Origin of the sequence: Actinomyces timonensis DSM 23838, from assembly GCF_000295095.1 — a bacterium.
GTDB lineage: Bacteria > Actinomycetota > Actinomycetes > Actinomycetales > Actinomycetaceae > Actinomyces > Actinomyces timonensis.
Window position 1 is genome coordinate 1,113,696 of sequence record NZ_JH806632.1, and the last position, 114,562, is coordinate 1,228,257.

Consider the following 114,562-nt stretch of genomic DNA (forward strand, 5'->3'; position numbering starts at 1 on the left):
GTCGTACCCGTAGGGGGCGGCGACGCCCTGAGGGGGCAGGCCGCGGCGGGCAGGGGGCTGCGAGCGCTGGGGCATGGCCTGGGCGCGTGCCCCTGGCTGAGCCGGGCCCGAGGGACCCGCGCTCTGGGCGACCGGCTGCGGGGAGGCCGCCTGGTCGAGATAGCGACGAGCGGCGGCCCGAAGCTCCTCCACCTGCTGGGCCTGCTGGGCCGCGAGCGCCCGCGCGGCCGGATTCGACTCGTCGTGGTCTCCGTCAGCCGCGTCGGGCCGGTCCCCGGAGCCGGGAGCGGCAGCGGCGGCTGCGGCATCGCCGTCGTCGAAGAGCGGGGAGCCCATGAGCGGGTCTCCTAGGACTGAGCCGAAGGGATCATCGCCGAAACCGGGATCCGCCGGCTCCCAGCCCATGGGCGCCCAGGTGCCGGCGACCTCCGACTCCTGGGCGTCGGCCAGTGCGGTTGCGGCTGCGCGTGACTCGCTCATAGCACCAGCATCGCACGCGGCGGGGCGTTAGTGGGGCTCCCCACGAGGCCAGAACCGCCGCAGGACCAGCAGAGGACCAGCGGAGGACTGTGGTGCGCCAGGACATCTGAGACAGGTTTGCCGATCTGCGTCTGGGACAGCGCCGCGGTGGTGCGGGGGCGGGGTCATGAGGGGGAGCCCAGGGACTCCCGGGTGATGACCGGCTGGACCGACCAGGGGAAGTTGATCCACTTGTCGGTCTCCTTCCAGCAGTAGTCCGGGGCGAAGATGGAGCGAGGCTTGCGGTAGATGACGGCGCTGCGCGCGTCGACCGGCACCGTCTCATCGCCCAGCTCCAGGCCCTGGCTGCGCAGGAGGTCCATGACGAGCTTGAGGGTCTTGCCCGAGTCGGCGACGTCGTCGACCACGAGAACCTTCTTGCCCGGCAGCTCGGAGGCGTCCATGAGCGGGGGCAGGATGACCGGCTCCTCCAGCGTCTCGCCGATCCCGGTGTAGAACTCGACGTTCATCGCGCCCATCGCCTTGATCCCGATGGCGTAGCCGATCGCGCCGGCGGGGATGAGGCCCCCGCGGGCAATGGCGATGATGAGGTCCGGCATCCAGCCAGAGGCGACGATCTGGGCGGACAGCTCGCGCTCGGCGACGCCGAAGAGCTCCCAGGTGAGGTTCTCGCGGTCCGGGTCGGCGGCGGTCGAGGCGCCGTCGTCGAAGGCCGCGCCGGGGACGGAGGAGGGGGTCGGGCTGGTCGGGCTGGTCGGGCTGGGGCTGTTCGCGTTGCTCACGTCGGCGTCCTGGGATCGAGAGGAAGCGGTTGCGTGAGAATCGTAGTAGGAGGCGGGCGCCGCGGCGAGGCGGATGGTGAGAGCCGCGACCAGCGGTCCCTCGCTCGTCCTCCGCTGGCACTCCACTGGTCCGCTGCCGGTCTGTGATGTCTTGGAGCGGTCTGGGCGGCGGCGGGCGCCCCCGGCTCCTCCCCACTCCCTCCTCGCCGAGACCGGGCGAACAGCACGGCGAAACCGGGCGAACAGCACCGCGAGACCGGTTCGCGCTGAGCCCCGGGGGCCCGCTGAGAGCATCGGCGGGCCCCTCGGCGCGCCCCGGCGCCTCAGGCGCGGTCTGTCCACACTTGGCACCGCTATGCCGCCTTTTTGCTGACACAGGTGTGTTCAACGTGGCCAAAGCCTGCGACAATGAGTAGGCTTTGCGAGGCTGTCATCCCAGGCGCGCCTCGCGTCCCTCGCACACCAACACTCTCTCTCAGCGCCGAGAAGGGAACTTATGAACTCCCAGGATCAGAAAGACCTGCCCTCCTACACACCCGAGGAGGAGCGGCTCATCATCAGGAACAAGGCCGGCGTGCCCGTCGGCACCAGGATTGACACCACCTGGACCCCCAAGCGCATCGCGACCTGGGTGGTCATCACAGCCCTGGGCGTGCTGGGCTGGTGGATGCTGGCGGTGGCCCGCGGGGAGCGGGTCAACACGATCTGGTTCGTGGTGACCGCGATCTGCACCTACGCCATCGGCTACCGCTTCTACGGGCTGTTCATCCAGCGCACGATCATGCGCCCCGATGACACCAACGCCACCCCGGCCGAGCGCATCAACAACGGCCGCGACTTCGACCCCACTCACCGCGTGGTCCTCTACGGCCACCACTTCGCCGCCATCGCCGGCGCCGGGCCGCTGGTCGGCCCCGTGCTCGCGGCGCAGATGGGCTACCTGCCCGGGACCCTGTGGATCATCCTGGGCGTGGTCATCGCCGGGGCGGTGCAGGACATGCTCGTCCTGTTCTTCTCCATGCGCCGCGGCGGGCGGTCGCTGGGCCAGATGGCCACCGATGAGATCGGCAAGATCGGCGGCACGGTCGCCACGATCGTCGTCTTCGTCATGCTCATGATCGTCCTCGCGGTCCTCGCGATGGTCTGCGTCAACGCCCTTGCCGAGTCCCCCTGGGGCGTCTTCAGCGTCGGCATGACGATCCCGATCGCCATCTTCATGGGCATCTGGCTGCGCTACGTCCAGCCCGGCAAGATCACGCAGGTCTCGATCGTCGGCTTCGCCGTCCTCATCGGCGTCATCATCGCCGGGCGCTGGGTGGCCGAGTCCTCCTTCGGTGAGTTCCTGCACCTGGACCGCACAACGCTGGTGTGGGCCATGGTCATCTACGGCTTCCTCGCCGCCGTCCTGCCGGTCTGGGTCCTGCTCACCCCGCGTGACTACCTGTCCACCTTCATGAAGGTCGGCACCATCGCGGTCCTGGCGGCCGGGATCATCATCGTGCGCCCCGTCGTCGAGATGGCCGCCGTCTCCGAGTTCGCCCTCAACACCGAGGGACCGGTCTTCGCCGGCGGCATCTTCCCCTTCCTGTTCATCACCATCGCCTGCGGCGCGCTATCCGGCATGCACGCCATGGTCTCGTCGGGCACCAGCCCCAAGATGATCCAGAAGGAGTCGCAGGCGCGCATGATCGGCTACGCCGGCATGCTCATGGAGTCCTTCGTCGCCATCATGGCCCTGGCAGCCGCCGTGTCGCTGAGCCCGGGCATCTACTTCTCGATGAACACCTCCGCTGCCACCATGGACAAGCTCGCCGGTCCCGACGTCGTCGCCACGGCCACGGCCAACAACGGCGACGACAAGGCCGCCGCGCGCGCCGAGATCGCCGACGCCGCCGTCGAGAACCTCAACGTCACCGACGCCCACGGCAACCGCATGGACCCCACGTGGGACTCCTGGGACGAGGCCGGCAACCCCAAGACCTACGAGGGCGCGGACGCCCTCAAGCAGGTCGCCTCCGACGTCGGTGAGCCGAGCGTCGTCTCGCGCACCGGCGGCGCCCCGACCCTCAGCGTCGGGATGTCGCACATTCTCCACCAGATCGGCGGTGGCCGGGCCATGATGGGCTTCTGGTACCACTTCGCCATCATGTTCGAGGCGCTGTTCATCCTCTCCGCCGTCGACGCCGTCACGCGCGTGGCCCGCTTCCAGCTCTCCGACGCGCTGGGCAACGTCTTCCCGAAGTTCCGCGACCCCTCGTGGCACGTGGGCGCCTGGGCGACGACCGCCGTGGTCGTGGCGGCCTGGGGATCGCTGCTCCTCATGGGCGTGACGGATCCGCGCGGAGGCATTCAGACGCTCTATCCGCTCTTCGGTATCGCCAACCAGCTCATCGCGGCGGTCGCGCTGCTGGTGTGCACGGTCATGGTGGTGCGCAAGGGCTACACGAAGTACGTGTGGATCCCGCTCATCCCGCTCGTCTTCGACACAGTGGTCACCTTCACGGCGTCGTGGCAGAAGATCTTCTCCACCGACTCCCGCGTGGGCTACTTCCAGCAGCACCGGGACGCCAAGGCGAAGCTGGCGACCCTCACCGATCCCGAGCAGATCGATGTCCAGCGGGCGATCGTGCGCAACACGATGATCCAGGGCACCCTGTCCGTCATCTTCGTGGTCATGGTGGCCTTCGTGATGGTCATGGCGCTCCTGCGGGTCATCAAGACGATCCGGACGCACGACACCTCGAACTCCGAGGACCCGTACCAGGAGTCCAACTTCTACGCGCCGAGCACGATGGTGGCCTCGCCGCTGCAGAAGAAGCTCGTCAAGGAGTACGAGGCCGTGGGAGACCCGGCTCTCATCCCCGGCCAGGCGCCGCACGGCGCCCACTGAGGCCGGGCCGACGGAGCAAAGGAGGTGGTTCGGATGACTCGCGCCCTGATGGGGCTCCCCGACGGTCTGCGCGATGGCCTGCGGCAGGCGCGCGCCATGTGGCGGGACTTCACCGGTGAGTCCGGGTATGACCGCTACGTCGCCCGTCATCGGCGCGAGCATCCGGACCACGAGCCGATGAGCGAGCGGGAGTACTGGCGGGCGCGGCGCGAGCTCGCCGAGCGGAGCGTGGAGACCGGCTGCTGCTAGCCGACCGGTCTCGTGACCATTTCGAGCCGCTGTGGTCTCGATACCCGCGCCGCCAGCACTTACGCTGGAGATCGTGGCCACTCCCATGACCTCGTCCTCTTCCCGCCTCGGAACGCTCAGCACCGATGATCCGGGTGCCGCTGAGCGCGTCGACGGCGTGGCCGCCACCGCTCCCGACGGCGAGGCCGACCTCGTGGAGGACGTCCCCCGCGGTCCCCGCGGCGGGCCGGACCGGCTCACCACGCCCGGATACGCCCACCGCCCCGGCCCCCGGAGGAGGACGGCGAGGGCCCTGGCGGTTCTCTACGGAAGCGCCGTCCTCATGGCGGTGCTGTGGCCCTCGGGCGGTGATATCGCCTCCACCAAGAGCTTCCTCGGCCCGTTCTTCCTGGGGGAGGTGGGCAAGGACATCGTCCTCAACCTCATCATGCTGGCACCGCTGACGGCGATCCTCACCCTCGCCTGGCCCCGCGTGGCCTGGTGGAGGTGGGCGCTGCTGGGCTGCCTCATCGGCGCTGGCGCGGAGCTCGCCCAGGCCCTCATCCCCGCCCTCGCGCGCAGGCCGAGCCTGGCGAACGTCGCCCAGAACGCCGTCGGCTCCTGGTGCGGGGCGGTCGCCGGCCTCATGGTCTCCCGCGTCGTCGAGCGCCGACGCCGCCCCTGAGCCGGGCCCACGCGCGCGCCGGCGCGCACCTCACCGGCGCCCTCGGGAACCACAAGCGCGGTCACGCCATTCGACGTCGCCGGACTCACAGGCCCGGTACCGCGGCACTGCGCGGGACGTCATCCTCGCCCCATGAGCATCAGCGACTCCCACGCGCCAACCCTTCCCATCGCCCCCACCGTGCTGCGCGCGGCCGACCTCTCCTCAGAGCCCCCGCCCGAGTCGGTGCCCATTCTTCGCGGTGTTCGTTTCCTGCCCAAACCCGGGCTTGACCCGTGGGGCCAGATGCGTGAGGCCACGCTCGCCCGGATCATCGCGATCCATCGGACATGCCCGTCAGTCGAGGCCTTCTCGCATGAGTCCGCGGCTCTCCTCCACGGCGCGGACACCGACCAGGCCGAGCCGGATATCCACACGATCTGCGGGGCGAAGGCGAGCCGGACGTCAGCGCCCCTGCCCTGTCTCGACTACGGCGACCCAAGGCGCCGCGCGCGCCAGGGCCGCGCCGGACCGTGCCACGAGGTCTACCATCGCCGCCATCGCCTCGCTCTTCCGCCGAATGAGAAGACGATGGCGCTCGGCATCCCCGTCACGACGATTCCCCGCACCATCGCCGACTGCCTCCTCGACCTGCCTGGCCAGAGCGCGCTGGTGGTGTGCGACTCCCTCCTGCGCATCGCGGCGCAGGCCGATCGCTTCCATCGGGAGCGGAGTGAGCATGCCGCAGCACGGGTGCTGGCCGAGGTCGAGCCCATCATCAGGCGCGCAGGAGGACGGAGACGACGCCGGCGGGCCCTGCGGATGCTCCCACTCCTCAATCCGCTCGTGGAATCTCCTCCCGAGAGCCGACTGCGCTTCGAGCTGCTGCGCATGGGGACTCCAGTGCCCGTGGTGCAGATGCACTTCGTCGCGGGCGGCCGGCACTACTACGCGGACCTGGGCTGGCCGTGGGTCCGGCTCGGGTGGGAGTACGACGGCCAGGGCAAGTACGCCCACCCGGAGGCCGTGCTGAACGAGAAACGACGATCCGAGCGCGCCGAGGACATCGGGATCAAGCTGCTGCGAGCGGGCTCCGCCGACCTGCGGGCGCCGGAAGCCCTCCTTGCGCGGACTCTCCGGCATCTACCGGCGAGCACGGAGCCGGGGAGCTTCCCCATCACGCCCCGCCCGTGGATGGCGTGACCTCAACCTTGCGGTCAGGCTGCGGGGTTAGTGCCCCCTGTACGGGGGTTTGACCCTCTGACCGGGGGTTCGGCCCTCAGACCGGGGTCGCACCCCCCGTACAGACGCGCAAGACCGCGTCCAGAGGACCGAACCCCCGTCCAGCGCGGCCCCCGCGCGCTCCGGCCTCCTCGACCAGAGCACAACGGCCCCACCAGTCCCGCCGCCACCCGCCCGTAGCCTCGCTGGCTCAGCAACTCCGCCGGACCGCCAGCATCCGCGTGCAACAACGCAGGCCCGGTCCATCGGGACCGGGCCTGCGCCGTGGGGCTGGTGCGCGAGGGGGGACTCGAACCCCCATGATCGTTAGATCACACGGACCTGAACCGTGCGCGTCTACCAATTCCGCCACTCGCGCGAGAAGCGAGAGAGACGATAGCCGCCCAGCGCCCTCCGAGTCCAATTGGGAGCGCCGCACCGGCAGTGACACCAGTCACCCGGGCGCTCCACGGGGTGCGCCGCCCGCGAATGTCGACCGTCTTGCAACGCGCCCCACTCGGCTCGCACCGGATCAGCGGTTACGATGGGCGCGGAGAGAACCCGGTCTGTGCGGCCGGGCATGGTCCCCACACAGGGAGGTTGAGTCCATGGGTTTCCTGGACAAGCTCGAGAAGGGCGTAGGGAGCGTCACCAACCGTGCCGTGTCACGGCTAGGCGACGACATCGAGCCGATCGAGATCGCCTCCAAGATCCGCGAGACGATGGACAAGCGGGCGGCCTCGTTCGCGCGCGATCGCTCCGTGGTGCCCAACCACTTCCGCGTCCGGCTCCCCGCCACCGCCATCGAGCGCGTCCGCGCCTGGGGTGAGGAGGAGATGGCCCGCCAGCTCATCGACGTCGCCACCTCCCATGCCGCCGAGCAGGGCTACTCCTTCGTCGGGCCGGTCGAGGTCGTGTTCGCCTCCGACTCCACGCTCACGGCCTCGGCCATCGAGGTCGACTCCTCCACACGCCGCGGCGCCTCCACCCCGGTCGCCACGCCGTCGCCGGCCCAGCCGATCCTCGACATCGACGGCCAGCGCTACCTGCTCACCGGGCAGGTCACGGTCATCGGCCGCGGCAGCGAGGCGGACATCATCGTCGACGACTCCGGCGTCTCCCGCCGCCACCTGGAGATCCGCCTGACCCAGGGCCACGCCATCGCCACCGACCTCGGCTCGACCAACGGCACCTTCGTCGAGGGCCACCGGGTCGACGCCGCCACCCTCCTCGACGGCAACACGCTGACGATCGGCCGCACCCGGATCATGTTCTGGGACGGGTCGCAGAGCGCCAACCAGGCGCCGTCACCCGTAGGAGCGGCCACTTGAGCCAGCTGGCCTTCACTGCTCTACGGCTGGGTTTCATCGTCCTGCTGTGGCTCTTCGTCTATCTCGTCATCCGCGTTCTTCGGCGCGACATGGCCGATATCCCGATCGGGCGCCCCGGGCGCGCGCTCCCTTCCGCTCCCCGCGCGCAGCGGGGGCAGGGCCCGGTCGCCCCGCAGGCCGCTCCGGCGCCGCCCAGGCGCAACGACGCCCGCCGCCTCATCATCACCGAGGGGCCGCTCGCCGGCTCCACCGTTCCCCTGTCCCCCTCGTCGATCATCATCGGCCGATCGCCCTCATCGACCCTCGTGCTCGATGACTCCTACGCCTCCTCCCGCCACGCCCGCGTCTTCCCCAAGGACGGGTCCTGGTGGCTGGAGGACCTGGGCTCCACGAACGGCACCATGCTGGCCGGGCGCCCGGTGCACGGGGCCGTCGAGCTGCCGATCGGCGCTCCCGTGAAGATCGGTCAGACCACCTTGGAGCTGCGCCCATGACGATCTCCCTGCGCTACGCCGCCCGGAGCGATATCGGGCTCGTGAGGCAGTCCAATCAGGACTCCGCCTACGCGGGCCCCCACCTGTGCGTTCTGTGCGACGGCATGGGCGGCCCGGCCGGCGGCGACATCGCCTCCGCCGTCGCCATCGAGCACCTGGCGCCCCTCGACGCCGACTCCCACCAGGCCGGCGAGCTCCTGAGCCTCCTGCGCTCGGCCGTTCAGGACGCCCACGCCGAGCTCATCGAGCGCTCCGCCTCCGACCCCGAGCTCGCGGGCCTGGGCACCACCTGCGTCGGGCTCATGCGCTCCGGCAACAAGCTCGCCATGGTCCACGTCGGCGACTCGCGCGCCTACCTCCTGCGCGACGGCGAGTTCACCCAGGTGACCACCGACCACACCTTCGTCGAGTACCTCGTGGAGTCCGGCCGCCTCACCCGCGAGCAGGCGCGCCGCCACCCCCAGCGCTCCGTCCTCCTGCGCGTCCTGGGCGACGCCGAGGGCGACGTCCAGCTCGACGAGTCGATCCGCGAGGCGGTCCCCGGGGACCGCTGGCTCCTGTGCTCCGATGGCCTGTGCGGCCCGGTCACCGCCGAGACGATCGGCGAGGTCCTCACCTCGATCCCCGAGCCGGAGATGGCCGCCGACCAGCTCATCGACCTCGCTCTGCGCGCCGGCGGCCCAGACAACGTCTCCGTCGTCATCGTCGATATCGTCGACAACGACGAGTCCCCCCAGTCGGACACGCAGGTGGTCGGCTCGGCCGCCAACCGGCGGGCCCTGGCCGCCGCCGCCCGCGCCAAGAGCGCGGGGACCCCGGCGGACCCCGGGCCGGGCGACGACGGCGAGGAGGACGCGGGCGCCGAGAGCGCGGCGAGTCCCGCTACCGGCTCCGCCGATACCCCGGCCGCCAAGGCGGCCGCCCTCGTGGCGGGCCTCGATCCGGACACTGGCAAGGAGGCGAGCCGCTCCGAGCGCGAGCTCGTCGCCGAGGAGGCCGCCAAGCAGGCCGAGCGCGCCGAGACGCAGCGCCGCCGCGGCCGCCGCTCCCTCGTCGCCGCCCTCATCCTGCTCATCGCCCTGGCCGCCGCACTCGGCCTGGGGTACATGTGGACCCAACGGCAGTACTACGTCACCACTGCCTCTGCGAACGGCGAGGAGCAGGTCGTCATCTACCAGGGGATCCCGCAGTCGGTGGGCCCCCTCCACCTCAGCCACGTCGTCGAGACCTACGACAACCCGCCGGTGGACACCCTCACCGCGGAGATGCGCTCCCGGCTCGCTGCCACGGTGGCCAAGGGCTCGATCGACGAGGCCCGCGCCTACGTCGCCCAGACGGTGACCGCCGCGACCATCCTCCCGCCGACCCCCACCCCGACTCCGAGCGGCACCGCCGCCCCCACCCCCAGCGCCACGCCAACCGCACTATCGACGCCAGCCGCGACCGCTCAGGGGTGATCACGTGCGCTTCCGATCCCGAGGGCCCCAGAGCCAGCCGATGAGCGCCTCCCCCGCCAGCCCCCTGGGCGCGCACCGCACCACGGGGCGCTGGGCGGAGGCCGTGCTCATCGTCGTCGCCGTCGTCATCGGCCTGAGCGGCTTCGTCCTCACCGCTCTCAACCGCACCGGCACCTCTCCGGCCCAGGCCGTCCAGCTCGGCGGCGCGCTCGTGCTCATCGGCATCGTCGTGCACCTGTGGGTGCGTTGGAAGGCCCCCTGGGCGGACCCCATCATCCTGCCCACGGCGATCGCCCTCAACGGCATCGGCCTGGCGATGATCTCCCGCCTCGACATGTCCTACAAGATCCTGGAGGCCTGGCAGTACTACGTCGGACCGCGCCAGGCCATGTGGACGGGCATCGGGATCGCCCTGTTCTGCGCGGTGCTCATGATCCCCGACTACCGCGTCCTGCGGCGGTGGGACTGGTCGGCGATGGTCGCGGGTCTCATCTTCCTCATCCTGCCGTTCATCCCGTTCCTGGGCGTGGAGATCAACGGCGCGAGGATCTGGATCCGGCTCGGCCCCATGTCCTTCCAGCCGGCCGAGCTCACCAAGGTGCTCCTGGCTGTCTTCTTCGCCTCCTTCCTCGTGGCCAACCGGGACAACCTCGCCCTGGCCGGGCGCCGGGTCATGGGGATCAACCTGCCCCGTGCCCGCCACCTCGTGCCGCTGCTCATCGTGTGGGGCGTGAGCATCATGGTGCTCGTCGCCCAGCGCGACCTGGGCACCTCCCTGCTCCTCTTCGGCCTGTTCGTCGTCACCCTGTACGTGGCCACGGACCGCCCCTCCTGGCTGCTCATCGGCGCCGGCCTGTTCGTTCCCGCGGCCTGGTTCGCCGCCACGCACGTCTCCCACGTGCAGGCCCGCATCGACAACTGGCTGCACGCCATGGACCTGGACGTCTACGAGACCTCCTCGCGCCAGCTGCCCGACGCCCTGTTCGGGATGGCCTCGGGCGGCCTGACCGGCTCGGGCTGGGGCAAGGGCTACCCCACGCTCGTGCCGTTCGCGAACTCTGACTTCATCGTCTCCTCCATCGGCGAGGAGCTGGGACTGACCGGCATCCTGGCGATCCTCGTGCTGTACATCGTGCTCGTCGAGCGCGGCCTGCGCACCGCCATGAGCCTGCGGGACGGCTTCGGCAAGCTCCTGGCCACCGGCCTGTCCTTCACGATCGCGCTGCAGGTCTTCGTCGTCGTCGGCGGCGTCACCCGCCTCATCCCGCTGACGGGGCTGACGATGCCGTTCCTCGCCTACGGTGGATCGTCCTTGGTGGCGAACTGGGTCATCCTCGCGCTCCTCGTGCGCCTGTCCGATGCCGCGCGCCGCCCGCCGTCGACGGCGCCGCGCATCATCGACACCGCCGAGCTGCCCGCGGGCCTGCGCAAGCTCGTCCTCGACCCCGACTTCGACTTCGATGAGATGCACGGCGCGGACGGCCCGGCCGGCACGCCCTCGGGCACGGGGCGCTCCTTCGACGAGGACCCGGACATCACCATTGACACGCCGCCCGACGGCGTCGACAAGCAGCAGGGCAGCGCCCCGACCGGCACCGCCCCGCAGCCAGCGCCGCGAGTGGAGGGAGCCCAGCCATGAACCGTCAGATCCACCAGGTGGCCGTGCTCGTCACCATGATGTTCCTCGCGCTGGCCGTCTCCGTCACCAGCGTGCAGGGCTTCGCGCGGCCAGCGGTGTGGGAGGCCGAATCCTCCGAGGGGAGCCTGACCACCGACTGGCGCAACCAGCGCGCGGCCTTCGCCGCCTTCGGCGCGCACCGCGGCCAGATCCTCGTGGCGGGCTCGCCCGTGGCCTCCTCGCAGGCCTCCGACGATGTCTACTCCTACCAGCGCGTCTACTCCTCGGGCCCCCTCTACGCGCAGGTGACCGGCTACTCATCGCCGATGCGCTCCGAGCTGACCGGCATGGAGAAGTCCGAGAACGGGGTGCTCAACGGGGACGATCCCTCGCTGTTCTCCTCGCGTGTCAAGGCCCTCATCACCGGCGCCTCCCAGGAGGGGGGCTCGGTGGACCTGACCATCAACGCCCAGGCGCAGCAGGCCGCCTCGAACGCGCTGGGCGGGCGGCGCGGCGCCGTCGTCGCCCTCGACCCGTCCACCGGTGCGGTCCTCGCGCTCGTCTCCTCCCCGTCCTTCGACCCCAACACCCTGGCCTCCCACGACGCCGACACCGTCTCCGCCGCCTGGGACCAGTACTCCGCCGATCCCGGCCAGCCCCTGGTCAACCGGGCGACCGGCGGCGACCTCTACCCGCCGGGCTCGACCTTCAAGATCCTCACCACCTCGGCTGCCCTGCGCGCGGGCAAGGTGACCACCTCCACCTCCCTCGACGCCCCTGACAGCATCACACTGCCCGGCACGAGCCACTCGCTGTTCAACTACCGCGGCGAGTCCTGCGGCAACGGCACCGTCACCCTGTCGACGGCCTTCGCCCAGTCCTGCAACACGCCCTTCGCCCAGCTCGCGATGGATGTGGGCGACGACGGCCTGGCCAAGGAGGCCGAGGCCTGGGGCTTCGGCACGAAGGACGACTTCTCCCTGCCGGTGACCGCCTCCACCTACCCGGCCAACTCGTCGGCCGCGGAGACCGCCATGGCGGGGATCGGCCAGCAGTCGGTGCGCGTCACCCCCCTCCAGATGGCCCAGGTGGCCGCCACGGTCGCCAACGACGGCAAGCAGATGAAGCCGTACCTCGTGGCGCGCACCCTCGACGCCGATCTATCCGTCGTGTCCACGACGAGTCCCGAGGTCGCCCGCACCCCGATCGACGCCAAGACCGCTGAGACCCTCACAGGCCTCATGCAGGAGGCCGTCTCCTCCGGCACCGGCACCACCGCGCAGGTCGCCGGCGTGCAGGTGGCCGGCAAGACCGGCACCGCGGAGACGGGCTCCGACGAGGGAGGCCCGGTCACGTGGTTCGTGGGCTTCGCCGGCACGGACATCAACAAGCCCTCCATCGCCCTGGCCGTGGTGATCGACGGCGGCCAGCAGACCTCGCCCACCGCCACCGGTGGCTCGGAGGCGGGGCCGATCGCGGCCGCCGTCATCGACGCGGCGGTGAACCAGTGATCCCACAGGTGGGCCTCGAGCTCCAGGGCCGCTACCAGCTCCTGGAGCGCATCGCCCTGGGCGGCATGGGGGAGGTCTGGCGCGCCACCGACCTCAACTCCGGCCGTATCGTCGCCGCCAAGATCCTGCGCCCCGAGCTCACCGGGGATGAGATCTTCCTGTCCCGCCTGAGGGCGGAGGCCGCCAACTCCCGGGGGCTGCGCCACCCGAACCTCGCCGTCGTCCTCGACTCCGGGGAGCGCAAGGGCTCGGGCTGGATCATCATGGAGCTCGTGCAGGGCCGCGCCCTGTCCGACATCCTGGAGGAGAAGGGCACGATGGCGCCCGCGGAGATCCTGCCGATCCTCGCGCAGGTGGCCCGCGCCCTCCAGGTGGTCCACGACTCCGGCGTCGTCCACCGCGACGTCAAGCCCTCGAACATCCTCATCAACCGGGAGGGCCTGGCCAAGCTCACCGACTTCGGCATCTCCACCGGACCCCACCAGCGGCCGATGACCGCCACCGGCATGGTCATGGGAACCGCCCAGTACCTGGCGCCCGAGCAGGCGATGGGCAACGCCGCCCAGCCCTCCGGCGATCTCTACGCCCTGGGGATCATCGCCTACGAGGCCCTCGTGGGCCGCCGTCCCTTCACCGGCTCCACCCAGGTCGATATCGCCTTCGCGCATGTCAACGAGGCCGTCCCGGCGATGCCCAAGAGCGTTCCCCCCGAGGTCCGCCAGGTCGTCATGGAGCTCCTGGCCAAGAAGCCCGCCGATCGGCCCGCCTCGGCCCGCGAGCTCGCCCGGCGCCTCGACCGGATCGTCATCCACCTGCCGGAGGAGCACTGGGATCCCGAGGAGAGCCTCGCCTGGGCGTCCACGGGCCGCACCCAGGACCAGGCCCCCACCGCCACGGCGAGTAGCGCGATCGCCGCGGGAAGCGGCACCGGGAAGGACACTGCCGGGGTCGGGCAGGACTCCCAGGCCTCCACCTCCTCCCAGGCCAGCGCCGACGGCGATCAGGCGGGTGCCGCGCAGGCCTCCTCCAAGGCCGCGAAGGCGGCCGAGCGCCCGCGCGCCTCGGCGAGCGCCGCGCAGTGGGCAGCGGCGATCGTCCAGAGCGCGCCGGAGCGGTGGCCCGAGCGCCGGCCCGAGATCCACTCCGCCCGCCGGGCCGCGCACGGCGCGCGCACGAGGGCCCTGCCGGTGTCCCACCATCCCCGCGACGCCCGGCGGCCCCGCCGCAGTTCGGGGCGCGGGCGCCTCGGCCTGCCGCTCCTGACCAGCCTGCCCGTCTCGACCCTGCTCATGCTCGCCGGCGCAGTGCTCATCCTCATTGCCGCCGTCGTCGCCGTCATGAGTACCCTAGCCTCAGCGCATCCGGGCACGACGGGCGCCACCCCTCAACCACCCACTACTGCCGGAGCCCTGAGCAAGGCAGGCTCAGCGCCGATCGTGCAGGCCTCCGGCTTCCCCGCCCCAGTGCCCGTCACCTCAGTCAAGGAGGCATCGTGACCGACACGTTCCCCCCGATCCTCGCCGGACGCTACGAGATCCGTGACCTCATCGGCCGTGGCGGCATGGCGGAGGTGCACCTCGGCTACGACCGGCGCCTCAACCGCGTCATCGCGATCAAGCTCCTGCGCTCGGACCTGGCCAGCGACTCCACGTTCCAGACCCGCTTCCAGCGCGAGGCCCAGTCGGCCGCCGCGCTCAACCACCCCTCGATCGTCGCCGTCTACGACTCCGGCGAGGAGGCCCTCGTCCAGCCCGACGGGTCCAGCCGCTCCGTCCCCTACATCGTCATGGAGTACGTGGAGGGGCACACCGTCCGCGAGCTCCTGGGCGACGGCGAGGCCGTGCCGATCCCCGAGGCCGTCGAGATCGTCACGGGCGTGCTCGACGCGCTGGAGTACTCCCACCGCGCCGGCATCGTCCACCGGGACATCAAGCCCGGGAACATCATGATCACCTCCACCGGCGCCGTGAAGGTCATGGACTTCGGCATCGCCCGGGCCATCGAGGACTCGGCGGCCACCGTGACCCAGCAGCACGCCGTCGTGGGGACCGCCCAGTACCTGTCCCCGGAGCAGGCCCGCGGGGAGGTCGTCGACACCCGCTCGGACCTCTACTCCACCGGCTGCCTCCTCTACGAGCTCCTCACCGGGCAGCCACCGTTCACGGGCGACTCGGCCGTGGCCATCGCCTACCAGCACGTGCGGGAGATCCCCAAGCCGCCGTCGTCGATCGCCGCCGATATTCCCGAGCCGATCGACCGCGTGGTCCTCAAGGCGCTGGCCAAGCGCCGTGATGACCGCTACGAGGACGCGGCCCACATGCGCACCGATCTCCTCGCCGCGCAGCGGGGCAGCGCCGTCGCCGCCCCGGCCGCCTCCGCCTGGGCCGCCGCGCCGACGACGGCGCTCCCGCAGCAGACCGACACCTTCAGCCCCTCTCGCGCCGAGACCCCGGCGCCGCCGCCGCCCGCCGCGCAGCAGCCCCTGGTCATGCCGACCGAGAAGAACGACGAGCACGAGTCGAAGAGCCGCCTCGGCCTGTGGCTGCTCATCGCGGCGCTCATCATCGCTGTCGTGCTCGGCGCGTGGGCGATCAGCAGCGGTGTCCTGGGCGGCGCCGATCCCAAGCCGACCGCATCGCCGACACCGACGAGCGTCGCCGTCCCGGATGTCACGGGCAAGTCCGAGCAGGAGGCCAAGGCCGCGATCGAGTCCGCAGGCCTCGTCTACGCCAAGGGTGACGACGTCGCCTCCGACACGATCCCCTCGGGCCGCGCGGTCTCGACCGACCCCGCCGTGGGAACGGGCGCTGCGCCGGGATCCACGGTGACGGTCCAGTACTCGCTGGGCACGGCCATGGTGGACGTCCCCGACGTCTCCGGGAAGACCCAGGAGGAGGCGCGCGAGGCCCTGGAGAAGGCGGGCCTCAAGGTCGGCACCTCGACGTCTGAGGACTCCTCGGATGTCGCCAAGGACAAGGTCATCCGCACCGATCCGGTGGCGCAGACCTCCGTCCAGCGCGGCACCACCGTCTCGCTCGTGCTGTCCACCGGCCGGGTCACCGTCCCCGACGTCAAGGGCATGACGCTGGAGCAGGCGCAGTCGGCCCTCCAGGACGCGGGCCTGACCTACAACGTCAACAGCCCGACGACGGAGAAGACCTCTGACCAGGCCAAGAAGGACTCCAGCGAGGTCACGGGGACCTCGCCCGCCCCGGGCAGCTCGGTGGAGGCCGGTTCCCAGGTCACCATCGACTACAAGAAGTTCGACTACCAGGCCGCCCCCACCGCGACCGCGACCCCGGGCGGCAAGTCGACTCAGTCGCCCGCGCCCTCACAGCAGCCGCGCAACGGAGGCGAGAACGGCGGCGACGGCGCCCACTGACCCCGCGCCCCCGCTCTCTCTTCTCACCGAGACCGGTCGAAAATAGAAACGAAACCGGTTCGCCGTCCACAAGGACGACGGCGTGAGGCCGCCATGAGGCGCGCCTGTGGAAACAGGCCCGGTTTCGATGCTGATTGTGATGTGTCAGGACAGCTGAGACAGGTTTGCCGATCTACATCTGAGACAGTGCCGTGGTGGTGCGGGGGCGGTTGATGGAGTAACCGGGCCTGTCGGGGCTGGGCCGGGGCCGGTCCGGGGCGGTGGGCGCGCCGGTGGCCCACAGACGCCGTCTCGGCCCCGAGAAACGGTCTCGGCCCGCTCTTGCGCCCTCGAACTGCGAGGATGAGGGCGCAGCGCCGGGCCGAGACGGCTTGTGCGGGGCCAGGGCGCAAGGGCGAGACGGCGACGGCGCGGCCGCGGCGTCCCGGGTGCGCCTTCGCCGTGTGGTGGCCGCAGGTCGGGTGCCTCCAGCACCAGTGGTTGCGGTAAGCACCTTCGGCTGCGTTCTCACCGCACCCGAAGGTGCCAGGCGCAACCCACAGTGCTAGACGCAACCGGCGGTGCAGAACGTCGCCGGCAGTGGAGGATCCAGGCGGCGGCGCGGGCGGCGCCGGACGCCGCCGCCCCAGCCCCCGACCAGACCGCTCCAGGACATCTGAGACACAATCGGTGTCTCAGATGTCCTGACACATCACAGTCTCGCTCCTGATATCGACCGGTCTCGGTCAGACGGTGGCCTCGCCGGAGAGGTGGAAGGTCTCGTTGGCCCAGGGGAAGACGAACTCGAAGAGTCCGAGGACCACGAGCACGGCGAGGATAAGCGCCTCGATGAGGCGCAGCCACACAGGTCCGGGCAGGTGCCGCCAGATCCATCCGTACATCAGTTGACCTCCGGGTCGTTGAGGACCGAGGCCGGGCGGCCCTCGGATCGGGGCATCCAGTAGGAGAACTTAGCGTAGGTGATCCACCGGTGGTCGTTGCCCCACTCGCCCACCGTCAGCGAGTGGCAGGTGGTCAGGGTGAGCATGCGGTCGGTGGCCGCGACCTCCGGGTGGTGCGGGACGGGCGCGATGACGTCGACGGTGCTCGGGTCCACGATCTCGTGCTCGGTGACCGTGTAGACGTACCAGGTGTCCTTGGTGGCCACGACGACCTCATCCCCGCTCTCGAGCAGGTCGATGCGCCGGAAGGAGTTGCCGGAGGTGCGCCGGTGCCCGGCCATCGCGAAGTTCCCGACGTCGCCCACCTGCTGAGTGGACGGGTAGTGGCCGGCGACGGCGGAGTCGAGGATGTCCGCTGACGTGCCCTCCAGGATCGGCATGTTGTTGTTCGTCTTGCCGTACCACTTGGGCACGATGAGCATGCCGATGGTCTCCCCGTTGCCGACGGCGTCGGGCACCGGGGGGTTGTCGTAGTGCTTGATGCCCTCGGTCTTGGGGGAGTCGACCTGCTGGCTCTGGAAGGCGTCGCGCGTGGCGGCGGCCTCCTCCTGGGCGTCCAGGCTGGTCCACCACAACTGCCAGGTGAGGAAGAGGGCGATGACGAGACCCACGGTGATGAGGATCTCGCCGACACCGGTGATCATGATGTCGAGCGCCGAGCGCTTCTTGCGCCCGGCCGCGCCGCCATGCCTCATGCTGGTCATCCGCACTCCGTCTTCTGCAGGACTTTCCTCAGGGATGTGGCGGGACTGATAGCCTGCCCTCCGCTCAACCGCCAGTCTAGGACGTCGTCCCTGCTTGTAGGGGCAGGCGTGATCACACTCCCATCTCTCGCCTCGCGCCACCCATGCCCTAGGCTAAGAGCGTTTCTGTGCCCGCACACGAGCCCTTCCCCAGGCTCGCCATGCTAGGAGGAGGCCCGCGTGGCCCTGCTGAACAAGCTCAAGAAGTCTGATGATGAGGCGAAGCGCAGCGCCAAGCGCTCGGGCAACCCGGCCAAGGCGAAGGCGGCCGAGGAGGAGTCGCGCGCTGCGGCCAACCGTGTCTCCCGCGTTCCCCAGAAGGTCGGGCGCACCGGAAGTCCCGGCTGGTACGCCCCGGCGATGGTCGCGCTCATGGTCATCGGGCTCCTGTGGGTCGTGGTGACCTACCTGTTCAAGGGGATGTACCCGCTGCCGTACTTCCTGGACCACCACGCCGCGGACTGGCTGTCCAACGGGAATCTCTACGTCGGCTTCATCATCATGATGGTCGGCTTCCTCGGCCTGCTGCGCTGGAAGTAGGCCCCGCGCCCCTGCCGTGCTCGACGCCCGGCCGGCGCTCACACCACGATCGACGACGGCGCCCCGACCTCTCAAGGCAGGGGCGCCGTCGTCGCGACATGTCATGACGCGGGCACAGGCGCGATCCGCGCCCGGTGGGGCTCAGGCCTCGGCGGCCTCAGCGCCCTCCTCGGCGGAGTCGGCCCAGTACTCCTCGGCCCACGGGTCCTCGACGGGCTGGCTGCGGCGCCAGGCGACGTAGGCGGCGCCAGCGGCGGCGGTGACAACGGTCGTCCAGGCGAGGAGCTTGAGGCCACGGCGGCAGCAGCGCTTCTTGGGGGCGACGACGGGCGCGGGGGCCTCGGCGATCGCGGCGCGGGCGGCCTCGGCGGCGCGCTGGGCGCGCGGCAGGTAGTCGTCGACGACGCGGGCGCGGGCCTCGCTGTAGGCGGGCTCGAAACGCGTCTGCGCCTCCTTGGCGGCGCGGGAGATGTTCTCCCCGGCGCGGGCGACGTGCGGGGCGGCCCACTCGGCGGCGCGCTCGGCCCTCTCGGCGATGGCGTCGGCGAGGTTGGCGGCCTCCTGGCGGAGGTGGTCCGAGTCGATCCTCTTGTCGGCGGTCTTGCAAGGCATGGCGCTCTCCTCCTGGGGGCATTCAGATGGTGGTGTCGCGGGGTGCCAGGGCGGCGTGAGGCGAACTGGGACCCATGGTGGCACTCTTCACGCCCGGGCGGGGACTCTTGATGACGGCGTTTTGCCTGGGGTGAACACACCCCGCAACCCTCGGGCGCACCGGCACTCGATGGCCCGCCCATGGGACGATGAGTCCATGGAAGCGATTCTTCACACCACCCTCGGAGATATTCGTCTGACGCTCTTCCCGGAGCAGGCGCCCGTGACCGTTGAGAACTTCGTCGGGCTCGCCACCGGGTCTCGAACCTGGACGGATCCGCGCACTGGTGAGAGCTCCAACGCCCCCCTGTACGACAATGTCGTCTTTCACCGGGTTATCCCGAACTTCATGATCCAGGGCGGGGACCCGCTCGGCACCGGCCGCGGCGGCCCCGGCTACACCTTCGACGATGAGATCGACCCGAACCTCACCTTCGACGCCCCGTACGTCCTGGCCATGGCCAACGCCGGGCGCCACATGGGCAAGGGCACCAACGGCTCGCAGTTCTTTATCACCACGGCCCCCACGACGTGGCTGCACGGCAAGCACACGATCTTCGGCGCCGTCGCCGACGACGAGTCGAAGGCCGTGGTGGACGCGATCTCGGCGACGCCGACGGACAGCACCGACCGTCCGCTGCAGGACATCACCATCACCTCAGTGAGCGTCGTCCAGTGACGACGACGGGCGGCCCAGGCGCCCCTGAGGCAGAGGCGCCGGTCTGCCCGCGCCACCCTGATCGGGTGGCCTACGTGCGCTGCCAGCGCTGCGGCCGGCCGGTGTGCCCCGCCTGCCAGGTGCCCAGCGCCGTCGGCGTGCACTGCGTCGACTGCGCCACTCGAGCGAGCTCCGGCCGCCGGGCCCCGACGACGGTGCTCGGCGGCCGCCTCACCGGCGGCTCCACGCTCATCACCAAGGCACTCATCGCCGTATGCGTCGTCGTCTTCATCGCCCAGAAGCTCCCCGCGGCGACTGGGATGGGGCTGGACGTGGTCCGGGACCTGGCTCTCGTGCCCGCCTTCGTGGGCGCTGAGCCGTGGCGACTGCTGACCAGCGCGCTCCTGCACGGGTCGATCATGCACCTGGCCTTCAACATGTGGGCCCTGTGGGTGCTGGGCGAGGCACTCGAGCCCCTTCTGGGCCGCTGGCGCTACAGCGCGCTCATGGCGCTGGGCGCCCTGGGAGGCTCGACGGCGGTGTACTGGTTGTCCTCGCCGGACTCACTGGACTGGTACACCGCGACCGTGGGCGCCTCCGGGGCGGTCTTCGGGCTGTTCGCCGCCCTGTTCGTCATCCAGCGGCGCTTCGGCCGCGACACCACGAGCATCGTGGGGATCCTCGTGCTCAATCTCGTCTTCTCTTTCACCGCGGCGGGGATCTCCTGGCAGGGCCACCTGGGCGGGCTCGTCACTGGCGGGATCGTCGCGGCGATCTACGCCTGGGCGCCGCGCGAACGGCGGGGCGCCCTCTCGGCCGCTGGCACCGGCGCCGTCGCGCTGCTCCTCGTTGGCCTCGTGGCCCTGCGCCTGGCAAGCGTCTGAGGGGCCTCCAGGCGACAGCGAATCACACCGTTGTTGTTCATCCACACCTGGGGACAACCATGTGGAAGAACAGCGCTGTAGTTTTCCACAGGCCTATCCCCAAGTGGGGAAAGCCCGGAATTGCAACCCTTCATTTATCCACAGGCCTCCACAAGGCTCATGCCCGCGCTTCTTCGCAGCCTGTGGGCAGCCGAGGCGGATTGTGATTCGGGCGCGCTCTAACTGTGCTCGATCTGTGGTCAGACCCGGGCTCAGGAGGCGGCCGTCTCGCCGCGCCGGCCCCTCGTTGCGAGATAGGCAGCGCCGTGGGCGGCGCCGGCGACGACGGGGAAGGCCGGGATGACCCACCAGCTGGGGCGCACCGCCACGCCCTCCTCGCGCAGGACGCGCCGGGCCCAGAGCCAGGACGGAAGGACGATGGGCAGGGCGGTCGCGCAGCCACTGGTGTAGCCACGGGCCAGCAGCGCTGAGCCGAGGTGGCTGAAGGTGTGGAGCCCGTAACCCTGGAGCAGCGCCTGGTAGAGCCAGGATCGGCCGCGGCTGCGCTGCCCTCGGATAGAGCCGACGGCGAAGAGCGCCGCCATGATGCCCATCGCCACCTGGACGTGCTCGCGGGAGACGCCATTGCGGCGCAGCTCCTCGGGGAACCAGTCGATCCGCTCGGCCAGCTCGCGCGAGGCGGAGGGCATCGTCACGTACTCCTCGAGGTCGTGGGCTGCCCATGAGAAGAAGAGGCCTGCGGTGGCCAGGTCGACGCGGTCCATGGTTCCTTCCTCCTATTTCGCGACTACCTGTTGCGTAACTAGGATAGCGCTGTTTGGGCGCATTTGGAAGAATCCGCTCCGATGCCGCCACGGCGGTCCGAGAGGGATGGGGATGGTCACCATGGAGTCGAGCGCAGAGTCGAGCGCACCGCGGGGCGGCGGGCGACCGCGTGATCCTGAGATCGACGCGCGGATCCTCACCGCGGCCGCGCGCCTCATGGCCTCAGGGGGGCTGGGCGCCCTGCGGGCCGATGCCCTGGCCACAGCCGCCGGCGTCCCCAAATCGACGATCTACCGGCGGTGGGGGACCCTCGTGGACCTCGCGGTGGACGCTGTGGACGCGGCGCTCGGGCCGCGGAGCCTTCCCGCCACGGGGGACCCCTTGGCCGATCTGGTCGCGCATATCCAGCGCGCGCACACGGTGCTGGCGACGCCGCCCTTCGGGGCGGTCATCATCCAGATCGCGCATGAGCTGCTGTCGCGGCCCGAGGCGGCCGCGTCCTATCGGGCGAGGGTCATCGCGCCCTTGCGGGATGGGGCGATCGACGCCGTCGCCCGCGCGATTGAGGCGGGGCAGTGGGAGGGGCCCGAGGCTGCTCTCAGCGTCGACATGATGATCGGCACCGTCCTGTACCGCCTCACCTACCTCGGGGTGGAGATGAGCCTCGAGGAGGCCTTCGAGTTAGTCGAGACGGTGGCCGGCCGCCCGCTTCCCAGGCCCGTCTGAATGGCGCGGCGCCGTCGGGCGTATTGGTCATCGCGCGCGCCTCTTCCTCAGGCGGTCCGCCCGCAGGCGGCCGACATCGCTGTTGAGGGAATCGACGGCGTCGACGACGGCATCGAGGATCCCTAATGCCCGCAGGACCTGACTGACACTGCGGAAGCTGACACCCGGGTCTCCTGTCTCGATCTTGCGCAGGGTGTCGCGGGTGATGCCCGCGCCATCGCGGGTGGTGGTCGGGAGTGGAGCCAACGGGACTCGAACCCGTAACCCCCTGCTTGCAAAGCAGGTGCGCTACCAATTGCGCCATGGCCCCTGGGAGGCGCGAGGCTCAGATCTCCTCGACCGGGTCTGTGACCTCGGCCCAGGCGGCCTGCTCCTTGCGGGCGGCCTCGTACCTGAGCCAGGTCGCGTACGCGAGCGCGCCCATGCACGAGAAAACCGCAGCGGTCAGGGCTGTCCGGTTCCTCATGTGGAGCCTCCTCGCCGTCGCTGCGGTGCCGTGGGCCTAGCTGGACTCGAACCAGCGACCTCATCCTTATCAGGGATGCGCTCTAACCAACTGAGCTATAGGCCCTTGAGACCGGATGAGATTATCCCATCGGGTCTGGGACAACCAAATCGGTCAGTCGTCCGCCAGTGTGAGATGAATCCCGCCGACGAGCGAGGCGATGACGTTGTAGATGAGGGATGCCAGTGTGCACAGCGCGGTGCTCAGGATGAGGTTGACGACCGCGATGATCGTGGACATCGAGATGGCCCGGGAGAACTTCATGTACTCCACGACGCCGGTGAAGGCATTGGACTGGGTGTCGACGACGGAGCTCACGAGGTTCTGGATCTGGGAGAACACGTGCATCGAGTCGAGCATGAACCACACGATGGCGGCGCCGACCACCATCATGATGCCAATCGCCACGTTGAGCAGCAGGGACACCTTGAGCACGGACCACGGGTCGATGCGGTTGACTACGAGGCGCACGCGGCGCGGGCTGCCAAGCGCGGGCTGCTTGCCACCCTTGCCGGGCTTCGCGGCGCCGGCCGCGGGCGGGTTCGTTCCGATGGATGCGTCCAGGGGCTGGGCGGCGTCGGGCTGGCTCATTGGTCCTCACTCTCGTCGTCGCTCAACGCTACCGCGTCGGCGGGGGCCTGTGCAGAGTCATCGGCGTCGAGGTCCCGCTCAGCGTTGCGGGCCACCGCGATAATGCGGTCGCCGTCGTCCGGCTTCGCGAAGGTCACGCCCTGTGTGGCGCGGCCGGTCACGGAGACCTCGGCGATGGCGGAGCGAACCACCTTCCCGGAGGCCATGATGCACATCACCTCGTCGGTGGGGGCGGTGACAAGCGCGCCCACGAGGTCGCCGCGCTCCTCGACGAGGTTGGCAACCTTGACCCCCAGGCCACCGCGACCCTTGACGGGATAGTCGCGCACATTGGTTCGCTTGGCGAAGCCGCCCTCGGTGACAACGAACAGGTCGGCGCTGACCCACGACGGGTCGATGACATCCATGGCGAGCAGGGAGTCGCCCTCGCGGAAGCGCATGCCGGTGACGCCGCTCGTGGCGCGCCCGGTGGGACGCAGGGTGGCGTCGTCGGCGTGGAAGCGCAGGGACTGGCCGTGGCGGGAGACGAGCAGCAGGTCCTGACCCGTGGACAGGAGGGAGGCGGAGATGAGCTCGTCGGGGTTGCCGTCCTCGTCGTCGCGCAGGTTGATGGCGATGATGCCGCCCGAGCGGTTGGAGTCGTACTCGGACAGGCGCGTCTTCTTCACCAGGCCGCGGCGGGTGGCGAGCACGAGGTAGTCGGCCTGGTCGTAGGCGCCGAGCTCCATGACCTGGGCGATCTCCTCGCCGGGCTGGAAGGCGAGCAGGTTGGCCACGTGCTGGCCCTTGGAGTCACGGCCGCCCTCGGGCAGCTCGTAGGCCTTGGCGCGGTAGACGCGGCCGAGGTTGGTGAAGAACAGCAGCCAGCGGTGCGTGGTGGTCACCCCGAAGTGCTGGACGATGTCGTCCTCGCGCAGGGTGGCGCCGCGCACGCCCTTGCCGCCGCGGTGCTGGGAGCGGTAGGCGTCGGTGCGGGTGCGCTTGGCGTAGCCGGAGCGGGTGATGGTGACGACGACCTCTTCCTCGGGGATGAGGTCCTCCATGCTCATCTCACCGTCGAAGGGGACGATCCGGGTGCGGCGCTCGTCGCCGAACTTGTCGACGATCTCGGCGAGCTCGGTGGAGACGATGTCGCGCTGGCGCTGCGGGGAGGCGATGATGTCGCGCAGGTCGGCGACCCTGGCCTGCAGGTCCTCGGCCTCCTGCTGGATCTTCAAGCGCTCCAGGGCGGCCAGGCGGCGCAGCTGGAGGGACAGGATCGCCTCGGCCTGGGCCTCGTCGACGCCGAGCAGCCCCATGAGGCCGGTGCGGGCCTCCTCGGTGGTCGGCGAGCGGCGGATGAGCGCGATGACGGCGTCGAGCGCGTCGATCGCCTTGAGCAGACCCTCCAAGATGTGGAGGCGCTCCTCGGCCTTGCGCAGGCGGTAGCGGGAGCGGCGCACGATGACGTCGATCTGGTGGTCCACCCAGTGGCGCACGAAGCCGTCGATGCTGAGCGTGCGGGGAACCCCGTCGACCAGGGCGAGCATGTTGGCGGGGAAGTTGTCCTGCAGCGGGGTGCGCTTGTAGAGGTTGTTGAGGACCACCTTGGCGACGGCGTCGCGCTTGAGGACGATGACGAGCCGCTGACCGGTGCGCCCGGAGGTCTCGTCGCGGATGTCGGCGATGCCGCCGACCTGCCCGTCGCGCACGAGCTGGGCGATCTTGTCGGCCAGGTTGTCGGGGTTGACCTGGTAGGGCAGCTCGGTGACGACGAGGCACTGGCGGCCCTGGATCTCCTCGACGTTGACGACGGCGCGCTGGGTGATGGAGCCGCGCCCGGTGCGGTAGGCGTCCTCGATGCCGCGACGGCCCAGGATCGTGGCGCCCGTGGGGAAGTCGGGGCCGGGGATGATCTCGAGGAGGGCCTCGAGCAGCTCCTCGCGGGTGGCGTCGGGGTGATCGAGGAACCACTGGACGCCGCGGGCGACCTCGCGCAGGTTGTGCGGGGGGATGCGGGTGGCCATGCCCACCGCGATGCCCTCGGAGCCGTTGACGAGCAGGTTGGGGAAGCGGGCCGGCAGGATGACCGGCTCCTGGTTCTTGCCGTCGTAGTTGTCCTGGAAGTCGACGCTCTCCTCGTCGATGTCCCGGACCATCTCCATGGCCAGGGGGGCCATCTTGCACTCGGTGTACCGGGGGGCGGCGGGGCCGAGGTTGCCGGGGGTCCCGAAGTTCCCCTGACCGGCCACGAGCGGGTAGCGCAGGGACCACCACTGCACGAGCCGCGCGAGGGCGTCGTAGATGGCGGCGTCGCCGTGGGGGTGGTAGTTACCCATGACCTCGCCGACGACGCGGGAGGACTTGGAGAAGGAGGAGTTGGGCCGGTAGCCGCCGTCGTACATGGCGTACAGGACACGGCGGTGGACGGGTTTGAGGCCGTCGCGCACGTCCGGCAGGGCGCGCCCGACGATGACGCTCATCGCGTAGTCCAGGTAGGAGCGCTGCATCTCCATCTGGAGGTCGACGGGCTGGATGCGGTCGTGCTCCCGGACGTCGGTGGGGGTGGTGGTCTCGTCGCTCACGTGGATCCTTCAGTGTCCTTCAATGTCCTTCGGTGCCTTGCCAGGCGGTGCTGCGGGGGCCGACGGCGGCGCGCGGGGCGCCGGCCGCGGCGATCAGATGTCGAGGAAGCGGACGTCGGTCGCGTTACGCTGGATGAAGGAGCGCCGCTGCTCGACGTCGTCGCCCATGAGGATCGCGAAGGTCTCATCGGCGTTGGCGGCCTCATCGAGGGTGACCTGCTTGAGGATGCGGGAGGAGGGGTCCATGGTGGTCTCCCACAGCTCGTGGTCGTTCATCTCGCCCAGTCCCTTGTAGCGCTGGATGCCGCCCTCCTTGGGCAGGCGGCGGCCCGCGTCGGCGCCGGCGGCGAGGAGCTTGTCGCGCTCGGCGTCGGAGTAGGCGAACTCGTGGTCCGCGTTGGACCACTTGAGGCGGTAGAGGGGCGGCATCGCGATGTAGGTGTGCCCGTGCTCGATGAGGGGCCGCATGTAGCGGAACAGGAGCGTGAGCAGGAGGGTGGCGATGTGCTGGCCGTCGACGTCGGCGTCGGCCATGATGACGATCTTGCCGTAGCGCAGCTTGGCCAGGTCGAAGTCCTCGCCGATGCCGGTGCCGAAGGCGGTGATGAGGCTGCGGATCGTGTCGGAGGACAGGGCGCGGTCGAGCCGGGCCTTCTCCACGTTCAGGATCTTGCCGCGGATCGGCATGATGGCCTGGTGCTCGGGGTCGCGCCCGCCGACGGCCGAGCCGCCCGCCGAGTCGCCCTCGACGATGAAGATCTCGCACACGGAGGCGTCGCGCGAGGAGCAGTCGCGCAGCTTGCCGGGCATGGAGGCGGACTCCAGGACGCCCTTGCGGCGCGTGGCCTCCCGGGCCTTGCGGGCGGCCACACGGGCGGCGGCGGCCTGCGAGGCCTTGGAGATGACGGACTTGGCGTCCGCGGGGTGGGAATCGAGCCAGTCCCCGAGCTGGGCGTAGACGGTCTGCTGGACGAAGGTGCGGGCCTCGGTGTTGCCGAGCTTGGTCTTGGTCTGCCCCTCGAACTGCGGCTCGGAGAGCTTGACCGAGATGACGGCGGTCAGGCCCTCGCGGATGTCGTCGCCGGTGAGGTTGTCGTCCTTGTCCTTGAGCAGGCCCTTGTCGCGGGCGTACTTGTTGATGAGGGTGGTCAGCGCGGTGCGGAAGCCCTCCTCATGGGTGCCGCCCTCGGTGGTGTTGATCGTGTTGGCGTAGGTGTGGACGGACTCGGAGTAGGCGGAGGTCCACTGCATGGCGATCTCGAGGCTGATGGCGCGGGCGCCCTCGAGGACGGTCTCGGCCTCGAAGTCGATGATCTCGGGGTGGACGAGCTCGGCCTTCTTGGACTTGTTGAGGAAGGCGACGTAGTCGCGCAGCCCGTGCTCGTAGCAGAAGGTGTCGGAGCGGTGGCCCTTGACCGGCACCGGCGCCTCGTCGCCCGGCTTGCCCTCGTCCCCGGCGATCTCGTCGCCCTCCTCGACGGCGCTGGGGCGCTCGTCGGTCAGGGTGATCCGCAGTCCCTTGTTGAGGAAGGCCATCTGCTGGAAGCGGCGCCGCAGGGTCTCGTAGTCGAAGTCGACCGTCTCGAAGATCTCGGGGTCGGGGTAGAAGGTCTGCGTGGTGCCGGTGGCCTCGGTCTCCTCGCCCCGGACGAGCTCGGTGACGGGCCGGCCGCCGTCGGCGAAGGACATGCGCCACACATAGCCCTGGCGGCGGATCTCGGTGTCCACGCGGGTGGACAGGGCGTTGACGACGGAGATCCCCACGCCGTGGAGGCCTCCGGAGACGGCGTAGCCGCCGCCGCCGAACTTCCCGCCGGCGTGGAGGATCGTCATGACGACCTCGACGGTGGGCTTGCCCTCAGTGGGGTGGATGTCCACGGGGATGCCGCGGCCGTTGTCGACGACGCGCACGCCGCCGTCGGCGAGGATGGTGACGGTAATGTGGTCGCAGTAGCCGGCGAGGGCCTCGTCGACGGAGTTGTCGACGACCTCGTAGACGAGGTGGTGCAGGCCCCGCTCGCCGGTGGAGCCGATGTACATGCCCGGGCGCTTGCGCACGGCCTCCAGTCCTTCCAGGACTGTGATGTCGGAAGCGCCGTAGTCCGCGGATCCCGCGGTGGCGGGCGAGGCCGGCGTCGCCGGATGAGTCTCTACCTGGGGTGATGCCACGTCAGCGGAGGTGGATTCGGGCACAAGGTTCTCAGAGGCGTCCTGGTCGGGCACGTGCTTGCTGCTCCTCAGTTCTCGCGCCCGCGGTGCGGGCGGGCCGGGCGGTGCGGGGCGGTGGCCCCGCCGCGTCGCCCGGGACGGTCGTTGGCATTCCGCGCTCACAGGGCTCTCCTGGGAAGCGGGCCCCCTCCGTGGGGAGGGGTACGTGTCAATACTCTCGACGCGCCATGGGCTTGTCCGACGCGATCTTATCGCGAAACCGTTCCTGAACCCGACGTCGGGCGGCCTGGCGGAGCGTGCCGGGCGTCACCCTTGCGGCGGGGGCTCGGGCGTCCCCAGGGGCGCGCCTCGGGTGGCGGCGCCTCAGCCGTAGGTATCACGGGGGCCGCGCCCGCCGCGCACGGGGAAGCGGCCGTGACGCCAGGTCGGCCCGGCGGGCCCCAGCACATGGATGTCGACGGCGGCGCCCCCGGCCTCCTCGCTGACGCGCCGCATGATCGTGGGCATCATGAGCCTGAGCTGCTGGGCCCAGCTGGAGGAGGAGGCCCGGATGGTGATCCTGCCGGGCTCGAAGGACTCCACGCGCGAGTGCTCGGCCACGGACCTCCCGACGATCTCCTCCCAGCGGGCGGCGACGCCGGCGACGGCGAGCATCCCCGCCCATCCCTTGCGGTCGACCATGCGCGCGAGATCCTTCTTCGCGGTGCGCGGGTCGAAGCGGCTGGGGCCCGGGCGGCCGCGATCGGTGGCCAGCCCTGGCGCGCGGTCCGTCCAGTCCGATCCCTCGGGGCTGGCAGCGCCCTCGCCGTCGATCCCCACCCGGCGCCGGGGAGCGTCCCAGGGGGCGGGGTCATCCGCACCAGGGGCGCCACTGTCTCGTATGGGCCCGCGCATCTGGCCGCGCTCGAAGGCCGAGGCCCGCACGCGGGACAGGGCGCGCGAGGCGAGGCTCGCGCTGTCGCCGGTCTCCTTGTCCGCATCAGTCACGGGTGACCTCCGATCCGGACACGCGGAATCTCGCGCCCGTCAGCCCTTCCGGCACATCGGCGTCGACGGCGGCGGTGACCAGGACCTGCTGGGCGCCGGCCACCATCGCGGCCAGGGCCCTGCGGCGCTTGTCATCGAGCGAGGCGAAGACGTCGTCGAGGATGAGGACGGGCTCTCCATCGCCGCCGTAGGCGTCGACGTCGTGGCGCAGCATCTCGTAGGAGGCCAGCCGCAGTGCCAGCGCCAGCGACCACTGCTCGCCGTGGGAGGCGAAGCCCTTGGCGGGCAGGCCGCCGAGGAAGAGGGAGAGGTCGTCGCGGTGGGCGCCCACGAGGTTGGCGCCGCGCTCGACCTCGCGCTCGTGGAGCCCGCCCATGGCCGTCTCCAGGCGGGCGGCGAGCTGGGCGGCGTCGATGAGCGCGCTCTCCGCGGCCAGCGTCTCCTCCCAGGCGGGACCGGGCTCGGGGTCATCGGCTCCCTCATGGGCGAGGAGGCTGGAGCGGTAGGCCAGTCGCGCCTCGGACTGGTTGTCGGAGACGGCCTCGTAGCAGGACTCGACCCAGGGGCGCAGGCGCTGGACGACTTCCACGCGCGCGGCGATGAGGCGGGAGGCGGCCGCGGCGAGCTGGGCGTCCCAGACCTCCAAGGTGGACATCATCGATTCCACCGAGGAGGAGCCCCGGCCCCTGTGGGCGCGGGCCGAGCGCAGGAGGCTCGCGCGCTGGGCGAGGATCTTGTCGTGCTCGAGGCGCACCCCGGCGAGCGCTGGCCGGAGCATGACGGCGAGGTCGTCGAGGAATCGGCGCCGCACCCCGGGCTCATCGCGCACGAGGGCAAGGTCCTCCGGGGCGAAGACGACGGTGCGCAGGATGCCGGTGAGGTCCCGCGGGCGGCAGGCGCCCCGGTTGAGCCGGGCGCGGTTGGCCTTGCCCGCGATGATCTCGATCTCGATGACGCTGGGGCGATCGCCGTGAACGACCTTCGCCCTCACGACGGCGCCCCCGGGCTGCTCGCCGTCGCCCGTGCGCCGAACGAGGGCCCGATCCGCGCCGACGCGATGGCTGCTCAGCGTGGACAGGTAGGCGATCGCCTCGACAAGGTTGGTCTTGCCCTGCCCGTTGGGGCCGATGAACGCGCTGATGCCGGGCTCCAGGCCCACCACGAGGTGCCGATAGGACCTGAAGTCATCGAGTGCCAGGTCGGAGACGTACACGAGCGGCGCGCGAGGACGGTTGTGAGAATTGCGAGAACGCTGTCAGTGCCTCGCGCCGGGTCAGGCGCCGAAGCGGATCGGCATGATGAGGTAGCGGAAGGAGGAGTCCTCCTCGCCGCCGATGGCGCTCATGCCGGTCAGGACCGCGGGCTTGGAGGCGTGGGTGAAGTCGAGTCGCACGTAGGGGTCGGAGATGGCGCCCAGCCCGTCGAGGAGGTACCCCGGGTTGAAGGCGGTGGCGATGTCCTCGCCCTCCAGGTGCGCCACGATGCTCTCGGAGGCCTGGGCGTCGTCGCCCTGGCCGGCCTCGAGGCTGAGGCTTCCTTGGGTGAACGACATGTGGATGGGGGTGGAGCGCTCGGCGACGAGGCTGACGCGGCGGACCGCGGCCATGAGCTCCTCGCGCCCGACGGTGGCGTGGATGAGAGTCTGCTCGGGGAAGAGGCGCAGTACCGGTGGGTAGTCGCCGTCGGTGAGAAGGGACGTGGTGCGGCGCCCGCCGGCCTCGAATCCGATGAGGCCCGAGGAGATCGCTCCGCCATTGCCCAGGGCGAGGGTGACGTCCCCGGACGAGGTGAGCGACTTGGCCACATCAGACAACGTTCGGGCCTTGAGCAGGGCAGTGGTCTCCAGGGAGGAGTCCGACGGCGTCCAGGTCATCTCGCGCACGGCGAGGCGGTAGCGGTCCGTGGCCATGAGGGTGAGGGCGTTGCCCTGGACATCGACCTGGATGGAGGTGAGCAGCGGCAGGGTCTCGTCACGGGAGGCCGCGATGGAGACCTGGCCCACCGCCTGGGCGAGGTCGTGGGCGTCGATCGTTCCAGCGGTCGACGGCATGGAGGGCAGCGCGGGGTAGTCGTCGGCGGCCATGGCGGCCAGCGAGAAGCGCGAGGATCCGCAGGTGACCATGACCTTGGTGCCCTCGAGCTCGAGGTCGACGGGCTTGGCGGGCAGGGCCTTGGCGATGTCGGCGAGCAGTCGTCCGGAGACGAGGACGACGCCCTCGGTCTCGATGTCGGCCGGCACCTCGCAGTGGGCGGAGACCTCGTAGTCGAAGGAGGCCAGGACGAGCGTCGAACCGGAGGCCTCCAGGCGCACTCCGGCCAGGACGGGCACGGGGGGACGGGCGGGAACGGAACGGGCTGTCCAGGTGACAGCCTCCGCGAGGACATCGCGGTCGACCCTGAGCTTCACTGTGGCCCCCTGACGAGAGTGCGGACGGACAACATCGGCGAGTGTAGACGGTTTGCGGCCGGCGCACGAGGCGCCTGCTGTGGCGGGGATCGGGGCGCGGCCTGGTCCGGGGAGCTCGGTGAGGTAGGTGATCCCAGGGGGCGCGCGGTGCCTCGTTGGTCGGTCGTGTGATTCGGGCCGGTGTAGTGAGTTGGTAGGTGTAGTAGGAGGTGTGGATCCTGTGGGTAACGGGCTTCCGCGCTGGCCGCGCGCGGGAGGGGATGTGGAATAACAAAAGAGTGGTTCGGTGCCCCGGGGCACGGCAGGGGTGGAGGGGCGTAGGAGCGGCCGGGGCCGACTCACAGGGAGAGACCATGAGCGCCACAGCGCAGGGGGTGGTGGTCCACGGCATCGGCGATGTTGTCCACAGCTCTGTCCACAGACGTGGATCCAGACTCAAGAACCTCATCGATCACACGAGTCATACATGCCCCACGGCTGCGCGCATCCCCGTCAAAGCAAGGCAAACTCATCATCCACCCCTATAACCGAGACCGGGCGAACAGCACGGCGAGACCGGTTCTGAAGGAACCACAGAGGTGCTGATTGCTGTGGGAGTGGCTGAGCCTGTGGATAATCGCCCGGTCTCGCGGTGCTGTTCGCCCGGTCTCGCGAGGGAGGGTCAGTCCTGCTCCAGGGCCGCTTGCTTGATGCGGCTGGTCATCTCGGTGACCTGGTTGAAGGTGGAGCGGCGCTCGGCCATCTGCTGGCGGATCTTCTTGTCCGCGCTCATGACCGTGGTGTGGTCGCGCCCGCCGAACTCCCGGCCGATCTTGGGCAGCGAGAGGTCCGTGAGCTCGCGGCACAGGTACATGGCGATGTGGCGCGCGTGGACGATGAGGCGCGAGCGGTTGGCGCTGCACAGGTCGTCGACGGTGATGCCGAAGTAGTCCGCCGTCTGCGTCATGATGAGGGAGGTGGTGATCTCCTCGCCGGCGGGATCGGAGATGATGTCCCGCAGGACCATCTCGGCCAGGGTCTGGTCGATCGTCTGCTGGTTGAGGGAGGCGAAGGCGGTCACCCGGATGAGCGCGCCCTCGAGCTCGCGGATGTTCGTGGTGACCCGGGAGGCGATGTACTCCAGGACGTCCATCGGAAGGTCGAGGCCCTCGGCGCGGGCCTTGAGCGACAGGATCGCCATGCGCGTCTCGAGGTCCGGCGGCTGGACGTCGGCGAGCAGTCCCCACTCGAAGCGGGAGCGCAGGCGCTCGTCGAGGTTGTTCATGGCCTTGGGCGGCTGGTCTGCGGTGAGGACCACCTGCTTGCCCGCCGAGTGGAGGGCGTTGAAGGTGTGGAAGAACTCCTCGAGCGTCTGCTCCTTGTCCGCAAGGAACTGGATGTCGTCGACGAGGAGGATGTCGACGTCGCGGTAGCGCCGCTTGAAGGAGTCGAGGCTGCCGTTGTCGCGGTTGTCCCGCACCGCGGCGATGAAATCGGCCGTGAACTCCTCGGAGTTGACGTACTTGATGCGCATCGTGGGGTCGAGCGTGCGCGCGTAGTGGCCGATGGCGTGGAGCAGGTGGGTCTTGCCGAGCCCCGAGCCCCCGTAGATGAACAAGGGGTTGTAGGCGCGCGCCGGGGCCTCGGCGACGGCGATCGACGCCGCGTGCGCGAAGCGGTTGGAGGAGCCTGTGACGTAGGTGTCGAAGGTATAGCGCGGGTTGAGCGTCGAGCCGTCGGAGCCCGCGGGAGCCGTCGCGGCGAAGGGATTCGATCCGGTGCTGCCCGCCGAGGGGGCGTGGACGGGCATACCGATCGCGAAGTCCGTGCGCCCCGCGACGAGGGCCGACGGCGTCGGCTGGGGCATCGGCGCGCCCGAGGGCACCGAGGACGGGGTCAGGCTCGAGGGGGCCGATCCGGCGTCGGCCATGGTGGTGGGGTGGACCACCGGTGGCGTGATCGGCGGCGCCGGGGGGACGGAGGACAGGAAGGGGCCCCCGGGCAGGCTCTGCTCAGCGCTTGGGGCCGACGGCGGGGGCGGGGGAACGAGGTCGCCAGAGGTATCGATCATGACCTCGAAGGGGACCTCCGTGCCCCAGGCGGCCATGAGGGCGCGGCCGATGGGGCCGCGGGACTTGTCGATGATGTCCTTGGCGAATGAGGAGCCCGCGACGAGGACCAGGGTGCCATCGACGTCGATGACCCGGGTCATGCGGATGATGGACACCTTGCCCTGGCCGAGCTCTCCCGAGGCCGCGAGGACCTCGAGAGCCGAGCGCCACTTGGTGACCGCGTCCTCGAGCACGTGGTTCTCCTGAGTGATGATGAACGGATCTAGGCAACGAGGGTAACCCGCGGGGGCCCCTTCCGCCGACGTGGCCCGTTTCTCACCTCCGAGCAGCACCGGGGGTTTGACCCGTCAGAGCGCCGAAACGTATTGTGGTGCGGACGTTCGCGTGGAGTCACGCCCCTCACCCTGGGGCCGCCACCGCGAGCGACAGCGCCGCGGCCCCGCGTCGCGCTGTTCCACGTTTCCGACCAGGAGTATCCCCGTGAGCAAGCGGACCTTTCAGCCGAACAACCGCCGTCGCGCCAAGGTGCACGGCTTCCGCAAGCGCATGAGCACCCGCGCTGGCCGCGCCGTTCTCGCCTCGCGCCGCCGCAAGGGCCGCGCGCGTCTCGCCGCCTGAGGTGATCCCGGCCGCGCATCGGATGCTGCGATCGGATGATTTCTCGATCGCGGTGAAGTCCGGTGCGCGCAGTGGGAGCCGCAGGCTCGTCGTTCACTATCGCGCCGGCGAGGCCGGGGACACAGCTCCCGGACTCGTCGGCGTTGTGGTGCCGAAGAAGCAGGTGGCCAGGGCCACGCACCGCAATCGCATCAAGCGCCGCATCCGGGCCCTCATGAGGGCGAGGATCGGGGGCATCGAGCCCGGCTCGCGGATCGTCATCCGGGGGCTCGCAGCGGCCGACGGCGCCACGAGCGCGGAGCTCGGCGTCGATCTCGATCGCGCGCTGGCCCGCAGCCGCGAGCTGGCGGACAGGGACCGACGGCGATGACCGGCTCATCCTCCTCCCGCTTTTCCGTCCTCGCCCGGGCCATGACGGCCTGCGTCCAGGCCTACCAGCGGTGGATCTCCCCGGCGATCCCCGCTCGGTGCCGCTACTACCCGAGTTGTTCGTCCTACGCCGTCGAGGCGCTTGGCACACATGGCGCCCTCAAGGGCCTCGTGCTGGCGACCTGGCGGATCCTCAGATGCAATCCCTGGAGCAGGGGCGGCGTCGATCATGTGCCTGACCGAGGTCAATGGCGCTACCACCACCCACACGACATCCCCCGTTTCGAGCTCGAGAAGGGCTGAGCGGGAAGCGCCGGTTCATCCGGCAGGCGGTTCCCTCCCGCCAGACGCATACAAGGAGTGCAGATGGACTCGTTCCTTTGGCCGCTCAAGGTGGCTATCGCCTGGGTCATGGTCCACATCCACCAGGCCCTGGTCGCGATCGGCCTGCCCAGCGGTTCTGGCATCGCGTGGGTGCTGTCGATCGTCGGCCTGACGATCGTCGTCCGCCTGCTCATCATGCCGCTGTTCGTGAAGCAGATCCGCGCTCAGCGGGGCATGCAGCTCATGCAGCCCGAGCTCAAGGCGCTCCAGGAAAAGTACAAGGGCAAGAAGGACCCGGCCTCCCGCCAGCGGCAGCAGGAGGAGATGATGGCCCTCTACCGCAAGCACGGGACCAACCCCATGGCCTCCTGCCTGCCCATCCTCGTGCAGCTGCCGATCTTCTGGGCCCTCTTCCGGGTGCTCTACCACCTCCAGCCCATCGCCAACGGCAACGGCTACTCCGGCCACTACTCCATCGGCCCGCTCACCCAGGAGTTCGCCCAGCAGGTGCAGGACTCGACGGTTTTCGGGGCGCCGCTGTCCTCGTCCTTCATGCACGCCGACGGCAACCTGACGGTCCAGATCGTCTCCGTCATCCTCATCCTCGCCATGTCCGTGAGCCAGTGGTACACGATGGCGCAGATCACCACGAAGAACATGCCGGACTCGTCCAAGACGGACGACAACCCGATGATGCGCACCCAGAAGATCATGATGACGGCGATGCCCATCATGTTCGCGGTGACCGGCATCAACTTCCAGATCGGCGTGCTCATCTACTGGCTGGTCTCGAACCTGTGGACCATGGGCCAGCAGTTCTACACGATCCACCAGATGCCCGCCCCGGGATCCGAGGCAGAGCGCAACTACCGCGCCAAGCAGAACGCCAAGCGCGCCGCCAAGGGACTGCCCTCCCTCGAGGAGGAGGAGGCCGCCAAGCGCCTGGCGGCGGCCGAGGCCGCTGGCAAGACTGGGGGCCAGCGCGTCCAGCCCGTGCGCAAGAACCGCCAGAAGAAATCCTCCCTGCCGCCCACCGCCGAGGAGGCTCGCGCCGCGGCGCGGGACTCTGGTGAGGACGCGCAGGATGACGGCTCGTCCTCGACATCGTCGGGCTCGACCAAGCACGGCGGGCTCACCGAGCAGGAGATCGCCCGACGCCGTTACGAGCGCAAGGCCCGTGCCCGCCAGCAGGCGGCCGCCAAGCGCAAGGCCCAGGCCAAGAAGCAGCGCAAGAACCGCTGAGCCGGGCGAGAGCCCCCAGCACCGCACTCTGAGAATCAAAGGAACGGAAAGATCGTGACTGACAGCACTGGCAGCGCAGACAGCACCGACAGCACTGACAAGGCGGTGGCGGCCCCGGCCGTGTCCAACACCGTCAAGCGCCTGGAGGAGGAGGGCGAGGTCGGCGCCGACTACCTCGAGGAACTCCTCGACATCGCCGACCTCGGCGGGGATATCGACATCGACGTCGATCACGGCCGCGCCTCCATCGCCATCGTCGCCTCGGAGGAGGGCGATGAGCACGAGCTCGCCGACCTCGTCGGCCGCGACGGTGAGGTCCTCGAGGCCGTTCAGGAGCTCACCCGGCTGGCCGTCCAGGCCCGCACCGGCAGCCGCTCGCGCCTCATGCTCGACATCAACGGCTATCGCGCGGCGCGGCGCGAGGAGCTGACCAAGATCGCCGCCGAGGCGGTGGCCCGGGTCCACGCCTCGGGCGAGACCGTGTCGCTGGCGCCGATGAACCCCTTCGAGCGCAAGGTCTGCCACGACGTCGTCGCGGCTGCTGGCCTTGTCTCCGAGTCCGAGGGCGCCGAGCCTCACCGGCATGTCGTCGTCATGCTGCCCGAGGACGGCGCCGAGCCGGGCATCGATGACGACGATGATGGGGACGACGCCGCCAGCGCCACTAGCGCCGACGCCGACGAGGAGAACCAGGACTGATCATGGGATCGGGTCAGGAGGACGGCGGGGGCGCCCCGGAGGACCGCGCCGCTGAGGTCGAGCAGCCGAGCGAGGAGATGCGCGAGATCTTCGGACTCGGCTTCCCCGCGGCGGAGCACTTCGCCCAGATGCTCGTGGCCGAGGGCGAGCTGCGGGGGCTGGTGGGCCCTCGCGAGCTCCCACGCCTCTGGTCCCGGCACCTCGTCAACTCCGCCGCCGTCGGACCCTTCCTCCCCTCCCGGGGGACCGTGGCCGACGTCGGATCCGGCGCCGGCTTTCCCGGGATCATCGTCGCGATCATCCGACCAGATCTAGAGGTTTCGCTTATCGAAACGATGGAACGTCGCGTGGCTTGGCTATCGGACGTCGTCGAGGAGCTCGGCCTCGACAACGTGACGATTCACCGTGCCCGGGCCGAGGAGATGAAGGAGAAGTACGACGCGGTGACCGCGCGTGCCGTCGCCAACCTCTCCAAGCTCGTCCGCCTCACCGCGCCGATGCTCCGTCCGGGCGCGAGCCTGCTCGCCCTCAAGGGGGCCAAGGCGGACGATGAGGTCCGCGACGCCAAGTACGTCATCAAGAAGGCGAAGCTCCTCCCCGCTGTCGTCCATGAAGTCGTCACCGCCGGCGACGACGTGACGAAAGTCGTCCAGGTTCAGCGCCCGCGCCGCTGAGTTCGCCTCGCGCCCATCAGTGGCTGGCGGTGCTCCTGCCGTAGACTGACGGGACAGACGGTGCCCCTGGAGGTACCGTGCGCCGTCGTTGGAGGAGAGCAGCGTGCCGGGATCCATCTTCGATCAGGTCCGAGCTGATCACTCGACGCTGAACGAGCTGGCCGAGGGCGGGTTCCAGCCACCTGAGCAGACCCGAGTGATCGCGGTGGCCAACCAGAAGGGCGGGGTCGGGAAGACCTCGACCGCCGTCAACGTGGCGGCCGCCCTCGCGGAGGCGGGGCTTCACGTGCTGCTCATCGACGCCGACTCGCAGGGCAACGCCTCGACCGCCCTCGGTGTGCCCCACGATGAGGAGCACGCCTCGATCTACGACGTGCTCGTCGACGGCATGCCGTTCAAGGACGTCGTGGTCCAGACGCGCTTCGCCCCCACCCTCTACTGCCTGCCTGCCACGATCGACGTGGCCGCCGTCGAGATCGAGCTCATCAACGCCTCGTCACGTGAATCCAGGCTCCGCCTCGCCCTCGAGGACTACCTGCGCTCCCGGTACGAGGAGGGCGAGCCCCGGATGGATTACATCATCATCGACTGCCCCCCGAGCCTCGGCATCATGACGATCAACGCCTTCGTGGCCGCCAACGAGGTGCTCATCCCCATGCAGGCCGAGTACTACGCCCTCGAGGGGTTGGCGCTGCTCAGCCGCTCGATCGAGCGGATCGCCGAGATCCACAACCCCGTCCTCGCGGTCTCCATGATCGCTCTGACCATGTTCGATGGACGCACAACCCTCGCCAGGGATGTCGAGGCAGAGGTGCGGACCTATTTCCCCGATGCGACACTGGACACGAAGATCCCTCGGTCGATCCGCGTGGCGGAAGCCCCCTCCTTTGGCTCCCCGGTAGTGTTCTGGGATCCACGTGCCTCGGGCGCCATCGCGTACAAGCGACTCGCGTGGGAGATCGCGGACCGCGGCGTGGAGGGGTGGCAGACGCGGCGTGTCGTGCGCGAGGCCACCGGGGGCTCCCACAATCCTCCAGTCGAGGACGCGGGGAGCCTGGATCACGACAGCAATGGCGCCGGCACGGCGAACAACAACTCCAAGGAGGCCTGAGCACAGATGGCGCAGAAGAAGCGCGGACTCGGTCGTGGGCTGCAGGCCCTCATCCCGGAGGCCCAGGCGGAGGTGCCAGCCCGGCGCCCGACGGACGTCTTCTTCCCCGAGGGGCGCGCTCGTGTGGCCAAGGCGGACGACGGCGCGAAGGCGAAGGGCCGCGAGAGCGAGCAGACAGCTCCTGCCGCAGAGGAAACCCAGGCATCTGGGCACGCCTCGCATACCTCGGCAGACATCGCGGCCACTCTCCTCGCCCCCTCCAAGCGGGCGGCCAAGAACGGGCGGAAGAGCTCGGGCAACCGGAGCCGGCAGCCCGTGGAAACAACAGAGGAGAGCAAGAGCGTCGCGGCGAAGCGGCCAGCGAGCGAGATCGAGAAGAAGGCCGCGAAGGCCATCGACGATGTTTCACGTGAAACAGCGGCAAAGGATCCCGATTCAGGAAAGAAGTCCGTTTCACGTGAAACCGAGTCTCCCGCTGACGAGGCGACGGATGTGACGGCCGAGGCTGCCGACGTCGAGACCACTGGATCGCAGGACACGGCGGCGAAGGATGCGCCCGCGGAGGCCAATGACGCTGAGCCGGGAGATGACGAGAAGGACGGCGACGGAGAGGCTTCCGCTGAGGACTCCAGCGGACTCGTCCCTGTCCCGGGAGCGACGTTCGCAGAGCTTCCCGTGGAACTCATCTCGCCCAACCCGAGGCAGCCGCGTCAGGTCTTCGATGAGGAGGACATTGAGGAACTCGCGTCCTCCATCAAGGAAGTCGGTCTTCTTCAGCCCATCGTCGTCCGTCGTATCGATGATGAAGAAGGAACGCGCTACGAGCTCATCATGGGCGAGCGTCGTCTGCGGGCCTCTAAGCACGCGGGCATTGAGACGATCCCCGCGATTGTCCGCTACACCGACGATCAGGATCTCCTCCGCGACGCCCTGCTGGAAAACCTCCACCGTGTTCAGCTGAATCCGCTTGAAGAGGCCGCGGCCTATCAGGCTCTCCTGGAGGATTTCGGCTGCACCCATGCTGAGCTCTCCCGGAGGATCGCGCGATCACGCTCTCAGATCTCCAACACCCTGCGTCTCATGAAGCTCCCCGGCACCGTGCAGCGGCGCCTCGCTGCCGGCGTGCTGAGCGCCGGGCACGCCCGCTCTCTTCTCGGTCTGCCCGATCACGATGCCATGGAGACGCTTGCTGAGCGGATTGTCTCCGAGGGGCTTTCCGTCCGGGCCACGGAGGAACTCGTCGCGCTTCACGATGAACCCGCTAACGCGGCGAAGCCGAGCTCCCAGCGCAGTCGCTCACTTCCCCTCCCTGCCCTCTCGACCCGTCTCTCGGATGCCTTCGATACTAGGGTGAAGGTCGTTCGAGGCGCCAAGAAGGGGAAGATCACGATCGAGTTCGCCGGCGAGGATGATCTGGCGAGGCTCGTCGAGGCCCTCGCACCGGGTACCTCGCTCGACGAGGTCTAGCCTCTCCTGATCTCACCCGCTCACGGTCGCGCCGCCAATCGACACGATTGGCGGCGCGACCGTTTCACGTGAAACAGCATGAGGGGCCGGGCCGGAGATGTTTCACGTGAAACGGGAGAGAGCGCTGGAAAGCAAGCGTGAGGCGGCGGCGCCCGGCTGATTCTGTTTCACGTGAAACACACCTAGACCGATACTCAGGCCGGCGCGAGCGAAGAGCCTGTTTCACGTGAAACGGACAGCTTGTCCATGAACCGTGAAACAGTTCGTCCCGCCGCCAACGCCGCCCCTGAGAGCCAGCCGCGAGACGCTCCTCTGGTTTCACGTGAAACGCGACAGCCTGGGGCAAAGTGCTCGCGACAACGAGATCTCCCCGGCGTCCTTCAGGGCGCCGGGGAGATGGGAAATCGGGGTAGGGGCTCTCCGTTAGAGCAGAGGAGCGTGGACGAGGGCGTCGTAGAGACTCGGGAGGTCGCCGTCGGCCTCAGCGGCCAACGGGAAGAGGCTCGTCTCCGTCATCCCGGGTGTCACGTTCACGTCGATGAACCAGGGTGTTCCCGCCTCGTCGAGAATGAGGTCGGTCCGCGAGATGTTGCCGAGCCCCAGCGTCGTGTGGACGATAACGGCGGTCTCCTGAAGTCGAGCGATCACTGCCTCCGAGAGCCTCGCCGGGACGAAGTACTCGGAGCGGCCGGGGTTGTAGCGCGCGTCGAAGTCGTAAGCCCCGTCGGAGGAGACTTCCACGGGAGGGAGCGCACGTGGACCCGATCCCGTGTCGACGACGGAGACCGCGACCTCGGTCCCTCCGACGTACTTCTCGATGAGCGCGCGCTCGTCGTAGGCGAAGCATCCCACCATGGCCGCGCGGAGCTCATCGGCATTCGAGGCGAGGGAGACGCCGAGGCCTGATCCCCCCTGATTCGGCTTCACCACAACCGGTAGCCCGAGATGATCGGTGACCATGCCCAGTACATCCTGCGCGCCCATCTGGGCGAAGTAGTCCTTGGGGAGGGTCAGCGAATCGGGGGTGAGAACGCCGCCTGTGCGAACGGTCGCCTTGGCCGTCGGCTTGAACGAGGCCCGCTGGCACCCGTCCGAATGCGTCCCAACATAGGGCAGCTCAAGCCCGATGAGAACATTCTGAAGCCCACCGTCCTCCCCATGTCCACCGTGAACCAGCGGCCACACGACGTCGGGGGCGAAGGCGCGCAGAGAGGAGATCATGCGGGCATCCACGTCGAGGACGATGACGCTGTGGCCGAGGTGGCGGAGGACCTGGGCCACGCGGTTGCCGGAGCGCTGGGATACTTCCCTCTCGTGGCTGAGGCCGCCTGCGAGGACGGCGATGCGGAGGGGCTCGGGTGACGTTGTGGTTGTCATGGAACTACCTCAGATCTGGTCGGGGGCGGGAGCGGACACACCGGGACTCGGCTCAGGATGGGCCGGACCGAAGAGTTGGACGAGCTCGAGATCGCGGGCCACGACCTCTGAGAGGCGGCGGACCCCTTCCCTGATCTCCTCCGGCTCGGGGTAGCAGAAGGAGAGCCTGAGATGGTCCGCGCCGGATCGGCCGCCCGCGAAGAAGGCCGTTCCGGAGACATAGGCGACGAGGTTCGTGACAGCTCTGGGGAGCATCTCCTTCGCATCCAGCCCCTCGGGCAGAGCAAGCCACACGTAGAAGCCGCCGTCCGGAGTGTTCCACGTGCAACTGGGGAGGTGCTCCTCCAGGGCCGAGATCATGGCGTCCCTGCGACGGCGGTACATCCCGCGGAACTCGGAGATTTGCGCGCGCCAGTCGAACTGGTCGAGGTAGGTGGAGATCGAGTACTGCCCCATCGAGGACGGGCAGAGGATCGCCGCCTCGGACGCGAGTTTCATCTTGTCCCGGATGGCCGGCGGAGCCACCGCCCATCCCACGCGATAGCCGGGGGCGAAGATCTTTGAGAACGAGCCGAGGTAGACGACGTCGTCTGGAGCGATGGTCTTGAGCGCTGTGTAGGTCTGCCCCTCGAAGCCCAGAAGGCCATAGGGATTGTCCTCGACGATGAGCACGTGGTGCCGCCGGCAGGTCTCGATGATCTGGGGGCGCCTCTCCTCCGAGAGGGTCACCCCCGCCGGATTGTGGAAGTTGGGGAGGCAGTAGAAGAACTTGGCGGTGCGGCCCTGGCGCTTGAGCGATTCGATTCGCTCCTCCAGGGCCTCAGGGATGACGCCGTGCGCATCGATGGCCACCTGTTGCACGTCCGCCTGATAGGTGGCGAAGATGGACAGCGAGCCGACGTAGGTGGGAGCCTCGGCGAGCACCACGTCTCCCGGGTTGATGAAGAGCTCGGTGATGATGTCGACGGCCTGCTGAGAACCCGTGGTGATGACGACATCCTCAGGATCAGCGTCAATCCCCTCTAGGGCCATCACCTCGGGTATCTGCTCTCGAAGACGCGGCAAGCCCTGACCGTTGCCGTACTGGAGGGCCTTCCCCCCATCCTTGCGCAGCATGGTCGCGGTGGCATCGGCGAGCTGATCGAGGGGAAGATCTTTGAGATTGGGCATCCCACCGGCGAGCGAGACGACCTCGGGGCGGGCTGCCACGGCGAACAGGGAGCGCGTCTCGGAGGCGCGCAGGCCGTGGGCTCGCGCGGCGTAGTTATCGAGCCAGGGATCGAGCCTATTCCCTTTCACATGCTGCGGGTCAGTCACGTCATCGTCCTTTCCGGGCGGGCAGCCTTGCTGTACCCCAAGTCTGCCATGCCAGGCGGGGCCGGCAGCCCTTGCCTTCTCCACGACGACGGGGCTGTGTTTCACGTGGAACACAGCCCCGTTCGAATGATGCGACGTGACGGAGAATGAGTTCGTGGCGGGACGCGGCGGCGCTCTCACTATGTTTCACGTGAAACGCCTCTTGGCCGTTTCACGTGAAACACAGCCCCTCCCCGTTCCGTCCTAGCGCACTGCTGAACGCGCGATAAGGGCTCGCAACTCGTCCTCGCTGTTCGGGATCTCAACGACGTGCTGCTCCTTGGCGAGAAGCTCGCGTACGGAAGCTGGTGGCTGAGGAGCCTCGCCAAGCGCCTCCTCGACAGTCTCGGCGAACTTGGCCGCGAGGGCTGTCTCCATGACGAGAGTCGGGAAGCCCGGTTCCATGTGGCGCAGAGCCACGGTGACGCCGTCGGCTGTATGAGGATCGATGAGTGCGCCAGCCTCCGACTGCACGCGGTTGATCGCGGCAAGGCGGTCGGCGTGCGTCGAGGTACCGGAGACGAAGCCGAACTCCGCGCGCATGGCCTCGAGATGGTCGGTGAGATCGAGAGCGCCCGTCGTCTCCAGCGAGGCCCAGCGTGCAACGAACTCCTCTGGACCGAGGAGTTGCCACATGAAACGCTCGACGTTCGAGGCGCGCGAGATATCCATTGAGGGGCTGGACGTCGCCAGGGTCTCGGCGGACGAGCGCGGGCGGTAGATGCCGGAGGTGAAGAACTCGTCGAGGACATTGTTCTCATTCGTCGCCAGGATGAGCCGGCGGACGGGGAGTCCCATACTGCGGGTGAGGTGGCCGGCGTAGATATTGCCGAAGTTGCCGGACGGCACCGCGACATCCACGTGGAACGCCCCCCTCTCCTGAGGGGTGACGCCGTCGGAGGCGCGCAGCCATGCCCACACGTAGTAGACCGCCTGGGCAACGATGCGGCCGATGTTGATGGAGTTGACGGCGCCCAGGTTGTGCTCCGCCTTGAACGCCGCGTCGTTGTTGAGCGCCTTGACGAGGGCCTGGCAGTCATCGAAGACCCCGTCGACCGCGATGTTGTGGATATTGGGATCCGCGAGCGAGTACATCTGCGCGCGTTGCACGTCGCTCATCCTCCCGGCCGGCGAGAGCATGAAGACGGAGACCCCCTTCTGCCCGCGGAAGGCGTGCTCGGCGGCGGAGCCGGTGTCACCGCTCGTGGCACCGAGGATATTGAGGACCTTCCCATCGCGTGCGAGCACGTATGGGATCGCCTGCCCCAGGAACTGCATCGCGAGGTCCTTGAAGGCCATCGTCGGGCCTTCGGAGAGACCCACCAACGCGAGGCCCGGTGCGACGGCGTCGAGCGGTTTCAGTGGAACCACGGGAGCCGGGAAGCGATCGGGGCCGTACGCGGCCGAGACGATCCGCCGCAGATCTGCCTCTGGGATGTCGGTAGCGAAGAGGCCGATGACGGCGGTCGCGAGCGCGGTGTAGTCGAGGGACCTCCACTCCTCGAGTCGAGCGGCACTGATCGTCGGGATCGAGGTGGGCACGGCGAGGCCGCCGTCGGGCTCCAGTCCCATGAGAAGTGCTTCGGTGAAACTGGTTGAGGGTGCCTGGCCGCGGGTGGAGATGAACTGCATGCTGCGCCTCGCTGGTCGAAGTGGGATGGGAGTCGTGCCCATCGTAGGACGGGGCTCCCCTTTGAGGCAGCCGGCGCTCATCGCGCGGCAGGTGTTTCACGTGAAACACCAGGATACTATAAATAGGTTTTTAATCTTATAATTATAAGAAATGACGATTTATGGATCATGGGTGAGGAGCAGCCCCCGGCCCTCTGAGACAGCCGCGCCCCTACCCCATGAGGGGCAGGGGCGCGGCGCGGAATGAGCCGATGCCGGGGCGTCGCTCATCAACGGAGCATGCGCTCGGGAGCGATGGGTCTCAGCCGAGGACCTTCTCGATCTCCTTGACGAAGGCGCCCTTGGCGCGCGAGCCGGCGAACTGGTGAACGGTCTCCCCGCCCTTGACGACGGCGAAGGTCGGGATGGAGCGGACGCCGAAGGAGGCAGCCGTGGAGGGGTTCTCGTCGACGTCGATCTTGACGACCTTGAGCCTGCCATCGAAGTCGGCCGCGACCTCATCGACGACGGGCGCCATCTGGCGGCAGGGACCGCACCACTCGGCCCAGAAGTCGATGAGGACGGGCAGCTCGGACGAGGCGACCTCGGCCTCGTAGGTGGCGTCGGTGACGGCGAGGGCCTGGGACATGGTTGTTCTCCTAATCAGTGACGTGCTGTGGGTTGGTCAGGCGTCGAGCGACGCGATGTAGTGCTCGGCGTCCAGCGCGGCGCGACATCCGGAGCCGGCGGCGGTGATGGCCTGCTGGTAGGTGGCGTCGGCGACGTCGCCGCAGGCGAAGACCCCGGGGATGGCCGTGCGCTGGCTGGGCGAGTCGACGAGGATGTAGCCGGCGTCGTCGAGCTCGAGGACGCCCGCGACGAGCTCGGAGCGCGGGATCTGGCCGATGGCCACGAACAGTCCCTCGGCGGGGATCTCGCGGCGCTCACCGGTGACGGTGTCCTCCAGGGTGACCGAGGTCAGCGCCTCCTCGCCGGCCAGGGCGACGACCTTGGAGTTCCAGGCGAAGGAGATCTTCGGGTCAGCCTGGGCGCGCGCGGCCATGGCGGCGCTCGCGCGCAGCTGGTCGCGGCGGTGGACAACGGTGACGGAGGAGCCGAATCGCGTGAGGAAGGTGGCCTCCTCCATCGCGGAGTCGCCGCCCCCGACGACGACGATCGGCTTGTCCTTGAAGAAGAAGCCGTCGCAGGTGGCGCAGTAGGAGACGCCGTGGCCGGAGAGGCGGTCCTCGCCGTCGATCCCGAGCTTGCGGTACTCCGAGCCCGTGGAGATGATGACGGTGCGGGCCTCGTAGACGGCGTCGTCCGTGGTGATGCGCTTGATGTCGCCGGTGAGCTCGAGCGAGGTGACGTCCTCGTATCGGATGTCCGCGCCGAAGCGCTCGGCCTGCTCCTGCATGTGGGTCATGAGCTCGGGGCCCATGATGCCCTCGTCGTACCCGGGGTAGTTCTCCACCTCGGTGGTGTTCATGAGGGCGCCCCCGGCTGTCACGGAGCCGGCGAGCACGATGGGGCTCAGTTGCGCGCGCGCGGCGTAGATGGCGGCCGTGTAGCCGGCGGGTCCGGAGCCGACGATGACGACGTCGTGGATCATGACTCTCCTGTGTGCGAGTGATCGGGCAGCGGCAGCTGGTGCAACCAGCGATGAAAACCGCTTGTTCCCGCCCTCGCGCCTATCGAAGGGTGATCTCGGTGATAGTGGCCTTGTTCTTGCCGTCGTCTGGGGCCACCGGGAGCTCGGTGATGACGACGACGATCGTGTCCGTTGTCGCGGCATCGAAGGAGAACGAGGTGGTGCCCGAGGTGAAGGGGCCCTCCGCGAGCACGGTGCCCCCCTGGGGGTCCTGGACGCTCGTGGCGCGGATCTGGACATGACCGCCCTGGCCGGTGCCCTGGAGGTCGATCCCGGAGACGGGCGCGGCCTGCTGCAGGGTGACGGCGATGCTGACGTCGCCGAGCCCTGTGGGCTGGTTGGCCCACTGCGTGTACCACTCCTTGGAGGTGTCCCCGTCGACGAGGCGGCCCTCGAGCTCGGGGTGCTGGCCGCTGAGGCTCTTCGCGCCCGTGATGGTGATCGGCACCTGCGGGGTCGCACCTCCTCCTCCCTGGCCATCGCCGCCGGGGGCGGCGGCCGCCGTGGACGGGACCGTGCGGGCGGCGGGCACCTCCTTCTCCATGAGGGGCACGCCCAGCAGCTGAAGGATGTTGGTGATCGCGAAGTAGGCGACGATGAGCACGACCGCGAGCAGCCCGACGATGATCCCCGTCGAGACGCGGCTGTCGGCCTCCGAGCCCTCATCGTCCTCAGATCCGTCGTTGATGTCATCGACGATGCGGGGCAGCGAGCCGGTGGTGTCGAGGGGCTCGAGGAGCGTCGGCGCGGGGCGGGCCGGCAGGAAGGCCGGAGGCGCGGGCGCCGCCGCGGGCGGCGGTGGGGCGGCCGCGGCGCTCGCCGGTGCCGACGGCGGGAGCGGTGCCTCGGTGCTGGTGGCCGGCGCGGCAGAGCCGGTTGACGTCGGAGCGGGCTGCGCGGGAGCACTGGCGAGCGCCGCTGGCACCAAAGGCTCTGCTGCGGGAGCGGCGGCCTCCGGCGCGCTCGAGGCGGCCCCTGCCGCAGCGGCCTCAGCGGCGGAGCCGGCACTGGTGCCGGACCTCGCTCCCAGGGCTCCGCCCCGGCTGGCCGACAGGCCCCGCAGGCGGCCGAGCACGGTCTTGGCGACCTCGGCAGGCGCGGGAGAGGCGGCTGTCCTGGGCGATGCCTCGGGCGCCGCCGGGGCGGCCTGCGCGGGCGCCTGTCCCAGCGTCGCGGGCGCCTCGGGCACGAGGCCCTGGAGGGCGTCGGCCTCCCAGCGACCGAGCTGGTGGGCGACCTCGGAGGCGGAGATCGGCGCCTTATCGGCGAAGTACTTGGTGGCGAGATCGTCGAGATCCTGTTCGGAGGCCAGCGCGGGCACGAAGGATGAGGGACGCGCGGGCACGCCCTCGGAGGTGGGTGCCGAGGCGATACCGGCGCGCTTGCCCGGCCAGCGGCGCGTCAGCCCGAAGTAGAGGAGCTCGACGAGCGAGCGCGCGTCGGCGCGATCGGAGTCGAGTGGATCGCCGCTGGACTTCTCCAGGCCGAGCGCCGCCGCCTCGATGCCGACGCCGGAGATCCGCACGCTGCCATCGGGAAGGACCCGCACGGACTCGGGGGCGAGGTTGAGGTGGTGCAGGCCCCTGCGCGAGGCCGCCTCAAGCGCCTGGGCCGCCTCCCCGACGATGGTGCGGACCTGGGCGGGGGTCAGTCCCTCGCGCACGAGCGAGCCGAAGGAGCGGCCTGCCACGGACTCGGTGACGATGAAGGCCGGGTTGCCGTGCTCGACGTCGTAGACCCGCTGAAGGCGGGCGTCATCGATGAGGGCCGCGCGGGAGGCGGCATCGAGGATCTCATCGCGATGCGGTGTGGCACCGCTGAGAGTCAGGACAACGACCTCGCGCCCCAGGATCGCGTCGCGGCCGAGATGCCGGACGATACGGGGCAGGGTGGCGGGCATCGCGGCCGTGAGCGCGTAGCGCCCCGACCCGATGGGCTTCGCCTGATCCATGCCGTCCATGCGGACACTGCCTCCCGTGCTCTCGGCTATCTGTGGCTTTGGACTTATCGTAGCGGCCCCTGGGGTGCTCACAGCGAACGAATCGGGACCAGAAGGGGAGACCTGCCCTGCTGGGGACCCGGATTGCGGGATCGTCGCGGGTGAGAGGGGCCCGGGGAAGGAAAGTGTCGGTCCGGTGGCGAATGCGCCGGTGCTGCCCGCCGGGGCGAAGGACGGCGGGAGGGTGGCGGGGGGTTCGCTCGTGGCCGGCGCGCCCGGCACTGGGACGATGGGGGCCTGGGGCGCGAGCCGCGAGGGCGCCATGGGCGCCGGGGCGCCCGGCGTGGTGCGCGGATCGGCTGGGCCGGTTGGCGCCGCAGGGGCGGGCTGGCTGGGCTGGGCCAGCTGCCCCGGCTGGGGCATCGGCTGCCCCAGCGCCTGCGGCGGCACTCCCTGCGGCTGGCCGTAGGGGGCGGGGCCATACGACGGCGCCTGCGCGGCGGCTGGCCGTCCGGTGGGCCAGGCGGCGGTGCTGGCCGCAGGGGGCACGGAGCCCGGGAGCTGCTGGGGCGGCGCGGGCGCGGTGCTGGGCATCGCCGCTGGTTGGGTGGCTGGCGGGACAACCGGTGCCTGGGCAGGCGCGGAGGGAGCCGCAGCTGCTGGCGCCGCCGTGGTGGGCGCGGGGCGCGCTGGAGTCATCCTCAGTGACGCCCCCATGCGGGCGAGAGCCCGGCCCGCCCCACCGGGGAGCATGCCCCCGGCCTTGGTCACGATGCCGGCGACGGGGTTCATGAGAATCGCGAGCTCGTCGATCCGCAGGGCCCGGGCCGCGGCCAGGTACACGATCGTCATGATCGCCCCGACAGTGAGGACCAGGAAGACGGCGTCGAGAGCGGCTGCGCCCATGAGGTGGCCATCGGCGTCGCCCAGGAGCTCGCGCACGACGATGCCCACGATGACTGCGGGGACGGCCGCGCCGATGAGCCGCAGGTGCGTGGAGATGACCCGGGGGCCGTCGAGGTCGGGCAGGTGGCGGCGCATGAGCGGCACCACCACGGCCACTGCCCCGGCTTGGGCGACCGGGGAGGAGATCGCGGCCCAGAGCATCCAGTGCTGGGGCTCCGCCAGGAAGTAGGTGAGCAAGCAGAACACCACGGGGATGATGCCCACGGTGACGTCGGCCCGCACGAGGCGGCGCGTGTCGCCGTAGGCGAGCAGGACCCGCTGCGTGGTGAACCAGATCCCCTGCACCACGATGCCCATCGCCAGGGCCACGAGGATCGGCGCGGCCGCATGGGCCTGCGCCAGGGAGATGGAGGGGACGAAGGCCTGGAGCGCCGGCGTGGCCAGCACCGCGATCCCGGCGCTCGCCAGGACCGTGAACACGGCCACCGATCGCAGTCCCAGGGAGAGGTCGTCGCGCACGCCCTTGCCGTCGCCGGCCGCGGCCTTCTCGCTCATGCGGGTGAACAGCGCGGTGACCACGGAGGTCGTCACGAGGGACTGCGGGAGGATGTAGATGAGGAGGGCGTTGTTGTACATCGTCGTCGAGGGGACGATGACGCCCTGGCTGGCGACCTTCTCCGCCGCGGAGACGGCCCGCGAGCCCAGGTTCATGACCGCCCAGTCGCCCAGGGCGGCCACGACGATCCCGATGAGGGCCCACCCGGCGATCTTGGAGGTGTCGCCCAGGCCGAGGCCCCGCACCCCGAAGATGATGCGCGGGGTGAACCCCGAGCGGCGCAGCGGGATGTAGAGGATGAGCGCCTGGACGACGATGCCCAGCGTCGTCATCCCAGCGATGAGCGTGATGCGCACGGCGTCCCACTCGGTGGGGCCGCCGTCGGATCCGGCGTAGCGGCCGTAAATCGCCATATAGGCGATGAGCGAGGCGATCGAGATGACGTTGTTGACCACGGGCGCCCACATGTAGGGCCCGAAGATGTGCCGGGCGTTGAGCACCTGTCCCCACAGGGCGTAGAGCCCGTAGAAGAACACCTGCGGCATGCACCAGAACGCGAAGGCGTAGCCCACTGGGAGCCATCGCCCCAGACCACCGCCGTAGAGCAGGATGATGAGGGGCGCGGCGAGGGTGAGCAGGGCCGTGATGGCCAGGATGAGGGTGCCGGCGGCGGTGAGCAGGCGGTTGACGACCTCCTCGCCGTTCTCGCGCCGCAGGGCCCGAACGATCTGCGGGACGAGGACGGCGTTGAGGATGCCGCCCACCAGCATGTTGTAGAGCTGGTTGGGCAGGGTGTTGGCGATGTTGAAGGCGTCGGCGGCGCCGGAGGCCGTGGCCCCCAGGGCCGCGATGAGCAGGGCGTTGCGCACGAGCCCCAAGAGGCGCGAGGCCATGGTCCCGGCCATCATCACCACCGAGGAGCGCATGATCGACGCCGGCTTGGGGGGCTTCCGCCTCGGGCGCGGCTCAGGGGCGGGCCGGGGCGCCTGGGCGCGCTGGCTGGGCTGAGGCGCCGCCTGCTGGGCGGCTGCCAGCGGCTGGGGCGCCTGGACGGGCGCGCTTGGCCTCGCCCCCTGGCCGGGCCGGGGCCCCATGGGGACGTTCTGGGCGTGCGCGGGGGTCATGCGTCTCCCTCCAGCTCGGGGGCGCCCGCGAGCGGGGCGTCGGGCACAGCGCGCCTGCCGCGCCGGACGGTTCGGTAGATGCCGGCGGCCAGCAGGATCACCAGGGCGCCGGTGACGATCCTGGTGCCCCGGCCCTCCCAGTCGGCGCGCACGCGCATGCGCAGGCGTGCCGGGGTTCCCACCTCGGTGCCGTCCGAGGACAGGATCCTCACCGTGAGGCTCGCGTTGCCCGAGCCGACGGCGGTCACGGGCACGGAGGCGACGGCCTGCCCGCCGGCCGGGACCACCACGGAGACCGCCTCCTTGGTCTGGAGGCGCGGCGATCCGGAGATGACCTCGACCAGCACGGTGGAGTCCTGCTTGAGCGACGACGAGACGCGGATCGGGAGCTGCGCCCTGTCACTGATGAGGTTGATCGTCGAGGTCGGGGTGACCTGCAAGGCGCTGACCACCGAGTTGGCGGCGGAGTCAGCGCCGGCGATGAGGGCCGTGCGGCCAGCGGAGTCCCACCTCCAGGCAGCCGCGGACACGGAGGACACCAGCTGCGCGCGCGTGCCCATGATCGCCGTGGGGTCGTGGAGGACCGAGCTCGTGGCGCCCACGCGCTGCGCGACGGCCCTGGCCTGGGCGAGCTCGGGATCGCTCAACTCGGCGTCGGTCACCTGGAGGTCCGGCAGCGCGGTGCGGCTGGGCTCCTCATCCTGGGCGGCCTGCGCGTCAGCGTCGGCGCGCAGGTCGGCGAGGCTCGCCGCCGTCGTCCAACTGGTCCGCCTCAGCGCGTCGACCCTGGCCCCCAGGGCCGTGGGCGAGGTCGTCGAGGCGGTGTGGCGGTCGATGGCTACCACGACGTCCCTGCCCAGGTTCGGCGCCTGACGAGTGAGGATCGCCGTCTGGGCGCGCAGGTACTGGCGGGTGTCGAGCTCGCTGAGGGATTGCGTGGAGGACCGCGTCTCCAGGCTTCCCGCGATCCCCGCGCTCAGGGGGGTATCGGGCAGGAGGATGGTGCGGCCATCGCGCGAGGCGATGCCCGACGGCGTGTAGGTGAGCGGCTCGGTGACGTCCATGTCCCCCGGGGAGGCCACGACGATGCTGGCCGACTCCGGCAGGGCGGACAGCGTCCAGCTGTCCAGGGGCCCCGCCGGCCAGGCCAGGGATGTGCTCGCGCTCGCTCCGGCCAGCAGAGACCCGCTCGCCCGGGTGGTGGCGGAGGCCATGAGGTCCGTGGCGCTCAGGTGGGTGAGGGCGGAGACATCGGCGTCGCCCCAGGGAAGGACGACGACGTCGCCCTTGCCCTTCGCGCCCGACCCCGTCAGCGCCCTGTAGAGCGAGCCGGCCAGCTCAGTGAGGTCCTCCTCCGCCATATCCCGCGGGGCGGCCGTCGCCGAGGGCGAGGCCGTGGGGCTCGGCGAGCCACTGGGGGTCGGGGACGCGCTGGGCGCGGGGGTCGCCGTCGCACTGGATCCGCCCGAGCCCGCCGCGGCGGCCGCCTGGAGGCGCTCAGGGGTCATGCCGAGCGCGTCGATGAGGGCCGGGTCGATGGCCAGGACGACGCCGTCGCCGGCCAGATCGAGCATCCCCGTCACGCGCTGGCGCAGGGCGTGGATGGAGGGCTGGGCGTCCTGCGAGGAGGCCGAGGGGACGGAGTCGGGCCCCGCGGAGGGGGTCGGCGAGGCGGTCGCGGATGGCCCGGCCGAGGCGCTCGCGGACGGGGCCGCGGAGGGGCTGGCCCCCGGGCTCGGCGAGGCGCTGGGGGCGGCGGAGGCTGTGGGGCTGGCCGTCGGGGTCGCCGTCGCCCTGGCCGCCTCCTCAGCGGCCCGCTCCGCCTCGCGCTGCTCGGTGGTGCCCAGGTCCGCCAGGAGCGCGAGCTCGGCGGGGCTGGCGGTGACCGGGATGACAACGGTGACGCGGCTGGGGTCCACGGAGGCGCCGCTGTCCCACAGCGAGATCGCGCGGTCCTGGGCGAGCGTGGAGCCGCTTTGCGTGAGGGTGACCTGGATGCCCCGAGGCCCCCATTGGTCGGTGTCCGCCAGGGGCAGGTCCGAGTTCTTGACGGTCACGGAGAAGCGCTGGGAGGCGCCGGGGGCGACATCCGAGCCGAGGGCCTCGTCCATGGCGGTGACGAGCGAGGTGGAGCGCTCGCCGGCGAGCCAGGAGCTGAGGTTCCCGGTGGAGACCTCCGTGGTCTGCTGGGCCTGGACCACGATCGAGGCGCCGGACAGGTTCGTGGCCGTGCCGTTGGCGATGGTCCCTGAGATGCGCAGATCCTCCCCCGAGTGCAGGACCTCGGGGGCCATGGCGTCCACCGTGAGGGTGAGGGCGCCGTCGGTGACGGCCGGGGCAGTCTCACCAGCGCCCAGGGCGCCAGGGACGCTGGCGGCGCTGCCCGCGGGCAGGACCTCGACCGATGAGGCGCCTCCCTGGGCCGCTGCGCCCGCAGGGCCCGCTGGACCCCCGGCAGCCGCGGGCGCGGCGAGCGCCGGCCCGGCGATCATCATGGCCGCGCTGGACAGGATGGCCGCTGCTGAGGCCAGCAGTCGCCGCGTGCGACGCAGGCTCATCCATCCCCCACGAGGATGTTGCGGGCCGCGGCAACGATCCTGCGCTCATTGGGGTAGGCCAGGCGCTTGCCGACGTCGTCGAGCGAGACCCAGGCGACATCCTCGGCCTCATGATCGGGGTCGTTCTCCGTGGTCAGGTCCCCGCCGACGGCCTCGAGGAGGAAGTGGTGGACGACCTTGTGGACCCGGTGGGCGTCGCCCGCGAACCAGTAGTCGATCGTCGCCAGGTGGCGCAGCACGCGCCCCGTGATCCCCGTCTCCTCGGCGATCTCGCGGACGGCCGCCTCCTCGGCGGTCTCCTCGCCCTCCAGATGGCCCTTGGGCAGGCACCACTCGAGGCGCCCGCCCCGGTTGCGGCGCGCGATGACGGCGGCGAAGGCGCGCCCGTCCTGGACGTCGACGACGAGCCCGCCGGCGCTCGTCTCATCGACAACGGGCAGGCCGCGCGCACTCGAGTGCCTCGCCGAGGAACCGGCGCGGGGCTTGCGAGTGCGGTGAGAGGGCATAGGGACACTCTAGGCGGTCCAGGCCCCTCGATCGGCGCAGTGCGCGCCGAGGCGGACCAGGTGCTCCTCACACGCCGATGGGCGCCTGCTCCGGGGCGTCCCGGCTCTCCCCAAGACGTTCGCGGGGAGCCGGCGCGGCGGGCTCATGGCAGGCTTGCCCCGATGACTACCTCCCCGGCCAGCGCCTCCTGCCCGACCCCCTCCCTGACGCCCACCGCGCGTGACGCCCTAGCGGGCCTGCCGCCGTCGCTGGCCGCCCTCGGTCACGCCTTCGCGCGGGCAGGCCACGAGATCGCGCTGGTCGGCGGGCCCGTGCGCGACGCCTTCCTCGGCGTCGCCCCCCATGATCTCGACCTGACCACCTCCGCGCGCCCCGAGCAGACCGAGGAGCTGCTGAAGGCCTGGGGGGACAACTGCTGGGACGTCGGCCGCGAGTTCGGCACCATCGGCGCGCGCAAGGGCGACGTCGTCGTCGAGGTCACCACCTACCGCACCGAGGCCTACGAGGTCGGCTCGCGCAAGCCCGCCGTCTCCTACGGGGACAGCCTCGAGGGCGACCTCACGCGCCGTGACTTCACCGTCAACGCCATGGCCCTGCGCCTGCCCGACCTCGAGCTCGTCGACCCCCACGGGGGCCTTGAGGACCTGGAGGCCGGGATCCTGCGCACCCCCGTCACGGCCGTGCAATCCTTCGACGACGACCCCCTGCGCATCATGCGGGCCGCGCGCTTCGCCGCCCAGCTCGGCTTCGACGTCGAGCCGGAGGTCATGAGCGCCATGGAGGAGATGGCCGGCCGGCTGGAGATCGTCTCCGCCGAGCGCGTTCGCGCCGAGCTGGAGCGCCTGCTGCTCGCCCCCGCCCCCCGCCGCGGCCTGGAGCTCATGGTCCACACGGGCGTGGCCGACGTCGTCCTGCCCGAGCTGTCCGCGCTGCGCGAGACCGTCGATGAGCACAGGCGGCACAAGGACGTCTACGAGCACACCCTCGTCGTCCTCCAGCAGGCCATGGACCTGGAGACCGGCCCCGACGGGCCCGTGCCCGGCCCGGACCTCGTGCTGCGCCTGGCCGCGATCATGCACGACATCGGCAAGCCCGCCACCCGCCGCTTCCTGCCCGACGGCACCGTCACCTTCCACGCCCACGACATCATCGGCGCGCGCATGGCCAAGAAGCGCCTGACCGCCCTGCGCTTCGACAAGCAGACCATCAAGGACGTCGCCCGGCTCGTCGAGCTGCACCTGCGCTTCCACGGATACGCCGATGCCGCCTGGTCCGACTCCGCCGTGCGCCGCTACGTCGCCGACGCCGGGCCGCTGCTCACGCGCCTGCACCGCCTCACTCGCGCCGACGTCACCACCGGCAACCGCCGCAAGGCCGCCATGCTCTCCCACGCCTACGACGATCTTGAGCGGCGCATCGACGAGCTCGCGGCGGCCGAGGAGCTCGCCGCGATCCGCCCCGACCTCGACGGCGCGCAGATCATGGCCGAGCTCGGCCTGCCCCCGGGGCCCATGGTCGGCAAGGCCTACCAGTTCCTCATGGACCTGCGCATGGAGCGCGGCCCGCTTGGCGAGGACATGGCCCGTGAGGCCCTGCGCGCCTGGTGGGCGGCCGTTCCGGCCGAGGAGCGCGCCCGCGCCGAGGCCGGGCGCCGGGACAAGCGCCGGGACGACAAGCGGGGCAAGGACAAGGGCAAGGACAAGGACGGCACGCGGGGCACGAGCGGGGGCGCGAGCTCGTGAGGCCGATTGCCGAGATCGCTCCTGAGGCCCGGAATGCGGGGAGTTCTCCCACTGGACGCGCCCGCCCGGCACCGCTGAGATAAGACCATGACCCTGACGCCTCTCTTCCTGGGCCTCATCGGCTCGGGCGTCCTCCTCATGCTGCTCGTCGTCATCCTCGACGACTTCCTCGACGCGCTCTTCGACGGCGCCGCGCCCGTCATCGCCGTCGGGCTCGCCGCCGCCGGGCTCACCGGCTTCATCGTCACCCGGGCCGCCAGTCTGCCCAGGTGGCCCGCCGTCGGGCTCGCGCTCGCGGCCGCCCTGGCGGCGGGCGCGCTCACCCGCGCCGGCTGGAGGGCGCTGCGCCGGCGCGGCCCCCAGGTGCTCGCTCCCCTGGAGGCCGTCGAGCTCGTCGCCGCCCCCGCCACCGTCCTGTGGTGGCGCGATGGCAGGGGCAAGGTGCTCGTCGAGGCCCCACGGGGCGGCCAGCACCAGCTCGTGGCCAGCGGCGACGAGGCGCTGCGAGCGGGCCAGGCGGTCACCGTCGTCGACGCCGGCCGCGATGAGCGCGGCGCCATCCACGTCGTCGTCTCGCGGCTCGCCCTGGCCGGCGAGTAAGGCGCCAGCCGCCCTCGCGGCGCCCATCGTCCCTGATCAACAAGACCGATTCCTGAATCGAGAAAGGTTCCCCCACCCATGCTGAGCATCATCCTCATCGCCGTCGCGGCGATCGCGCTCGTCGTCCTCATCGGCGTCTTCGCCGCGAGTCGATTCGTCGTCATCCCGCCCAACGAGGTCGGTATGGTCTCCGGAAGCGCCAAGACCGGGGATGTCAAGATCATCCTCCCCGGTGGCCGCGACTTCGTGTGGCCCATCCTCCAGACCATCCGCTACCTGCCCATGACCCAGCAGACCGTTGCCCTGGGCGTGGAGGCCGAGGACAAGAACAAGATCAAGGTGTTCGTCTCCGCCGTCGCCGCCATCAAGGTGGGCGACAACGACGCCGCGATCCGCGCCGCCGCCCAGCGCTTCATGGGCAAGGCCCAGATCGAGGGCGCCATCGCCGAGGCCACCACCGAGGCACTGGAGGGAACCCTGCGCTCCATCGTGGGCGCCATGACCGTCTCCGACCTCATCAGCGACCGCGAGGCCCTCCAGCAGCAGGTCCTCGACGGCGCCGAGACCGTCCTGGCCGGCATGGGACTGGCGATCGACACCCTCCAGATCAACAAGATCGAGGACAACGACGGCTACATCGCCTCCCTGGGTGTTCCCGAGCGCAAGCGCGTTGAGCAGGAGGCGCGTATCGCCACCGCGAACGCCGAGGCGCTTGCCGCCGCGGCCGAGGCGACGTCCCAGGCGACGGTCGCCCAGCAGCAGCGCGACCTGGCCATCAAGAAGGCGGCCCTGAAGAAGGAGATCGACGCCGCCCAGGCAGACGCCGAGGCCGCCGGCCCCCTGGCCAAGGCCGAGAACGACCGGAAGGTCGCCGAGATCGAGCAGCGCGCCGCCCAGGCCCGCGCCGACCTGCGCGAGCGCGAGCTCGACACCGAGGTCCGCAAGCCCGCCGACGCCGACCTCTACGCCCGCACCCGCGGCGCCGAGGCCGCCAAGGCCGAGCAGATCAACGCCGCTGAGGCGGCCGCCGAGCGCAAGCGCCTCGACGCCGAGGCCCAGGCCGGGGCCACCGCCCGCCTCGCCGAGGCGGAGGCGACCGCCACGAAGGCCCGTGCCCTGGCCGAGGCCGAGGCCGTTCGCGCCGCCGGTGAGGCTGAGGCCGAGGCCTCCCGCGCCAAGGGCCTGGCCGCCGCTGAGGCCACGAAGGCGCAGGCCGAGGCCATGGAGCGCTATGGCGAGGCCGCGAAGGCCAAGCAGGTCATCGATGTCCTCCCCGAGATCGCCCGCGCCCTGGCCGAACCCATGGGCCGCATCGAGGGCATGACGGTGGTCTCCGCCGATGGCGCCGGCAAGATCACCCAGATGGCCGCCTCGGTCATCCCCCAGCTCGACGGCCTCACCCAGGCCTTTCTCGGCAAGCCCGTGAGCGACCTGCTGGGCAACGAGGGCGGCAAGGGCGTGACGCGGCCGGGAGACTCCGCGCACTGATGTCGCACTGAGCGGTACTGAGTGGACTGAGCGCTACTGGGCCGCGCGCGAGCCGCGCTGCCGCGCTGCGGACCACTGACCGGCGGGTCGGGCTGACAAGCCCGGCCCGCCGACTGCTGCTTGCCGTGGGTTCGGCACGCTCAGCCGACGATGGCCGGATCAGAATCCGCGTCGTTTCAACGTTTCTCTGATCGGGTTCCGAGGTCGGCGGGTCTCCCGTGTGCATTTCCTGCGGCGATGCACACGGGAGAGTTCGCAGCGACGCGAGACGGAATGCGGTACGTTGGAATCATGCGGAATCTGCGGAGGCGCTGCCAACCTGAGCGTGCCGTGCCATCGCGCTGCCGGCACGCGTGCCCCTGCCCGCGCATGAGGGCCAGTGCCTTGGGGCGCATGACGGTGATCGCCTGCCGGGCATGGGACGAAAAGACCTGTATGCGGGAGCACAATGGGGCCGTGACCGCGCCGGCGGTCAGGATCGAGGCTCCCATGCCATCTCAACCAGCCTCCCGGCCCACTCTCCGCCCGCACCCGGGTCTCTGGGGAACCCCGCAGATGAGGATGCTCAGCGCGTGGGCCCTCGTCTGCTGCCTGAGTTACGCCTTCCTCCCGCAGAGCTGGCTCGGGACTGTCCGCTGGGTGCTCTTTGTCGCGCTCGCGGCCATCGTCGGCCGGATCGTCGCCCTGCGCCTCCGCCGCCGCCATTGACGGGCGCATCGCTACGGCGCCGCCGCGCCTCAGTGGAGTTTTCACTCAAGGAACCCGGCGCTCACTGTAGGAACTGACGCCCTCACTGTAGATAGTGAGGCCTTCAGTGATGCGTGGCGAGGGTTCGCTCGTTCGGACGCATCGGGGCTCAGTGCGCGCCGTCGGCGCCCGAGCGGATGATCTCCTCCAAGGCGGCCAGGTGCGCTTGGACGGCCTTGCGACCGTCCTTGGTCAGGCTCGCCCAGGTGATCTGGCGGCGGTCATGACGATCGGGCGACCTGTCCTTGCGGATCTCGACGTAGCCAGCATCGGATAGGACCTTGAGGTTCTTCGACAGGGCAGCATCGCTGATCGCCAGGATCTCCTTGAGAACCCCGAACTCCAGTTCCGCGGTTCGCAGCAGCGAGCAGATGCGCAAGCGGGTCGGCGAGTGGATGACCTCGTTGAACGCTGGCGCGGTACCTCTAGGCACCGTCTCACCTCCCCTGCGCGAGGTCTTGGCGCAGCGCGTTGTCGTACAGGTGGCCGAACACCACGACGGCGCCGGCCACCACCACAGCCGCGCCCACGGCCCACCAGGAGGACAAGTGGAGCAGATTGGCTGCCAGGGCGGTGCTCAGCCCGGCCATGACGATGGTCATGGCCACGGCGAATTGGTGTCTGCTGTGCGGTCCCGGGAAGGATTGGATCGAGACCCCGCAGCGGGACTCGTAAGAGCGCAGGGACAAGAGCATGAGGGTGACGCAGACGGTCACAATCAGCGCCGAGAACATTGGCGGAAGAAGCCCGAGGGCAAGCGTCTCCGTTGCGGCCAGTCCACCCATGACAGGGTGGTACCACGCGGGTGTCGCCACGCGCGCGGCCAGGTCGGACTGGTCGGCACCCAGCGCCCTCAGCGTCTGGCGCGCCTCAGCGGCGTTCACGGACGTGTCGTCGCGGGACTGGGGCAAATTATTTTCCATGTAGGCAAGTCTCTCAGATGACTTGCCTACATGGCAAGTGACTGGAGCCTGAGCGATGGGGTGTGTTGCGGCTTGGTGCTTGCCAACGGAGATCGCTGCTCTCGGTGCGCGACTTCGTGCTGAGGATCTGCGCCGCCCGCCGTGGAGGGGCGGATAGAACCTCTCAGGCAAGCTGTGACCCGAACGCCACCCTCTAATCTGAAAGATTCGTTACGAATCGGGTAACATAGTACGCATGGAGGTCAGGTACGCGGATCGCAAGATCCAGACGATCTGCACCAACGAGCGCCAGATGAAGCGCCAGCTCGACGCGGCCGTGGCCAAGAAGCTCCGGCTGCGCATCACCGAGCTGTACAACGTCGAATCGTTCGCCGGGCTCCTCCACGGCACCGGTAGATGGGAGCAACTGACCGCAGATCGTGCTGGGCAGTGGTCCGCACGGCTCGGCCGCAACTGGCGCCTCATCGTCGTCGACGAGGGCGGCACCCCTGTGGTCGCTCTCGTGACCGACATCGTCGACTATCACTAATCCACCGCACCCCGAGGAGGGCCGTCATGACTCACTATCCCGACTACATCGTGCCCACCGGAGACTTCGTCGCGGAGTGGATGGAGGATGAGGGCGTCAACGCGGCTGAGCTCGCCCGCAGGCTCGACGTCTCCCGCAAGCATGTGAGTGAGCTCCTCCACGGCAAGGCGCCGCTCAGCCACGACCTCGCGCTTCGGCTGGAGAACGTGACGGGCGTGCCCGCCAGGATCTGGAACCTTCACGAAGCGGGCTATCGCGAGGCTCTGGCCCGTCGGCGCGCGGCCGAGGACCTGGCGGGGCAGTTCGAGCAGGCCAAGGCCTTTCCCCTCTCCTACCTGCGGAAATCCGGCGTGATTGCCGCTGGTGCGAGAGACAAGGCTGGCACGGTGAAGGATCTGCTCCGCTTCTTCGAAGTCGGTACTTTCGACGCCTTCCAGTCCACCTGGGAGAAGGGCTCTGTGGCTTATCGGCGTTCCGCAGTGGGGCGCGACGACGCACCCGCCCTGGCAGCCTGGCTCCGGCTCGCTGAGCGCGACGCTCACATGGACTCGCTCGCCGGATATGAGCGGTCCCGCGTGGAATCAGCGCTTCCCGACCTTCGGAGGCTCACCGTCCTTCCGCCAGCCGAGGGCGTCCGTCAAGCGCAGCAGCGACTGCGGGAGTGCGGCGTCGTCCTCGCCCTTGTCCCAGCCGTGCCAGGGCTGGGGATCCATGGCGCCACCCGGTGGATCGGCGGCCATCCAGTGATCCAGCTCTCCGGATTGTGGAAGAGCGACGACCAACTGTGGTTCACGCTCTTCCACGAGATCGGGCATGTCCTCCTTCACGACCCCAAGGGCCTCTACCTCCAGGGAGTGGAGGGCGCGATCGAGGAGGAGGCGGACGCCTTCGCCGCCCGGCTCCTCGTTCCAGAGGACTACGCCGAGCGTCTCCCTCAGCGGCGCAGCCTCGCGGAGGTCAAGCGCCTTGCTGAGGAACTGGAGGTCGCTCCCTCCATCATCCTCGGGCAGGCGCAGCGCCGCACTGGTGATTATGCCTGGGGCCATGACCTCAAGCGCAGAGTCGACATCGCGGACATGGTGGCTTGAGCATCTGGATCGCCGAGCCCGGCCTTGGCCTGTCTCGCCGACGGGTGCGCTGAGCACCTTGGGTTGCGTTCTCCCCGCACCCCACGGTGCTGCGCGCAACCACCGGTGCGGGAGGCACCCCACGATGCTCGCCGCGCCCAACCCGCCACCCGCACCACCCTGCCGTCGCCCGGGCCTCCTCGCGCCCGGCCCCCTCGTGGACTGATGACGCCCGCATGGCGCGTCCATGGGCATACTGGCCCCATGCGCGTCCACAACTTCTCCGCAGGCCCCGCCCAACTCCCCCTGCCCGTCCTCGAGCGCGCCGCCGCCGAGCTCACCGACTGGCGCGGCACCGGCATGTCGGTCCTGGAGGACTCCCACCGGGGCAAGGACTTCGTCGCCTGCGCGGCCGCGACCGAGGCGGCCTTCCGCCGCGTCGCCGCCCTGCCGGACAACTACCGCGTCCTCTTCCTGGCCGGCGGCGCCACCGGCCAGTTCTCCGCCATCCCCGCCAACCTCGCCGCCCCCAGCGCCACCGCCGCCTTCATCAACACCGGCCAGTGGTCCACCAAGGCCGCCAAGGAGGCCACGCGCCAGGGCCTCAACGTCGCCACCATCGCCGACGAGTCCGCCTCCCACTACACCACCACCCCGGACCCCGCCTCGCTTGCCGTCCCCGCCGACGCCGCCTACCTCCACTACACGCCCAACGAGACCATCGGCGGCGTCGAGTTCCCCTACATCCCCGACTCCGGCGACATCCCGCTCGTCGCCGACTTCTCCTCCACCTACCTCTCGCGGCCCGTCGACTTCTCCCGCTTCGGCGTCGTCTACGGCGGCGCCCAGAAGAACCTCGGCCCCGCGGGCCTGGCCGTCGTGCTCGTGCGCGACGACCTCCTCGACCGCGCCCGCCCGGACGTCCCCGCCATCTGGGACTGGAGGACCATGGCGGCCAACGACTCCATGCTCAACACCCCGCCCACCTTCTCCATCTACCTCCTCGGCCTCATCCTGGAGTGGATGGAGGAGCAGGGCGGCCTGGAGGCCATCGGCGCCGCCAACGAGGCCAAGGCCCGCTCCCTCTACGAGGCCATCGACTCCTCGGACTTCTACGCCAATCCCGTCGAGCCGCGCTCGCGGTCCTGGATGAACATCCCCTTCACCCTCGCCGACCCCGCCCTCGACGCCGACTTCCTCACCGGCGCCGCCGACGCGGGCCTGGTCAACCTCAAGGGCCACCGCAGCGTCGGCGGCATGCGCGCCTCCATCTACAACGCCATGGGGGCCGACGGCGTCGCCGCCCTCATCGACTACATGGCCGAGTTCGAGCGCGCCCACGCCTGAGCCAGGCGCCTCACCGACACCCTCGATCAGCACATACAGGAGAACCATGAACGCCCCCGTGCCCCCCAAGCCCGAGCGATTCCGCATCAAGACCCTCAACGCGATCTCTGGCGCGGGCCTGTCCCGCCTGCCCGACGAGCGCTACGAGGTCGGCGGCGGCGTCTCCGAGCCCCACGCGCTCCTCCTGCGCTCCGCCAAGCTGCACGGCACCCCCATCCCCGACTCCGTCCTGGCCGTGGCCCGCGCCGGCGCCGGCACCAACAACATCCCGGTCGACGAGTTCACCGAGCGCGGCGTCCCCGTGTTCAACACCCCCGGCGCCAACGCCAACGCCGTCAAGGAGCTCGTCCTGGCGGGCCTGTTCATCGCCTCGCGCAACCTCATCCCCGCCGCGCGCTTCGCCCACACCCTCACCGGCGACGTCGCCGAGATGGCCAAGGCCGTCGAGGCAGGCAAGAAGCAGTTCGTCGGCTTCGAGCTGCCCGGCCGCACGCTCGGCGTCGTCGGCCTGGGCGCCATCGGCGTGCAGGTCGCCAACGCGGCGCTGGGCCTGGGCCTGCGCGTCATCGGCTACGACCCGGCCATCAGCGTCGAGTCCGCCTGGCACCTGAGCGCCGAGGTGGAGCGCGCCGAGTCCATGGAGGAGGTCTTCAAGCGGGCCGACATCCTCACCGTCCACGTCCCGCTCCTGGAGTCCACGCGCGGCCTGGTGTCCACCCAGCGCGTCGGCCTCATGAAGGAGACCGCCGTCATCCTCAACTTCGCCCGCGCCGAGATCGTCGACGAGGCCGCCGTCGTCGCCGCCCTCGACGAGGAGACCCTGGGCGGCTACGTCTGCGACTTCCCCTCGCCGGCCGTCCACAAGCACCCCCGCTGCATCTCCCTGCCGCACCTGGGCGCCTCCACCAAGGAGGCCGAGCGCAACTGCGCCATCATGGCCGCTAACTCCCTGCGCGGCTACCTGGAGGACGGCCAGATCCACAACTCCGTCAACCTCCCCGAGGCGGTGATGGCCCGCGCCGAGGGCACCCACCGGCTCGTCATCGTCAACCGGAACGTGCCCAACATGGTCGGCCAGGTCTCCACCCTCGTCGCCGGGCACGGCCAGAACATCGCCAACCTGCTCAACAAGTCCCGGGGCGACCTCGCCGTCACCCTCGTCGACGTCGAGGGCGACCCCGCCCCCGGTGTCCTCGCCGAGCTCCTCGCGATCGACGGCGTGCTGTCCGCCCGCTGCGTCTGAGCCGCGGGCAACTGCCGGCCTAGTCCCGCCCGCCCGCCCCGCGGATCGGGCAGGATGGAGGAATGCGGCTCGTCGGCGACCTGAAGGACCTGGGGACAACCCGCGCCTTCCGCATCCTGCTGGGCGTGCGCCTCATCTCCCAGACCGGTGACGGCCTCGTCCAGGCTGGCCTGGCCACGCTGTTCTTCTTCGCGCCTCAGAACATGACCAGTGCGGCCGGGGTGGCCCTCGCCCTGGTGGTCATGCTCCTGCCCTTCAGCATCGTCGGGCCCTTCACCGGGCCCTTCATCGACCGCTGGCGGCGTCGCCAGATCATCTTGTACGGCAACCTGGCACGCGCCGGCCTCATCGGCGCGACCGCCGTCGCGCTCTACCTGGCCGGGATCGGCCCGGTGGTCTACGTCCTCGTGCTCGTGGTCATGGGGATCAACCGCTTCCTCCTGGCCGTGCTCTCCGCAGGGCTCCCCCAGATCATCAGCCCCGCGCGGCTGCTCACCGCCAACTCCATCGTGCCGACCCTCGGGGGCGCCGCCAGCGCTATCGGCGCGATCATCGGCGTCGTTCTGCGCCTCCTCCTGCCCGCGGGCACGGCGCAGGACACTGCGAGCCTGCTCAGCGCCGTCGCCATGTACGCCCTGGCCGCGCTCCTCGTCACGCGCCTCGCCCCCGGGGAGCTCGGCCCCTCGCGGCTGCCCAGCAGCGCCGACGACGGCGCGCCCGCCCCAGCAGGGCCCGCCCCAGGAGGGCCCGCCCCGGCTCTCAGCACCCGGGCTGCTGACGGCGCCAGCACGCTCGGCGCCGCCCTCACCTCGACAGCCTCTGACCTGGCCGCCGCGATCCGCTACCTCGTGCGCCGCGGCACCCCCGCTCTCGCACTGGGCACGATGGCCCTGCACCGCTTCGTCTACGGCATGGAGCTCATCACCATCATCCTGGCCAGCCGCAATCTCCTGGCCGCCGACGGCGATGCCGACGCGGGGCTGGCGAACTTCGGGGCCCTCATGGGGGCGATGCTCGCCGGCCATTTCCTCGCCGTCATCCTCACCCCCATCGCCCATGAGCGGATCACGCCCGCCGCCTGGGTCGTCACCTGCCTCCTCGGCGGGACGGCCGGGCAAGTGCTCATCGCCGCCACCCACGCGCGGATCCCCTTCATGGTGGGGCTCTTCATCTTCGGGGTCGGTGTGCAGAGAGCGAAGATCGCCGTCGACACGATCGTCCAGTCGGATGCCGCCGACGCCTTCCGCGGCCGTGCCTTCTCCATCTACGACGTGCTGTTCAACACCGCCGAGTGCCTCGCGGCCGGCGTCGCCGTGCTCATCCTCCCCGACGGAGGATGGTCGCGGCCCGTGCAGATCGGCCTGGTGGCGATGGTGCTCGCCGTCGTCGCCGGCTACCGCTCCGGAGTGCGCGCCCTCGGGGGCCGCCCCCGGCCCGCTTAGAGGGTCAGGGGCGGCTCTCCCTTCTCAGGCCAGATCGGGCTGGAGGCCGAGCGTGCCCACGAGCGAGGCCCGGTAGGCGTCCGAGCCCACCCGCTCGCGCCAGGCGCGGGCCGCCGCGAGCCGGGACTCGACACCCAGGCGCTCCACCGGCACCTCGTTGCCCTCGGTGGTGAGGAAGCGCGTGAGGCCCGCGATCGCGCCGTCGGCCACCGCGACATCCCGGCGGACCTTGGCGTCCACGCGCGCGGCGTACCAGTCGGAGGCGAGGATCGCCTCGCGGTCGAACAGGGCCCGGAACTCCGGGCTCGCCAGCGTCCAGCCCTCGCGGGAGACGCCGTCGGCCATGATCTCCAGCAGGGCGCGCAGCGGCGGCACCGCCTGCTCGATCGAGCCATCGGCCACGTACTTGCGGGCCACCACCTCATGGGTGGTGACGATGACCTCGATGGAGTCGGCGAAGACCTCCGGGTCCTGCAGCTCGGGGCGCAGCATCTCCTTGGTGAAGACCACATCCGGGTGCAGGAAGATCCGCCCGAAGAACGTCGAGGCGAAGGCCTGGTTCATGCGGTAGCCGAGGCGCGAGGCCTGGATGGTGCGCCCGTCGAAGACGTAGTCCTCCATCTTCTCCAGGTAGCCCGCCTCGATGAGCCGGTGGGCGTCGCGCTCGTCGGGCTCCATGCGGGAGAAGATCTCCGGGACGAGCATGGAGATGTCGTGAGCGACCTTCACCTTCGGGCCGATGTAGCCGGCCGAGGACAGCCACCCGTCGTAGCCGCTGAGCGCGTAGGACAGCAGCGCCGCGTTGAGGTCGTAGACCGGGGGAAGGGCGTTGAACGGGGACTTCGTCAGCGCGCCCTCGCTGCCCGCGCCCGTCGTCGACGGCGACTTGCCGGTCATCGAGGAGATGAACTCCATGAACAGCTCGGGCAGCTCCATGAAATGCAGGGGGTTGTAGGCGCACAGGGCCGGCACGCCCGGCTCCGGCGGGTTGTTGCGCCGCCCGGCCGCCACCACATCCACGCTGTGGCGAATCGGCTCGTCCAGGGGGACACCGGCGTAGAGGTGGCTGGCCAGCTCGGCCAGGCGCACATGCTCAGGCGAGGCGATATCCGGGCGCACCTGCAGGTAGCGCGGGTTCTTCGTGGGGGTGCCGCCGACGAGCCGGGGATTCGCGGTGGACACCCAGTAGGTCTCATGGCCGGCGTCCGGGCCGTCCGGCAGGGCCGCCGCGCGGCGCACCAGGTCCTGCATGGGCTCGGTGAACTCGGACAGTCCCGGGGCGTCCTCCGCCATCGCTCGGGCGTCCGCCGGGGTGAGCGGCTGGAAATTGGAGATGAACAGGCCCGTGCCGGACATGTCCGACTCCGTCTGCTTGTCATAGCCGCGCACGATCGCGTCATCGGGGCGCTGGAAGAGCAGGCTCTCGCAGTTGGTGACGTACTTGCGGCTGAGGCCTGTGGCCTCCCCTGCGTCGCCTTCCAGGGCGGGGGCCACCGTCGAGGCGGTGATGTCATCCTCCGTCTGCACCTTGGCCGCCGCGGCGAAGTCCGGGCGCAGCGAGAACAGCCGCCAGGCGCCGTCGTCATCGAAGCCCACGCGCAGCATGTTCACCTTGACGGTGTCCCCGTCCAGGCGCAGCGAGTTGGCTTGGCGCCCGTTCATGACCCCCACGGAGAAGTGCGAGCGCCAGTCGCCGCCCCACTCCGGACGGTAGTAGCGCTTGACCGTGAAGATGAGCTCCTTGATATGGGCCGGGATCGACTCCAGGAACGCGTTGTACTCGGCCGTGTACATCTCCGACGGCGTCAGCAGCTTGATGACACTGCCCAGGCTGCGGCGCTCGGAGAGGATCGGCCGGTGGTCCGAGCTCTTGTTGGCCTCGTCGACGAAGCGGTCGGTGTAGTCGCCGTCGAGGATCTCCTGGACGGCGTCGAAGTCCTTCTCGACGTCCGCGATATAGGCCTCGCCGAACACGAAGGCGTCGAGGATCGACTTGGAGATCTCCGACTTCCCGCCGCCCGAGACCGTGGCCGGCTTGTGCAGCTGCGTGTGCCAGGGGGCGGTGCCGATCATGTGCCACTGCTTGGGATTGCCCACCGCTGCCTTGCAGTGGACCTGGTATCCCGACGGCGTCACGTAGGTGCGCCCCGCCAGCAGCGGGATCGAGTGCTCGCCGGCGTCATCCGCCCACTGGATCGTGCGGGTGAGCATCGAGTAGAACGCCCCGCCGGGCACGAGCACGACGGCGTCGTCGAGCAGGTCGCGGGCGTGCCCCTCGGGCAGGAGCTCGAAGCGCCCGGGGTTGGCCTCCATGACCGCGGCGACCGTCGTGCCCTCGGGCGTGTGGACGTCGCGGAACTCGCGGCCCAGGTCGTAGCGCGGGAAGGCGATCGCGCCACCGGCGTGCTCCTCCTCCACGCAGCCGAAGAGGTTGGCCGAGTACCCGATCTGGGTCTTGACCTCCTTCTTGCAGTAGCCGAAGTAGTTGTCCGCGATGACGGTGACGATGACGCCGCGCTCGTCGCGGGCCACGCACTTGAAGGCCTTGCCGCCGTTGTAGAGCTCGTCGGCGGACTGGTAGCACATGCCGTCGCGGCGCTGGCGCTCCGTGGCCTCCTCCCACGAGGGCAGGCCGAGCTCCTTCTTCGTCAGGCGGGTCAGGTGCGGGGCAAGGATGACGCAGCCGGTGTGGCCCGTCCACGTGCCCGGCTCCAGGGAGGCGTCGTTCTCCGGCAGGTACGGGTCACCGCCGTTGCCGAAGATCCCCTCGACGAAGTCGAGGTTGGACACGAGCCCGCCCGGGGCGATGAAGCGGATCTCCATGGAGCGGGCGTCGGAGAAGCCCGGGACCTCCGGCACGACGATGGGCCGCAGGAGGAGGGACACGAAGCAGTGGGCGCGCTCGGCCTGCGGGCGATCGGCCGTCCAGGGCAGGGCGAGCAGATCGGCCGGGGCGTCGACGGCGCGCTCCAGGAGGCGCCCGAAGACCTCCTTGGGCACGGCGATCTTGTCGTCCGGAATGGGCAGGCCGCCCTCGGCCACGTGGAAGACGCCCGCCGTCGTGCGCCGGTCATTGCGCGGGTTGTGCAGAACCCCTTGCAGGACGCGGTAGGACTCGACGTAGTCGGAGACGAAGCGGTTGCCGTCCGCCGGCAAGGACAGCGCCTGGGCGATGCCGGGCTGGTCGAGGACGAAGGTGGCCCGGGGCAGGCGCGCGCTGGTGCCGGTGCCGGTGCCGGACAGGTAGGAGTCGAGGAAGTCCTGGATGCGGTGGTCCGCCGCGCAGTGGCGGTTGGCCAGGCGGCGGGAGAGCTCGCGCTCGCGGGCGATGATCGGGGAGACCAGCTGGTCGATCTCCGTGGACGTGGCGCCTGTGGGGCCGGGGATGCCCAGGAGCTGGAGTCGCAGGGAGATCGCCGCCCGCATGGCGTCGGTCGGGGTGGTGAGCGCGGTGGCGGGGAGCGGAGCGGAGGGGGTGGCGGCTGAGTCCATGCCCCGAGCCTAGGCGCGTCAGGCGGGCGGCGGAGGGGTCCCACGGCCTATTCCGCCCGGTCCAGCGGGAGCGGGCAGGATCCCACCGGATGTGACCGACGTCTGAGTGATAGGCGCCATAGGATGCCGTGGCCTGTAATAACGCCGATCAGAGGGGGCGCCGGGCGTGACGAGGCGACGCCGGGTCGTGATCCCATCGTCCTTCTCTTGCCCCCTGGGGGTACTTCCCGGCCATACTTGGAACCGCACGATGGCTCGCTGGGCCCCCAGCCCTGAATCCCGGTGAGCCGACCGGCACTGCAGGAATGAGGAGCGCGTGACAGTCAACGCGAACCCAGGAGGCAATCGTCCCCACGGTGGCCGCCTCGCCCAGGCGGCCAGCTCCGGGAGGCAGGAGCGCGGCCGCAAGGCTCCCACGGGCGGCCGCGGCGCGCGCGACGCCCGGGCGGCCAAGAAGGCCGCCAGGGCCGCGGCGGCGAGCGCTGCCCCGGCCCCCAAGGGCCTGAGGAGGATCTTCAACTACCCCAGGCGCGGCAAGGGACCGATCCACCGCTGGATCCCGAGCTGGCGCTTCTGCCTGGGCTCCACCCTCCTCTTCATCGCAGCGGTGCTGGGCCTGTTCGTCTACGCCTACTCGACGATCAAGGTGCCCGAGCCCAGCGAGTTCGCCCAGGCGCAGACGACCACTGTCTACTACGCCGACGGCACCACCCAGATGGGGCAGTTCGCCGAGGTCAACCGCACGATCATCGATGCCTCGACGCTACCGTCCCATGTGGGCAACGCCGTCGTGGCCTCCGAGGATCGGAGCTTCTACACCAATAGCGGTGTGGACCCGAAGGGAATCCTGAGGGCCCTCGTCAACAACGCCAGTGGCGGGGGGACCCAGGGAGCCTCCACCCTCACCCAGCAGTACATCAAGAACTACTACGTCGATACGACCAGTTCCTACACGGGCAAGTTCAAGCAGGCCATCATGGCCCTCAAGATCGACCGATCGAAGACCAAGGCGGAGATCCTCGGCTCCTATCTCAACACGGTGTACTTCGGCCGATCCGCCTACGGCATCGAGGCCGCCAGCCAGGCCTATTTCGGTCACCCGGCGTCCCAGATGACCTACTCCGAGTCCGCCCTTCTGGCTGGGATCCTTCCCGCGCCCAGCGCCTGGGACCCCGCGATCGACGAGGACCAGGCCCACGTCCGCTGGAACCGCGTGCTCGGCCTCATGCGCGATGACGGCTACATCACCCAGGCCGAGTACGATTCCGCGACCTTCCCCGCCACGATCGACGTCACCAACGACGAGACCTACAAGGGCCCCAACGGCTATCTCCTCCAGATGGTCCGCGAGGAACTCACGACGACGGCGGGGCTCACCGATCAGCAGATCGACACCGGCGGTCTGTCGATCGTCACCACGATCAACAAGACCGACCAGGACGCGGCCATCGCCGCAGTTCAGAGCCTGCCTGAGGGGTACTCGCCCAATCTGAGAGTCGGGTTGGTGTCGATCGACCCGAAGACCGGTGGCATCCTCGCTCTCTATGGGGGGAGCGACTACCTCACCGGAGGCTTGAACTCGTCCACGGGGGCCGTGGCCCAGGCCGGCTCGACCTTCAAGCCCTTCGCGCTCGTAGCCGCTCTGGAGAATGGCGCCACCCTGGCCAACGGCTATCCGGGGACCTCGCCCATGACGATCGAGGGCCAGAAGTACGTCAACTTCGGCAACGCCCAGTTCAAATGGGCTAACCTCGTCACTGCCACCACCTATTCGGTGAACACGCCCTATCTTCAGCTGAATAAGGACGTGGGACCTGAGACCACCAACGAGGTGGCCACGAGGGCCGGGTACCCGGAAGACACGGCGGGTATGAAGGATCCCAACACTCAGAGCGTGCTCGGCTCGGCCTCTCCGCACACGATCGATATCGCCACGGCCTACGCGACCTTCGCCTCGCAGGGCACGCGCCACCAGACGCATATCATCGCCTCGGCCAACGGCAAGAACGTGTCCTACACAGCGTCGACCAATGGTGAGAAGGTCTTCTCCGACGGCGTCATGGCCGATGCCACCTATGCGATGCAGCAGGTGGTCAACGAGGGGTCCGGCACCACCGCGCTGCGGCTCGGACGGCCCGTCGCGGCCAAGACGGGCTCCTCATCGGACAACAAGTCGGCCCAGTTCGTCGGCTACACCCCGCAGGTCGCCACGGCCGTGACGCTCTACCAGACGGGGGCCAATGGCGAGGAGGAGTCGATCACCCCGTGGGGCGAGTACTCCGAGATCACCGGCTCCACCTATCCGGCGGACATCTTCACCTCCTATATGGAGACCGCGCTGAACGGCCTGCCCGTCGAGCAGTTCCCGGATCGTACGGCCGAGTCCTACACACCGGGCTCCCTCGGCGGCGCCCAGGCGCCCGCGACCTCTGATGGCTCCTTCCCGACCCCGGAGCCGGAGGTCACCGTCCAGCCGGTCGAGCCGACGCAGGAGGCGCCGACCCAAGCCCCGAGCCAGGACAACCAGCGCGGGTTCACGCCCGAGCCCAATCAGCAGGCCCCGACGCGCGGGCCGGGCGGGGGACCGAGCGGTGGGCCGCAGGACCCGGAGAAGGACAATGGTCGCGACGGCGGTTCCGGCAATGGCCTGCCGGAGAGGGGAGGCAAGTCGGATCAGCAGAGGAACGCCCCGCAGCGCGGTGCCTACTGGGATCCGCGCTGGGACCCGCGTTACTCCCCGGAACTCGCCTACTGAGGCCTGACGACGGCCCGGACCCCCGCACGTGTCGCACTGCACGACCGGGGGCCCGCCCCCGCCTTCCGGGCGGCGGCGGCCCTGGAGTAGGCTCATGCCCCGGTGCGCTCTTGGGCGACCCCGCTCCGGCGGCGCGCCGCACGCATCAACCCTCCTGTCACGGAGAGACCGTGACCGCTTGAGACCAGAGGAGGTGGGTACCAAGCATGCGTCATTACGAGATCATGATCATCCTCGACCCCGAGACGGACGAGCGCACCATCGCGCCGTCGCTCGAGAAGCTGCTGCAGGTCGTCCCCAGCAACGGGGGCACGGTCGACAAGGTCGACGTCTGGGGCAAGCGCCGTCTCGCGTACGACATCAAGAAGCGCTCCGAGGGCTTCTACGTCGTCGTCGACATGACCACCACGCCCGAGATCGCCCAGGAGCTCGACCGCCAGCTCGGCCTCAACGAGACTGTCCTGCGCACCAAGCTCCTGCGTCCCGAGGCCTGAGCCAACTCAAGGGAAGGAAGCGAAATGGCCGGCGACACCGTCATCACGATCATCGGTAACCTCACCGCGGACCCGGAGATGCGCTTCACCCCGTCGGGTGCGGCGGTCGCGTCCTTCACGATCGCGTCCACGCCGCGCACCTTCAACCGCCAGACCAATGAGTGGCAGGACGCGGAGACGCTGTTCATGCGCTGCTCGATCTGGCGCGACGCCGCGGAGAACGTCGCCGAGTCCCTGACCAAGGGCATGCGCGTCATCGCCCAGGGCCGTCTCCAGCAGCGCTCCTACACGGACCGTGAGGGCGCTCAGCGCACCGTCGTGGAGATGCAGGTCGATGAGATCGGCCCGTCACTGCGCCGCGCCAAGGCCCAGGTCACCCGCACGGGCGGCCAGGGTGGTTTCGGCGGCAACCAGGGCGGCGGCTACCAAGGCGGTCAGAACCAGGGCGGCCAGGGCGGATCCTGGAACAACAACCAGGGCGGCGGCCAGGGCTTCCAGGGAGGCCAGAATCAAGGCGGTCAGTCCGGCTACAACGCCCCCAGGGGCGGCGCCGCGGACGACCCATGGGCCACGGGCGGCTCCACCTCCTTCGGTGACGAGCCCCCGTTCTGAGCCTCGCGCCCGTTCCCACACCCACAAACCAATCTCGTATGAGCGCCGTCGGCGCTCGCAACAAGGAGTACCACTATGGCGAAGCCCCAGCTTCGTAAGCCGAAGAAGAAGGTCGGCCCCGTCAAGGCGATCAAGGTCGGTGTCATCGACTACAAGGACACCGCCACGCTGCGCAAGTTCATCTCCGACCGCGGCAAGATCCGCGCTCGTCGCGTCACCGGCGTCTCCGTCCAGGAGCAGCGCAAGATCGCCAAGGCCGTGAAGAACGCCCGCGAGATGGCCCTGCTGCCCTACACGAGCTCTGCTCGCTGAGAAGGAGGCACGGATATGACCACCAAGCTCATCCTCACCCACGACGTGGCCGACCTCGGCGCTGCCGGTGAGGTCGTCGACGTCAAGGACGGCTACGCCCGCAACTACCTGGTCCCGCGCAGGCTCGCGACGCCCTGGACCAAGGGCGCGCAGAAGCAGATCGACCAGATGGCCGAGGCCCGTCGTCGTCGCAGCATCGAGTCCCTCGAGCACGCCCAGACCGCCCGCGCCTGGCTGACCGAGAACGTCGTGACGATCACCGCGAAGGCCGGCGCCAACGGCCGCCTCTTCGGCTCCGTCACCACCGCCGAGATCGCCGACGCCGTGAAGGAGGCCGGTGGCCCCGCCATCGACCGCCGCAAGATCACCGTCGTTCCCCCGATCAAGTCGACCGGCCGTCACAGCGCCTCCGTGCGCCTGCACGCCGACGTCGTCGCCCCGGTGGAGCTGTACGTCGTCGCCGCTCGCTGAGCACTCGCGCCTGAGGGCCCGTCCTGGACTGCCAGGGCGGGCCCTCACGCGTTCCTTCGGGCCCGAATGTGGCCAGGTTTGAGGATTGCTCGGGCCACTGGCGCCTCATCGGAACCAACCTCGGCAGAGCCAGAGGCTCTGACCTGTGCACATGTATGACATGACATGGTGACAGAAAACGGAATCCTCAAACCTGGCCACTTCGCAGGGGACGGCGGAGGAATAGGCCGGCCTCGCCATGGGTTGCCCGGGCATGGCTGACTCGAACATCGTGACCGTCCTCGCCCGCGCGTACGTCGACGACATCGACGCCGCCCTGCCCCTCTACCGGAGCCTGACCGGCGAGCAGGAGCACCGCTTCACCTATGGGCCGATGAGCCTGGCCCGCGTCGGCCAGTTCATCCTCGTCCAGGGCGCCGGTGACGACATCCGCGCGCACACCGCCACCATCGCGGTGCGCGACATGGCCAGCGCCATCGCCGCCATCGAGGAGCACGGGGGGAGCATCCTCGAGGGCCCCGACGCCGGCCCGAATGGCGCGCGCGCCGTCGCCCGCCATGGCGACGGCACCATCGTGGAGTACATCGAGCTCGGCTGAGCGCCCTCAGGCGAGCCAGGCGCGGGCTCGCGCGCCGGTGGTGGCCGCCCGCGCGCCCATGAAGACCCACGCGAAGGCGACCCAGAGCAGCAGCAGGCCATGGCCGCCAAAGGCCTGCGCGCCGTTGGCAGCGCCCAGGCGCCCGATCACGACCGCGAGCGGCGCGTAGGGCAGAAGCGTCAGCAGGCCCGCGCGCGCCAGGTAGCGCCCCTCGCCCGCGCCCATGAGGACCCCATCAAGCAGGTAGACGACGCCGGCCAACGGCATCGCCGAGGCGGTCACCAGCAGAACCGGTGCCGCGAGGCCCACGACGCCCGCGTCGGTGGTGAACAGGCGCGGCAGCCACGGCGAGGCCGCCGCCATGGCGACGCCCAGCGCGACGCCCGTGAGCGCGCCCCATGCGACCGTCCGGCGCACGACGGCGGCCACGGAGAGAACCGGCGCGCTTCCGGCTCCCGATGGGGTGCCCGCCTCGTCCACGGAGCCCGCGGCATCGGCCTGCCCGAGGGCGGTCCCGATCAGTGCCTGCGCCGCCACAGCCAGCGCGTCGAGGGCGAAGGCCGCGAAAGTCCACAGGGAGTTGACCACCTGGTGCGCCGCCAGCGGCGCCTCGCCCAGGGCAGTCGCGGCCCAGACCGTCAGCAGAATCGCCGCCCTCAGCGACACGGTGCGCACGAGGAGTGGCACCCCCGCCCCCAGGGACGCGCCGATCCCCGCGCGATGAGGGCGAAGCGGTACCCCCGCGTCCCGAGCGGCGCGCGCGATGGGGCGAGCCAGAGCCAGGGCCATCGCGGTCTGCGCGAGCGCCGTGCCCAGGCCGGAGCCGGCGATCCCCATTCCCACGCCGTAGAGCAGCACCGCGTTGAGGGTCGCGTTGAGCACCGCCCCGGCTGTGGCGACGACGAAGGGCGTCCTCGTGTCCAGGAGGCCGCGCAGCGTGCCCGTCGAGGCGAGGACCGCGAGCATCCCGGGCAGGCCCGGCGCGGAGGCGCGTAGATAGCTGGTGGCAGCATCGGCCACCGCCCCCTGGGCTCCCAGGGCGCCCACCAGCGACGGCGCGCTCGCCTCCAGGATGATGGCCGTGCCGACCCCGAGCAGGAGGGCGAGCCATAGCCCGTCGATCCCCGCGCGCAGGCCCCCGGCGCGGTCGCCCGCCCCGAAGAGGCGCGCCGTTGTCGCTGTTGTCGCGTAGGCGAGGAAGACGAACAGGCCCACGAGGGTGGTCAGCACGGTGGATGCCAGGGAGAGGCCCGCCAGGGAGGTGGCGCCGAGGTGACCGACCATCGCGGAATCCACGAGCACGAGCAGCGGCTCGGCCACGAGGGCGCCGAGCGCGGGCACCGCCAGTCCCAGGATGGAGCGGTCGAGGCGACGGCGGTTCGCGGAGCCCCCCGAATCGGGGGCGGCTATGGAGCCGTCCCGGTCTCGGCTCGTCGCGCCGAGCGGGTGGTGATCGCGCGCTGATCTGCTCACATCGTCTCCGGGGTCGTGGGGGGCGGCCCAGTCTCCCACGGCGGCTCATGGCGGCGTGGGGGCATCTCGCGCTCGCCTCAACCCACAGCCGAGTGGTCCAGACCTGAAGGCGAGGATGAGGTTATTCCACAGGAAAACGAGGTTATCCACAGATTCTGTACGGATTTTGTCGCATCGTCCTGTGGGTGTCTGAGCATGGGCTCCGCGCGGAGATCACGCTGGTATGTCAACGATCGTCGAAAACATGCAGGTCGTCACCTCAACTTTATCCACAGGCTGTGCGGCGCGTCGCCCCCAGGTTATCCACCGCTTTCCACAGGTGTCGGTGGTCTGCCCACAACATCCCCCCAGGGCGCGTTTGCCGCGCCCGGAGGTGGGGGCTAATGTCGCGCGCGCGCCTCCTGGCGCCGGAGAGGAAGGGGAGCCATGACCGACGTCATCGACCGCACCGCTGTGAGCGCTCCTCACGAGTCCGGCGCGCTGGGGCGGGGCGGCCAGGGCGCGTCCGGCCCATCGGCGGCGGCCCGCTTCGATGGCGTCTTCGACCGTGTCCCCCCGCACGACGACGAGGCCGAGATGGCCACGCTCGGCGGCATGCTGCTGAGCAAGGAGGCGATCACCGACGTCCTGGAGATCCTGCGCGGCAACGAGTTCTACCAGCCCGCCCACGAGTCGATCTTCGACGTCATCGTCGACGCCTACAACCGCTCCATGCCGGCCGACCCGATCGTCGTCGCCGACGAGCTCGCCAAGCGCGGCGAGCTCGACCTCATCGGCGGCGCCCCCTACCTCGCCTCCCTCATGGCGAGCGTGCCCACGGCCGCCAACGCCGCCTACTACGCCCGCATCGTCCGCGAGAAGTCCCTCATGCGCGGCCTCGTCCAGGCCGGCACCCGCATCACCCAGCTCGGCTACTCCCAGGACGCTGGGGACATCGCCGAGCTCGTCACCCTGGCCGAGGCCGAGGTCTACTCCGTCGCCCACTCCGAGGGGGAGAAGGAGGACTACATCGCGATCTCCGAGCTCCTGGGCGAGGCCAACCTCGAGATCGAGGCCGGGCAGAGCCGCGAGCAGGGGGCCATGACGGGTGTGCCCACGGGCTTCGTCGACCTCGATGAGCTCACCGGAGGCCTCCACCCGGGCCAGATGGTCATCATCGCCGCCCGGCCCGCCATGGGCAAGTCCACGCTCGCGGTCGACTTCTGCCGCTCGGCGTCCATCCACCACGGCATCCCCTCGTGCTACTTCTCCCTGGAGATGGGGCGCATGGAGCTCATGATGCGCATCCTGGCCGCCGAGTCCGGGGTCTCCATGAACAAGCTGCGCGGCTCCAACCAGATGGATGAGCGCGACTGGCAGGACGTGGCGCTGGCCTACAACCCGGTGTCCAACGCCCAGCTGTACATCGATGACTCCCCGAACCTGACGATGCCGGAGATCCGCTCCAAGGCGCTGCGCCTCAAGCAGCAGAACGACCTCGGCCTCCTCGTCATCGACTACCTCCAGCTCATGAGCTCGGGCAAGCGCGTGGAGTCCCGCCAGCAGGAGGTCAGCGAGTTCTCCCGCTCCCTCAAGCTGCTGGCCAAGGAGCTGGAGATCCCGGTGATCGCCGTCGCCCAGCTCAACCGCGGCCCCGAGCAGCGCACCGGCAACAAGCCCCAGATGTCCGACCTGCGCGAGTCCGGCTCGCTGGAGCAGGACGCGGACATCATCATGCTCCTGCACCGCCCCGAGTACTACGCGATGGAGGAGCGCCCCGGCGAGGCCGACATCATCGTCGCCAAGCACCGCAACGGCCAGACCAAGACGATCCCCGTGGCCTTCCAGGGCCACCTCTCCCGCTTCTCCAACATGGCGCGCGACATCACCGCCGAGCCCGACTACGAGGGCTGAGCGGCTCCCGACGGCGGACCCGCCGTCGGGAGCCGCTCGGGGCTCAGCCCTGGCGGGCGAGGTCGGCCGCTCCCACGAGGCCGGCCTCCTGGCCGCCGGCGGCGAGCACCAGCGGGATCGGCGGGCGGTTGACGCCGGCGGTGAGGCTGGCCTCGAAGGCCTTCCGCGTGGGCTCCAGGAGGATGTCGCCCGCCTCAGCCAGGCCGCCGGCGATGACGATGATCTCCGGGTCGAGCACCGCGCACAGGTCCGCCAGGCCCACTCCCAGCCAGTGGGTGAGCTGGGCGTAGCACTCCAGGGCGCAGGGATCGCCCTCGCGGGCCGCCGCGGTGACGGCCTTGCCGGAGATGTTGTTGGCGTCCCCGCCCGAGAGCTCGATGATGCGCGCGGCGTAGGCGGGGCGGAAGCGCGCCTGCTCCCAGCCGTTGACGCCCAGGGCCGTGCCCGCGGCGTAGCGCTCGAGGCAGCCGTTGAGGCCGCAGCCGCAGGGGCGCCCATCCGGCACGACGTTGATATGCCCGATCTCGGCGGCGAAGCCCCGCGCGCCGCGCAGCAGCCTGCCGTCCACGACGACCGCTCCGCCCACTCCGGTCCCGATGGCCACGACCAGCGCGTTGCGCTTGCCCTGGGCGGCGCCGAAGCGCACCTCCGCCCAGCCGAAGGCGTTCGCGTCGTTCTCGACGACAACGGGCATGCCCACGCGCTCGGAGATGGCGTCGCCCAGGCGCAGCCCCGTCCAGTCGAGGTTCGTGCCATGGGCGATCGTGTTGCGGTCCTCTGCGATGAAGCCGGCCGCGCCGATGCCGACCGTCGCGCAGGCCGGGAAATCGTTCTTGAGCTCGCGGACCACCTCGACGATCGTGTCGATGATCGCCTGGCGCTCCTTGGCGGGGGAATCGCGGCGGATCGTGGCGAGCACCTCGCCGTCGACGGCGACCACGCCGCCCGCGATCTTCGTGCCGCCCACGTCCACGCCAATGCTCAGCGCGCCGCGTGAATCCTGCGCCGTCCCGCTGTCCGTCCGGGTGCTCGCCTCGGTCTGATCCGCCATGTGTGCTCCTTCGCCATGCCTCGGGTGATGCGGTGCCGGGTGGGCGCGCGCCCGTCGATGGGCGCGATGCCGAGGCCCGCCTATTGTGACAGGCGTCGCAGGTTCTCCGCGACCGAACGCCAGGACCCTGTGGGCGGCGGGGGCTACTTCGCGGCCTGCTCGGCGATGGTGGCGCGCACCGTGTCCGCGGGGGCGAAGCCGCTGATGTACGTGTCGTTGATCATGAGGAAGGGCGTGCCGGTCACCCCGATCTTCTGGGCGTGCTCCTTCGCCTGGGCGACCGCCTGGACGGTGGCGTCAGCGCTCATGTCTGCCTTGAACTTCTCGATGTCCGGCACCCCGGCGCTCTGGGCGAAGGCCACGAGGCTGTCCTGTGTGTACTCGGGGTGGTCGGTCGGATCGGCGGCCGCGTAGACGGCGTCGTGGAACTCCCAGAAGCGGCCCTGGTTCGCCGCGGCGATGCCGGCCTGGGCGGCCAGTGGAGAGGAGGGGGTGATCTGCGCGAGGTCGCGCCACTCGATCCGCAGAGTGCCGTTCTCGATGAGGTCGTTGAGACCCGGCTCGGTCTCCTGGGCGAACTTCGTGCAGTACGGGCAGCCGAAGTCGGAGAAGATCGTCAGGACCACCGGCGCGTCCGCGGCGCCCTTGGCCTGGCCGTCATTGGGGTCGCGCTTGGGCTCGTCGCGCAGGATCTGCAACTGCTCGGGGCTGAGCGAGGGTGCCGGGGGCGCAGGCGCCGTCGTGGCGGCCGGGGGCGCCGTCGTCGTGGGGGCGGCCGACGATCCGCCAGTGCTCCGCTTCACCAGGATCCCAGCGATTGTGGCCAGGAGGAGCGCGATGATGATGAGCAGCACGATGACCATGGCCTGGTTGTTCTTGCGCGCCGGCGGCGCCCCGTCCGGGACGGCGGGACGGATCGGCTCGGTGGGCGCGGCGGCGGGCTCCTGCGAGAAGGTCATACCCGCAGTCTGGCAGACAACGCGAGACCGGGGCCGCTTGTCCGGCCCATCGCGACGGATCCGGGACGCTCCTTCAGTGGGCGAGCCAGGCGCCCAGGGCCATCCCCATCGCTCCCGAGGCCAGGCAGGCGGCCATCATGCCCAGGCCGTGGGCGGCGGCCGCCCGCCAGCGCCCGAGCGAGGCGAGCCGCGCGCCCTCCACACTGGCCGTCGAGAAGGTCGAGTAGCCGCCCATGAGGCCTGTGCCGAGGACGCGGGCCAGGTGCGCGGCGCCCGCCGTCGCCTCCGCCTGCGCCCAGCCGGTGAGAAGGCCGAGGAGGAGGCAGGCCGTGACGTTGACGACGATCGTCCCCACGGGCACGGGCACGGGCACGGGCGGGGACGCGGGCGTCGACGATCCTGACGGTCTCGAGCCGCCCCGGGTCGCTGCCACTGTCACGCGGCCGTCGACGAGGTAGCGGCCGATCGCCCCCGCGCCTCCCGCCAGGGCCATGAGGGGCCATACCCACGCCCCGCTCATGCTGGCCCCGAGCCTGTCGTGCCAGCCCGGGCGCCGTCGGCCCGATGAGTGCGATGGGTGCGATGCCGTCCCTCGAGGAGCCCCGACAGCCTCAGCCCGAGGCCCGCCAGCGCCAGGCCCGCGATAAGCGAGCCCAGGAGGTAGAAGGCCCCGAGGAGCGCGCGCCCCTGGCCGATGAGGCGCAGCGTCTCGCTGATGAGCGTCGAATATGTGGTGAGTGCCCCCATGAGTCCGGTGCCCACCCCCAGGCGGACGAGCCGGTACCTGCCCGCCTGGCGCCCGGGCACCGCGAACCAGCCGAGGATGAGGCCCAGGAGGAGGGCGCCGGTGAGGTTCGCCGTCGCCGTGGCCCAGGGGATCCCCGACGGCGAGGCGCCGATGAGCTCGGCCAGGCCCGCCCGCAGCGAGGTGCCGATGACCCCGCCCAGGCCCACCACCGTCAGGGCGGGCCAGTCGGGGGTGGAGGAGGCGCGCATGTCAGTTGGCGCCGACGAGCTGGGCGACCTGGAGATCGTCCTGGTTGAAGATGAGGATGTAGTCGCGGCCGGTGCGGCCCTCGATCCAAGCGGCGGCGTCGCGCGGGGCATTGCCTCCCCATGCTGACGACCGGGCGTCGATGACCACGTACTGCGGCGCCTCGCTGCCCGTCCCCACCCAGGCGACGTCGGCCTGCGGGACCAGGTAGGACATGAGGGAGAGGTCCGTCTCCACGGTCGACCCCTCGGGGATGAGGCCGTAGACGGTCTCAATAGCGCTCATGCGCTGCGGGGCCTTGCCGAAGTCCCGGTTGTTCATCTGCCACAGCGGGAGGTCGTGGGCGGTCATCACTCCCAGGAGCATCGGGGTGGCCAGGCCGAGCAGCGCGACCCATCGGGCCCACAGCGACACGCCCAGCCAGCCCGCGCCGTCGGGCCGACGCGCGCGCCGCCGCTTGAGGGCGGCGACGACGTCGAGGAGCGCCCCGATCGCCACCGGGATGAGCACGGCGTTGTAATGCCAGTTCTTCCACTCCCAGTAGAAGGTCACCGAGCCCAGGAGCCGCCATGCCAGCGTCGGCGCCACGACGGCGATCCACGGCGAGCCCAGTCCGATGCCGCCGGCGGTGAGCAGCAGCACGACCAGGGTCTCGATCTTGACCTCCGGGGAGAACAGGCGGGTGAGCAAGTCCTGGTGGGTGCCAGCGGCGCCGCCAGACCCGATGGAGTAGGCCCACGAGCCGCCCGGGTTGAGCATCGGCAGGAACACCATGGTGGTCAGGAAGAACATGGCGACGCCGAAGGCCGCGAGCGCGAGCCCGAGCTGCCAGGTGGTCAGGCGCCCGACCGGGTGGATCACGCGGCCGCGCTTGACCTCCCCCAGGCCCCGCACGGCCACGGCCAGGCCGATCATGAGGACCGTCAGGCCGAGGTCCTCCTTGACCAGGACCAGCGGCGCGGACCAGCAGGCCACGGCCAGCCACCGGCGCTCGACGAAGGCCGCCGAGGCGAAGGCGAGCATGGGAACGGCGAAGGCGATCTCATGGAACTGCGCGGCGACGGCCCCCTGGAATCCCCAGCTGAGCACGTAGGTGAGGCCCAGGGCGAGAGCGACCATCGGGTGGGTGAGGCGCTGCGCCAGGCGCACGATGGGCCAGGCGGACACCGCGAGGAGGAGGTCCTGGACGATGAGGAGCGTCAGGCCCGAGGGGAACAGCGCCCACAGCGGGCCGAGCAGCACGAGGATCGGGTGGAAGTGGTCGCCCAGGAGGTTGTAGTCCGGGCCCTTGATCGGGACGATCGGCGCATCCAGATGGGAGTAGGCCTTCGCCGCCTCGGAGAAGATGCCCAGGTCCCAGCTCGGGACGGTCATCGCCCTCCACTGGCCCACGGAGTACGTGACGAGCACCCAGGCGCCGATGAGGACGGTGAGCGCGGCGGGCAGGAGGTCGAGCCAGTCCCGGGATGACCTGGGCAGCCTCAGCCGGAAGGCGGGCGGGGCCTCCTCGTCCGGGGCTGGCGTCGGCGCTGTCTCGACGGCGCTCCCCGGCGCCGGGGCGTCGGGCGGCATGGAGGCGCCCCGCGGCATCGGGGGCGCGGGCGGGGTGGGCGGCAGAGGCGGGATCGGATACGCGGCGGCTCCATCCTGGGGAGGAACGGCGTCGTCGGGGCTGGGCACTGGACTCATCGCGGACGAGCCTAATGCTCGAAACACCTCTCGGCGTAGGCTGCCCCAGTCACACCCACCCCTGAGGAGACATCGATGACTGCCAACACGGGCGAGCACGATCTCGACGAGATCGTCGAGCGCGGCGAGCACCTCCAGCGCCGCCTCACCAATCGACACATCCAGCTCATCGCCATCGGCGGGGCGATCGGCACGGGCCTCTTCATGGGCTCCGGCAAGACGATCTCCCTGGCCGGCCCCGGCGTCCTCCTCGTCTACGCGATCATCGGCGGCTTCCTCTTCCTGGTCATGCGGGCCCTCGGCGAGGTCCTGCTGTCCAACCTGGAGTACAAGTCCTTCGCCGACGTCGCCCACGACCTCATCGGCCCCTGGGCGGGCTTCTTCACCGGCTGGACCTACTACTTCTGCTGGCTCGTGACCGCCATCGCCGAGGTCATCGCCATCACCCAGTACGTGCAGCACTGGTGGCCCACCGTCCCCCTCTGGCTTCCCGCCACTGTCACCGTCGCCCTGCTGCTGTCCCTCAACCTCACCACGGTGAGGGCCTTCGGCGAGATCGAGTTCTGGTTCTCCATCATCAAGATCGTGGCGATCCTCGCGCTCGTCGTCGTCGGCATCGTGCTCGTGGTCATCGGCTTCACAGCCCCCAACGGCGCCGTCGCCTCCCTGGGGAACCTCGGTGACCTCTCCGACCCCGTTGGCAGTCTCTTCCCCAATGGCTTCTCCGGGTTCACCGGCGCCTTCCAGATCGCCGTCTTCGCCTTCGTGGGCACTGAGCTCATCGGAACTGCCGCGGCCGAGGCCAAGGACCCTGAGGTCACCCTCCCCAAAGCCATCAACGCCATCCCAGTGCGCATCCTCCTGTTCTACCTGGGGGCGCTCACAGCGATCATGATGGTGACCCCCTGGCGGGAGGTCACCGAGTCCAGCCCCTTCGTCGCGATGTTCTCCCTGGCCGGGTTCGGGCTCGCGGCGTCGCTGGTGAACTTCGTCGTGCTCACCGCCGCCGCGTCGAGCGCCAACTCCGGCATGTACTCCACGTCCCGGATGCTCTACGGTCTCTCCTGGTCCGAGCACGGGCCTGCCGTTTTCAAGCGCCTCACCTCCCGCTCCGTGCCCGGGCCCGCGCTCGTGGTCACCTGCGCCGCGCTGCTGACCGCGATCCCGCTGCTGTACACGACCTCGTCGATCATCGACGCCTTCACCGTGGTCACCACGGTGGCGAGCGTGCTGTTCATCCTCGTGTGGATCATCATCGTCGTCTCCTACCTGCGCTTCCGCTCCCTGCACCCCGAGCGCCACGAGGCCAGCGCCTTCAAGATGCCGGGGGACCGGGTGAGCGCCTGGGCGAGCATCGTGTTCTTCGCCTTCGTGGTGTGGACCCTCATCCAGGCCGAGGACACCAGGCTGGCCGTGCTCGTCTCGCCGCTGTGGCTTGTCGTGATGGCCAGCGCATGGTGGTGGCTTCGCTCCGGTGCTGCTCGGCGCTTGGCGGGCGCTCTTCGGCGGCGGTAGGCACGAGCTGAGCTTGCCCGCCCCACCCGCCAGGGCGAAGTGGCCAGGTTTGAGGATTGCTCGGGCTGCGGGGGCTCTTGTGCGCGAGCCGCGCCTCGAGTGCTGCCTTCTGGCCTGGGCAAACGCAAAGCATGGCAATGTGTCAGAAAAAGGAATCCTCAAACCTCGCCACTTCGAGGCTGGGGTTGAGGCACGGAGAGCCGTGAACCACAAGTGACGGCATCCTCAGTGGGATGCCTGCGCTGTGGAGGCCCGGCCTCGGCGCGCCTGAAGCTCTCCCACAATCCTGCTCATGGTGAAGCGGGATACAGAGAAACAGCGGATCCTCCAGCTGCTCCGGTCGGGGCATGGCGCCCTCCGTAGGCGGGATATCCGCCTCGGACGGACTGGTCAGCGGGCTCTCGCCGACCTCCTCAATGCGGGCGACGCGCAGCGGACAGCGGGCGTCATCCACCTACCGGACGCGCCGCGGGCGATCGTCGTCTGCCGGTCGTTCGGCGGCGTGCTGACGGCCGAGTCCGCGCTCGAGTACTACGGGCTCCCTGTCATGCGCCGTCCTCGCGAGTTCCATATCGCGGTGCCCGCCAATACTGGTGTCATCAGGGCGCCTGGTGGTGTCATCGTCCACCGAGAGGCCCACCTTGGCCGAATCGATCCGCTCGCGATGCCCGTCGCCTCGCCGGAACTCATCCTGGCGCGGATGCTCCGGCGCTCCCCTGAGATCGATGCTGTCGCGGCACTGGATGCCGCGCTTCGCGAAGGGCTTGTCTCATTCGAGGAGATCCGCGCACTACTGGAGGGTGACGGTCACCAAGCCCCGACGGCGCGCGCTCGCTTGGAGCGGGCCAACCCGCGGTCCCGTTCATTGATCGAGAGCCGTCTTCGCGTCGAGCTCGAGGATGCTGGCCATCAGGTGGATGTCGGGGTGGTCGTCGATGGGGTTGGCGAGGTGGATCTGCTCGTGGACCGGCGGCTCTTCGTTGAGACCGATGGATTCGCCTACCACTCCTCCCGGGAGGCGCTCGCCAAGGACCGGGACCGCGATCAGCGGATGATGTCGAGGGGTCTGCCGGTTGTCCGGCTGACCTACGAGGATGTCATGCGCGGTTGCGGTGTCATCATCGTCGAGGCGGCGCTCAGGGGGTTGGACGCTGGGCCGGTGCCCGTGGTGGTCGATCTGGATCCGTTGACTGGGGCACCAAGACTCGCGTGGTGAGCGCAAAGTGGCGAGGTTTGAGGATTGCTCGGGTCCTGAGGGGCGTTGAGCACGAGGCACGCCTCGACTGCGAGCCTCTGACCTCGGTGAACGCAAGATGTGACAACATGCCAGGAAAAGGAATCCTCAAACCTCGCCACTTTGAGGCTCGGGCTAGGGCCGAGGCTGGGGAGGTCAGGCGTCTCGGCGGGAGAAGACCACCCAGCCGACCGCCAGGGGAACGAGGCACCAGGCGGAGAACACCACGATCGCCTGCCAGTGCTCCAGGAACGCCATGGTTCCCGGGACGCCCCAGCGAGGAACGATCTCATGCGGATCGCGCACTGCGAGCTGGGTGGTCGAGGGCAGGATCCCCTCGAGGGTCTGCGCCCAGCGCTGCCCGCTCAGGAGCTTCAAGGGGATATCGATGACGAAGAGTAGGCAGTTCACCGTGGTGATCGCTCCGGCAGTCGAGCGGGTGAGGAGGCCCAGCCCCAGGGCCATGAGCGCGATCCCTCCGAAGGCAAGCCCCGTCCCCCAGATATATCCCAGGTAGCGGGGGTCGGTGAGGGGGATGACGAGGTCGCCGATAAGAGGGTAGGAGACTGCCCAGGTGATGAAGGCGGAGAGCGTCCCGACGGCGAAGCCCCAGCCTCCCACGATCAGCGCCTTCGCGCTGAAGAGGCGGCCCCGGACGGGAACGGCCCCCCAGGGAGGAACGGATCTGCCCGCTGGAGTACTCGGCTGTGATGACGAGTGCGGCCAGGACTCCGACGGCGATCTGGCCGAAGGGGGCGCCCTCGGTGATCGAGTGCGGGGCGACGAGCTTCTGATCCTCCGATGACGCGTACCCGACCGCCACGCTCACACCGAACAGAGCGGTGAGCCCGATGGCGAGGACGGTGGTGATCCAGGTCGAGCGCAGGGTGCGCAGTTTGATCCACTCGGCGCGCAGGGCGCGGGGAAGGGTCTGGCGGCCGGGAATGCGCTGGGGTGCGCTCGTGATCCCCGGCAGAGTGGGGGCGGCGGATGCGACGCTGCTCATGACGGCTCCTCCTTGAACGGATGGTGCGAATGCGTTGGCATCACGCTAGGAGCGCCGCGCGCGGGGAGGATCCGCGCCGATGATGAATCCGCGCTGGCGAGCGGGTCATACCGCGGTCTGAGTGCCTCATGCGGTCGGACGCCGTGCCCGCGGGGATCACGAAAACGGGCCGCCTCACGAGGAGGCGGCCCGATCTCGTGTGAGACCCGGCTCACCAGAAGAATCGGAACCAATCGCCGTTGTTCATGGGAACCAGTGCGGTGAGGAAGCGCATGACGTGTTGTCCTTTCGAGGAGGTGTCGTCGTTGACGGGATCAATACTTCCTCCTCGCTCCGTCCGCGTCCTCGGCCAGTCGGCCCGGTCGATCGGCTGAGATCGCATGGCCTGGAGGAAGCGGTTCGGAGGAGGGCTACACCAGCCCCGAGCGCAGGGCGTGAACGACGGCGCCGACCCGGTCCTGGACGCCGAGCTTGGCGATGAGGGTGGACACATGCGTCTTGACGGTGGCCTCGCTGAGATTGAGGCGGCGCGCGATCTGCTTGTTGGACAGCGCCTCCACCATGAGGGAGAGCACCTCCAACTCCCTGGGTGAGAGGGTGACGCCGGGGGGGAGGGCGTCAGCGTCCGCCGCCTGCGCCGGGGGGAGCACTGGAGCCGCGTCATCGGTGGTCGGGCCTTGGGCGATGATCGCGGAGGAGGCCGCTGAGAGCACCATGTTGCCGGCGGCGACGTGGCGGATCGTGGCCGCTAGCGAGGCGATGGGATCCTCCTTGGCGATGAAGCCGCGGACCCCGGCAGCGAGGGCGCGGTGGAGGACGGCATCGGCCACGAAGGTCGTGAGGACCAGCATGGCGAGATCTGGCTTCTCCTCATGGAGGGCCTCGGCGAGTGCGATGCCGTCCATGCGCGGCATCTGGACGTCGAGCAGGAGCACCTCGATCTCGGGGTCTCCTGCGCGGATGAGTTCTAGGGCATCCTGCCCGTCGTGGGCGGCCCAGGCAACATGGATGTCTTCCGTGGTGCCGAGCAGCTCGGTGAGTGTGGAGCGGACGAGGGCGTCGTCGTCTGCGATACCGACGAGGATCATGCGGTGGACTCCTGGGGTTCGGGGGTGGTGGGATTGGGGAGCTCCGAGCAGGGGATGGAGGCGGTGGCGATCCATGCGCCGTCCTGCGCGAGCGCGGTGAACGAGCCTCCCACGGTGGCGAGGCGCTCGCGCATGCCCAGCATGCCAGATCCCGAGGTGGGCAGGTGGGGGGCGCCTTGTTGGATCTGGTTGGTGGTGACCACCCGGATAGCCCGCGGGCCGAGGGCGAGGGTGAGGGTGACCCGACCAGAAGGGGCGCCGTGACGGATGATATTCGCCCCCATCTCCCGGGCCACCCGTGAGATCGTGGTCGCCTGGAGGCGGCTGGGCGCGATAGCGCCCCGCTGGTGGAACGTGACGTCGAAGCCGGCGGCGGCGATGTCGTCGCAGATGGCCTGCAGGGCCGCAGGAAGGTTGGTCACGGCCTGCCCGAGCCCTGTGGAGATCTCGACCGCCTGCCCCATGTCCTGGGTGGACTGCCTCAGGGCGCGTAGGAGGAGGCGGAGCTCGTGGAGGGCGTCCGTGGCGGTGGACTCCAGGGCCTTGAACTCGTCGCGAGCCTCCGGTGGGTAGGTGGGGTCGGCTGCGGCGCGCTGAGCGCGCAGAGCCGTCTGGGACATCGAGTAGGCGACGAGGTCGTGCATCTCTCGTGCGATGTCGATGCGTAGACCCGCGATTCTCTCCTCGGCTTTCAGCCCCTCATGGCGACGGGTCTGCTCGGTGGCGCGCAGTAGTGACCCGAGCGCAAGAAGGACGAACCAGATCAAGGAGAAGAACATGGTGGACAGGAGACCGCTGGTGTCGCTCCCTCCCCAGAAGGGGCTGAGGAGTGCCACCGCGAGCATAAGTGCTTCCACCAAAGCGGCTAGCCAAAGGGGGAAGGTCATGCCGATGACGAAGAAGAAGCCCAGAGTGATGAACCCCATGTCCGCGCCGGAGATGCTCGGGTCCGAGAGTTCGACGCTCCAGCAGGCGAAGTACAGGCATGTCCCTGGAACGGGGCGCCGCGTAGTCAGGTAGAGAGTCGCAGATGCGGTGAGAACAAGGCTGAGATCCACAGGAAGGCACTTGCTTTTGGTGCCCAGAAGCAGCACTGCAGAGGCGATTCCCAGCACGATCGAGATCACAGCGTAGAGCCAGTGGCTCCCCACGACGTCGGCTGGTTCGCGCAGAGCCTTGCGCAGGCTGGCACTGCCCTGGGAGAGGGTCTGCCGCAGCGCGGACAGTCGTGTGAGTGTCTCCACAGGATCCCCTCGTCGTCGGGCGTGTCCAGCGGAATCCTAACGCCAGTGCCCGTGCCGCTCCTCCTGCTACAGGATCGGATGGGGGAGACGATGGCAGGAGCGAGCGGCCAAACCGCTGCCGTTCGCCGAGAGCTCGTCGATGGCGAGCCACTGAGAGAAAGCCTCGGTATTCCCAGGGGCGCCCCACCACACGGCCCGGTCATGATCGCTGCGAACCCGCGTAGGACGCTCGGGGGGGCCGACACGCGACGCATCGCGGAGTAAAGATCGTGAATCTGGCAGTCCTCACGAGCGGGAGAGCGCCGCCTGCCCCCGATCCGGGTCGCAGCCGAGGCCGCACGCCACGTACTCCCGCTGCTGGTCGACGATGAACGAGCCTGCCCCACCCCGAGGCGTATGGGATGTTGAGCGGACGGTGATTCATGGCCTCATCTCCCGGGCGCTCAGCGGATGAGACGGGGCGACGGCGCCCAACAGGACGTTGCTGCGGCCGGGCAGGCCCGGATGTGGCACCGAGTGCTGGAAGAACACCGTGAGGCCGAGTTTGTTGAGTTCGGCCGTCAGCCAGCTAGGAGGCGTCAGGTAGAGGTCGGTCGTGTAGGTCTCGTCCCCCCATCGCAGGATTGTCCTCCAGGTTCCGGCGGTGGGGTTGATGGTCTCGACGAATTCGACGTCGCGACGGAGCTGGATCGAGTGCGTCATGGGCTCGCGGGCGACGATGTGCTCAGTGGAGACTAGAAAGGTCCCGCCTGGCGCGAGGCAGGCGGTGGCCCTCTCCAAGGTGTGGCGCTGCTGAGAAGGGGCGAGCAGGGTGATCGAGACCGTTGGGATGCACACGGCCTTGAAGCGCTCGTCGGTGGTGAACGCGGTCATATCCGCCTGGCGGACCTCGATCCGCTCATCCAGTCCTGCGCGCCGAGCGGCTCGGTCCGAGATGCGCTGGCGGAGGATGCTGAGCATGTCCTCGCTCAGATCCGTGGCCAGGACACGATGGCCTGCCGCCGCTATTGGGAGCGTGACGCGCCCACTGCCGCTGGCGAGTTCAAGGACTCTCATCCCTGCCAGTGTGGGATCGTGGATCTGCGAGAGGAGCTCGAGGATAGAAGGGATCTCGGAGCTGTCGTGCAGGCTCAGCTCGTGATAACGCTGGGCTCCGTTGCCAGTGTAGAGCTTTGAAAGTGAATACCCTTGCGGGGTGGATTCAGACATGCTCGTCCACCTTTCTCACTCGAGCGTGTTCGTCATGCCGCAACTGCGCCACGAGGATATCCGCTGCGTGCTGGGGAGCGCCCAGAGCCTCTGTCAGACACTCCTCGTCGAGGGTGTGGGCGATCTCGAAGGCGCGGTAGGGCTCATCGTCACCTCCGGAGAGGATGAGTCGACGGGGGATCACGGGCGTATTAAGCATGGAGATCACGGTTCCTTGTGATCTGAGTGGTGATGAGGGTGAGGATTCCGAGCCAGGTGAACAGAAGCGAGGTGGCTTGGAGCTGGGTGAGGGTTCCGATGGCGGTGTGGTCGTGGACCAGGGTCATCTGGAGGTTGCCGGGCATGTAGGTGGCGATGCTCTTGGGCAGGATGGGGAGGAGCTGGGGCTCGAGGAAGGTGGTCCATGCGGCCAGCACGGCGATGGCGGCCATGGTGCGGCGCATGAGCCAGCCGAAGCAGGTCCCCCAGGGGGCTGCCAGGATGATGATGGTGATGGTGCCCAGTGAGGTGTTGATGATGCTGCTGGTGGCGCGCAGGGTCATGTGGTGGCGGTCGAGGACGAGGTGGGCGGCGACCAGGGAGGAGGCGGCTGCTGCGATGGCGTAGAGGGCCGCGATGGGTGTGGTGGCCAGGGCTTGGTTGAGGATGAGGCGGGGGACGCCGTGGTGGCGGGTGGCCCTGGCGGCGATGGTGGCGGCGCGGTACCTCTTGGTCAGCTGGCTGATGCTGATCAGGTCGTGCATCGTCGCGGTCCTTTCTGAGTAGATGGTTCGGTGCGGTGGGGCTTCGCCGCTCCAGGGGTGATGGGTTGAAGTCAACGTTGTCAGCGCCCACCGCGAATCGGCCAACTGGACTAACAAACCGACGGGCGCGATGCCGCGAAAACGGAGGAGCCATGAATCTACGCACGGGACGGATCGTTGGGATCGGCCGATCGACTCCGCTGATCGGGTGAGCGTCGCCCATCGATCGGCTCGATGGGGCAGGCCGGGCCCGAGATGGAAGAGCCAACTCGCTCACATCGTCATTCCCGTGGTCTGGCAAGGGATGATCCGCCCCGCCATCACTCCCGTCGATTGGTTAGCCAGGTTGGCCGAGTTGTCGCGGCGGCGGTCGGTGTTGACTGGATTCATCACCGGGCGGGAGAACCCGCCAGTCAACACGCGATAGCACTGGTTCAACGCCGAGCCTTGACCGCTCCGTTGTCTCAAGCGCTTTCTCCATCACCACAATACCCACACGGACGGTGACCAAGAATGTATTCCAGTACCCTCAGGGAGCCCAGTCCCGCCGGGCTGCGCCGCGCCCGTCGGCTCAAGTCCCCCTATGGCCTCGTCTCGAAGGCCGTTCCCCTGCCTACTGGCGAGAACGAGCCTTCCTTCTCGATCTACACCGCTCTCCTCGACGATCCGTCGCCTGTCCTTCGAACCCAGCGCAACTGGCACCACTCCAACGCTCAAGGAAATTTCGACGGCGCTGGCGGCGCTATCGACCCCGTCCGTGCCCGCGACATCTCCATCGTGGAGTCCCTGGAGCGCTACTCGTCCTGCACATGGACCGATTCCGAGCTCGTCATGGACTCCGAGGAGGCGCTCGGCGATCTCGCCGTGAGTCCCAACCGGTTCCCGCGCTGCTCGGAGCGGGAGCTGTCCGCCGAGGACAGCCTGCTTGCCCACTACGATCCCCGGCTGCCGATCCGCTGGCAACGGGCGTGGTCTCTCACTCGGAAGCGTGAGGTTCTCGTCCCGGCAAACCTGGTCTACCTGCGTTTCCCCGTCTTCTCCCGCTCCGAGCTCTTCTCCCACTGCGTGTCCACCGGAACAGCGGCGCACTCAGATCTCAAGCAGGCTGTGCTCGGTGGCCTGCTCGAGGTGGTTGAGCGCGACTCGATCTCCCTGACCTGGCTGCAGCGCCTGCGCCTGCCGCGTGTGGAGGTCGATGAGGCGCTCCTGCGGCCCGAGACGCGCGAGTACCACCGCATGGGGACCTCATGCGACATCGAGCCCCGGCTGTTCAGCGCCACCACCGACTTCGGTATCCCGGTTCTCTACGGGGTCCAGCTCAGCGACGACCCGGTGCTGTCGCAGGTGGTCGCCGCGACCTGCGACCTCGACCCGGAGAGGGCGCTGGCCAAGATCCACCGGGAGTTCTCCTCCCTGAGGATCGCATTGCGCGCGCATGCCAGGAGCCCGCAGGCACTGGCTGACGTCGGGCAATCGGTTGTCGGCGGAGCGGTGCTCCATGCCCAAGCCTCGCACCGGGATGTCTTTGACTTCCTGCTCGAGGGAGAGCGGCCAACGGTTCCGCTCCACCAGATCGGAGACGTGCCCGCTCCCGGCGAGGATCCACTGGCCTGGGCTGTCGACAAGCTGGCCCAGCGAGGCGCCGAGGTCATCGTCGCGGACATCACGACTGACGAGGCGAGGCAGGTCGGCATGCACGTCGTCAAGGTACTCGTGCCGGAGGCGATGCCACTCTCCTTCGTCCACTCCGCCCGGTACCTGGCGACGCCGCGCCTGTACGAGGCGCCCAGGGCCATGGGCCTGATCGTTCACCCCGAAGAAGCCATCAACCCCGAGATCCAGCCATTCGCGTGATGAAGCGAGAAGGCACGACCACAGGAAACCGACGAGGAACACGCATGCGCATCACACTTCCAGACGACACGCTCGTCATTCATGCCGGAGAGTTCGGCCAGCAGGTGATCGAACTGCTCGACACCTCTCCAGCGCGTCTCATCGAGGCCGATGGCCCGGTGTACACCGCCTCCATCCCCTACGCCACCACCATCATCTCGGTGTGGTCCGGCCACCGCCCCGAGGACCGGGACCGAATCGACTCCGTGGCCTTCGCCAGGGGCATCCCCTCGGTCGGCGTCGAACTCCACCCGACCTCTCTCGAGTGCGGCCCAGTGGTGGTACCAGGTCGGACTGCCTGCTACCGCTGCTGCCGACTGCGACAGGAGCAGCACTCCGGAGGATCCCTCCGCCTGACCCGGTCCAGCGCCGAGCTCCCGGCTGGCTTCAGCGGTGGCGAGGTCGCTATCGCCGCTGGCTTCATCGGAAAGGCGCTCGCGGATATCGGGCGTGAGAACGTTGGGACGTCCCTCGGTGGCGAGGTCCGCCTGTTCGACCTGGTCCGAGGGGGCCTCCACAAGTACGAGACGGTCGCGGTCGACCGGTGCGAACGATGCGGTTCGCGCTACGGCCAGGACCGCCATCCCACGGCCGCGATCGCGTCCCTGCTCTGAGAACGGAGAAACACCATGGCTTCAACTATGTCGGCCGACATCGTCGGCGCAGCCGCTCGTCATGACCAGCAGTTCCAAATCCCCGACCTTCCCGTCATACGGCGAGGAGTGCGTGTGATCGACGACGACGGCGTCGCTGTCCTCTGCGGGGTGCCCAAGCCGCAGCGGCTCACCGGTGCCTTCGCCAGCAGCCATCTGCGGCCCCTGCTCGACCTGTGCGACGGGAGCCGGACGCATGGCGACATCGCGCATGAGCTCTCGCTCGACGAAAACGTGGTCTTCAAGGCCATTGCCTTCCTGTGGTCCTGTGGCGCCGTCGAGGATCAGGCAGCAGCACTCGATGAGTCGGATGTTCCCGACGGGCTCGCCACGCTCCTGTCCCGCCTGGGCGACTCCACAGGCGTGGCCAGGCACTGGACGGAGGGGGCGCAGCGGCTCCGCACGGCCCGTATTCACGTCGCTGGTGACGACGAGGCGGCGCTGATGCTGGCGCGCCTCCTGAGTGGTACCCCATGCGCACTGGTGGACGGTGTGGACGAGGCCAGCATCGTCGTCTTCATCGACACCCCGTCATCACATGCCGAGCTCGCAACGGTGGGGGCTGAGGCGTGGCGACGAGGAATCCCCCTCCTCCGGCTCGCCCTGCGCCAGGACCTCATCCACGTCGGCCCGTATGTCGACCCGGCCTTCACCCCCTGCCTGGAATGCAGCCTGGCCAGCCTCGTGGCCCCGGGCGATGAGGCCGCGGATCCCGCCTCCGCGCTCCTCGGCCTGGGAATGGCCTGCCGCGAGGTGATCGCCCTGCTCAGTCGGTGCATGGTCTCCGCACTGCCGGGAGACTCGATGGTCCTCAGTCCCAAGACCCTGAGGTCGATGCACGCCTGCGCCGCCACCCGTGCGGGGTGCCCGACCTGCGGGGAAGCGCGGGGCCCGATGTCCGGGGTACCCTCACTCGCGGCCCGCTACGAGCAGTCCGTGGCCATCCCGCCCCGTCAGTTCGTCGACATCAAGGGGCACCAGGCCCACTACAAGCCCTCCAACCTCAAACTCCAGTTCGAGTTCCGCACCTACGCGGGCACGGACACAGTCACCCTTCCCGAGCCCCGCCCCGAACTGCTCGACCACCCGGGAACGGGCCTCGACCTGGAGGGGCTCGGCCTGATCCTCAATTACGCCGCCGGCATACGCCCTCACTCCGAGCAAGGAGACAAGCTGCGCCGATGGACGGCAGCGGGCGGGAACATCGGCTCGGTCGGCGCGCGAGTGGTCATCAACGATCCGCGCATCCTGCCGACAGGCACATACGCCTACAACGAGTCCGAGCACACGCTCACCCGCCTGGGTGAGGCCGCCGCAGGCCTGGAGGCCCCGGTCACCCTCATCCTCACGGCCAATGTCGCCAAGGTCGCCCGGAAGTACGGGTCCTTCGCGCTGAGGGTCTCCATTCAGGACGGTGGATGCTCGACGGCCGCTGCGCGGCGGGCCTGCGCGGCCCTCGGTATCCCCTGGGATCCCGTCCCGCGCTGGGATGAGCAGGCACTGTGCGCCGCCTGCCACGCCGACCCCAACCACGAGCCCATCACCACCGTGACCTACCTGGGAGTGAACGATGCGCAGTGACTACTCGCTCATGAACAAGATGATCGCCGGATTCTCGGCACCCGGCCCTACGGCCGATGGGGCGAGCGCGGACCGCGTGCTCGAGCGCCTCGCTAGCGAGCGCCCAGTCGATCTCCCCGAGGCTCCGGCGCCGGGACTGAGCCTGCGAGAGACCTTCGACCGCCGCTCATCCTCACTCTCCTACGGGACTGATGGACTCTTCCTCACCGACCAGCTGACGGCGCTGCGCCAGGCGCTGCGCCAGGATCGGGACGACTGGGGAGAAGCGGCGGCGTCGGTGCCGCTGGAGGGCTTCGTCTTCGCATTGAGGAGCATCGACCTCGCGCCGGGAATCTACCGCGTCGACGCGGATGGAGCGGCCCGTGTCGGCGAGCTCCCCGCTCCCGAGCACTGGGATGAGCTGGGCGTTCAGAAGGAGTTCGCCGCGGCTGGCGCCATCGTGTCAGTGGCCGTCGACCTCGATCGAGCCGACTCATGGGCGGGAACGCACGGATACCGCGTGGCCATGGCCCGGGCGGCCGGAGCCATCTACGACCTCCACCTGTCCGGTGTGGCTCACGGGCTGGTGGGAACGGTGTTCGCGGGGTTCATTCCCGCGTCGGTCAGGCACGTCCTGCACTCCGATGGCGCCTCGAGGCATCAGATGTTCGCCATGACCGTCGCACCGCCGCCAGCGCGGGAAGCGAGCTGGGCGCAGCCCCCGCGGCCCGTTGCCAGCGCGCTCAAGGAACCGGTCGGGGCCGCACGGTCCTGATGAGCAGAGCATCCGGGAGAGAACAGCCATGAACCAGCCCGTTATCGACCTCCTCGCCGAGGACCTCGACCTTGAGTGCCTGTCCGAAGAGGACTCCCTATCCATCTGGGGAAGCGTGTCGTGTCTGAGCACGGCCTCATGCCCCTATTCCACCTATTCGAGCCTGTCCTCCCTGGGGGGCTGACATGCTCGCCGCATTCCTGCCGTTCTCCGCGGCGGCCGAGATTCTTGGAAGGAGGTGACGCCACATGATCAACGACAACGATGTCGACCTCAGCGCCGAGGATTGCGAGATCGAGGCTCTGGCCGACGGCAACGCCCTGGGATGCTTCGCCTGCGCCACAAGCGCGGGAAGCGCCTCGTGCCCCGCCTCATCCGCCTCAAGTTTCACAACGGCTTCCAGCTACTCCTGATCCGCCCACTCGTCACGCACGAAGAAAGGACAACCGTGAACAACGATATCGACCTTCTTGGTCAGGACATTGACGAGGACGTCGAGAACCTGCCGGACGGCAACGCGCTCGGCTCCTGGTCCTCGGCGGCCACTGCGGGAAGCGCCTCGTGCCCCGCCTCATCCGCCTCGACCTTCACCTCTGCCTCTAGCTACGGGTGATCCTCACCCTGAAGCATCGCTCCCACCACCATTCACAACACTCAAGAAAGCGAGAACACTTATGGACAACGACATTCAGCTGATGGCCGACGAACTCCTTGAAGATACCGAGGTCATGCCTGAGGGCAGTGCCCTTGGAAGCTTCTCCACGCAAGGCTGTGCGAGCACGGCCTCCTGCCCGGCATCAACGGCGGCATCTGCTTCCACCTATGCGAGCCTGGGCTGACAAAAGAACTGAGAGAAAGGAGAGAAACATGGATGACATCAACAACATCGACCTGGCGTCCGAGGATGTTGATCTCGAGACTCTGGCTGAGGGCAATGCGCTCGGCTGCACGTTCAGCGCCTCGAGTGCCTCGACCGCTTCCTGCCCCGGCAGCTCGGCAGCCTCGGTCTGCTCAGCCTCCACCATGGGCTGATACCAACTTCGTGCGGCGGGCGAGCGGTGCTCGCACTGCTCGCCCGCCGTCTCCTCCCCGCATGCGACATTGGAGTCCCACATGACCATCACCTCACCACCTGCCCCTCAACTCCGCGACGGTGTGGAGAAGATCGTGGGCATGGAGGGACTGCCCCTCCTCCACGACACCGTCAGCGGCACCTACCACCGTGTGGGTGACCTCGCCTCGTCGATCATCGACCTTTTCGACGGGAAGCGCTCATCCGCCGACATCGCCTCGGCCGTCAATGCCCGGGGGCTGTCGGCCACTCCCGTGCGATCCGCGCATGTGGAGGCTCTCGCTCGCGGTCTGGCCAAGCACCAGCTCATGGTGGGTGGGGTCCCGCAGAAGCGCCGACGCACCGGGATAGACCGGATGATGCCGCGTTTCATCATTTCCCGTGGCTTCGCGCGCGTGCTGGCCCCCGTGGTCGAACTCGTCCGTCCCCTGTACCGTCCAGTGCCGGTGGCGCTCGTGGTGATCGTCTCCCTTGCGGGCTATGCCGCAGGGCTGTGCACCATCGCCACGCACGGCCTGTCCCGAATGGCCGGGAACTCACCCGCGCAACTGGCCACTGTCGCCCTGCTGGCCCTGGTCATCCAACTCGTGGCGATCCTCTTCCACGAGTCCTGGCACGCCATTGTCTGCGGTCTGCATGGCCAGCCCGCCCGAGGACTAGGAGTCGCCCTGCTGTTCTGGGTCATGCCGGTGGCCTACGTGGACCGCACGGACGCCTACCGGTTGCGCCGACGCGCGCCGCGCGTCGCCATCGCCCTGGCCGGAATGGTCAATGACGGCTGGATCATGGGCGTGACCTCCATCGTCGCCGCGACCTCGGGCGGAACAACGCACCTCGTGGCCACCACGCTCCTGGGCTACCAGCTCATCCTCCTCATCGCCAACCTCAATCCGCTGGCGCCATCGGACACGGTCAGCGCCATCGAGGCCGCCACCGGCGAGATCGACCTGCGCGGACGCGCTCGGACCACCATCATCTCAGCCCTACGCGGCAGGCGCTTGCCCAGCTATCTCTCCTGCTGCTCCCGCAGACGGAGGACCGCCTACATGGTCTACGGGGCGCTGTCCTACGCCTTCGCCGCCTGGATCGTCCTGGCCGTCATCTGGAGCATCTACCACTCGACCGAAGTCATTGTCCAAGGAGTCCCGTCATGACCACCATGACCATTCCTGACGTCAGTATCAGCCCCACCATCCTCACCCGCATCGGCGGCCTGCCCGTCGACGCGGTGCCGGGGGCCTCCGCCGAGATCGGCGCCTGCCTGGAGCGCCTCGACCACATCGAGGAGACCCTGGATGAGCTCGCGCAGCCGCTGATCGATCGCATCTTCGACGTCGTCCCGACAATCGAGGACCCCAAGGCCCGCAGGCTTGTGCTCCAGGCCAAGCGGCAGGTCTTCGCCGGCAAGGCGGTCCAAGCCAGGGCGGCCGAGGCCCTGCGGGCCAACGCCCCCGCTGGCGTTGCCAGCGCCTTCGATGCCTGGGAGGCCGTTCGCGCCGAGCGCGAGGACCTGGAGTCCCGGCTGGAGGCCTTGCTGGGCGCCGACGACGACGCGATGCGCGACGCCCTCACGCGCACCGTCTCCGACACCGCCTACCTGTCAAGCCTGGCCCTTGCCACGCCGGAGCTCGTTGATCGTCTCATCCACCACAAGCCCGGGAGGAAGCCCTCCGAGCGGCTGGTGCGCAGCCTGTACAACTACGCCACTCGCACGGCCCTCAAGACCAGTCCGTTCTCGGGGCTGACCACTGTCAACGTGGCCGGAGCCGTCGGTCGTGGGCGCTCAACCCAGACGGTGGCCATGCACCTGGCCTCCGGGCTCCTCCACCAGGCCGCACGCGATGGCGAGGCGCATCCGGGGCTCGTCCTCACGCCCTCCCCCGTTGGAAAGGTACCAGCCGAGGAGCACGACGAGCTCGTCATGCTGGCCCAGCACGTGCACCACGACGGCGTCATTTTCCGAGAGGAGCTCGTCGCCGGGGCCGAGTGGGCGATAGGCGAGTACAGCGACTCCTTCACCCCGGAGGTCTCCAACGCGCGTATCCGCCGCCACCTGGAGGCGGGGCTCTTGCGCGAGCAAGTGCCGTGGAAGCGCGGTGAGGAGCCCCTCGGCGCGCTGAGCACGGTCTTCCCCGAGGGGATCGGCGGGGTCAGTGTCGAGGACATGCTGGGGGCGCGCTCGGTCGGCCAGGAGTGCTCCCGCTCCGACGCCACCGGCCGCACCGATGCCCTGCGCCGGCTCAAGGACTTCTCCTCCCAGGTCTTCGACCGCGGTGAACTGGGGAGTCGTCCCAGCGGCCTGCTGTACGAGGATCGTGAGGCGCCCTTCGTGGTCCCCGATGTCCTCACAACGCCGGGACTGCGCGAGGACCTGCACGACCTCGCCGAGATCACCTCGCCGTGGGTCTTCCGCTCCTTCGCCTACGATCTCATGGTTCGCCGCTTCGTCGAGCGCTACGGCGTGGGAGGACGCTGCGACTCGCCATTGTCGTTCTGCATGGCCCTGGCGGTCGACAACGACGGCGATCCCGAGCTCTCTGCGGCCTTCAAGCAGAACATGCGGGCCAGTGCTGACGAGGCGCAGCACCGCTCCCTCCTGCCCTGCGGAGGAACGGCCGCGCCGCGCCACATCGGGGTGATGCTCCAGCCGGTCGCCCCCACGTGGGAGGACCTCTCAGGCCCCAACCACCTCGTTGTCCTCAACAATTCGGGTAACGGCATCGGCGCCTACCAGGCCCGCTTCCACCGGCTCTTCGGCGAGCGCTTCCGGGCTGAGCTCGAGTCGGAGATCACCGGCCTGTGGCCGCGCGGACGAGTGCTCGAGCTGACCACCTGGGCCGAGTGCAATACCGGGCAGGCCGTCTGCTCCGGCGTCCTGCCCGAGCTCCAACTGCCCAGCGAGCCCACGTCACCGCGCGGTGTCGCCCTGGAGTCTCTCAGCCTGGTCCACGATCCGGCCACGGACTCCCTGGAGCTATGGGACGACGACGGACCGGTGGGACTCGCCTACCTGGGGCTGACCCCTCAGCACCTGCTCAACGGCTACCTCAGGTGGGTGGCGCTCCTGGCCGATCCGTGGGTCCGCTTCCCACCGATGACGGAGTCCTACAGGACACTCACCAGCGGGTACCAGCGGCTCGGGAACGGGGAGATCCGCCACGAACCGAGAGAGATCATGGGACGGCGCCTGGTCACCCAGCGCGAGTCCTGGCGCATGACCCCCGCGACCCTCCTCGATGACACGGTGGAGGGGGATACCCTGTCGATCCGCCGTGTCCACGAGTGGCGGCTCCGGCACGAGATCCCCGAGAAGGTCTTCATTCAGCAGCTCAACACAGGGGGAGGCACCACGAACGATCGGCGCAAGCCCCAGTACGTGGACTTCGCCTCCCGCACCTCCCTGGCCTCCCTGTGGCACTGGCTCGATAGGCGGACCCGGGGAATCCGGATCACCGAGGCGCTTCCCGCCGTCGGGGAGCACCCCTTCCACGATCCTGCAGGACTGCCCCGCGTGAGCGAACTCGCGGTGTCACTGCGCTGGCCCAGGCAGGAGGCATGGCGATGACCGCGCGCTTCGACTGGTTGTACCTCAAGGTCTACTCCGGCGACGGCGACGACGTCGGGGCCCTGCTGCCAGCCGTCCTCGAGTGGAAGGCATCCTTGCGCGGAGTCGACCGTTGGCACTTCCTGCGCTACATGGACACCGTCGGCCACCACCTCCGTGTGAGGCTGCGGGGCAGCATCGAGGATGTCGATATCTGGTATGACGGGCTGCCCAGGCTCGAGGAGCTCATCGGGCGACGTCAGTCGCGGGAGATGCACAGGATCATCCCCGACCCACTGGTCGCCTCAGCGGGGAAGGGGCGGGGCGTGACAGTCTCGCTCTACTCCCCGGAACGCGCCAAGTACGGGGGAGCCCGGGGCATCGAGGACACCGAGATCTACTTCGAGAAGAGCTCGCAGGCCTGTGTCGATAACGAGGTCTGGGACTGGTCGCCGCTGCAGCGCCTTGCCTCCGCCACCGATTTCATCGGAGCCGTTGAGCGCGAGAGCGGTGATGAGGAGGGAGTCTTGTCAGCCCGCATCGCCAACCGGTGGGCTGAGCGCCTCCGGTACGGCGGCCTCGAGCCGGACAAGATCCGGCGCGAGGCGGCGGCCCTCGATGAGCGTGTGAGAGCGCAGGCCGAACCGCCCACCGACTGGTCGGATCTCGCGCCGGTGGTCTCCAGGCTTGTGGCTGACCACGGGGATACCGCAGCGCCCCAGTTCCCTCTTGACCTCGTCCACATGCACATCAACCGAATCGGTCTCAACCCGCTTGAGGAGGCCCTCGCGGCGCATCTCAGCGGGGCCCGGAGCAATGATCACCTCTCATGGAAAGGTCTGTCATGAACACTGAGAACCTCGCACTCGAACTGCGAGACGTCCGCAAGCAGTACGACACCCCAGGAGGGCGGATCGACGCCCTGGCGGGGATGACGCTCAGCGCTGAGCAGCACAAGATCCACGCCTTCCTCGGTCCTAATGGCGCCGGGAAGACCACCTCCCTGGAGATGGCTGTGGGCCTGAGGGCCCCCAGCTCCGGGACTGTGCGCACCCTCGGCCTCGACCCGCTCACGGCTCACAAGGAGCTCAGCCAGCGAGTGTCGATCCAGCCGCAGGAGGCGAAGATCTTCGAGCACCTGCGGGTCCGCGAGCTGGTGGAGCTATGGGCGTCGTTCTACCCCCGCCCTTACCCGGCGGACGCCGTCCTGGAGTCGTTGGAACTCACCCATGTCCTCGACCGCCAGGTCACCAAGCTGTCCGGCGGCACCCTGCAGCGCCTCAACGTGGCGCTGGCCATGGTCTCGAACCCTCAGGTCCTCATCCTGGACGAGCCCTCAACCGGGCTCGATCCCCGGGCGAGGGAGCAGCTGTGGTCAGTCCTCGGCTCGTGGCGGGACCGGGGTACCACGATCATCCTGTCAACGCACTCGATGGAGGAGGCCACTGCCCTGGCCGACTCCGTGTTCATCGTGGACGCGGGCCGATGCGTCAATGCCGGTGATCCAGAGCATCTCATCTCCTCGCTCGCCGGAGGCCCGTCGGTGGTCTTCCAGGTTGCCGAGGCCCTCACCGAGGCCGAACGCACGCGGTTGCGGGCGCTTGGCGAGCTGAACATCAAGCCTGACCGGACAGCCACACTGAACACCCTGCGCACGGACGAGGCCCTGCAGGTGCTCTCCCGTATCGGTGGGTGCCACAGCCTCAGCATTCACCACCCCACCCTGGGCGATGCCTATCGCGCCGCCACCGGTAATGACCTTATCTCGACTAGCGACACGACAGGAGACTGACCATGAGCACCATTGCCGCCGCGACCCCGGGTCGACTGACCAGCCCGCTCCTCCTCACGCACTGGAGGGAGCTGTCCCGAAGCCGTGCGAACTTCTACTTCGTCCTGGCCTTCCCCTTCCTCATGTCGGGGATGTTCCTAGCGATGAACTCACTCCTCGCCTCCTCGATGAGCGGGACGGGCCCCGACTTCACCAGCCTGGTGGTTCCGCTCGCCCTCTGCCTGGCTCTGACAGGCACGTGCATGACCCTCACGTCCGGACCGATCGCCGAGTACCGGGACCAGGGAACCCTCCGAGTACTGGGCACCACCCCGGTCTCACGATCGCAGTTCATCATGACCCACCTGGCGATCCGGGTAGTCCTGGCGATCACCTTGGCCGCGCTCGTCATCCTGTTCGGCGCCGCCTTCGACGCTGTGAGCATCACGGCGGTGTGGAAGGCCGTCATCGTGGCAGTGCCCTCCTCGGTTCTCTTCCTCGGTCTGGGCTACATCATCGGCTCGTTGGTGGGTTCCGGGCAGGCCGCGACGAACATCGCGACCTTCGTCCAGCTCTTCACGATGTTCACCGGGGGAGTCGCCTTCCCGCAGAGCCTGCTGTCCGACTCGGTGCTGCGCATTCTCGATCTCCTTCCCACGACCTACTTCGGAGACCTGCTCTACTGGGTGGCGGGCAGCGACGTCCAGCGCCACAGCACCGTCATCGACTTCACGGTCGTAGCGATCGCCGCAGCCATCGTCGTGCCCCTGGCCGTGCGCTTCTTCCGCTGGGAAAGCACCAGGAACTGAGGGAGAGGGCGATGGACAAGGTGATAGCAACGTCGTGGACGACGGACTCGGAGGACGTGGATCTGGGCATGGAGGATCTGCTAGCCCGCGTGCGCTCCGTGCTTGACGGCGAGGACATGTGCGTCCTGGGCACGCTCGAGGGCTGCGGGTCCCGGCTCACGCCCTGCTTCTTCGGCGCCCTGCGGGACCTCGGTCTCGTCTTCGTCTCGTCAAGGGGCTCACGGCACGTGAGGAACATGGAGGCTGATCGCCGGTGCTCGGCGCTGGTCGTCATCCCCCCCGCGGGGGACGGGAGCCGTCTGGTCTCCCTCCAGGTCATCGGTAGAGTCTGCGAGCCCCGTGGGCGCAGGCGCCTGGCCGCCCTGCGCGCCTTCGCCGGGCGCGCGGCCAGTCACTTGCCAGCGGCCGCCAGCGGGATCTCCAAGCTCATGGACAAGCGGGTCTTCGTCCTGGAGCCCGATCGCATCGAGTTCCTCGACACGGGACTGAGCCGAGAGTCCATCGTGCTGCGCCGCGGCTGGCAGGACATGGAGCGCGACGCTGCCTGAGGACGGGATCGTCGACGCTCTACAGCTCCCCGAGCTTCTGGAGGCGCTGGAGGCTGAGCCAGCCAACGGGGATCGGGATCCAGAAGGTGACCAGGCGGTAGACGATCGCGGCCGACAGCGCGGTCCCGCTGGGGATCCCCGCTGTGATGAGGCCGGCGGTCAGCGCGAACTCCACCGGCCCGATCCCACCGGGGGAGGGGACCACGGAGCCGACTGTGTTCGAGGCGAAGTAGGTGATGGCCAGCACGGAGAAGGGGAGTGAGAGGCCGAAGGCCCACAGGCTCGCCCCGAAGGCCAGGATGTAGGACAGGCTCAGGAGCACCGAGCCGCCCACGCCGGCGAGCAGTCGGATGGGGTTGGACAGGACCCATACGAGCCGGGGCTGGACCTGCCGGTACGTGGGCTCGATCTTCTCCCAGATCCAGGCGCGCGCCTGCGGCACGGCCAGCACGATGGCGACGATCGCGGCGAGCAGCACGGCGCCCAGCAGCACCCAGCCCGAGGGCAGGGTCAGGCCGGTCGACTGCCCCGTCGTGGCGGCCAGGATGACGAGCAGGACCAGTGTGACGAGGAACTGCACGACCTGCACGAGCGCCACCGTCGCCACGCCGACCGCCGTCGGCACCCCCTTGCGGGTGAGGAAGCGCAGGTTGATCGCCGCGCCGCCCACGCCCGCGGGCGCCACGAGCGCCACCACGGAGGAGGCCAGGTGGACCTCGGTGGAGCGCCACAGGCTCAGTCGCTCCGGGGTGAAGGCCACCAGGATGATGCCGGCGCCCACATAGGTGGCCAGCGAGAAGATCAGCGCGCCGAGGATCCACCACGCATTGGCCTCCGCCACGGCGTCGGAGACCTCCTCGAAGTTCATCCGCGCCAGCAGCGTCCACACGGCCACGAGGAAGATGACTGCCATGACGACGGTGCGCGCCTGGAAGCGGTTGATCCGGGCCGGCTCGGCGTGGGCGGTGGGCGTGAGCGCGACGAGCGCGTCGCGCAGCTCCTGGAGGACCCGGCCACGGCGCCCCATCGCCCGGCGGGTGTCCGCGGGCAGCACGACGCGCTGGAGCATCGGCGCGATCGACGCCAGCTGGGCAGTGGTGAGGATCCGCGAGGCGGAGGCGATGGCGCGCTCCACGCCCACCGAGCCCGCCAGGAGCGCGAGCGCCTGGGCGAGGTCGACGCGCCGGGACAGCTCGGAGGAGATCGTCTCCCCTGAGTCCCAGTCGAGCAGCCACACGCGGCGCGCCTCGTCGACGACGACGCTGTCCCCGCTCAGGCTGCGGTGCGCCAGGCCGGCCGCGTGGGCGCGCCGGAGCTGGTCCCACAGGCCTGTGAGCACCGCGTCGGGGAGATCGGGGCCGAGCTCGGACAGCGCGCGCGAGCCCGCGATGTGGTCAGTCACGAGGAGCACGGACTCCGGGGTGTCCGCCATGCCGCGAAGGGTGGGCGTGCGCACCCCGGCGCGGCGGGCCTCCAGGGTCATGAGCGCGGCGTGCTCGGCCTCCGCGCGGATCGACATGCCCCTCTCGGGGGACAGCCCGCGAACCCGGATGCGGTCCCACAGCGTGGCCAGGTAGCCGGCGACCTGCCGGTCGGCGTCGATGATCGTCAGATCGTGACGCGCGCCCGTGCGGTCCCAGACCGCGTACACGCGGTGGGCGCTGGGCCGCTCCTGGGACAGCGAGCGGGCCTCGGCGATGAGCGCCAGGCAGTCGATCGCCGGCGCGGGGGCGATCGTCGACGACGGCGCGGCGGCGCGGCCCTCACGGGCCGGTGGGACGGCCGCCGTGTCCGGGTCGGGCCCCGTGGCAGGGACGTCCGCGGGCGATCCCGCTGGCTCGGCGGGCGTGGCCGCCGGCGCCGCCAGCGCCCGGGAGTCGGCGGCGCCGCCACTGGTGGCCGGCGCGGGGGAGGCGTTCGTTGGCGCCAGCGGGTTCTCCCGCACCTCCTCGGTGTAGCCCAGGGGGGCGTCGGTGGTCACCCACCACGCCGTCGCCCCGGGGGCGCTATCGACGCGGATCACCCGGACGGCGTCGACTCCCGCCCGCCGCAGCGCCCTGACGAGCGCGATGCCGTGGACGGAGCGGTCCTCCACCCCGAACAGGCAGCGCAGGGCCAGGCCCGCCAGGCGGCCCAGGAGCAGTGAGAGCACCGCACCGGGAAGGGTGATGGCCGAGCGAAGCACGGCGAGCCCCACGATCGTCCAGATCGCGACCCAGCCGTAGCGGACAGTTGCTGACGAGCGCCGCTCGCCCGCGGCCGTGAGCAGGCCCACCAGAGCTGCGAAGACAACCGAGACGCCCAGGCGGGGGAAGCCGGAGGCGCTGACGGTCAGACCGGCCAGGAGGGCGGGCGGCGCCCAGGCCTCCAGCGCCCACAGCGCCATGATGGTGAGGGTCCAGCCGGCGACGGCGCCAGCGGCGCTCTCCGCGGCCCCCCGCCAGCGGCCCCGCAGGAGCTGGTCGAGGAGGATGAGGACGGGGATGAGGAAGGTCGCGAGCCCCTCAAGGGTCTGCAGGGGAAGGATGAGCACCTGGCGCAGCACGGAGGACAGCACCACGCGGACATCCGCTGTCACGCCGGTGGTCGTCTCATGCGCGTAGGTGGCCAGGACGAGGACGGACAGGATGCCCGCGCTCACCAGGGCGAGGCTGAGCAGGTCCTCGGCGCGGCGACGACGGCGCGGGGACTCGTCGACGAGCAGCGTCGCCGAGCGGGGCCCGGGCTCCGGCTCCGGGGCAGGCTGCACCACCGGCGTGACGCCGATACGGGGGATCCCGACCGGGGAGGTCGCAGGCATCGGTGGCATCGGCGGGATGTCGGGCGCTGGCGGCGTCGCGGGCGCCGCGGAAGGGGCTGGCGCGGCGTCGGCGGGCGCGCTCCCCGAGGTCGGGGGCTCGGCGGCGGCATCGGTCATGCGGGGATTCTACGGGGAGCAGCGCATCTGCCCGGTGCGTCCAGCGTCTCAGCCGGCTCTGCGCAGCCGCAGCGAGTTGGCGACGACGATGACGCTGGAGCATGCCATCGCCCCGCCAGCGATCATCGGGTTGAGCATCCCCGCCATGGCCAGCGGAATCGCCGCCACGTTGTAGGCGAAGGCCCAGAACAGGTTCTGCTTGATGATCCGCAGAGTGGCCCGGCTCACTCGCACGGCGGCGACGACCGCGTCGAGGTCGGCCCGCACAAGAGTGATGTCCGCGGCCTCGATGGCCACATCCGTCCCCGAGCCCATGGCCAGGCCGAGCCCCTGGGTGCCCGCCTGGGCGAGGGCGGCGGCGTCGTTCACCCCGTCGCCCACCATGCCGACGACGGCGCCCAAGGCCTGAAGGTCGGCGACGACGTCGCGCTTGTCCGCGGGGAGCACCTCGGCGCGCACGTCGGCCGGGTCGATCCCGACCTCGCTGGCCACATGCGCGGCTGCCCGGGCATTGTCCCCGGTCAGCAGGATCGGGCGGATCCCCAGGGCGCGCAGCTCGGCGATGGCCCCGGCAGAGGAGGGACGGACGGTGTCGCGCACCGCCAGCACGGCGGCAGCCTGGCCGTCGACGGCGACGACGACCGCGGTGGCCCCCGTCGACTCGGCGGCCTGAAGGGCGTCGGCCAGGTGGCCGGGGAGGGCGACGCCGCGCTCGGCGATCCACGCGGCCCGGCCGACGGCGACCTGGGAGGTGCCGCCAGTCCCGGCGGCGCTGCTCGCCACCCGTCCCGTGACGCCCCTGCCCTCGTGGTTGACGAAGCCCTCGACCCCCGGGAGCTGGGCGCCGGCGGCCTGGACGCGCTCGCGGGCCGCTGCTGTGATGGCCGCCGCCACCGGGTGCTCGCTGGAGGCCTCGAGCGCCCCCGCCAGCACGAGGGGGTCGAGTGCGGGGAGGGAGGGGTGGTGGGGTCGATCCGCGGGGCTGGCATCGGGTCTATTCGGGGCTTCGCCCCTCTTACGCGCTGCCATCGGCTCGGACACTCGAGCAAGCTCGGCGCCGCTCGCCTCAGTTGCGCGTGGCAGGGGAGCGCCTGAGGGCGCCCCAGCGCCCGATGGCGCGGGGGACTGGCCCGCGGATCGACCCCACTGCCCCGACTCAGCCCCATCGGTGCCGATCCCGGCGCTGGCGGCGGCGTCGAGGCTCATGCGCGCCGCCGTCACGGTGCCGGTCTTGTCCAGGACGATCGTGTCGAGCGAGCGCGTGGACTCCAGGACCTCCGGGCCCCGGATGACCACGCCGAGCTGGGCGGCGCGGCCCGAGCCCACGAGGATCGCGGTCGGCGTGGCCAGGCCCAGGGCGCAGGGGCAGGCGATGACGAGCACCGCGACCGATGCTGTCAGCGCGTTCTGGACCGAGGCGCCGGCGACGAGCCAGCCGACGAGCGTGAGGGCGGCGATCCCGAGGACGGCGGGCACGAACACCCCGGAGATGCGGTCGGCGAGGCGCTGCACGGGGGCCTTGCCCGCCTGCGCTGCCGTGACCATCGCGCCGATCCGCGCGAGCGTCGTGCCCTCGCCCACGCGCGTGGCGCGCACGAGCAGGGCCCCGGAGGTGTTGATCGTCCCGCCGGTGACCTCGTCGCCGACGCCGACCTCCACCGGCACGGATTCCCCGGTGAGCAGGGCCTCGTCCACGGCGCTGGCGCCCTCGACGACGACGCCGTCGACGGCGATCTTCTCCCCGGGGCGCACGGCGATGAGGTCGCCCGCGGCGAGGTCGTCGACGGCGACCCGCTCCTCGCGGCGCTGAGCCTCGGGGCGGGGGGCGCCGTCGTCGTCGAGGACGTCGATGGCGGCGGTGGAGCCGTCCGGCGCGGCCAGGCGGACGCGGCTGGCCTCCTTGGCGCCTAGCTCGAGGAGGGCGCGCAGGGCGTCCCCGGAGCGGTACTTGGCGCGGGCCTCCGCGTAGCGCCCGGCCAGGAGGAAGGTGGTCACCCAAGCGGCTGACTCGAAGTACATATGGGCGTGGTGCTCGCCCGCGCCGGAACTGCCAGTGAGCATGCCCGCGAGGTCCATGGGCATTGTCATGCCGATCTCGCCCGCGCCGCCCCAGATGAGCGCCCATAGGCTCCACAGCGTGGAGGCGGCCACGCCGAGCGAGACGAGCGTGTCCATCGTGAAGGCCCCATGCCGCAGCCCGGCCAGCGCCGTGCGGTGGAAGGGCCAGGCGCCCCAGGTGACCACCGGCAGCGTGAGCGCGGCGAGAACCCACTGCCAGCCGGTGAACTGGAGGGCCGAGCTCATCGAGATCGCCATGACAGGGACCGAGAGCACCAGGCTGAGGATCAAGCGGCGCCTCAGATCCTCTGCGCGCGCGAGATGCGAGGCTCCCAGCGAGCCGCGGGTGCTCCCCACCGCGGCTGGCGCGGCTGGCTCGGCTGATCCAGTGGCCACGGGCGCCTCGCCCGCGGCGGGGGGAGCGCCCGCGGGCTTGGCCGACGGCGCCTCCTGGCCCGTCTGGGCATCGGGGGCCGCCCGCCCTGGGGCAGCCTCAGGGGCGCCCGCGGCGGCGGGGGAGGCGAGGGTCGCCGAATACCCGGCCCGGGTGACGGTGGCGATGAGCTCGTCATCCGTCACGGACTCGGGGACAGTGAGGTGTGCGGACTCGGTGGCCAGGTTGACGCTGGCCTCGACGCCGTCGATCTTGCGCAGCTTCTTCTCCACGCGCGCCACGCAGGACGCGCAGGTCATGCCGCCGACGACGAGGTCGACCGTCCGGGTGGTCAAGAGATGCGGACGTCGCGCTCGGCGGCGTCGAGTGTGTAGTCACCGGCCTCGTCGATCGCCTCGGCCAGGGCGGCGTCGTCGAGCACGACGTCGGAGACGACCGTGACGACGGACTGCCCGCCCTTGTTGAGGACGACGGAGACGTCCTTGACGCCCGAGAGCGCCTCGAGCTCCTCGGTGACGTGGGCGACGCAGTGCCCGCACGTCAGGCCGGACACCTTGAGGGTGGTGGTGCGGTCGATGCCGTCGTCGGTGAAGTCGGCCATGGGAATGCTCCTCGCTGCGGTGCTGCTGCGCGTACGTGCATGGGTTGAGTTGCTGCGAATCTACTCCCGACGGCGACGGCGCACCAAGCCCCTTGCCTCCCGGCGAAACCGGGACTGTGCGGGTGGGGGTGGTGGAGCCGGTCCGCAGGGCTGGCATCGGGTCTGGCGGGAGCGCCGTCGCGAGCTTGCGAGAGACGGCGCGGGGGACTGGCCTGCGGACCGGCTCCACCACCCCCACCCTGAGGAGGGAATTCGCGCTTATGTGGCCTACTCTGTGCGATGTGCCTGGAGCTATTCACATGACCTATCCGGTCGCGACGGGGCTCATCCCCGACGGCGTCACCGACGTTCTCGCCGCCACCCCCCTGCTCACGGTCTTCCTCGTCATCGGGCTCGGGACCGCCGTCGGGCAGATCCCCTTCGGGCCGATCCGCTTCGGCGCGGCCGGGGCGCTGTTCGTGGGGCTCGCCGTCGGCGCGCTGGACCCCCGGCTCGGCGCTGACCTGACAACGCTGCGAGCCCTCGGGCTCGGCCTGTTCTGCTACACGGTGGGGCTCGGCGCGGGCAACACCTTCTTCCGCAACCTTGGGCGGCAGATGCCCATCATGGCGCTGTGCGTCGTCGCGCTCGTCGCCGCTGGAGCGGTTGGGGCGGGCTTCTCGCACCTGGCCGGGGTGACGCCCGCGATGGACGCAGGCGCTTACGCGGGCGCCCTGACCTCCCCGGTCCTCGACGCCGCGATCGAGGCCGCCGGGAACCAGGAGCCGTCCATCGGCTACGCCATCGCCTACCCGGTGGGTGTGGCCGTGGCGATCGTCGTCGTCGCCATCGTCATCGGCCAGCGCTGGCCCGGCTCCAAGGACCCGCGCCCCGCCAGTGCCGACGGCATCACCGCCACCAGCGTCTACGTGCTCACCCGTGTGCGCCTGGACCAGATGGAGGCCTTCACCCGCGCCCATATCCGCATCTCCTACCTGGAGCGCGACGGCGTCACGCGCGTCGTCTCCCCCGGTGAGGAGCTGGCGCCGGGGGACAAGGTCGTCGTCGTCGGGGCGCCCGCCGCCGTCGAGGAGGCCATGCACGAGCTGGGCACGGGACTGCGCTCCTGCCTGGCCAAGGATCGCCGGGCTGTGGACCACCGCCGCCTCACCGTCTCCTCCACACGCGTGGCCGGGCGCACGATCGCCGAGCTGGATATGCCCGGGCGCTTCGCCGGCGTCATCACCCGCGTGCGGCGCGGCGACCTCGACCTGCTCGCCCGCGACGACCTCGTCCTCGAGCTCGGGGACAGGGTGCTGGCCGTCGTGCCCAGCGAGAAGCTGGAGGAGGCCGCCGACTGGTTCGGCGACTCCGAGCTGGGGATCTCCCAGATCGACGCCTTCAGCGTCGGCATCGGCATGGCCCTGGGGGTCCTGCTCGGGCTCGTCGCCATCCCGCTGCCCGGCGGCATCACCCTCAAGCTCGGGGTCGCCGCGGGGCCGCTCGTGGCCGGGATGATCCTCGGGCGCCTCGGGCGCACTGGCCCGTTCCTGTGGGGCCTGCCCCACGCCGCGAACGCCACGATCCGCCAGCTCGGGCTCCTCTTCTTCCTGGCCGCGATCGGCCTCGCCTCCGGCCCGCAGTTCGCTGCCGCCGCCTTCTCCACCACGGGCCTGGCGGTCGGCGGGCTCGCGGCGATCATCGTCGTCGTCAACGCCGTGGTGCTTCTCACGGGCGCGAGATTCGTTGGGCTATCCGCGGCTCGGGCGGCGGGCGGCCTGGCGGGCCTCGTGGGGCAGCCGGCGATCCTCTCCTATGCCTTGTCCCGCAGCGACGACGAGCGCATCGAGGCCGGGTACGCGACCCTCTTCGCGCTCGCGATCGTCGTCAAGATCGTGATGGTTCAGATACTCGTGGCCCTGTGAGTCACCTCCCAAACCCACGGCGACGGGCCAGTCCTGAGGAAGGTCCTGAGCTCGCAAGGTAACGCTCAGATCACGAAGTGGGTATCATGAGGGCGCGGACCCCATCCGTCCCTGATGCTCCCGAGCCCCTAGCGCGTCGGTGAGTCATCGACAGAACTGACTACCCATGGAGATATCAGCCCTGTGAAGATCGCCCGCCTCTTCGCCGCCGCCGCCGTTTCCGCGTCGCTTGTGGGGGTCGCCCCCCAGGCCATCGCGGCGCAGGCGCCTGCGTCGCCGGTCAGCCCCGCAGTCTCCGGGGCCGTCCTGCCGGCCGCGACCTCTGCGGACAGCGCCGCCGCGCAGCAGATCCTTACCCGCGTCAACGAGCTGCGCCAGAGCAGTGGCCTCCAGCCGCTGACCCGGCTCGTCGTGCTCGACGACGTCGCCCAGGACTGGTCCGGCCAGATGGCTGGCGAGAACAACATGTACCACCGGCCCAACCTGCGCGCCGCCTTCCCCTCGGGCTGGACGTGGGTGGCCGAGAACGTCGCGATGAACGGCAACGGCCTGTCCGGCACGGACCTCGGCAACGCCCTGTTCGAGCAGTGGGTGAACTCGCCGGGCCACTACCAGAACATGGTGGACCGCAACGCCACGGCCATCGGCATCGGCATCGCCCGCTCCTCCAACGGCTCCATCTACGCCACCCAGAACTTCACGGCCTACCCCGGCGACGTCCAGGCGGGCTTCGAGGTCTCCGGTGGGGACTCGTCCTCCTCGCCGTCGACGACGCCGAGCAACTCGGGCGCTCCGAGCGGCGGCACCTCGACCGAGGCCGCCCAGCCCGCGCCTGAGGTGAGCCCGACGCCGGACGCCACCGCCTCCGCCACCCCGGACGCCACGGCGACCGCGACCGCCACTGCGACGCCGAGCGCTTCCGCGAGCGCGACGGCCTCCGCCACCCCGGTGCCCGCCCCGACGGGTGGTAGCACTGACTCGGTCGGTGCCCCGAGCACGGGCTCGGAGGTCGTGGCCGCGCCGGAGCCCGCGAGCACGCCCCGCTCCGCGCAGGAGAAGCTGCTGGGCATGCTCGGCATGACGGGCGCCAACGCGACTCTCGTGCTCTTCGCGATCATCACGCTGGGTGTGGGCGGAGTCGTCCTCATCCTGCGTCGAGGCCTGCGCGACTGACGGCCTCAGCGGCGGCGCGCCCAGCGGCGCGCGACCCACGCTCCCGGGCGGGGCAGGCCTCGAGCAGAGCGCCTGCCCCGCCCGATCTTTGTGTGATTATCGGAGAGAAGATGCCTATTCAACGCCAGATGGCGCAGATGGCGCGGCTGGCGCCCGGAATCGTGCTTGCTGCGGTCGTGGCCGCCATCGCGACCCTGGTCAACAACCGGGTGCCGCTCCTGTCCGCGATGCTCGTGGCGATCCTCGTGGGGCTCGTGGCCCGCAACATGGGGCTTGTGCCATCCGTTGCCGACCCCGGCCTGAAAGTGGTGGGCCGCACCGTGCTGCGCGCGGGCGTGGTGCTCCTGGGCCTGCGCCTGTCCATCCCGGCCGTCATGGCGCTGGGATGGGGCGCCGTCGCCGTCATCGCCGCGACTGTCACCTGTGTCTACCTGGCAACGCTCGCCCTCGGGCGGATGCTGCGCGTCCCGCACGCCACCGTGGTGCTCACCGCCACGGGCACCGCTATCTGCGGCGCCGCGGCCGTGGCCGGGATGAGCGCGGTGGTCCGCTCCGATGGGGAGGACGACGACGTCGAGGACGCCGCGGCCACGGCGATCGCCTCGGTCACCCTCTTCGGCACGCTCATGATCGTCGCCCTGCCGCTCCTGGTGGAGGCGCTGGGCCTGGCGGAGCGCGGCGCCGGGGTCTGGGTGGGCGCCTCCGTCCACGAGGTCGGCCAGGTGGTGGCCGCCGGTGGGCTCATCAGCGCGGGCGTGCTCGATGCGGCGGTGCTGGCCAAGCTCGGGCGCGTCGTGCTGCTGGCGCCGCTCGTGGCGATCGTGGGAGTGGTGGAGGCCCGGCGCGCGGAGCGCCGGGCGCGGCTCGCGGCGGAGCGCTCGGAGGTCGGCGATGTCCTGGCGGGCGCTCCCGTGGAGCACAGCGTCGCTGATGGGCCGGGTGGCCCGGCGCGCGAGGGCGCTGGGGCCAGAGCGGGGAGTGCGGGGAATCCGGGGAGCGCGCCGATCGTGCCGCTGTTCGTCATCGGGTTCCTCCTCGCGGTGCTGCTGAGGTCCTTCCTCGACGGCGTCCTGCCCGCCTCGGTCTTCTCCTGGGGGACCCAGGTGGCGGGCTTCCTGCTGACGATGGCGATGTGCGCGATGGGCGCGGGCGTCAACCTGCGGCGCCTGGCGGCGACGGGCCTGCGCTCGCTCGCGCTTGGCGCTGGGGCTGGCGTGGTGAGCGCAGCGGTGTCACTGCTCGGCGTCCTCGCCCTCGTGGGGTGAGCGGAGTCCGGGCCACGATAGGTTCGGAAACATTCCTTGCCATTATGTGCCTAGATGGGAATAATTCTTCCCATCTTGTGTCTGCGAGGAGGAGCTGTGGCCGCGAGCTTCCATCCGCGCATGCGGCGGCTGCTGGACCGCGTGGGCCCGTCGATCCGCCTGTGGCGGCGCGCGCAGGGGCTCACAGCTGAGCAGGTGGCGGACCGCGCCGGCATCTCCCGCCCAACGCTGCGGATGATTGAGACGCATCCCGAGCGCGTCACCTTCGGCAACGTCCTGGCAGTGCTCGCGGTGCTGGGAGTGGACGACGCCGTCGTCGCCGCCATCGACCCCATGGAGTCCGACCGCGGCCGCACCATCGTCGTCGACCGGTTGGAACGGAAGGAAAGGCGCAGGGCGCCAAGGAAGTAGTCACTCAGGGCTCGGCGGGGCCGGCGGCGAGCCGGGTGAGGGTGGAGCGGATCTGGGCGACGGCGTCGGCGGCATCGGTGTGCTCCCAGATGCGCAGGACGGTCCAGCCCTCGGCTTGGAGCATGGCGGTGGTCTCGCGGTCGCGCTCGGCATTGCGGCGGAGCTTGGGCTGCCAGTAGTCGGCGTGGGTGGCGGGCGGGCGCGAGTGCTCGGGGCACGAGTGCCAGAAGCAGCCGTCGATGAACACAGCGAGGCGCTTGCGCGTGAAGACGATGTCAGCGCGGCGCCGCTTGTTGGCCCCCGGCGCGAAGTCGACCCGGTAGCGGTACCCGAGCGCGTGGAGCCGGCGCCGGATCTCGAGCTCGGGCCGCGTGTCCCGCCGCCGATTGCCGCGCATCGTGCGGGCGACGGCAGGCGAGGAGGCGCAGGACTCAGCCGCGCGGTCGGAATCCTGAGAAGACATCGTCAGTCCACATCGACGATCGGCTATGCGGGATCGTGTGGAAGTGACCAGGTTCCATTCCTGGCATTATTGACTGGGGCGAGTTCTCCGGCGTTTCGAAGCCTTTGCGCGGCCCATCTCATGCCGTACTGCCAGGTGTAGAAGAGATCGCCTCGCTCCCGGGGGTCTGCCTCGTGGTGGCCCCAGATGTCTTTCGCGACGTCAAGCAGTTGAGCTGTGCCACCGTTGCGCTGCGGTGCCTCGATGATCCACGTCTGAAGATCCGTCTTGTTGCTCATGACGCTAGCTTCGCACCGCGAGGCCGGTGGAGGTGGCCAGGTTTGAGGATTCCTTTTTCTGACGCGATGTTAGATCGTTCGTCATCCCAGGTCAGAGGGCTGTGCTTGAGCCTTGAGCCTCCCTGAAGGACCCTCAAGGCCCGAGCAATCCTCGAACCTGGCCATCTCGGGAGGGCGGTGTCAGGTGACGCGCGCGTAGGCGGTGCCCCGGTCGCCCTGGGATCCCCGCATCTCCACCAGGCCAGCGGCGGCAAGGCGGCGCAGGGTATAGCGCGCCTGGTTGAGAGTGAGGCCCGAGCCCTCCACGACCTGTGTGATCGTGAGCGGCTCGTCGAGGAGCGCCAAGACCCGCTTGCCGTGGCGGGGGAGTCCCGCCCCGCCCACGCTGCTGCGCCGTGGGCCTGCTGGCGCCCCGGCTGCGCTCCCGGCCGACGGCGGCGTGAGCACAACCTGCGGCAGGGGTGTGGCCGCAGTGTCGTCCTCTTGTGGACGATGCAGGACCGCGGTGAACGAGACGCCCGTATCGTAGAATTCGGGCGGGGCTAGATGCTGCTCGCTCATCTCCTCGCGGACCTCGATGATCCCGCCACCTTCGGCCTCGACCAGGCGCGCGCCGTCGGCCCCGCGCAGGTGGTGGCAGATCGCGTAGAGGAACTCATTCGGGGCACTGCGCCCGCCAGGCGTTCCCAGCTGCGAGGCGGTGATCGCATAGAGGCCTCCCGGATTGGAGATGACCAGTCGATCCTGGCTCAAGCGCACATCCACCCGCTTGCCATGGCTCATCGGACTGAGGCTGCGATGCACCAGCGCGTTCGCTATCAACTCCCGCACTGCCCCCAGCGGCAGCTCTGGCACATCTGCCGCATGACCGTCCTCGCGGTAGGCGATCCGCGTGCGCGTATTGCGCTCCACCCACACCATCGCATCCTCCAGCAGCACCGGCAGCGGCCCCGTCAAATGGACGAGATCCTGCAGGCGCGCCCCGCTGGAGCGTGGCAGGTGAACCGCTGCCGTCAGGCTCAACGACGGGATGAACTGCTGCGGGTACTCGCCCAGCGCGTACAGGCCCGCCAGCGTCAACCGGCCGCCGCTGGGCTCCACCACGCCGGTCCTCCGCAGCAGCGTCTCCTCGTCCAGTCCCTGCAAGCGCCTCGATGCGCCGCGGACCAGGCGCGTGTAGACCG

General features: G+C 69.8%; 104 protein-coding genes, 3 tRNA genes and 1 pseudogene (1 of these 108 running past the window's edge). 60 read left to right on the forward strand and 48 right to left on the reverse strand.

Annotated elements, in window-relative coordinates; translation table 11 throughout:
* Both A1QA_RS16145 and A1QA_RS0104965 read right to left on the reverse strand, forming a co-directional pair.
* A pseudogene (locus A1QA_RS16145) lies at positions 1–480 on the reverse strand (hypothetical protein); the annotation flags it as partial.
* Between the two features lie 164 nt (positions 481–644).
* Entirely contained in the window at positions 645–1,262 is a 618-nt protein-coding gene (locus A1QA_RS0104965; protein WP_017177819.1) for a phosphoribosyltransferase, read from the reverse strand.
* A 496-nt stretch (positions 1,263–1,758) separates the two neighbouring features.
* Between A1QA_RS0104965 and A1QA_RS0104970 the strand changes: the two genes are divergently transcribed.
* The 4 genes from A1QA_RS0104970 (at position 1,759) to A1QA_RS14935 (ending at position 6,247) form a co-directional block, all read left to right on the forward strand.
* A complete protein-coding gene (locus tag A1QA_RS0104970) occupies positions 1,759–4,152 on the forward strand; it encodes a carbon starvation CstA family protein (RefSeq protein WP_017177820.1) in 2,394 nt (797 codons plus the stop codon).
* A 33-nt stretch (positions 4,153–4,185) separates the two neighbouring features.
* Positions 4,186–4,401 carry a YbdD/YjiX family protein gene (locus tag A1QA_RS0104975; RefSeq protein ID WP_017177821.1) on the forward strand — a complete coding sequence of 72 codons (216 nt, stop codon included), beginning with the start codon at positions 4,186–4,188 and terminating at the stop codon, positions 4,399–4,401.
* Positions 4,402–4,474: 73 nt separating this feature from the next.
* On the forward strand, positions 4,475–5,065 hold the full coding sequence (locus A1QA_RS16465) for a VanZ family protein (protein ID WP_244266062.1): 591 nt from the start codon (positions 4,475–4,477) through the stop codon (positions 5,063–5,065).
* Positions 5,066–5,197: 132 nt separating this feature from the next.
* The gene (locus A1QA_RS14935) at positions 5,198–6,247 is read left to right on the forward strand and encodes a hypothetical protein (RefSeq protein ID WP_017177823.1); all 1,050 of its coding nucleotides are present in this window, start codon (positions 5,198–5,200) and stop codon (positions 6,245–6,247) included.
* Between the two features lie 310 nt (positions 6,248–6,557).
* On the opposite strand, the gene A1QA_RS0104990 is transcribed toward A1QA_RS14935, so the two are convergent.
* Positions 6,558–6,644, reverse strand: a tRNA-Leu gene (locus A1QA_RS0104990).
* Between the two features lie 229 nt (positions 6,645–6,873).
* On the opposite strand from A1QA_RS0104990, the gene A1QA_RS0104995 reads away from it, so the two are divergent.
* From A1QA_RS0104995 to pknB, 7 genes are read left to right on the forward strand one after another with little or no spacing between them, the layout of a single operon-like run.
* Positions 6,874–7,596: an FhaA domain-containing protein gene (locus tag A1QA_RS0104995; protein WP_017177824.1), complete on the forward strand. Its 723-nt coding sequence runs from the start codon at positions 6,874–6,876 to the stop codon at positions 7,594–7,596.
* Entirely contained in the window at positions 7,593–8,090 is a 498-nt protein-coding gene (locus tag A1QA_RS0105000; RefSeq protein WP_017177825.1) for an FHA domain-containing protein FhaB/FipA, read from the forward strand. Before A1QA_RS0104995 ends, A1QA_RS0105000 begins: the two co-directional genes overlap by 4 nt.
* The gene (locus tag A1QA_RS0105005) at positions 8,087–9,547 is read left to right on the forward strand and encodes a PP2C family protein-serine/threonine phosphatase (RefSeq protein WP_017177826.1); all 1,461 of its coding nucleotides are present in this window, start codon (positions 8,087–8,089) and stop codon (positions 9,545–9,547) included. The genes A1QA_RS0105000 and A1QA_RS0105005 overlap by 4 nt, the downstream gene beginning before the upstream one ends.
* Before the next feature lie 40 nt (positions 9,548–9,587).
* On the forward strand, positions 9,588–11,186 hold the full coding sequence (locus tag A1QA_RS13555) for an FtsW/RodA/SpoVE family cell cycle protein (protein ID WP_017177827.1): 1,599 nt from the start codon (positions 9,588–9,590) through the stop codon (positions 11,184–11,186).
* Positions 11,183–12,676: a peptidoglycan D,D-transpeptidase FtsI family protein gene (locus A1QA_RS0105015; protein WP_017177828.1), complete on the forward strand. Its 1,494-nt coding sequence runs from the start codon at positions 11,183–11,185 to the stop codon at positions 12,674–12,676. Before A1QA_RS13555 ends, A1QA_RS0105015 begins: the two co-directional genes overlap by 4 nt.
* Positions 12,677–12,684: 8 nt before the next feature.
* Positions 12,685–14,172 carry a serine/threonine-protein kinase gene (locus A1QA_RS16470; protein WP_244266063.1) on the forward strand — a complete coding sequence of 496 codons (1,488 nt, stop codon included), beginning with the start codon at positions 12,685–12,687 and terminating at the stop codon, positions 14,170–14,172.
* Complete coding sequence (gene pknB / locus A1QA_RS0105025; RefSeq protein ID WP_017177829.1) at positions 14,169–16,058, forward strand: Stk1 family PASTA domain-containing Ser/Thr kinase; 1,890 nt, start codon at positions 14,169–14,171, stop codon at positions 16,056–16,058. The genes A1QA_RS16470 and pknB overlap by 4 nt, the downstream gene beginning before the upstream one ends.
* A 725-nt stretch (positions 16,059–16,783) precedes the next feature.
* Here the strand turns inward: pknB and A1QA_RS16150 are convergent.
* Both A1QA_RS16150 and A1QA_RS0105035 read right to left on the reverse strand, forming a co-directional pair.
* Entirely contained in the window at positions 16,784–16,939 is a 156-nt protein-coding gene (locus A1QA_RS16150) for a hypothetical protein (protein WP_017177830.1), read from the reverse strand.
* Positions 16,939–17,694 carry a class E sortase gene (locus A1QA_RS0105035; RefSeq protein ID WP_026048704.1) on the reverse strand — a complete coding sequence of 252 codons (756 nt, stop codon included), beginning with the start codon at positions 17,692–17,694 and terminating at the stop codon, positions 16,939–16,941. Before A1QA_RS0105035 ends, A1QA_RS16150 begins: the two co-directional genes overlap by 1 nt.
* A 228-nt stretch (positions 17,695–17,922) precedes the next feature.
* On the opposite strand from A1QA_RS0105035, the gene A1QA_RS0105040 reads away from it, so the two are divergent.
* The gene (locus tag A1QA_RS0105040; RefSeq protein ID WP_017177832.1) at positions 17,923–18,282 is read left to right on the forward strand and encodes a cell division protein CrgA; all 360 of its coding nucleotides are present in this window, start codon (positions 17,923–17,925) and stop codon (positions 18,280–18,282) included.
* 141 nt (positions 18,283–18,423) lie between these two features.
* On the opposite strand, the gene A1QA_RS0105045 is transcribed toward A1QA_RS0105040, so the two are convergent.
* Positions 18,424–18,894, reverse strand: a complete 471-nt coding sequence (locus A1QA_RS0105045; RefSeq protein ID WP_017177833.1) for a hypothetical protein — start codon at positions 18,892–18,894, stop codon at positions 18,424–18,426.
* A gap of 196 nt (positions 18,895–19,090) precedes the next feature.
* Here A1QA_RS0105045 and A1QA_RS0105050 point away from each other — a divergent pair, with 196 nt between their 5' ends.
* Positions 19,091–19,612: a peptidylprolyl isomerase gene (locus A1QA_RS0105050; protein WP_017177834.1), complete on the forward strand. Its 522-nt coding sequence runs from the start codon at positions 19,091–19,093 to the stop codon at positions 19,610–19,612.
* 65 nt (positions 19,613–19,677) lie between these two features.
* The gene (locus A1QA_RS0105055) at positions 19,678–20,475 is read left to right on the forward strand and encodes a rhomboid family intramembrane serine protease (RefSeq protein ID WP_017177835.1); all 798 of its coding nucleotides are present in this window, start codon (positions 19,678–19,680) and stop codon (positions 20,473–20,475) included.
* A 251-nt stretch (positions 20,476–20,726) separates the two neighbouring features.
* Here the strand turns inward: A1QA_RS0105055 and A1QA_RS0105060 are convergent, their stop codons facing one another.
* On the reverse strand, positions 20,727–21,239 hold the full coding sequence (locus A1QA_RS0105060) for an HXXEE domain-containing protein (RefSeq protein ID WP_017177836.1): 513 nt from the start codon (positions 21,237–21,239) through the stop codon (positions 20,727–20,729).
* 121 nt (positions 21,240–21,360) lie between these two features.
* Here A1QA_RS0105060 and A1QA_RS0105065 point away from each other — a divergent pair, with 121 nt between their 5' ends.
* The gene (locus A1QA_RS0105065; RefSeq protein WP_043508294.1) at positions 21,361–21,966 is read left to right on the forward strand and encodes a TetR/AcrR family transcriptional regulator; all 606 of its coding nucleotides are present in this window, start codon (positions 21,361–21,363) and stop codon (positions 21,964–21,966) included.
* 27 nt (positions 21,967–21,993) lie between these two features.
* Here the strand turns inward: A1QA_RS0105065 and A1QA_RS15305 are convergent, their stop codons facing one another.
* The 11 genes from A1QA_RS15305 to dnaA form a co-directional block, all read right to left on the reverse strand.
* Entirely contained in the window at positions 21,994–22,212 is a 219-nt protein-coding gene (locus tag A1QA_RS15305; RefSeq protein ID WP_026048707.1) for a hypothetical protein, read from the reverse strand.
* Positions 22,204–22,276 (reverse strand) — tRNA-Ala (locus tag A1QA_RS0105075). Before A1QA_RS0105075 ends, A1QA_RS15305 begins: the two co-directional genes overlap by 9 nt.
* 15 nt (positions 22,277–22,291) lie before the next feature.
* The gene (locus A1QA_RS16155; RefSeq protein ID WP_017177838.1) at positions 22,292–22,432 is read right to left on the reverse strand and encodes a hypothetical protein; all 141 of its coding nucleotides are present in this window, start codon (positions 22,430–22,432) and stop codon (positions 22,292–22,294) included.
* 31 nt (positions 22,433–22,463) lie between these two features.
* Positions 22,464–22,537 (reverse strand) — tRNA-Ile (locus A1QA_RS0105085).
* Between the two features lie 48 nt (positions 22,538–22,585).
* Positions 22,586–23,062 (reverse strand): DUF3566 domain-containing protein, encoded by a 477-nt coding sequence (locus A1QA_RS0105090; protein WP_017177839.1) that lies wholly within the window; start codon positions 23,060–23,062, stop codon positions 22,586–22,588.
* Positions 23,059–25,626: a DNA gyrase subunit A gene (gene gyrA, locus A1QA_RS0105095; RefSeq protein ID WP_017177840.1), complete on the reverse strand. Its 2,568-nt coding sequence runs from the start codon at positions 25,624–25,626 to the stop codon at positions 23,059–23,061. The genes A1QA_RS0105090 and gyrA overlap by 4 nt, the downstream gene beginning before the upstream one ends.
* 93 nt (positions 25,627–25,719) lie before the next feature.
* A complete protein-coding gene (gene gyrB, locus A1QA_RS0105100; RefSeq protein WP_082181159.1) occupies positions 25,720–27,795 on the reverse strand; it encodes a DNA topoisomerase (ATP-hydrolyzing) subunit B in 2,076 nt (691 codons plus the stop codon).
* Between the two features lie 363 nt (positions 27,796–28,158).
* Entirely contained in the window at positions 28,159–28,782 is a 624-nt protein-coding gene (locus tag A1QA_RS13565; RefSeq protein WP_017177842.1) for a DciA family protein, read from the reverse strand.
* A complete protein-coding gene (gene recF / locus A1QA_RS0105110; protein WP_017177843.1) occupies positions 28,775–29,995 on the reverse strand; it encodes a DNA replication/repair protein RecF in 1,221 nt (406 codons plus the stop codon). Before recF ends, A1QA_RS13565 begins: the two co-directional genes overlap by 8 nt.
* A 60-nt stretch (positions 29,996–30,055) precedes the next feature.
* Positions 30,056–31,189, reverse strand: a complete 1,134-nt coding sequence (gene dnaN, locus A1QA_RS0105115; RefSeq protein ID WP_017177844.1) for a DNA polymerase III subunit beta — start codon at positions 31,187–31,189, stop codon at positions 30,056–30,058.
* A 661-nt stretch (positions 31,190–31,850) separates the two neighbouring features.
* Positions 31,851–33,473, reverse strand: coding sequence for a chromosomal replication initiator protein DnaA (dnaA, locus tag A1QA_RS0105120; protein ID WP_017177845.1), 1,623 nt, complete (start codon positions 33,471–33,473; stop codon positions 31,851–31,853).
* Between the two features lie 247 nt (positions 33,474–33,720).
* On the opposite strand from dnaA, the gene rpmH reads away from it, so the two are divergent.
* The 8 genes from rpmH (at position 33,721) to A1QA_RS0105160 (ending at position 39,744) form a co-directional block, all read left to right on the forward strand.
* Entirely contained in the window at positions 33,721–33,858 is a 138-nt protein-coding gene (gene rpmH / locus A1QA_RS0105125; protein WP_017177846.1) for a 50S ribosomal protein L34, read from the forward strand.
* Between the two features lies 1 nt (position 33,859).
* Positions 33,860–34,228: a ribonuclease P protein component gene (gene rnpA / locus A1QA_RS0105130; RefSeq protein WP_279625142.1), complete on the forward strand. Its 369-nt coding sequence runs from the start codon at positions 33,860–33,862 to the stop codon at positions 34,226–34,228.
* A complete protein-coding gene (gene yidD, locus A1QA_RS0105135; protein WP_017177848.1) occupies positions 34,225–34,530 on the forward strand; it encodes a membrane protein insertion efficiency factor YidD in 306 nt (101 codons plus the stop codon). Before rnpA ends, yidD begins: the two co-directional genes overlap by 4 nt.
* Positions 34,531–34,593: 63 nt before the next feature.
* Complete coding sequence (gene yidC / locus A1QA_RS0105140) at positions 34,594–35,793, forward strand: membrane protein insertase YidC (protein ID WP_017177849.1); 1,200 nt, start codon at positions 34,594–34,596, stop codon at positions 35,791–35,793.
* A 54-nt stretch (positions 35,794–35,847) separates the two neighbouring features.
* A complete protein-coding gene (locus A1QA_RS0105145) occupies positions 35,848–36,492 on the forward strand; it encodes a Jag family protein (RefSeq protein WP_017177850.1) in 645 nt (214 codons plus the stop codon).
* 2 nt (positions 36,493–36,494) lie between these two features.
* Positions 36,495–37,166 carry a 16S rRNA (guanine(527)-N(7))-methyltransferase RsmG gene (gene rsmG, locus A1QA_RS0105150; RefSeq protein WP_017177851.1) on the forward strand — a complete coding sequence of 224 codons (672 nt, stop codon included), beginning with the start codon at positions 36,495–36,497 and terminating at the stop codon, positions 37,164–37,166.
* Positions 37,167–37,269: 103 nt separating this feature from the next.
* Positions 37,270–38,277, forward strand: coding sequence for a ParA family protein (locus A1QA_RS13570; RefSeq protein WP_017177852.1), 1,008 nt, complete (start codon positions 37,270–37,272; stop codon positions 38,275–38,277).
* Between the two features lie 6 nt (positions 38,278–38,283).
* The gene (locus tag A1QA_RS0105160; RefSeq protein WP_017177853.1) at positions 38,284–39,744 is read left to right on the forward strand and encodes a ParB/RepB/Spo0J family partition protein; all 1,461 of its coding nucleotides are present in this window, start codon (positions 38,284–38,286) and stop codon (positions 39,742–39,744) included.
* 423 nt (positions 39,745–40,167) lie between these two features.
* Here the strand turns inward: A1QA_RS0105160 and A1QA_RS0105165 are convergent, their stop codons facing one another.
* From A1QA_RS0105165 to A1QA_RS0105200, 8 genes are all read right to left on the reverse strand, one after another.
* Positions 40,168–41,121: a D-alanine--D-alanine ligase family protein gene (locus tag A1QA_RS0105165; RefSeq protein WP_026048710.1), complete on the reverse strand. Its 954-nt coding sequence runs from the start codon at positions 41,119–41,121 to the stop codon at positions 40,168–40,170.
* 9 nt (positions 41,122–41,130) lie between these two features.
* Positions 41,131–42,438: an aminotransferase-like domain-containing protein gene (locus tag A1QA_RS0105170; RefSeq protein ID WP_017177856.1), complete on the reverse strand. Its 1,308-nt coding sequence runs from the start codon at positions 42,436–42,438 to the stop codon at positions 41,131–41,133.
* 243 nt (positions 42,439–42,681) lie between these two features.
* Complete coding sequence (thrC, locus tag A1QA_RS0105175; RefSeq protein WP_017177857.1) at positions 42,682–44,109, reverse strand: threonine synthase; 1,428 nt, start codon at positions 44,107–44,109, stop codon at positions 42,682–42,684.
* A 301-nt stretch (positions 44,110–44,410) separates the two neighbouring features.
* The gene (trxA, locus tag A1QA_RS0105180) at positions 44,411–44,737 is read right to left on the reverse strand and encodes a thioredoxin (RefSeq protein WP_017177858.1); all 327 of its coding nucleotides are present in this window, start codon (positions 44,735–44,737) and stop codon (positions 44,411–44,413) included.
* Positions 44,738–44,773: 36 nt separating this feature from the next.
* Positions 44,774–45,700, reverse strand: a complete 927-nt coding sequence (gene trxB / locus A1QA_RS0105185) for a thioredoxin-disulfide reductase (RefSeq protein ID WP_017177859.1) — start codon at positions 45,698–45,700, stop codon at positions 44,774–44,776.
* 79 nt (positions 45,701–45,779) lie between these two features.
* Positions 45,780–50,264 (reverse strand): murein biosynthesis integral membrane protein MurJ, encoded by a 4,485-nt coding sequence (locus tag A1QA_RS13575; RefSeq protein WP_244266064.1) that lies wholly within the window; start codon positions 50,262–50,264, stop codon positions 45,780–45,782.
* Positions 50,261–52,822 (reverse strand): DUF6049 family protein, encoded by a 2,562-nt coding sequence (locus A1QA_RS13580; RefSeq protein ID WP_017177862.1) that lies wholly within the window; start codon positions 52,820–52,822, stop codon positions 50,261–50,263. The genes A1QA_RS13575 and A1QA_RS13580 overlap by 4 nt, the downstream gene beginning before the upstream one ends.
* Entirely contained in the window at positions 52,819–53,328 is a 510-nt protein-coding gene (locus A1QA_RS0105200; protein WP_017177863.1) for an NUDIX hydrolase, read from the reverse strand. The genes A1QA_RS13580 and A1QA_RS0105200 overlap by 4 nt, the downstream gene beginning before the upstream one ends.
* Positions 53,329–53,490: 162 nt before the next feature.
* On the opposite strand from A1QA_RS0105200, the gene A1QA_RS13585 reads away from it, so the two are divergent.
* From A1QA_RS13585 to A1QA_RS15750, 4 genes are all read left to right on the forward strand, one after another.
* Positions 53,491–55,071, forward strand: a complete 1,581-nt coding sequence (locus A1QA_RS13585; RefSeq protein WP_017177864.1) for a CCA tRNA nucleotidyltransferase — start codon at positions 53,491–53,493, stop codon at positions 55,069–55,071.
* An 87-nt stretch (positions 55,072–55,158) separates the two neighbouring features.
* Complete coding sequence (locus A1QA_RS13590; RefSeq protein ID WP_017177865.1) at positions 55,159–55,671, forward strand: NfeD family membrane protein; 513 nt, start codon at positions 55,159–55,161, stop codon at positions 55,669–55,671.
* A gap of 78 nt (positions 55,672–55,749) precedes the next feature.
* Positions 55,750–57,159 carry an SPFH domain-containing protein gene (locus A1QA_RS0105215; protein WP_017177866.1) on the forward strand — a complete coding sequence of 470 codons (1,410 nt, stop codon included), beginning with the start codon at positions 55,750–55,752 and terminating at the stop codon, positions 57,157–57,159.
* 555 nt (positions 57,160–57,714) lie between these two features.
* Positions 57,715–57,867, forward strand: a complete 153-nt coding sequence (locus tag A1QA_RS15750) for a hypothetical protein (RefSeq protein WP_154652235.1) — start codon at positions 57,715–57,717, stop codon at positions 57,865–57,867.
* A 148-nt stretch (positions 57,868–58,015) separates the two neighbouring features.
* Here A1QA_RS15750 and A1QA_RS0105225 read toward each other — a convergent pair whose 3' ends face one another.
* Positions 58,016–58,339, reverse strand: coding sequence for a transcriptional regulator (locus A1QA_RS0105225; protein ID WP_026048711.1), 324 nt, complete (start codon positions 58,337–58,339; stop codon positions 58,016–58,018).
* A gap of 4 nt (positions 58,340–58,343) precedes the next feature.
* Positions 58,344–58,829, reverse strand: coding sequence for a hypothetical protein (locus A1QA_RS14940; RefSeq protein WP_154652236.1), 486 nt, complete (start codon positions 58,827–58,829; stop codon positions 58,344–58,346).
* Positions 58,830–59,064: 235 nt separating this feature from the next.
* On the opposite strand from A1QA_RS14940, the gene A1QA_RS0105235 reads away from it, so the two are divergent.
* From A1QA_RS0105235 to A1QA_RS0105255, 5 genes are all read left to right on the forward strand, one after another.
* A complete protein-coding gene (locus A1QA_RS0105235; protein ID WP_017177870.1) occupies positions 59,065–59,358 on the forward strand; it encodes a type II toxin-antitoxin system RelE/ParE family toxin in 294 nt (97 codons plus the stop codon).
* A 26-nt stretch (positions 59,359–59,384) separates the two neighbouring features.
* The gene (locus tag A1QA_RS0105240) at positions 59,385–60,446 is read left to right on the forward strand and encodes an ImmA/IrrE family metallo-endopeptidase (RefSeq protein WP_017177871.1); all 1,062 of its coding nucleotides are present in this window, start codon (positions 59,385–59,387) and stop codon (positions 60,444–60,446) included.
* Positions 60,447–60,689: 243 nt separating this feature from the next.
* Entirely contained in the window at positions 60,690–61,772 is a 1,083-nt protein-coding gene (gene serC, locus A1QA_RS0105245; RefSeq protein WP_017177872.1) for a 3-phosphoserine/phosphohydroxythreonine transaminase, read from the forward strand.
* Positions 61,773–61,818: 46 nt separating this feature from the next.
* A complete protein-coding gene (locus tag A1QA_RS0105250; RefSeq protein WP_017177873.1) occupies positions 61,819–63,015 on the forward strand; it encodes a phosphoglycerate dehydrogenase in 1,197 nt (398 codons plus the stop codon).
* A gap of 62 nt (positions 63,016–63,077) precedes the next feature.
* Positions 63,078–64,457: an MFS transporter gene (locus A1QA_RS0105255; RefSeq protein ID WP_017177874.1), complete on the forward strand. Its 1,380-nt coding sequence runs from the start codon at positions 63,078–63,080 to the stop codon at positions 64,455–64,457.
* A 24-nt stretch (positions 64,458–64,481) separates the two neighbouring features.
* Here the strand turns inward: A1QA_RS0105255 and A1QA_RS0105260 are convergent, their stop codons facing one another.
* On the reverse strand, positions 64,482–67,883 hold the full coding sequence (locus A1QA_RS0105260; protein WP_026048712.1) for a PPi-type phosphoenolpyruvate carboxykinase family protein: 3,402 nt from the start codon (positions 67,881–67,883) through the stop codon (positions 64,482–64,484).
* Between the two features lie 382 nt (positions 67,884–68,265).
* Here A1QA_RS0105260 and A1QA_RS13600 point away from each other — a divergent pair, with 382 nt between their 5' ends.
* The 6 genes from A1QA_RS13600 to A1QA_RS0105290 all read left to right on the forward strand — a co-directional run bounded on the left by A1QA_RS13600 (position 68,266) and on the right by A1QA_RS0105290 (position 73,191).
* Positions 68,266–70,704 carry a transglycosylase domain-containing protein gene (locus tag A1QA_RS13600; RefSeq protein ID WP_017177876.1) on the forward strand — a complete coding sequence of 813 codons (2,439 nt, stop codon included), beginning with the start codon at positions 68,266–68,268 and terminating at the stop codon, positions 70,702–70,704.
* Positions 70,705–70,910: 206 nt separating this feature from the next.
* On the forward strand, positions 70,911–71,198 hold the full coding sequence (rpsF, locus tag A1QA_RS0105270; RefSeq protein WP_017177877.1) for a 30S ribosomal protein S6: 288 nt from the start codon (positions 70,911–70,913) through the stop codon (positions 71,196–71,198).
* 24 nt (positions 71,199–71,222) lie between these two features.
* The gene (locus tag A1QA_RS0105275) at positions 71,223–71,810 is read left to right on the forward strand and encodes a single-stranded DNA-binding protein (RefSeq protein WP_017177878.1); all 588 of its coding nucleotides are present in this window, start codon (positions 71,223–71,225) and stop codon (positions 71,808–71,810) included.
* A 75-nt stretch (positions 71,811–71,885) separates the two neighbouring features.
* Positions 71,886–72,122 (forward strand): 30S ribosomal protein S18, encoded by a 237-nt coding sequence (gene rpsR, locus A1QA_RS0105280; RefSeq protein WP_017177879.1) that lies wholly within the window; start codon positions 71,886–71,888, stop codon positions 72,120–72,122.
* A gap of 15 nt (positions 72,123–72,137) precedes the next feature.
* Complete coding sequence (rplI, locus tag A1QA_RS0105285; protein WP_017177880.1) at positions 72,138–72,593, forward strand: 50S ribosomal protein L9; 456 nt, start codon at positions 72,138–72,140, stop codon at positions 72,591–72,593.
* Between the two features lie 253 nt (positions 72,594–72,846).
* Positions 72,847–73,191, forward strand: coding sequence for a VOC family protein (locus tag A1QA_RS0105290; RefSeq protein ID WP_017177881.1), 345 nt, complete (start codon positions 72,847–72,849; stop codon positions 73,189–73,191).
* 6 nt (positions 73,192–73,197) lie between these two features.
* On the opposite strand, the gene A1QA_RS0105295 is transcribed toward A1QA_RS0105290, so the two are convergent.
* On the reverse strand, positions 73,198–74,664 hold the full coding sequence (locus A1QA_RS0105295) for an MATE family efflux transporter (RefSeq protein ID WP_425265725.1): 1,467 nt from the start codon (positions 74,662–74,664) through the stop codon (positions 73,198–73,200).
* A 426-nt stretch (positions 74,665–75,090) separates the two neighbouring features.
* Here A1QA_RS0105295 and dnaB point away from each other — a divergent pair, with 426 nt between their 5' ends.
* A complete protein-coding gene (gene dnaB, locus A1QA_RS0105300; RefSeq protein ID WP_017177883.1) occupies positions 75,091–76,557 on the forward strand; it encodes a replicative DNA helicase in 1,467 nt (488 codons plus the stop codon).
* Positions 76,558–76,600: 43 nt separating this feature from the next.
* Here the strand turns inward: dnaB and A1QA_RS0105305 are convergent, their stop codons facing one another.
* From A1QA_RS0105305 to A1QA_RS0105325, 5 genes are all read right to left on the reverse strand, one after another.
* The gene (locus tag A1QA_RS0105305; protein WP_017177884.1) at positions 76,601–77,608 is read right to left on the reverse strand and encodes an ROK family protein; all 1,008 of its coding nucleotides are present in this window, start codon (positions 77,606–77,608) and stop codon (positions 76,601–76,603) included.
* A 143-nt stretch (positions 77,609–77,751) separates the two neighbouring features.
* A complete protein-coding gene (locus tag A1QA_RS0105310; RefSeq protein ID WP_017177885.1) occupies positions 77,752–78,567 on the reverse strand; it encodes a DsbA family protein in 816 nt (271 codons plus the stop codon).
* A gap of 73 nt (positions 78,568–78,640) precedes the next feature.
* Positions 78,641–79,087 (reverse strand): fluoride efflux transporter FluC, encoded by a 447-nt coding sequence (locus A1QA_RS0105315; RefSeq protein ID WP_026048714.1) that lies wholly within the window; start codon positions 79,085–79,087, stop codon positions 78,641–78,643.
* A complete protein-coding gene (locus A1QA_RS0105320) occupies positions 79,084–79,563 on the reverse strand; it encodes a FluC/FEX family fluoride channel (protein ID WP_017177887.1) in 480 nt (159 codons plus the stop codon). Before A1QA_RS0105320 ends, A1QA_RS0105315 begins: the two co-directional genes overlap by 4 nt.
* Before the next feature lies 1 nt (position 79,564).
* Positions 79,565–81,250 (reverse strand): DUF2079 domain-containing protein, encoded by a 1,686-nt coding sequence (locus A1QA_RS0105325; RefSeq protein ID WP_244266065.1) that lies wholly within the window; start codon positions 81,248–81,250, stop codon positions 79,565–79,567.
* A 75-nt stretch (positions 81,251–81,325) separates the two neighbouring features.
* Between A1QA_RS0105325 and A1QA_RS0105330 the strand changes: the two genes are divergently transcribed.
* Both A1QA_RS0105330 and A1QA_RS13605 read left to right on the forward strand, forming a co-directional pair.
* Positions 81,326–82,765, forward strand: a complete 1,440-nt coding sequence (locus A1QA_RS0105330; RefSeq protein ID WP_017177889.1) for an amino acid permease — start codon at positions 81,326–81,328, stop codon at positions 82,763–82,765.
* A 292-nt stretch (positions 82,766–83,057) separates the two neighbouring features.
* Positions 83,058–83,981 carry a PDDEXK family nuclease gene (locus A1QA_RS13605; RefSeq protein WP_017177890.1) on the forward strand — a complete coding sequence of 308 codons (924 nt, stop codon included), beginning with the start codon at positions 83,058–83,060 and terminating at the stop codon, positions 83,979–83,981.
* Positions 83,982–84,155: 174 nt separating this feature from the next.
* Here the strand turns inward: A1QA_RS13605 and A1QA_RS16475 are convergent, their stop codons facing one another.
* The 7 genes from A1QA_RS16475 to A1QA_RS0105365 all read right to left on the reverse strand — a co-directional run bounded on the left by A1QA_RS16475 (position 84,156) and on the right by A1QA_RS0105365 (position 89,289).
* Positions 84,156–84,620 carry an ABC transporter permease subunit gene (locus tag A1QA_RS16475; RefSeq protein WP_017177891.1) on the reverse strand — a complete coding sequence of 155 codons (465 nt, stop codon included), beginning with the start codon at positions 84,618–84,620 and terminating at the stop codon, positions 84,156–84,158.
* Between the two features lie 596 nt (positions 84,621–85,216).
* Positions 85,217–85,387 carry a hypothetical protein gene (locus tag A1QA_RS15755; protein WP_154652237.1) on the reverse strand — a complete coding sequence of 57 codons (171 nt, stop codon included), beginning with the start codon at positions 85,385–85,387 and terminating at the stop codon, positions 85,217–85,219.
* Positions 85,388–85,415: 28 nt separating this feature from the next.
* Positions 85,416–86,093, reverse strand: coding sequence for a response regulator (locus tag A1QA_RS0105345; RefSeq protein WP_017177892.1), 678 nt, complete (start codon positions 86,091–86,093; stop codon positions 85,416–85,418).
* Positions 86,090–87,337, reverse strand: coding sequence for a sensor histidine kinase (locus tag A1QA_RS13615; RefSeq protein ID WP_017177893.1), 1,248 nt, complete (start codon positions 87,335–87,337; stop codon positions 86,090–86,092). Before A1QA_RS13615 ends, A1QA_RS0105345 begins: the two co-directional genes overlap by 4 nt.
* Positions 87,338–87,757: 420 nt before the next feature.
* Positions 87,758–88,546, reverse strand: coding sequence for a daptide-type RiPP biosynthesis methyltransferase (gene mpaM, locus A1QA_RS13620; protein WP_017177894.1), 789 nt, complete (start codon positions 88,544–88,546; stop codon positions 87,758–87,760).
* Entirely contained in the window at positions 88,539–88,730 is a 192-nt protein-coding gene (locus A1QA_RS0105360) for a hypothetical protein (protein WP_017177895.1), read from the reverse strand. Before A1QA_RS0105360 ends, mpaM begins: the two co-directional genes overlap by 8 nt.
* A 7-nt stretch (positions 88,731–88,737) precedes the next feature.
* Positions 88,738–89,289: a hypothetical protein gene (locus A1QA_RS0105365; RefSeq protein ID WP_017177896.1), complete on the reverse strand. Its 552-nt coding sequence runs from the start codon at positions 89,287–89,289 to the stop codon at positions 88,738–88,740.
* 513 nt (positions 89,290–89,802) lie between these two features.
* Here A1QA_RS0105365 and A1QA_RS0105370 point away from each other — a divergent pair.
* The 15 genes from A1QA_RS0105370 (at position 89,803) to A1QA_RS0105440 (ending at position 101,914) form a co-directional block, all read left to right on the forward strand.
* Positions 89,803–91,143, forward strand: a complete 1,341-nt coding sequence (locus A1QA_RS0105370) for a YcaO-like family protein (RefSeq protein ID WP_017177897.1) — start codon at positions 89,803–89,805, stop codon at positions 91,141–91,143.
* Between the two features lie 44 nt (positions 91,144–91,187).
* Positions 91,188–91,796, forward strand: coding sequence for a hypothetical protein (locus tag A1QA_RS0105375; protein ID WP_017177898.1), 609 nt, complete (start codon positions 91,188–91,190; stop codon positions 91,794–91,796).
* A gap of 114 nt (positions 91,797–91,910) precedes the next feature.
* Positions 91,911–93,416, forward strand: coding sequence for a nitroreductase family protein (locus A1QA_RS13625; protein ID WP_017177899.1), 1,506 nt, complete (start codon positions 91,911–91,913; stop codon positions 93,414–93,416).
* The gene (locus tag A1QA_RS13630) at positions 93,406–94,170 is read left to right on the forward strand and encodes a hypothetical protein (RefSeq protein ID WP_017177900.1); all 765 of its coding nucleotides are present in this window, start codon (positions 93,406–93,408) and stop codon (positions 94,168–94,170) included. Before A1QA_RS13625 ends, A1QA_RS13630 begins: the two co-directional genes overlap by 11 nt.
* Before the next feature lie 28 nt (positions 94,171–94,198).
* Positions 94,199–94,354 (forward strand): thiocillin family RiPP, encoded by a 156-nt coding sequence (locus A1QA_RS15760; protein WP_017177901.1) that lies wholly within the window; start codon positions 94,199–94,201, stop codon positions 94,352–94,354.
* A gap of 64 nt (positions 94,355–94,418) precedes the next feature.
* Complete coding sequence (locus A1QA_RS15765; protein WP_017177902.1) at positions 94,419–94,583, forward strand: thiocillin family RiPP; 165 nt, start codon at positions 94,419–94,421, stop codon at positions 94,581–94,583.
* Positions 94,584–94,618: 35 nt separating this feature from the next.
* Positions 94,619–94,783, forward strand: coding sequence for a thiocillin family RiPP (locus tag A1QA_RS16160; RefSeq protein ID WP_017177903.1), 165 nt, complete (start codon positions 94,619–94,621; stop codon positions 94,781–94,783).
* Positions 94,784–94,844: 61 nt separating this feature from the next.
* Positions 94,845–95,009 (forward strand): thiocillin family RiPP, encoded by a 165-nt coding sequence (locus A1QA_RS15775; protein WP_154652240.1) that lies wholly within the window; start codon positions 94,845–94,847, stop codon positions 95,007–95,009.
* Positions 95,010–95,037: 28 nt separating this feature from the next.
* Complete coding sequence (locus A1QA_RS15780; RefSeq protein WP_017177904.1) at positions 95,038–95,202, forward strand: thiocillin family RiPP; 165 nt, start codon at positions 95,038–95,040, stop codon at positions 95,200–95,202.
* An 81-nt stretch (positions 95,203–95,283) separates the two neighbouring features.
* Positions 95,284–96,396: a hypothetical protein gene (locus A1QA_RS13635; RefSeq protein ID WP_017177905.1), complete on the forward strand. Its 1,113-nt coding sequence runs from the start codon at positions 95,284–95,286 to the stop codon at positions 96,394–96,396.
* Positions 96,393–98,807, forward strand: a complete 2,415-nt coding sequence (locus A1QA_RS13640; protein ID WP_017177906.1) for a hypothetical protein — start codon at positions 96,393–96,395, stop codon at positions 98,805–98,807. Before A1QA_RS13635 ends, A1QA_RS13640 begins: the two co-directional genes overlap by 4 nt.
* Positions 98,804–99,634: a thiopeptide-type bacteriocin biosynthesis protein gene (locus A1QA_RS0105425; RefSeq protein ID WP_017177907.1), complete on the forward strand. Its 831-nt coding sequence runs from the start codon at positions 98,804–98,806 to the stop codon at positions 99,632–99,634. The genes A1QA_RS13640 and A1QA_RS0105425 overlap by 4 nt, the downstream gene beginning before the upstream one ends.
* Complete coding sequence (locus tag A1QA_RS13645; protein WP_017177908.1) at positions 99,631–100,578, forward strand: ABC transporter ATP-binding protein; 948 nt, start codon at positions 99,631–99,633, stop codon at positions 100,576–100,578. The genes A1QA_RS0105425 and A1QA_RS13645 overlap by 4 nt, the downstream gene beginning before the upstream one ends.
* Positions 100,579–100,580: 2 nt before the next feature.
* Entirely contained in the window at positions 100,581–101,366 is a 786-nt protein-coding gene (locus tag A1QA_RS0105435) for an ABC transporter permease (RefSeq protein ID WP_017177909.1), read from the forward strand.
* A gap of 11 nt (positions 101,367–101,377) precedes the next feature.
* Positions 101,378–101,914, forward strand: coding sequence for a pyridoxamine 5'-phosphate oxidase family protein (locus tag A1QA_RS0105440; protein WP_017177910.1), 537 nt, complete (start codon positions 101,378–101,380; stop codon positions 101,912–101,914).
* A gap of 19 nt (positions 101,915–101,933) precedes the next feature.
* On the opposite strand, the gene A1QA_RS0105445 is transcribed toward A1QA_RS0105440, so the two are convergent.
* The 3 genes from A1QA_RS0105445 to A1QA_RS0105455 are packed head-to-tail and all read right to left on the reverse strand — an operon-like array spanning position 101,934 to position 107,884.
* Positions 101,934–104,831, reverse strand: coding sequence for a lysylphosphatidylglycerol synthase domain-containing protein (locus A1QA_RS0105445; protein ID WP_017177911.1), 2,898 nt, complete (start codon positions 104,829–104,831; stop codon positions 101,934–101,936).
* A gap of 48 nt (positions 104,832–104,879) precedes the next feature.
* Entirely contained in the window at positions 104,880–107,582 is a 2,703-nt protein-coding gene (locus A1QA_RS0105450; RefSeq protein ID WP_082181161.1) for a heavy metal translocating P-type ATPase, read from the reverse strand.
* A 32-nt stretch (positions 107,583–107,614) separates the two neighbouring features.
* Positions 107,615–107,884 carry a heavy-metal-associated domain-containing protein gene (locus tag A1QA_RS0105455; protein ID WP_017177913.1) on the reverse strand — a complete coding sequence of 90 codons (270 nt, stop codon included), beginning with the start codon at positions 107,882–107,884 and terminating at the stop codon, positions 107,615–107,617.
* 299 nt (positions 107,885–108,183) lie between these two features.
* Between A1QA_RS0105455 and A1QA_RS0105460 the strand changes: the two genes are divergently transcribed.
* From A1QA_RS0105460 to A1QA_RS0105475, 4 genes are all read left to right on the forward strand, one after another.
* Complete coding sequence (locus A1QA_RS0105460; protein WP_017177914.1) at positions 108,184–109,788, forward strand: aspartate-alanine antiporter-like transporter; 1,605 nt, start codon at positions 108,184–108,186, stop codon at positions 109,786–109,788.
* Positions 109,789–109,971: 183 nt separating this feature from the next.
* Complete coding sequence (locus A1QA_RS13650; RefSeq protein ID WP_017177915.1) at positions 109,972–110,961, forward strand: CAP domain-containing protein; 990 nt, start codon at positions 109,972–109,974, stop codon at positions 110,959–110,961.
* A 110-nt stretch (positions 110,962–111,071) separates the two neighbouring features.
* Positions 111,072–112,226, forward strand: coding sequence for a YeiH family protein (locus A1QA_RS0105470; RefSeq protein WP_026048717.1), 1,155 nt, complete (start codon positions 111,072–111,074; stop codon positions 112,224–112,226).
* A gap of 96 nt (positions 112,227–112,322) precedes the next feature.
* Positions 112,323–112,637, forward strand: a complete 315-nt coding sequence (locus A1QA_RS0105475) for a helix-turn-helix domain-containing protein (RefSeq protein WP_017177917.1) — start codon at positions 112,323–112,325, stop codon at positions 112,635–112,637.
* 4 nt (positions 112,638–112,641) lie between these two features.
* On the opposite strand, the gene A1QA_RS0105480 is transcribed toward A1QA_RS0105475, so the two are convergent.
* The 3 genes from A1QA_RS0105480 to A1QA_RS0105485 form a co-directional block, all read right to left on the reverse strand.
* Positions 112,642–113,100: a very short patch repair endonuclease gene (locus A1QA_RS0105480; protein WP_017177918.1), complete on the reverse strand. Its 459-nt coding sequence runs from the start codon at positions 113,098–113,100 to the stop codon at positions 112,642–112,644.
* Positions 113,101–113,123: 23 nt separating this feature from the next.
* Positions 113,124–113,378 (reverse strand): hypothetical protein, encoded by a 255-nt coding sequence (locus A1QA_RS15310; protein WP_082181127.1) that lies wholly within the window; start codon positions 113,376–113,378, stop codon positions 113,124–113,126.
* 180 nt (positions 113,379–113,558) lie between these two features.
* Positions 113,559–114,562, reverse strand: partial view of an ATP-binding protein gene (locus tag A1QA_RS0105485; protein WP_167320640.1) — the 3' portion only. Its footprint extends 454 nt past the window's final position; only the last 1,004 of its 1,458 coding nucleotides appear in the window; its start codon lies off the right edge, out of view; its stop codon occupies positions 113,559–113,561.

Bases quoted from the DNA above. Each gene is read 5' to 3' on its own strand.
- A1QA_RS0105435 (WP_017177909.1), top strand. From the start codon at position 100,581: ATGAGCACCATTGCCGCCGCGACCCCGGGTCGACTGACCAGCCCGCTC.
- A1QA_RS0105200 (WP_017177863.1), bottom strand. From the start codon at position 53,328: ATGCCCTCTCACCGCACTCGCAAGCCCCGCGCCGGTTCCTCGGCGAGG.
- A1QA_RS0105015 (WP_017177828.1), top strand. From the start codon at position 11,183: ATGAACCGTCAGATCCACCAGGTGGCCGTGCTCGTCACCATGATGTTC.
- A1QA_RS13590 (WP_017177865.1), top strand. From the start codon at position 55,159: ATGACCCTGACGCCTCTCTTCCTGGGCCTCATCGGCTCGGGCGTCCTC.
- A1QA_RS0105470 (WP_026048717.1), top strand. From the start codon at position 111,072: ATGCCTATTCAACGCCAGATGGCGCAGATGGCGCGGCTGGCGCCCGGA.
- A1QA_RS13605 (WP_017177890.1), top strand. From the start codon at position 83,058: ATGGTGAAGCGGGATACAGAGAAACAGCGGATCCTCCAGCTGCTCCGG.
- A1QA_RS0105365 (WP_017177896.1), bottom strand. From the start codon at position 89,289: ATGCACGACCTGATCAGCATCAGCCAGCTGACCAAGAGGTACCGCGCC.
- A1QA_RS15755 (WP_154652237.1), bottom strand. From the start codon at position 85,387: ATGCGATCTCAGCCGATCGACCGGGCCGACTGGCCGAGGACGCGGACG.
- A1QA_RS13645 (WP_017177908.1), top strand. From the start codon at position 99,631: ATGAACACTGAGAACCTCGCACTCGAACTGCGAGACGTCCGCAAGCAG.
- A1QA_RS0105050 (WP_017177834.1), top strand. From the start codon at position 19,091: ATGGAAGCGATTCTTCACACCACCCTCGGAGATATTCGTCTGACGCTC.
- A1QA_RS14940 (WP_154652236.1), bottom strand. From the start codon at position 58,829: ATGGAAAATAATTTGCCCCAGTCCCGCGACGACACGTCCGTGAACGCC.
- A1QA_RS13580 (WP_017177862.1), bottom strand. From the start codon at position 52,822: ATGAGCCTGCGTCGCACGCGGCGACTGCTGGCCTCAGCAGCGGCCATC.
- A1QA_RS0105440 (WP_017177910.1), top strand. From the start codon at position 101,378: ATGGACAAGGTGATAGCAACGTCGTGGACGACGGACTCGGAGGACGTG.
- A1QA_RS15750 (WP_154652235.1), top strand. From the start codon at position 57,715: ATGAGGATGCTCAGCGCGTGGGCCCTCGTCTGCTGCCTGAGTTACGCC.
- A1QA_RS0105065 (WP_043508294.1), top strand. From the start codon at position 21,361: ATGGAGTCGAGCGCAGAGTCGAGCGCACCGCGGGGCGGCGGGCGACCG.
- thrC (WP_017177857.1), bottom strand. From the start codon at position 44,109: ATGCAGTTCATCTCCACCCGCGGCCAGGCACCCTCAACCAGTTTCACC.
- A1QA_RS0105005 (WP_017177826.1), top strand. From the start codon at position 8,087: ATGACGATCTCCCTGCGCTACGCCGCCCGGAGCGATATCGGGCTCGTG.
- mpaM (WP_017177894.1), bottom strand. From the start codon at position 88,546: ATGTCTGAATCCACCCCGCAAGGGTATTCACTTTCAAAGCTCTACACT.
- rpsR (WP_017177879.1), top strand. From the start codon at position 71,886: ATGGCGAAGCCCCAGCTTCGTAAGCCGAAGAAGAAGGTCGGCCCCGTC.
- A1QA_RS16150 (WP_017177830.1), bottom strand. From the start codon at position 16,939: ATGTACGGATGGATCTGGCGGCACCTGCCCGGACCTGTGTGGCTGCGC.
- A1QA_RS0105215 (WP_017177866.1), top strand. From the start codon at position 55,750: ATGCTGAGCATCATCCTCATCGCCGTCGCGGCGATCGCGCTCGTCGTC.
- A1QA_RS0104995 (WP_017177824.1), top strand. From the start codon at position 6,874: ATGGGTTTCCTGGACAAGCTCGAGAAGGGCGTAGGGAGCGTCACCAAC.
- A1QA_RS0105375 (WP_017177898.1), top strand. From the start codon at position 91,188: ATGCGCATCACACTTCCAGACGACACGCTCGTCATTCATGCCGGAGAG.
- A1QA_RS0104975 (WP_017177821.1), top strand. From the start codon at position 4,186: ATGACTCGCGCCCTGATGGGGCTCCCCGACGGTCTGCGCGATGGCCTG.
- A1QA_RS0105045 (WP_017177833.1), bottom strand. From the start codon at position 18,894: ATGCCTTGCAAGACCGCCGACAAGAGGATCGACTCGGACCACCTCCGC.
- A1QA_RS0105450 (WP_082181161.1), bottom strand. From the start codon at position 107,582: ATGACCTGCGCGTCCTGCGTGGCGCGCGTGGAGAAGAAGCTGCGCAAG.
- A1QA_RS0105165 (WP_026048710.1), bottom strand. From the start codon at position 41,121: ATGACAACCACAACGTCACCCGAGCCCCTCCGCATCGCCGTCCTCGCA.
- A1QA_RS0105260 (WP_026048712.1), bottom strand. From the start codon at position 67,883: ATGCGGGCGGCGATCTCCCTGCGACTCCAGCTCCTGGGCATCCCCGGC.
- dnaB (WP_017177883.1), top strand. From the start codon at position 75,091: ATGACCGACGTCATCGACCGCACCGCTGTGAGCGCTCCTCACGAGTCC.
- A1QA_RS0105240 (WP_017177871.1), top strand. From the start codon at position 59,385: ATGACTCACTATCCCGACTACATCGTGCCCACCGGAGACTTCGTCGCG.
- A1QA_RS0105315 (WP_026048714.1), bottom strand. From the start codon at position 79,087: ATGAGCGGGGCGTGGGTATGGCCCCTCATGGCCCTGGCGGGAGGCGCG.
- yidC (WP_017177849.1), top strand. From the start codon at position 34,594: ATGGACTCGTTCCTTTGGCCGCTCAAGGTGGCTATCGCCTGGGTCATG.
- A1QA_RS15310 (WP_082181127.1), bottom strand. From the start codon at position 113,378: ATGAGCAACAAGACGGATCTTCAGACGTGGATCATCGAGGCACCGCAG.
- A1QA_RS13585 (WP_017177864.1), top strand. From the start codon at position 53,491: ATGACTACCTCCCCGGCCAGCGCCTCCTGCCCGACCCCCTCCCTGACG.
- A1QA_RS13555 (WP_017177827.1), top strand. From the start codon at position 9,588: ATGAGCGCCTCCCCCGCCAGCCCCCTGGGCGCGCACCGCACCACGGGG.
- A1QA_RS15775 (WP_154652240.1), top strand. From the start codon at position 94,845: ATGGACAACGACATTCAGCTGATGGCCGACGAACTCCTTGAAGATACC.
- A1QA_RS16155 (WP_017177838.1), bottom strand. From the start codon at position 22,432: ATGAGGAACCGGACAGCCCTGACCGCTGCGGTTTTCTCGTGCATGGGC.
- A1QA_RS0105275 (WP_017177878.1), top strand. From the start codon at position 71,223: ATGGCCGGCGACACCGTCATCACGATCATCGGTAACCTCACCGCGGAC.
- A1QA_RS0105255 (WP_017177874.1), top strand. From the start codon at position 63,078: ATGCGGCTCGTCGGCGACCTGAAGGACCTGGGGACAACCCGCGCCTTC.
- trxB (WP_017177859.1), bottom strand. From the start codon at position 45,700: ATGATCCACGACGTCGTCATCGTCGGCTCCGGACCCGCCGGCTACACG.
- yidD (WP_017177848.1), top strand. From the start codon at position 34,225: ATGACCGGCTCATCCTCCTCCCGCTTTTCCGTCCTCGCCCGGGCCATG.
- A1QA_RS13630 (WP_017177900.1), top strand. From the start codon at position 93,406: ATGCGCAGTGACTACTCGCTCATGAACAAGATGATCGCCGGATTCTCG.
- A1QA_RS0105480 (WP_017177918.1), bottom strand. From the start codon at position 113,100: ATGTCTTCTCAGGATTCCGACCGCGCGGCTGAGTCCTGCGCCTCCTCG.
- trxA (WP_017177858.1), bottom strand. From the start codon at position 44,737: ATGTCCCAGGCCCTCGCCGTCACCGACGCCACCTACGAGGCCGAGGTC.
- A1QA_RS0105320 (WP_017177887.1), bottom strand. From the start codon at position 79,563: ATGCGCGCCTCCTCCACCCCCGACTGGCCCGCCCTGACGGTGGTGGGC.
- rplI (WP_017177880.1), top strand. From the start codon at position 72,138: ATGACCACCAAGCTCATCCTCACCCACGACGTGGCCGACCTCGGCGCT.
- A1QA_RS0105370 (WP_017177897.1), top strand. From the start codon at position 89,803: ATGTATTCCAGTACCCTCAGGGAGCCCAGTCCCGCCGGGCTGCGCCGC.
- A1QA_RS0105325 (WP_244266065.1), bottom strand. From the start codon at position 81,250: ATGAGTCCAGTGCCCAGCCCCGACGACGCCGTTCCTCCCCAGGATGGA.
- A1QA_RS0105035 (WP_026048704.1), bottom strand. From the start codon at position 17,694: ATGAGGCATGGCGGCGCGGCCGGGCGCAAGAAGCGCTCGGCGCTCGAC.
- A1QA_RS15780 (WP_017177904.1), top strand. From the start codon at position 95,038: ATGGATGACATCAACAACATCGACCTGGCGTCCGAGGATGTTGATCTC.
- A1QA_RS0105235 (WP_017177870.1), top strand. From the start codon at position 59,065: ATGGAGGTCAGGTACGCGGATCGCAAGATCCAGACGATCTGCACCAAC.
- A1QA_RS13640 (WP_017177906.1), top strand. From the start codon at position 96,393: ATGACCACCATGACCATTCCTGACGTCAGTATCAGCCCCACCATCCTC.
- A1QA_RS0105330 (WP_017177889.1), top strand. From the start codon at position 81,326: ATGACTGCCAACACGGGCGAGCACGATCTCGACGAGATCGTCGAGCGC.
- A1QA_RS0105460 (WP_017177914.1), top strand. From the start codon at position 108,184: ATGACCTATCCGGTCGCGACGGGGCTCATCCCCGACGGCGTCACCGAC.
- A1QA_RS13575 (WP_244266064.1), bottom strand. From the start codon at position 50,264: ATGACCCCCGCGCACGCCCAGAACGTCCCCATGGGGCCCCGGCCCGGC.
- A1QA_RS14935 (WP_017177823.1), top strand. From the start codon at position 5,198: ATGAGCATCAGCGACTCCCACGCGCCAACCCTTCCCATCGCCCCCACC.
- A1QA_RS0105090 (WP_017177839.1), bottom strand. From the start codon at position 23,062: ATGAGCCAGCCCGACGCCGCCCAGCCCCTGGACGCATCCATCGGAACG.
- serC (WP_017177872.1), top strand. From the start codon at position 60,690: ATGCGCGTCCACAACTTCTCCGCAGGCCCCGCCCAACTCCCCCTGCCC.
- A1QA_RS0105425 (WP_017177907.1), top strand. From the start codon at position 98,804: ATGACCGCGCGCTTCGACTGGTTGTACCTCAAGGTCTACTCCGGCGAC.
- A1QA_RS0105305 (WP_017177884.1), bottom strand. From the start codon at position 77,608: ATGGCGGATCAGACCGAGGCGAGCACCCGGACGGACAGCGGGACGGCG.
- A1QA_RS0105290 (WP_017177881.1), top strand. From the start codon at position 72,847: ATGGCTGACTCGAACATCGTGACCGTCCTCGCCCGCGCGTACGTCGAC.
- rsmG (WP_017177851.1), top strand. From the start codon at position 36,495: ATGGGATCGGGTCAGGAGGACGGCGGGGGCGCCCCGGAGGACCGCGCC.
- A1QA_RS0105160 (WP_017177853.1), top strand. From the start codon at position 38,284: ATGGCGCAGAAGAAGCGCGGACTCGGTCGTGGGCTGCAGGCCCTCATC.
- A1QA_RS0105250 (WP_017177873.1), top strand. From the start codon at position 61,819: ATGAACGCCCCCGTGCCCCCCAAGCCCGAGCGATTCCGCATCAAGACC.
- A1QA_RS0105310 (WP_017177885.1), bottom strand. From the start codon at position 78,567: ATGACCTTCTCGCAGGAGCCCGCCGCCGCGCCCACCGAGCCGATCCGT.
- A1QA_RS15765 (WP_017177902.1), top strand. From the start codon at position 94,419: ATGATCAACGACAACGATGTCGACCTCAGCGCCGAGGATTGCGAGATC.
- rpsF (WP_017177877.1), top strand. From the start codon at position 70,911: ATGCGTCATTACGAGATCATGATCATCCTCGACCCCGAGACGGACGAG.
- A1QA_RS15760 (WP_017177901.1), top strand. From the start codon at position 94,199: ATGAACCAGCCCGTTATCGACCTCCTCGCCGAGGACCTCGACCTTGAG.
- A1QA_RS0105345 (WP_017177892.1), bottom strand. From the start codon at position 86,093: ATGATCCTCGTCGGTATCGCAGACGACGACGCCCTCGTCCGCTCCACA.
- A1QA_RS0105060 (WP_017177836.1), bottom strand. From the start codon at position 21,239: ATGGACCGCGTCGACCTGGCCACCGCAGGCCTCTTCTTCTCATGGGCA.
- A1QA_RS0105455 (WP_017177913.1), bottom strand. From the start codon at position 107,884: ATGGCCGACTTCACCGACGACGGCATCGACCGCACCACCACCCTCAAG.
- A1QA_RS13635 (WP_017177905.1), top strand. From the start codon at position 95,284: ATGACCATCACCTCACCACCTGCCCCTCAACTCCGCGACGGTGTGGAG.
- A1QA_RS0104970 (WP_017177820.1), top strand. From the start codon at position 1,759: ATGAACTCCCAGGATCAGAAAGACCTGCCCTCCTACACACCCGAGGAG.
- A1QA_RS0105445 (WP_017177911.1), bottom strand. From the start codon at position 104,831: ATGACCGATGCCGCCGCCGAGCCCCCGACCTCGGGGAGCGCGCCCGCC.